The organism is Clostridium minihomine, assembly GCF_900240385.1.
Taxonomy (GTDB): Bacteria; Bacillota; Clostridia; order Oscillospirales; family Acutalibacteraceae; genus Faecalispora; species Faecalispora minihomine.
The window spans coordinates 173015-288357 of record NZ_OEQH01000002.1; the positions used below are offsets into that span (position 1 = coordinate 173015).

The 115343-nt window shown below is 46.6% G+C and carries 113 protein-coding genes, 3 tRNA genes and 1 other annotated feature (2 of these 117 running past the window's edge); of the genes, 37 read left to right on the plus strand and 79 right to left on the minus strand.

Going from position 1 to position 115343, the window contains the following annotated elements; translation table 11 throughout:
* Positions 1–300, plus strand: partial view of a YitT family protein gene (locus C1A02_RS04575; protein ID WP_101697040.1) — the 3' end only. 420 nt of this gene lie to the left of the window's left edge; 300 of the gene's 720 nt are visible here — the last part of the coding sequence; its start codon lies off the left edge, out of view; its stop codon occupies positions 298–300.
* A 336-nt stretch (positions 301–636) separates the two neighbouring features.
* Here the strand turns inward: C1A02_RS04575 and C1A02_RS04580 are convergent, their stop codons facing one another.
* Positions 637–999 (minus strand): VOC family protein, encoded by a 363-nt coding sequence (locus tag C1A02_RS04580; RefSeq protein ID WP_101697041.1) that lies wholly within the window; start codon positions 997–999, stop codon positions 637–639.
* A gap of 402 nt (positions 1000–1401) precedes the next feature.
* Positions 1402–1977, minus strand: coding sequence for a TetR/AcrR family transcriptional regulator C-terminal domain-containing protein (locus tag C1A02_RS04585; RefSeq protein WP_101697042.1), 576 nt, complete (start codon positions 1975–1977; stop codon positions 1402–1404).
* A 1051-nt stretch (positions 1978–3028) separates the two neighbouring features.
* Between C1A02_RS04585 and C1A02_RS04595 the strand changes: the two genes are divergently transcribed.
* Positions 3029–4348 carry an esterase/lipase family protein gene (locus tag C1A02_RS04595; protein WP_101697044.1) on the plus strand — a complete coding sequence of 440 codons (1320 nt, stop codon included), beginning with the start codon at positions 3029–3031 and terminating at the stop codon, positions 4346–4348.
* Positions 4349–4584: 236 nt separating this feature from the next.
* Here the strand turns inward: C1A02_RS04595 and C1A02_RS04600 are convergent.
* Positions 4585–4660, minus strand: a tRNA-Pro gene (locus C1A02_RS04600).
* Between the two features lie 169 nt (positions 4661–4829).
* Here C1A02_RS04600 and C1A02_RS04605 point away from each other — a divergent pair.
* Both C1A02_RS04605 and C1A02_RS04610 read left to right on the plus strand, forming a co-directional pair.
* Positions 4830–5558: an NAD-dependent protein deacylase gene (locus tag C1A02_RS04605; protein WP_101697045.1), complete on the plus strand. Its 729-nt coding sequence runs from the start codon at positions 4830–4832 to the stop codon at positions 5556–5558.
* Between the two features lie 98 nt (positions 5559–5656).
* Positions 5657–6613 carry a phosphodiester glycosidase family protein gene (locus C1A02_RS04610; RefSeq protein ID WP_101697046.1) on the plus strand — a complete coding sequence of 319 codons (957 nt, stop codon included), beginning with the start codon at positions 5657–5659 and terminating at the stop codon, positions 6611–6613.
* A 221-nt stretch (positions 6614–6834) separates the two neighbouring features.
* Here C1A02_RS04610 and spo0A read toward each other — a convergent pair whose 3' ends face one another.
* From spo0A to C1A02_RS13445, 8 genes are all read right to left on the minus strand, one after another.
* Positions 6835–7614 carry a sporulation transcription factor Spo0A gene (gene spo0A / locus C1A02_RS04615; RefSeq protein WP_101697047.1) on the minus strand — a complete coding sequence of 260 codons (780 nt, stop codon included), beginning with the start codon at positions 7612–7614 and terminating at the stop codon, positions 6835–6837.
* A gap of 130 nt (positions 7615–7744) precedes the next feature.
* On the minus strand, positions 7745–8992 hold the full coding sequence (spoIVB, locus tag C1A02_RS04620; RefSeq protein WP_101697048.1) for a SpoIVB peptidase: 1248 nt from the start codon (positions 8990–8992) through the stop codon (positions 7745–7747).
* Between the two features lie 343 nt (positions 8993–9335).
* On the minus strand, positions 9336–10529 hold the full coding sequence (locus C1A02_RS04625) for an ABC transporter substrate-binding protein (protein WP_101697049.1): 1194 nt from the start codon (positions 10527–10529) through the stop codon (positions 9336–9338).
* 4 nt (positions 10530–10533) lie between these two features.
* Entirely contained in the window at positions 10534–11346 is an 813-nt protein-coding gene (locus C1A02_RS04630) for an ABC transporter permease (protein WP_101697050.1), read from the minus strand.
* Complete coding sequence (locus C1A02_RS04635) at positions 11343–12167, minus strand: ABC transporter permease (RefSeq protein ID WP_101697051.1); 825 nt, start codon at positions 12165–12167, stop codon at positions 11343–11345. The genes C1A02_RS04630 and C1A02_RS04635 overlap by 4 nt, the downstream gene beginning before the upstream one ends.
* Positions 12168–13301: a spermidine/putrescine ABC transporter ATP-binding protein gene (gene potA, locus C1A02_RS04640; protein WP_101697052.1), complete on the minus strand. Its 1134-nt coding sequence runs from the start codon at positions 13299–13301 to the stop codon at positions 12168–12170.
* A 449-nt stretch (positions 13302–13750) separates the two neighbouring features.
* Positions 13751–14539 carry an NlpC/P60 family protein gene (locus C1A02_RS04645; RefSeq protein WP_243577922.1) on the minus strand — a complete coding sequence of 263 codons (789 nt, stop codon included), beginning with the start codon at positions 14537–14539 and terminating at the stop codon, positions 13751–13753.
* A 115-nt stretch (positions 14540–14654) separates the two neighbouring features.
* The gene (locus C1A02_RS13445) at positions 14655–14822 is read right to left on the minus strand and encodes a hypothetical protein (protein WP_164997148.1); all 168 of its coding nucleotides are present in this window, start codon (positions 14820–14822) and stop codon (positions 14655–14657) included.
* A 170-nt stretch (positions 14823–14992) separates the two neighbouring features.
* Between C1A02_RS13445 and C1A02_RS04650 the strand changes: the two genes are divergently transcribed.
* Entirely contained in the window at positions 14993–15364 is a 372-nt protein-coding gene (locus tag C1A02_RS04650) for a thioesterase family protein (RefSeq protein ID WP_101697054.1), read from the plus strand.
* Between the two features lie 1952 nt (positions 15365–17316).
* Here C1A02_RS04650 and C1A02_RS04665 read toward each other — a convergent pair.
* Entirely contained in the window at positions 17317–17976 is a 660-nt protein-coding gene (locus C1A02_RS04665) for a cyclic nucleotide-binding domain-containing protein (protein WP_164997149.1), read from the minus strand.
* Between the two features lie 88 nt (positions 17977–18064).
* Here C1A02_RS04665 and C1A02_RS04670 point away from each other — a divergent pair, with 88 nt between their 5' ends.
* Together C1A02_RS04670 and C1A02_RS04675 are read left to right on the plus strand one after the other, a co-directional pair.
* A complete protein-coding gene (locus C1A02_RS04670) occupies positions 18065–18952 on the plus strand; it encodes a DMT family transporter (RefSeq protein ID WP_101697058.1) in 888 nt (295 codons plus the stop codon).
* Positions 18953–19095: 143 nt separating this feature from the next.
* Complete coding sequence (locus C1A02_RS04675; RefSeq protein ID WP_101697059.1) at positions 19096–19689, plus strand: rubrerythrin family protein; 594 nt, start codon at positions 19096–19098, stop codon at positions 19687–19689.
* A gap of 126 nt (positions 19690–19815) precedes the next feature.
* Here C1A02_RS04675 and C1A02_RS04680 read toward each other — a convergent pair whose 3' ends face one another.
* Genes C1A02_RS04680 through C1A02_RS04705 form a run of 6 tightly spaced genes read right to left on the minus strand, consistent with a single transcriptional unit; the run spans position 19816 to position 24939 of the window.
* Positions 19816–21306, minus strand: a complete 1491-nt coding sequence (locus tag C1A02_RS04680) for an aminopeptidase (RefSeq protein WP_101697060.1) — start codon at positions 21304–21306, stop codon at positions 19816–19818.
* Positions 21307–21364: 58 nt separating this feature from the next.
* A complete protein-coding gene (locus C1A02_RS04685; protein ID WP_101697061.1) occupies positions 21365–21964 on the minus strand; it encodes a lytic transglycosylase domain-containing protein in 600 nt (199 codons plus the stop codon).
* Positions 21961–22563: a dephospho-CoA kinase gene (coaE, locus tag C1A02_RS04690; protein ID WP_101697062.1), complete on the minus strand. Its 603-nt coding sequence runs from the start codon at positions 22561–22563 to the stop codon at positions 21961–21963. The genes C1A02_RS04685 and coaE overlap by 4 nt, the downstream gene beginning before the upstream one ends.
* The gene (locus C1A02_RS04695; RefSeq protein ID WP_101697063.1) at positions 22556–23590 is read right to left on the minus strand and encodes an L-threonylcarbamoyladenylate synthase; all 1035 of its coding nucleotides are present in this window, start codon (positions 23588–23590) and stop codon (positions 22556–22558) included. Before C1A02_RS04695 ends, coaE begins: the two co-directional genes overlap by 8 nt.
* Before the next feature lie 12 nt (positions 23591–23602).
* Entirely contained in the window at positions 23603–24685 is a 1083-nt protein-coding gene (prfA, locus tag C1A02_RS04700) for a peptide chain release factor 1 (protein WP_101697064.1), read from the minus strand.
* A gap of 56 nt (positions 24686–24741) precedes the next feature.
* Positions 24742–24939: a DUF951 domain-containing protein gene (locus C1A02_RS04705; protein ID WP_101697065.1), complete on the minus strand. Its 198-nt coding sequence runs from the start codon at positions 24937–24939 to the stop codon at positions 24742–24744.
* Positions 24940–25809: 870 nt separating this feature from the next.
* On the opposite strand from C1A02_RS04705, the gene C1A02_RS04710 reads away from it, so the two are divergent.
* From C1A02_RS04710 to C1A02_RS04725, 4 genes are read left to right on the plus strand one after another with little or no spacing between them, the layout of a single operon-like run.
* Positions 25810–26796, plus strand: a complete 987-nt coding sequence (locus tag C1A02_RS04710) for a biotin--[acetyl-CoA-carboxylase] ligase (protein WP_243577923.1) — start codon at positions 25810–25812, stop codon at positions 26794–26796.
* Positions 26797–26813: 17 nt separating this feature from the next.
* The gene (locus tag C1A02_RS04715; RefSeq protein WP_101697066.1) at positions 26814–27338 is read left to right on the plus strand and encodes a ClbS/DfsB family four-helix bundle protein; all 525 of its coding nucleotides are present in this window, start codon (positions 26814–26816) and stop codon (positions 27336–27338) included.
* A gap of 32 nt (positions 27339–27370) precedes the next feature.
* Positions 27371–28075 carry an alpha/beta hydrolase gene (locus C1A02_RS04720; protein ID WP_101697067.1) on the plus strand — a complete coding sequence of 235 codons (705 nt, stop codon included), beginning with the start codon at positions 27371–27373 and terminating at the stop codon, positions 28073–28075.
* Between the two features lie 59 nt (positions 28076–28134).
* Positions 28135–28437, plus strand: a complete 303-nt coding sequence (locus C1A02_RS04725; RefSeq protein ID WP_101697068.1) for a DUF6506 family protein — start codon at positions 28135–28137, stop codon at positions 28435–28437.
* A 176-nt stretch (positions 28438–28613) separates the two neighbouring features.
* On the opposite strand, the gene C1A02_RS04730 is transcribed toward C1A02_RS04725, so the two are convergent.
* The 5 genes from C1A02_RS04730 to C1A02_RS04750 form a co-directional block, all read right to left on the minus strand.
* Positions 28614–29834 carry an aspartate kinase gene (locus tag C1A02_RS04730; protein ID WP_101697069.1) on the minus strand — a complete coding sequence of 407 codons (1221 nt, stop codon included), beginning with the start codon at positions 29832–29834 and terminating at the stop codon, positions 28614–28616.
* Between the two features lie 30 nt (positions 29835–29864).
* Positions 29865–30773, minus strand: a complete 909-nt coding sequence (thrB, locus tag C1A02_RS04735; protein ID WP_101697070.1) for a homoserine kinase — start codon at positions 30771–30773, stop codon at positions 29865–29867.
* A gap of 24 nt (positions 30774–30797) precedes the next feature.
* The gene (locus C1A02_RS04740) at positions 30798–32042 is read right to left on the minus strand and encodes a homoserine dehydrogenase (RefSeq protein ID WP_101697071.1); all 1245 of its coding nucleotides are present in this window, start codon (positions 32040–32042) and stop codon (positions 30798–30800) included.
* A gap of 21 nt (positions 32043–32063) precedes the next feature.
* The gene (locus C1A02_RS04745; RefSeq protein WP_101697072.1) at positions 32064–32504 is read right to left on the minus strand and encodes an ACT domain-containing protein; all 441 of its coding nucleotides are present in this window, start codon (positions 32502–32504) and stop codon (positions 32064–32066) included.
* 221 nt (positions 32505–32725) lie between these two features.
* A complete protein-coding gene (locus C1A02_RS04750; protein ID WP_101697483.1) occupies positions 32726–35113 on the minus strand; it encodes a transglycosylase domain-containing protein in 2388 nt (795 codons plus the stop codon).
* Positions 35114–35325: 212 nt separating this feature from the next.
* Between C1A02_RS04750 and C1A02_RS04755 the strand changes: the two genes are divergently transcribed.
* Entirely contained in the window at positions 35326–35646 is a 321-nt protein-coding gene (locus tag C1A02_RS04755; protein ID WP_101697073.1) for a hypothetical protein, read from the plus strand.
* A gap of 109 nt (positions 35647–35755) precedes the next feature.
* On the opposite strand, the gene C1A02_RS04760 is transcribed toward C1A02_RS04755, so the two are convergent.
* Positions 35756–35941 (minus strand): alpha/beta-type small acid-soluble spore protein, encoded by a 186-nt coding sequence (locus tag C1A02_RS04760; RefSeq protein ID WP_101697074.1) that lies wholly within the window; start codon positions 35939–35941, stop codon positions 35756–35758.
* Between the two features lie 111 nt (positions 35942–36052).
* Complete coding sequence (locus C1A02_RS04765; protein WP_101697075.1) at positions 36053–36601, minus strand: hypothetical protein; 549 nt, start codon at positions 36599–36601, stop codon at positions 36053–36055.
* A 195-nt stretch (positions 36602–36796) separates the two neighbouring features.
* Here C1A02_RS04765 and C1A02_RS04770 point away from each other — a divergent pair, with 195 nt between their 5' ends.
* From C1A02_RS04770 to C1A02_RS04785, 4 genes are all read left to right on the plus strand, one after another.
* A complete protein-coding gene (locus C1A02_RS04770) occupies positions 36797–37243 on the plus strand; it encodes a cell wall hydrolase (protein ID WP_101697076.1) in 447 nt (148 codons plus the stop codon).
* Between the two features lie 13 nt (positions 37244–37256).
* Positions 37257–37826: a hypothetical protein gene (locus tag C1A02_RS04775; protein ID WP_101697077.1), complete on the plus strand. Its 570-nt coding sequence runs from the start codon at positions 37257–37259 to the stop codon at positions 37824–37826.
* A gap of 279 nt (positions 37827–38105) precedes the next feature.
* The gene (locus C1A02_RS04780; RefSeq protein WP_101697078.1) at positions 38106–38591 is read left to right on the plus strand and encodes an RNA polymerase sigma factor; all 486 of its coding nucleotides are present in this window, start codon (positions 38106–38108) and stop codon (positions 38589–38591) included.
* The gene (locus C1A02_RS04785) at positions 38588–39610 is read left to right on the plus strand and encodes a hypothetical protein (protein ID WP_101697079.1); all 1023 of its coding nucleotides are present in this window, start codon (positions 38588–38590) and stop codon (positions 39608–39610) included. Before C1A02_RS04780 ends, C1A02_RS04785 begins: the two co-directional genes overlap by 4 nt.
* Before the next feature lie 71 nt (positions 39611–39681).
* On the opposite strand, the gene C1A02_RS04790 is transcribed toward C1A02_RS04785, so the two are convergent.
* The 9 genes from C1A02_RS04790 to efp form a co-directional block, all read right to left on the minus strand.
* Positions 39682–41175, minus strand: coding sequence for a glycoside hydrolase family 10-like protein (locus C1A02_RS04790; protein ID WP_101697080.1), 1494 nt, complete (start codon positions 41173–41175; stop codon positions 39682–39684).
* 236 nt (positions 41176–41411) lie between these two features.
* A complete protein-coding gene (locus C1A02_RS04795; RefSeq protein ID WP_101697081.1) occupies positions 41412–41996 on the minus strand; it encodes a DUF1062 domain-containing protein in 585 nt (194 codons plus the stop codon).
* Positions 41997–42228: 232 nt separating this feature from the next.
* Complete coding sequence (locus C1A02_RS04800) at positions 42229–42507, minus strand: CD3324 family protein (RefSeq protein WP_101697082.1); 279 nt, start codon at positions 42505–42507, stop codon at positions 42229–42231.
* Between the two features lie 255 nt (positions 42508–42762).
* Complete coding sequence (locus tag C1A02_RS04805) at positions 42763–44649, minus strand: polysaccharide biosynthesis protein (protein ID WP_101697083.1); 1887 nt, start codon at positions 44647–44649, stop codon at positions 42763–42765.
* A 151-nt stretch (positions 44650–44800) separates the two neighbouring features.
* Positions 44801–45412, minus strand: a complete 612-nt coding sequence (locus tag C1A02_RS04810; RefSeq protein ID WP_101697084.1) for an ABC transporter ATP-binding protein — start codon at positions 45410–45412, stop codon at positions 44801–44803.
* Positions 45409–46146 (minus strand): ABC transporter permease, encoded by a 738-nt coding sequence (locus tag C1A02_RS04815; protein WP_243577924.1) that lies wholly within the window; start codon positions 46144–46146, stop codon positions 45409–45411. The genes C1A02_RS04810 and C1A02_RS04815 overlap by 4 nt, the downstream gene beginning before the upstream one ends.
* Before the next feature lie 20 nt (positions 46147–46166).
* The gene (locus C1A02_RS04820; RefSeq protein WP_101697086.1) at positions 46167–47213 is read right to left on the minus strand and encodes an ABC transporter substrate-binding protein; all 1047 of its coding nucleotides are present in this window, start codon (positions 47211–47213) and stop codon (positions 46167–46169) included.
* A gap of 214 nt (positions 47214–47427) precedes the next feature.
* The gene (locus C1A02_RS04825; RefSeq protein ID WP_101697087.1) at positions 47428–47886 is read right to left on the minus strand and encodes a CD1247 N-terminal domain-containing protein; all 459 of its coding nucleotides are present in this window, start codon (positions 47884–47886) and stop codon (positions 47428–47430) included.
* Between the two features lie 52 nt (positions 47887–47938).
* Entirely contained in the window at positions 47939–48496 is a 558-nt protein-coding gene (gene efp / locus C1A02_RS04830) for an elongation factor P (protein WP_101697088.1), read from the minus strand.
* A 601-nt stretch (positions 48497–49097) separates the two neighbouring features.
* Here efp and C1A02_RS04835 point away from each other — a divergent pair.
* Complete coding sequence (locus tag C1A02_RS04835; RefSeq protein WP_101697089.1) at positions 49098–49799, plus strand: flagellar brake protein; 702 nt, start codon at positions 49098–49100, stop codon at positions 49797–49799.
* Between the two features lie 162 nt (positions 49800–49961).
* Here C1A02_RS04835 and pta read toward each other — a convergent pair whose 3' ends face one another.
* From pta to rpsU, 5 genes are all read right to left on the minus strand, one after another.
* The gene (gene pta, locus C1A02_RS04840) at positions 49962–50933 is read right to left on the minus strand and encodes a phosphate acetyltransferase (protein ID WP_101697090.1); all 972 of its coding nucleotides are present in this window, start codon (positions 50931–50933) and stop codon (positions 49962–49964) included.
* Positions 50934–51094: 161 nt separating this feature from the next.
* Complete coding sequence (locus C1A02_RS04845; protein WP_101697091.1) at positions 51095–52183, minus strand: M24 family metallopeptidase; 1089 nt, start codon at positions 52181–52183, stop codon at positions 51095–51097.
* Between the two features lie 22 nt (positions 52184–52205).
* Complete coding sequence (gene aroQ, locus C1A02_RS04850; RefSeq protein ID WP_101697092.1) at positions 52206–52643, minus strand: type II 3-dehydroquinate dehydratase; 438 nt, start codon at positions 52641–52643, stop codon at positions 52206–52208.
* Positions 52640–53173, minus strand: coding sequence for a YqeG family HAD IIIA-type phosphatase (locus tag C1A02_RS04855; protein ID WP_101697093.1), 534 nt, complete (start codon positions 53171–53173; stop codon positions 52640–52642). Before C1A02_RS04855 ends, aroQ begins: the two co-directional genes overlap by 4 nt.
* Before the next feature lie 94 nt (positions 53174–53267).
* Complete coding sequence (gene rpsU, locus C1A02_RS04860) at positions 53268–53444, minus strand: 30S ribosomal protein S21 (protein ID WP_009060718.1); 177 nt, start codon at positions 53442–53444, stop codon at positions 53268–53270.
* A gap of 211 nt (positions 53445–53655) precedes the next feature.
* On the opposite strand from rpsU, the gene C1A02_RS04865 reads away from it, so the two are divergent.
* Together C1A02_RS04865 and C1A02_RS04870 are read left to right on the plus strand one after the other, a co-directional pair.
* Positions 53656–53731, plus strand: a tRNA-Trp gene (locus C1A02_RS04865).
* 614 nt (positions 53732–54345) lie between these two features.
* A complete protein-coding gene (locus C1A02_RS04870) occupies positions 54346–55011 on the plus strand; it encodes a hypothetical protein (protein ID WP_129588144.1) in 666 nt (221 codons plus the stop codon).
* Here the strand turns inward: C1A02_RS04870 and C1A02_RS04875 are convergent.
* From C1A02_RS04875 to C1A02_RS04920, 10 genes are all read right to left on the minus strand, one after another.
* A complete protein-coding gene (locus C1A02_RS04875) occupies positions 54998–55231 on the minus strand; it encodes a hypothetical protein (RefSeq protein ID WP_101697095.1) in 234 nt (77 codons plus the stop codon). The genes C1A02_RS04870 and C1A02_RS04875 overlap by 14 nt on opposite strands.
* Before the next feature lie 203 nt (positions 55232–55434).
* Positions 55435–56148: an ABC transporter ATP-binding protein gene (locus tag C1A02_RS04880; RefSeq protein ID WP_101697096.1), complete on the minus strand. Its 714-nt coding sequence runs from the start codon at positions 56146–56148 to the stop codon at positions 55435–55437.
* A 2-nt stretch (positions 56149–56150) separates the two neighbouring features.
* Entirely contained in the window at positions 56151–56912 is a 762-nt protein-coding gene (locus C1A02_RS04885) for an ABC transporter ATP-binding protein (RefSeq protein ID WP_101697097.1), read from the minus strand.
* Between the two features lie 3 nt (positions 56913–56915).
* The gene (locus C1A02_RS04890) at positions 56916–57917 is read right to left on the minus strand and encodes a branched-chain amino acid ABC transporter permease (protein ID WP_101697098.1); all 1002 of its coding nucleotides are present in this window, start codon (positions 57915–57917) and stop codon (positions 56916–56918) included.
* 17 nt (positions 57918–57934) lie between these two features.
* Positions 57935–58816, minus strand: coding sequence for a branched-chain amino acid ABC transporter permease (locus C1A02_RS04895; protein WP_101697099.1), 882 nt, complete (start codon positions 58814–58816; stop codon positions 57935–57937).
* 82 nt (positions 58817–58898) lie between these two features.
* Positions 58899–60074, minus strand: coding sequence for an ABC transporter substrate-binding protein (locus C1A02_RS04900; RefSeq protein WP_101697100.1), 1176 nt, complete (start codon positions 60072–60074; stop codon positions 58899–58901).
* Between the two features lie 375 nt (positions 60075–60449).
* Positions 60450–61115, minus strand: a complete 666-nt coding sequence (gene trmB, locus C1A02_RS04905; protein WP_101697484.1) for a tRNA (guanosine(46)-N7)-methyltransferase TrmB — start codon at positions 61113–61115, stop codon at positions 60450–60452.
* A gap of 115 nt (positions 61116–61230) precedes the next feature.
* Complete coding sequence (locus tag C1A02_RS04910) at positions 61231–61461, minus strand: hypothetical protein (RefSeq protein WP_101697101.1); 231 nt, start codon at positions 61459–61461, stop codon at positions 61231–61233.
* Positions 61461–62264 (minus strand): delta-lactam-biosynthetic de-N-acetylase, encoded by an 804-nt coding sequence (pdaA, locus tag C1A02_RS04915; protein ID WP_101697102.1) that lies wholly within the window; start codon positions 62262–62264, stop codon positions 61461–61463. Before pdaA ends, C1A02_RS04910 begins: the two co-directional genes overlap by 1 nt.
* Positions 62265–62268: 4 nt before the next feature.
* Positions 62269–62694, minus strand: coding sequence for a metal-dependent transcriptional regulator (locus C1A02_RS04920; protein ID WP_101697103.1), 426 nt, complete (start codon positions 62692–62694; stop codon positions 62269–62271).
* Between the two features lie 433 nt (positions 62695–63127).
* Here C1A02_RS04920 and sigV point away from each other — a divergent pair, with 433 nt between their 5' ends.
* Together sigV and rsiV are read left to right on the plus strand one after the other, a co-directional pair.
* On the plus strand, positions 63128–63619 hold the full coding sequence (sigV, locus tag C1A02_RS04925) for an RNA polymerase sigma factor SigV (protein ID WP_101697104.1): 492 nt from the start codon (positions 63128–63130) through the stop codon (positions 63617–63619).
* A gap of 13 nt (positions 63620–63632) precedes the next feature.
* Entirely contained in the window at positions 63633–64550 is a 918-nt protein-coding gene (gene rsiV / locus C1A02_RS04930; protein WP_101697105.1) for an anti-sigma-V factor RsiV, read from the plus strand.
* Positions 64551–64902: 352 nt separating this feature from the next.
* Here the strand turns inward: rsiV and C1A02_RS04935 are convergent, their stop codons facing one another.
* The 6 genes from C1A02_RS04935 to C1A02_RS04960 all read right to left on the minus strand — a co-directional run bounded on the left by C1A02_RS04935 (position 64903) and on the right by C1A02_RS04960 (position 71018).
* The gene (locus C1A02_RS04935) at positions 64903–65139 is read right to left on the minus strand and encodes a hypothetical protein (RefSeq protein ID WP_101697106.1); all 237 of its coding nucleotides are present in this window, start codon (positions 65137–65139) and stop codon (positions 64903–64905) included.
* A 128-nt stretch (positions 65140–65267) separates the two neighbouring features.
* On the minus strand, positions 65268–66149 hold the full coding sequence (gene lsrF / locus C1A02_RS04940; RefSeq protein ID WP_101697107.1) for a 3-hydroxy-5-phosphonooxypentane-2,4-dione thiolase: 882 nt from the start codon (positions 66147–66149) through the stop codon (positions 65268–65270).
* A gap of 86 nt (positions 66150–66235) precedes the next feature.
* The gene (locus C1A02_RS04945) at positions 66236–67345 is read right to left on the minus strand and encodes a substrate-binding domain-containing protein (protein WP_101697108.1); all 1110 of its coding nucleotides are present in this window, start codon (positions 67343–67345) and stop codon (positions 66236–66238) included.
* Positions 67346–67423: 78 nt separating this feature from the next.
* Complete coding sequence (locus C1A02_RS04950) at positions 67424–68458, minus strand: ABC transporter permease (RefSeq protein ID WP_101697109.1); 1035 nt, start codon at positions 68456–68458, stop codon at positions 67424–67426.
* Positions 68455–69480, minus strand: a complete 1026-nt coding sequence (locus C1A02_RS04955; RefSeq protein WP_101697110.1) for an ABC transporter permease — start codon at positions 69478–69480, stop codon at positions 68455–68457. Before C1A02_RS04955 ends, C1A02_RS04950 begins: the two co-directional genes overlap by 4 nt.
* The gene (locus C1A02_RS04960) at positions 69477–71018 is read right to left on the minus strand and encodes a sugar ABC transporter ATP-binding protein (protein WP_101697111.1); all 1542 of its coding nucleotides are present in this window, start codon (positions 71016–71018) and stop codon (positions 69477–69479) included. The genes C1A02_RS04955 and C1A02_RS04960 overlap by 4 nt, the downstream gene beginning before the upstream one ends.
* Before the next feature lie 485 nt (positions 71019–71503).
* On the opposite strand from C1A02_RS04960, the gene C1A02_RS04965 reads away from it, so the two are divergent.
* From C1A02_RS04965 to C1A02_RS04975, 3 genes are read left to right on the plus strand one after another with little or no spacing between them, the layout of a single operon-like run.
* Positions 71504–72445, plus strand: coding sequence for a sugar-binding transcriptional regulator (locus C1A02_RS04965; protein WP_101697112.1), 942 nt, complete (start codon positions 71504–71506; stop codon positions 72443–72445).
* A 40-nt stretch (positions 72446–72485) separates the two neighbouring features.
* Positions 72486–74078, plus strand: coding sequence for an autoinducer-2 kinase (gene lsrK, locus C1A02_RS04970; protein ID WP_101697113.1), 1593 nt, complete (start codon positions 72486–72488; stop codon positions 74076–74078).
* Between the two features lie 8 nt (positions 74079–74086).
* Complete coding sequence (locus C1A02_RS04975) at positions 74087–74437, plus strand: cupin domain-containing protein (protein WP_101697114.1); 351 nt, start codon at positions 74087–74089, stop codon at positions 74435–74437.
* A gap of 167 nt (positions 74438–74604) precedes the next feature.
* On the opposite strand, the gene C1A02_RS04980 is transcribed toward C1A02_RS04975, so the two are convergent.
* Positions 74605–75261 carry an alpha/beta fold hydrolase gene (locus C1A02_RS04980; RefSeq protein WP_101697115.1) on the minus strand — a complete coding sequence of 219 codons (657 nt, stop codon included), beginning with the start codon at positions 75259–75261 and terminating at the stop codon, positions 74605–74607.
* 603 nt (positions 75262–75864) lie between these two features.
* Here C1A02_RS04980 and C1A02_RS04985 point away from each other — a divergent pair.
* Positions 75865–76296: a hypothetical protein gene (locus C1A02_RS04985; RefSeq protein ID WP_101697116.1), complete on the plus strand. Its 432-nt coding sequence runs from the start codon at positions 75865–75867 to the stop codon at positions 76294–76296.
* 1281 nt (positions 76297–77577) lie between these two features.
* On the opposite strand, the gene C1A02_RS05000 is transcribed toward C1A02_RS04985, so the two are convergent.
* The 3 genes from C1A02_RS05000 to thrS all read right to left on the minus strand — a co-directional run bounded on the left by C1A02_RS05000 (position 77578) and on the right by thrS (position 80550).
* Positions 77578–78120 carry a hypothetical protein gene (locus C1A02_RS05000; protein ID WP_129588145.1) on the minus strand — a complete coding sequence of 181 codons (543 nt, stop codon included), beginning with the start codon at positions 78118–78120 and terminating at the stop codon, positions 77578–77580.
* Positions 78121–78168: 48 nt separating this feature from the next.
* Positions 78169–78242: transfer RNA gene (locus tag C1A02_RS05005), tRNA-Gly, on the minus strand.
* A gap of 370 nt (positions 78243–78612) precedes the next feature.
* A complete protein-coding gene (gene thrS / locus C1A02_RS05010; protein ID WP_101697120.1) occupies positions 78613–80550 on the minus strand; it encodes a threonine--tRNA ligase in 1938 nt (645 codons plus the stop codon).
* Positions 80551–81097: 547 nt separating this feature from the next.
* Between thrS and rny the strand changes: the two genes are divergently transcribed.
* The 3 genes from rny (at position 81098) to C1A02_RS05025 (ending at position 83943) form a co-directional block, all read left to right on the plus strand.
* Positions 81098–82657 (plus strand): ribonuclease Y, encoded by a 1560-nt coding sequence (gene rny / locus C1A02_RS05015; RefSeq protein ID WP_370737785.1) that lies wholly within the window; start codon positions 81098–81100, stop codon positions 82655–82657.
* Between the two features lie 134 nt (positions 82658–82791).
* Positions 82792–83565 carry a TIGR00282 family metallophosphoesterase gene (locus tag C1A02_RS05020; RefSeq protein ID WP_101697121.1) on the plus strand — a complete coding sequence of 258 codons (774 nt, stop codon included), beginning with the start codon at positions 82792–82794 and terminating at the stop codon, positions 83563–83565.
* A gap of 117 nt (positions 83566–83682) precedes the next feature.
* Positions 83683–83943 (plus strand): stage V sporulation protein S, encoded by a 261-nt coding sequence (locus C1A02_RS05025; protein ID WP_101697122.1) that lies wholly within the window; start codon positions 83683–83685, stop codon positions 83941–83943.
* Between the two features lie 108 nt (positions 83944–84051).
* On the opposite strand, the gene C1A02_RS05030 is transcribed toward C1A02_RS05025, so the two are convergent.
* Complete coding sequence (locus tag C1A02_RS05030; RefSeq protein WP_164997150.1) at positions 84052–84492, minus strand: hypothetical protein; 441 nt, start codon at positions 84490–84492, stop codon at positions 84052–84054.
* Positions 84493–84799: 307 nt separating this feature from the next.
* On the opposite strand from C1A02_RS05030, the gene C1A02_RS05035 reads away from it, so the two are divergent.
* Together C1A02_RS05035 and recG are read left to right on the plus strand one after the other, a co-directional pair.
* Positions 84800–86503 carry a DAK2 domain-containing protein gene (locus C1A02_RS05035; protein WP_101697124.1) on the plus strand — a complete coding sequence of 568 codons (1704 nt, stop codon included), beginning with the start codon at positions 84800–84802 and terminating at the stop codon, positions 86501–86503.
* A gap of 24 nt (positions 86504–86527) precedes the next feature.
* Positions 86528–88555, plus strand: a complete 2028-nt coding sequence (gene recG / locus C1A02_RS05040) for an ATP-dependent DNA helicase RecG (protein WP_101697125.1) — start codon at positions 86528–86530, stop codon at positions 88553–88555.
* A gap of 207 nt (positions 88556–88762) precedes the next feature.
* On the opposite strand, the gene C1A02_RS05045 is transcribed toward recG, so the two are convergent.
* On the minus strand, positions 88763–90109 hold the full coding sequence (locus tag C1A02_RS05045) for a D-alanyl-D-alanine carboxypeptidase family protein (protein WP_101697126.1): 1347 nt from the start codon (positions 90107–90109) through the stop codon (positions 88763–88765).
* Between the two features lie 128 nt (positions 90110–90237).
* On the opposite strand from C1A02_RS05045, the gene C1A02_RS05050 reads away from it, so the two are divergent.
* A complete protein-coding gene (locus C1A02_RS05050; protein WP_101697486.1) occupies positions 90238–90897 on the plus strand; it encodes a metallophosphoesterase in 660 nt (219 codons plus the stop codon).
* Between the two features lie 606 nt (positions 90898–91503).
* On the opposite strand, the gene rplL is transcribed toward C1A02_RS05050, so the two are convergent.
* From rplL to C1A02_RS05095, 8 genes are all read right to left on the minus strand, one after another.
* Entirely contained in the window at positions 91504–91881 is a 378-nt protein-coding gene (gene rplL, locus C1A02_RS05060; protein WP_101697128.1) for a 50S ribosomal protein L7/L12, read from the minus strand.
* A gap of 34 nt (positions 91882–91915) precedes the next feature.
* Positions 91916–92452: a 50S ribosomal protein L10 gene (gene rplJ, locus C1A02_RS05065; RefSeq protein ID WP_101697129.1), complete on the minus strand. Its 537-nt coding sequence runs from the start codon at positions 92450–92452 to the stop codon at positions 91916–91918.
* 33 nt (positions 92453–92485) lie between these two features.
* Positions 92486–92646: a sequence feature (ribosomal protein L10 leader region), on the minus strand.
* 60 nt (positions 92647–92706) lie between these two features.
* Positions 92707–93399 carry a 50S ribosomal protein L1 gene (gene rplA, locus C1A02_RS05070; protein WP_101697130.1) on the minus strand — a complete coding sequence of 231 codons (693 nt, stop codon included), beginning with the start codon at positions 93397–93399 and terminating at the stop codon, positions 92707–92709.
* Positions 93400–93453: 54 nt separating this feature from the next.
* Positions 93454–93879 carry a 50S ribosomal protein L11 gene (rplK, locus tag C1A02_RS05075; RefSeq protein WP_101697131.1) on the minus strand — a complete coding sequence of 142 codons (426 nt, stop codon included), beginning with the start codon at positions 93877–93879 and terminating at the stop codon, positions 93454–93456.
* 116 nt (positions 93880–93995) lie between these two features.
* Complete coding sequence (nusG, locus tag C1A02_RS05080; protein WP_101697132.1) at positions 93996–94517, minus strand: transcription termination/antitermination protein NusG; 522 nt, start codon at positions 94515–94517, stop codon at positions 93996–93998.
* A 15-nt stretch (positions 94518–94532) separates the two neighbouring features.
* Positions 94533–94766 carry a preprotein translocase subunit SecE gene (secE, locus tag C1A02_RS05085; RefSeq protein ID WP_207204874.1) on the minus strand — a complete coding sequence of 78 codons (234 nt, stop codon included), beginning with the start codon at positions 94764–94766 and terminating at the stop codon, positions 94533–94535.
* 18 nt (positions 94767–94784) lie between these two features.
* Positions 94785–94934 (minus strand): 50S ribosomal protein L33, encoded by a 150-nt coding sequence (gene rpmG, locus C1A02_RS05090; protein WP_101697133.1) that lies wholly within the window; start codon positions 94932–94934, stop codon positions 94785–94787.
* A gap of 211 nt (positions 94935–95145) precedes the next feature.
* Positions 95146–95949 (minus strand): DUF7674 family protein, encoded by an 804-nt coding sequence (locus tag C1A02_RS05095; RefSeq protein WP_101697134.1) that lies wholly within the window; start codon positions 95947–95949, stop codon positions 95146–95148.
* A gap of 610 nt (positions 95950–96559) precedes the next feature.
* Between C1A02_RS05095 and C1A02_RS05100 the strand changes: the two genes are divergently transcribed.
* From C1A02_RS05100 to C1A02_RS05115, 4 genes are read left to right on the plus strand one after another with little or no spacing between them, the layout of a single operon-like run.
* Positions 96560–97636, plus strand: a complete 1077-nt coding sequence (locus C1A02_RS05100) for a D-alanine--D-alanine ligase family protein (RefSeq protein WP_101697135.1) — start codon at positions 96560–96562, stop codon at positions 97634–97636.
* Between the two features lie 40 nt (positions 97637–97676).
* The gene (locus C1A02_RS05105; protein ID WP_101697136.1) at positions 97677–98138 is read left to right on the plus strand and encodes a YwiB family protein; all 462 of its coding nucleotides are present in this window, start codon (positions 97677–97679) and stop codon (positions 98136–98138) included.
* Complete coding sequence (gene argS, locus C1A02_RS05110) at positions 98110–99804, plus strand: arginine--tRNA ligase (RefSeq protein WP_101697137.1); 1695 nt, start codon at positions 98110–98112, stop codon at positions 99802–99804. Before C1A02_RS05105 ends, argS begins: the two co-directional genes overlap by 29 nt.
* A 34-nt stretch (positions 99805–99838) precedes the next feature.
* On the plus strand, positions 99839–101038 hold the full coding sequence (locus tag C1A02_RS05115) for a homocysteine S-methyltransferase family protein (protein WP_101697138.1): 1200 nt from the start codon (positions 99839–99841) through the stop codon (positions 101036–101038).
* Positions 101039–102591: 1553 nt separating this feature from the next.
* Here the strand turns inward: C1A02_RS05115 and C1A02_RS05130 are convergent.
* The 4 genes from C1A02_RS05130 to C1A02_RS05145 all read right to left on the minus strand — a co-directional run bounded on the left by C1A02_RS05130 (position 102592) and on the right by C1A02_RS05145 (position 105763).
* On the minus strand, positions 102592–103086 hold the full coding sequence (locus C1A02_RS05130) for a cupin domain-containing protein (protein WP_243577925.1): 495 nt from the start codon (positions 103084–103086) through the stop codon (positions 102592–102594).
* 177 nt (positions 103087–103263) lie between these two features.
* Positions 103264–103632, minus strand: a complete 369-nt coding sequence (locus tag C1A02_RS05135) for a P-II family nitrogen regulator (protein WP_101697142.1) — start codon at positions 103630–103632, stop codon at positions 103264–103266.
* The gene (locus C1A02_RS05140) at positions 103610–103999 is read right to left on the minus strand and encodes a hypothetical protein (RefSeq protein WP_101697143.1); all 390 of its coding nucleotides are present in this window, start codon (positions 103997–103999) and stop codon (positions 103610–103612) included. Before C1A02_RS05140 ends, C1A02_RS05135 begins: the two co-directional genes overlap by 23 nt.
* Before the next feature lie 156 nt (positions 104000–104155).
* Positions 104156–105763, minus strand: a complete 1608-nt coding sequence (locus C1A02_RS05145) for a peptide ABC transporter substrate-binding protein (RefSeq protein ID WP_101697144.1) — start codon at positions 105761–105763, stop codon at positions 104156–104158.
* A 211-nt stretch (positions 105764–105974) separates the two neighbouring features.
* Here C1A02_RS05145 and C1A02_RS13835 point away from each other — a divergent pair, with 211 nt between their 5' ends.
* Positions 105975–106097 carry a hypothetical protein gene (locus tag C1A02_RS13835; protein ID WP_279385500.1) on the plus strand — a complete coding sequence of 41 codons (123 nt, stop codon included), beginning with the start codon at positions 105975–105977 and terminating at the stop codon, positions 106095–106097.
* 25 nt (positions 106098–106122) lie between these two features.
* Here C1A02_RS13835 and C1A02_RS05150 read toward each other — a convergent pair whose 3' ends face one another.
* A complete protein-coding gene (locus C1A02_RS05150; RefSeq protein ID WP_101697145.1) occupies positions 106123–107472 on the minus strand; it encodes a S1C family serine protease in 1350 nt (449 codons plus the stop codon).
* 545 nt (positions 107473–108017) lie between these two features.
* On the opposite strand from C1A02_RS05150, the gene C1A02_RS05155 reads away from it, so the two are divergent.
* Positions 108018–108695 carry an HAD family hydrolase gene (locus C1A02_RS05155; protein WP_101697146.1) on the plus strand — a complete coding sequence of 226 codons (678 nt, stop codon included), beginning with the start codon at positions 108018–108020 and terminating at the stop codon, positions 108693–108695.
* A gap of 122 nt (positions 108696–108817) precedes the next feature.
* Here C1A02_RS05155 and C1A02_RS05160 read toward each other — a convergent pair whose 3' ends face one another.
* From C1A02_RS05160 to C1A02_RS05185, 5 genes are all read right to left on the minus strand, one after another.
* Positions 108818–109630, minus strand: a complete 813-nt coding sequence (locus tag C1A02_RS05160) for a pyrroline-5-carboxylate reductase family protein (RefSeq protein ID WP_101697147.1) — start codon at positions 109628–109630, stop codon at positions 108818–108820.
* A 171-nt stretch (positions 109631–109801) separates the two neighbouring features.
* Positions 109802–111181, minus strand: coding sequence for a penicillin-binding transpeptidase domain-containing protein (locus tag C1A02_RS05165; RefSeq protein WP_101697148.1), 1380 nt, complete (start codon positions 111179–111181; stop codon positions 109802–109804).
* On the minus strand, positions 111178–112866 hold the full coding sequence (locus C1A02_RS05170) for an FtsW/RodA/SpoVE family cell cycle protein (protein WP_101697149.1): 1689 nt from the start codon (positions 112864–112866) through the stop codon (positions 111178–111180). The genes C1A02_RS05165 and C1A02_RS05170 overlap by 4 nt, the downstream gene beginning before the upstream one ends.
* Before the next feature lie 1039 nt (positions 112867–113905).
* Positions 113906–114799 (minus strand): pyridoxamine kinase, encoded by an 894-nt coding sequence (locus C1A02_RS05180; RefSeq protein ID WP_101697151.1) that lies wholly within the window; start codon positions 114797–114799, stop codon positions 113906–113908.
* A 9-nt stretch (positions 114800–114808) separates the two neighbouring features.
* Positions 114809–115343, minus strand: the 3' portion of a protein-coding gene (locus C1A02_RS05185; protein ID WP_101697152.1) for an acyltransferase. The gene runs 131 nt beyond the window's last position; the window shows 535 of its 666 coding nt (coding positions 132–666); its start codon lies beyond the right edge, outside the window — the gene reads right to left on this strand; it ends in the stop codon at positions 114809–114811.

Genomic DNA, 115343 nt, shown 5'->3' on the forward strand with positions numbered 1-115343 from the left:
GGTGGATCCAGCGGCGGAGATGATGCGCTGGCACTTGTGATCTCGAAAGTAACTCGCTGCCGCATTGCACAGGCATACCTTGTTACAGATCTTTCTGTTCTGGCACTGTCACTGACATACATCCCTTTTCGCCGCATCGCCTATTCTCTAATCACCGTTACGGTATCCTCTTTTCTGATCGATTATGTACAGGGCTTGGGCAAAAAGCAGCCGAAAGAACCGTTTCGTACCCAAGAAGAACTCACTCAGCAGGATTTACAGGAACAGTCGGCAGAAGCCGATGTTCCTTCGTCCCTATAAATTTGTTTTTGGCCGATCAAACTAAAATTCAGTTCAAGGGGACGGTACTATTTTCAGAAGAGTACGGTCTGTATTTCAGGAACAACCATTTTTTGAACCAAGCTTTGCAAAAATCCGTTTCGATTTCACTGTCATCTTCCATCTGTAATAAACTTGCTCCTATTTCTTTTTTTATCTTATAAAAAACACCATAGGAACGGTGGCTCTGCCGCATTCCTGTGGTGTTTTTTGGATAAAAAAAGAAAACTACTGTGCTCTTAGCAGCAGATAAGTCAGAAACAAGCAGTACACCTGCACAGTCCCTGATTCTTTTCCTCTATTTCTGATGTTGATTCTTTAAAGAGTTTCTAAGAATTGTACCCGAAAACCATCGGGGTCAGTCACATAAAAGAAACGAATATGGGGGTTCGGCTGAATGATATCGCTGATAATCGGAACATTGCTGCCCTTTAGGCTGTCCAGCTTATCGGGAACAGACGGCACGGTAAATCCAAGTGCAACACCGTTGCCAACCACCGCTTCAGGCTGGTTTTGATAGCAAATCAGTTCCACTTTGGTTTCTCCTTCACCCAAAAAAGCAATATCGGTGTCAACTCCCGATAGATAGCGTCTGTCCACTGGCAACCCTACCACTTCAGTATAAAAGCGCAGCGAGGCATCCATATCTTTCACCGTCAGAGTCGTATGACAAAAACCCATCCCTTTTTCCTCCTGTTTTTTTGTTTATTGTAACTTACATAATTGCAAAATGACATCGTTACAGATACTATACCACAAGAAGGCATTGGGCTGTCAAGGATTCTTTTTTCTTCATTGGATATTTCAGAGCGTCACGAAAGAAGACTGCCTGAAAAACATGCCCCATCAAAACACTTATTCTTTTAAAATAATATAGGCCCCTAATTTCTATAACAAATCAGAAAACCAAAGCGATTCCACTAAACTTTTAATCCGATAAAAAAAGCCGTATGAACACGCAATTTACAGTGTTTATACGGCTTTTTTATTTGGCATATAAAGCAACCCACAAATTCGGGTCTATGTATTTTTGGCGGCCACAACCTGCTTTTGGCGTTCCCAAGTCTGCTCTATTCTAAATTTTTATCTGAAATAATCAACAACACCGTAAATGCCTTTGGTAGCAACGTCATCCATTTGATTCATTACATTGATAGGAATTGTCATACCTTCTGCAGCCCAGGCAATTACCATGTTACACATGGCTTGAGAAGTGTACTTGATTAAAAAATCCAGATATTCGTCGGAATGAAAACATTTATTTGAGATGACACTGATATATTTATTGGTAAAAATTTTCCAGCAATCGTAAGTTCTTTTTTGCATGTATTCTTTCAGATTGTTCTGTCCTTCAATCTTTATCGATTGACAGTAAAACTTTTGGCTTTTTAGCATCTGTTGAAGGCAATAATTTGTCATCCCACGCCAACTGCCAAATTCATTTTTCAGCAGATACGTTTCAAGCGGCTGTATGACTTCGACTTCAAAAATCCAGATGATCAGATCATAAAGATCCAGAAAGTGATAATAAAAGGTTCCTCGGTTTATTTTACAATGTTTGCATAAAGAACTCACAGTAATGCTCTTTAAAGACTGTTTTTCCGTCATTTCCTTTAGAGTTCGGGCAATTTTCAATTTTATAAGATCTGAATTCTTCATGAACCATTCCTCCTTACAATCGTTCTGTTTCATGAGAGCAGCCGGTCAATTAAAAATTTCATGATAGACTGTGCTGGAAGGTGCGCGGATAAGAAACAAACTATTCAAGAAAGCATGATTGAATAAAGATTTTAGGTGTGCCATGTAAAAGAAGCGATAGATTCTGTATCGTTTTTCGATGGGATGATAGGATAGGGAAAACATGTCCGGGACATTTAGAGAGCTCCCATCAATCGTTATGAGAAAACGCCTGCAAATTCACCCAATTTCCCGTATTGTAGATCACCATGTGAATGAAAAGATTGATTGAAGCAATGAAAAAACATCTTTTGATGGAACTATGCGCCTTAGTCGCCGCCTTACACGTAGAACGACTAAAAAACGGTTTTTCTGAATCCATTCCGAAAAGGAATGGATTCTATTTATTTGTATTTCTTTTCGATCAACAATCAACGGCATTGTTCAGCACTTGACAATCTTATTTTACCAATTATTGACAAAAAAGCAAGGAAAACTTGCCAAAATATGTCAATTAATTGCTTGAGCTTCCCTTAACTTAAGGATGTCAGTGTGTGGAAACCACAACGGATCGATCTTCCCTCTGGAAATTTCAACGATTTTATCAAACCCGCCGTTATTCCGCGGCAGTCCTTTGATTCTGGAAGGACTCGTTGCCTCGATATGATTTTCTAACCCAACGCACGATATTAACAAATTATTTTGGGAATTCGCCGGCGCGAATTTATTTTGCAATAGCCCCTTTGTTCTTCGTTCTGTTTTTATAGACAATTATAAGGCTATTATTCTAATTTTATAAGACTATTTGAACAAAACACACCCAGTTGTTGATTTACTTTTTACAGTTTTTATCTATAATTTTATATATAATTTAGTATACATTACCACAAAAGATGCAGCAAATAATTTCATTTCGGAAAATGACAGAAATGCGCAGATGCCGTTGTTTTCAGGTTCATTTTCCCAGATTAAGCAATTGATTTTTCATTGCAATGCCCTGAAAAAAATAAAATAAAGAAAAGAGGATTGTGAAATGGTGAAAAGGTTCAAATTCAACCGGTTGGTTGCATCCACTCTAGCCTTAGTGCTGACGATATCTATATTCCTGCCGTCAACGATATCGGCCACAGCACAAACCAGCGAAACACAAGAGAACGATTATCCAATTGTGCTCTGTCATGGCTGCATGGGCTGGGGCAGAGACGAAGCCTTTGGAAGGCTGGCTTTTAACACCAAATATTACTGGGGCGGAAACATTGATTTTCAGGAAAAATTAAACGATGAAGGATTTACCACTTATACCGCCGCAGTTGGTCCTCTGTCTAGCAACTGGGATAGAGCCTGCGAGCTGTATGCACAAATCATGGGCGGCACGGTTGATTACGGCGAAGCGCACGCAAAACGTCATGGCCACGATAGGTTTGGAAGAACTTATGATGGGTTTGTTCCCAATTGGGGGCAGGAAGAAGAAGACGGAAGCATTCAAAAAGTCCATCTGATTGGCCACAGTCAGGGTGGACAAACAATCCGGCTTCTGTGTACTCTTCTGGGACAAGGCTCTGAAGCAGAAATTGCAGCTTCTGGCGAAGACGTGAGCCCATTGTTCCAAGGGGAACATAACTGGGTCAGCAGTGTAACCACACTGGCCAGCCCGCACGACGGAACTACCCTTGCCGATATCAAGGGAACTAATACCGTTGTTGCTATTGCCCTTGCGGCTGTGGGTTCCGGCCTTGGAAACCTTACCTATGCGGATGAAATCTTTGACATTAAACTGGATCAGTTTGGGCTAAAAAGGCAGTCTGGTGAAAGTCTGAGAAGTTTCCTAAGTAAAGTTTTTAAAAGCAGCATGTGGACAAACAGTATTGATAACTGTGCTTACGATTTAAACACAACCGGAGCGGTAATGCAAAATAAATGGGTAAAAGCTCAGCCTGACATCTATTATTTCTCCTGGGCATGTATGGCAACAAAACAAAATCCGCTTTCATTCTCGGGTTATCATATTGCCGACCCGCTGCTTATAGCAGACAAGGGGCTCTATACCGCACAGTGGGCGGCACAGGCAGCATTTATCGGTTCCTATCACCGAACGAATTACTCCCGTGAAATTCCTATCATTGATGAGAAATGGTGGCCGAATGACGGGGTTGTCAATACCATTTCTCAAAGCGGACCGCATTACGGTTCCACTGATATTATTGAAGAATACAATGGCACGCCAAAGATAGGCCAATGGAACTTTATGGGAACAAAGAATATTGACCATGAAGATATTATCGGCAGAAACGGCGACGAGTCTTTGAATTTCTTCTTCGAAACGGCAACCATGCTCCGTCAACTTCCCAAATAAAAACATCCTCAACCTTGTGAACCTCTCTCTAAACGTTAGACCCCAAAAAAGAATCTGCTGCCTGCTTGATACAGGCGGCAGATTCTTTTGTTTTTTCTTTTTCAGGCAGAAGAAAACGACTTCTTATTCTGTGGTGATACGATGGAACAGCTGACTTTTCATCGTGCCTTTTCTTAATTCAGCCGTATTTTAGACAAAAACAAAAAGACCGTCGATAAAAATCGACGGTCTTTTTTTGGTCCGAGTGGCGAGACTTGAACTCACGGCCTCTTGACCCCCAGTCAAGCGCGCTACCAACTGCGCCACACCCGGAATTGCAACGTTGATTATTTTATCACACTTAATCAGAAAAGGCAATCCTTTTTTTAATAATTTTCAAAATTTTATCAAAACTTGGCTTATTTCGGAAAAACTTGATTTTCACTGGGATACCGACTAAGATAAGGAGATAGCGAAAAGAAAGAAGATCGGAGGAATTTCTATGAGCAAAATGGAACAATTTCAAAGCATAATAGACGAAAGCAGCCGGATTGTGTTTTTTGGGGGAGCCGGCGTATCTACAGAAAGCGGAATCCCCGATTTTCGCAGCGTTGACGGCCTATATCATCAAACGTATCGGTACCCGCCGGAAGAAATTTTGAGCCACAATTTTTATGTGCGTCATACCGATGAGTTTTTTGATTTTTATCGTGAAAAAATGCTTTGTTTAACCGCGCAGCCCAATGCGGCTCATCAAAAACTGGCAGAGTTGGAACAGGCCGGAAAATTAACCGCGGTTATTACGCAAAACATTGATGGATTGCACCAAAAAGCAGGCAGCAAACGGGTATATGAACTGCATGGCTCTGTTCACCGCAACTACTGCCAAAAATGTCATCAGCAATATGATGCCGAATTCATCTTAAATAGCACCGGGATTCCATCTTGTTCCTGTGGAGGAACCATAAAACCCGATGTGGTGCTGTATGGAGAAGGGTTAGAACCGGATGTAATTGACGGCGCAGTTTCGGCGATTCGCAAAGCAGACACGCTGATTATCGGCGGAACCTCTTTGGCTGTTTACCCGGCTGCGGGACTGATACATTATTTTAAAGGCAAAAATCTGGTGCTCATCAACCGTTCCAGCACCCCAATGGATCAAAATGCTAACTTAGTCATTAGCGATCGAATCGGTGATGTGTTCGGTCAGTTAATGATTACCAAAAATTAACAACGAATTTTCTAAAAAAACGGAAGTTTTTGGTTGACATAATCTCCCTATTGGTGCTAAGATTAAAATATCTGATGAAGGGAGAAATGTGCAGAAAAATGAAACAAAATAATGTGAAAAAATCATCTAAAAACGCCAGAAGAAAGCTTTTATCCGCCGCGGCTGTTTTATTAACCGTAACGCAGCTTTCCAGTGCATCCGCTGCTGTATTTACACCGATCTTCGGCCAGTTGAGGCTGACCAGTCTTGTGGCGACCTCTTTAATGTCAAACTACAGCAGAGTGGTTTCGCCCGGACTGGTGGAAACTAAGTTTACTTTTACAAACTTAAATAACAAGAAAAACGAATGCTTTATGCTGGAATACAATCCAGCCGAAAAACAGATTGGGCTGTCTGTCGGAACACCGGGCGATGGTACATATTCCGGCGGTTACCGGGCGACTACCGTGAGGGAACAGGCCAATGCGGCTATTGCCCATGGAAAACCCGTGGTGGCTGCCATAAACGGCGACATGTTTAATATGTCCACAAATCAGCCTTGGGGTGTTGTGATCAAAGATGGTGTTGAGCTTCAGGGAACCACTTCGGCACGAGCGGAACGCTGGAATTTTTTAGGAATTAAAAAAGACGGAACTCCCGTAATTGCTTCTAACCAGGAGTATCAGGCGCTGAAACCCCAGCTTCAAAATGCCATTGGGTTATATGACACCTTGTTGGTAAAGAACGGGGAATTAGTTACACAAAAAGCTGCCGACCAAAAAACCTTTTCGCCCCGCCTTGGCGTGGGAATCCGTGCAGACGGAACCGTATTTTTTGTGATGATTGATGGCCGCCAGGCCGGCTATTCCACCGGTGCCACCTTACAGGAACTGGCTCAGGTAATGAAAGATATGGGCGCAGTACAGGCCGGTAATCTGGATGCCGGCGGCTCGGCCACTCTTATGAGCCAAAACACCGGAAGCAGCGGTTTGATTCTTCGCAACCAGCCTTCTGATAAAAAAGAACGTCCGGTTCCCAATTCACTGCTGTTTGTTGTAAACAGTAATCCGTTATAAATCAAAAAAATTAAAGACTCCTTTCCCCAACCTGATTCTTTCAGGTTTTAGGGAAAGGAATTTTTCTTTTTTCGATAAAAATAATTCTTTAAAAATTTAGTATTGAAATAATGTTTCAGAAAAAATGCCCCTTTCCTTTCTTGGCAGAATTCACATTCAAATCCAAGTAAGAAAAGGAGCTTATTTTTATGATTTTCGGGAATTGTGTCAGATTTGGAATTTTAGCTGGCAGACTTCATTTCTAACCGCAGCTTATCACTAATCATAGCAATAAACTCGCTGTTTGTGGGTTTTCCACGGGTATTGTGAATGGTATAGCCAAAATAAGAGTTCAAGATATCAATATCGCCCCTATCCCAAGCAACTTCGATCGCATGACGGATCGCACGTTCTACACGGGAGGGGGTGGTTTCATACCGTTTTGCAACACTGGGATAAAGCTGTTTGGTCACTGCATTGATAATATCGGGTGTTTGAACTGCCATAATAATCGAATCACGCAAATAATGGTATCCCTTAATATGGGCTGGTACGCCGATCTGATGCAGAATTTCTGTCACCTGGATTTCCAAAGATGGTTTTCCTTTGGAAGCCGGCGCCTGAACCTGTTCTTGCTTGGGGGTCGTGCCTCCGCATATTTTTAAAATTCTTTGAGCCAATTCCTTTCCATCGAAAGGGCAAATGACAAAATATGCAGCTCCGGAAAGCATTACCTCACGCTCCAGCGTAGGGCTGCTGAATGTAGACATGACAATGAAGAATGGCGCTTTGCCCGCATACTTTTTCCGAACGGCATGAATGACCCCAATCGCATCTAACCGGGGCATAAATAAGTCCAACAGAACCGCATCGGGCTGTTCCGAATCAATATGATCCAGAACTCTTAGGCCATCTTTTGGTGCATAGGCCACATCTATTCCCGCGATTTCAAAATCATGAGAATAATTTCGAGTGAATTCGTCAGTGTCATTAGAAATCAGCAGTTTTAAATGTTTTTCCATGAACATATCCCCCTGTTTCAATTAATTTACAGGTTCATAATACCATATATTGGCATTTATGGCAATAGCTTACACAACATTTTTTATGATTTTTTGGTAAATTTATTTTAGAACGATGATAATTTTTGTGTTAAGATGCTTTTTTCTCATTTTCCATGCTAATTTTTTCGGATATTTCTACCATATTTTCTGCCAATATGCCATATCCTCGGGTTGGGTCGTTCACAAACACATGAGTTACGGCTCCAACCAGCTTGCCATCTTGCACAATCGGGCTGCCGCTCATCCCCTGAACGATGCCGCCCGTCTTACTCAAAAGCCGGGGATCCGTCACTTTTACTGTCAGATTTTTTGTTTTGGCATTATCCTGATAATTAATTGACTCAATCTCTATGCTGTAATTTTGGGGAGCCGTTCCGTCCACGGTTGTAAAAATTGTAGCAGCCCCCATTTTTACGTCTTGTTTTGACGCAACGGGGATCGCTTCCATGGATACAGGAGAAGAATTCAACATTCCGTAAACACCGGATTCTGAATTTTTTTGAAGCTGTCCTACGGGAAAATCATTGTTAAAATAACCGCGCAGTTCTCCTGCACGTCCTTTTTGTCCCTTTACAATTCCGCTGATGGTGACAGATACCACGTCACCGCTGCGCAGCGGCATCAGTTCATTGGTATCCACGTCACAGATACCATGTCCTAATCCGCCAAACGAGCCGGTATTGGGATCATAAAAAGTTACCGTACCAATTCCGGCCGTACTGTCACGAACCCATAATCCTCCCTTATAACTTCCATCGGTATCGGAAAGAATAGGGGTAAGAAACGCCGTTAGATTATCTTCGTTTCGTTTAATAGAAAGCTGAACCGCTGTTCCTTTGCTGGCTTCTATCAGCTTTGCCACCTGATTGTTCTGTGTGACCGACTGTCCGTTGACGGCAGTAATGATATCACCGACTTTTACGCCTGCTACAGCAGCCGGGTTGATCATTTTGCCATCGCTTTCAATGTCAGCCACACCCACCACCACAACACCATTTGTGAACATCTTGATGCCGAAAGGAGTACCGCAAGGCACCAAAAGTTTTTCTTCCACTACCTTGACGTTTACCGTTTTAATTGGTATCACGTCAAAGAGCATCAGTTGAGCCTGATAATTCTGGTTTGCGGATTTCAAAGCAGATGCAGTAATCTCTGTTCGATTATTTGCATCCACGATGCTTACCCCGGTTTGATTCAGCCGCAGCTTTCCCCCTGCCGTAACACGGAATTGATCGGGAAGGTTATATTGATAATAGCCCACCGCCGTTCCCGCCAGCAAGGTCACTGCTGCCAAACAACCGGTTAATCGTTGAAAAAATTTTTTTGTTTTTTTCAAACATTCACCTCCTTTCAACCTTTAATCTTTCTCAAACATCATGTTTTTATGTTGCCAAATCCGCTTTAAACAGGAGAATTGTGGAAAAAAGAATCAAAGCGTTCATACGGTGGTTGAATGCTGTCAGAAATTTTATCATTTACCTGAATTATCTTTTTATTTCAGATTTAAAAAAAGAAAAAAGAACCTGATGAAACAGGCTCTTTTTTCAAAATCAAATTTTTAAATTTTAATGGATATCTTTTTGCTTTTGAACGAAATGCGGAGCCCAGCCTTGAGAATTTAAATTTGTATTCAAAAAAGGGACAGCCTGCGAAAGTAGGCCGTCCCTTTTTATCAAATACTATTGTAGTTCCCATTTGCGCTTTCGGCGCTTGTAAATAATGACCACCAGATACACGGCCAAAAACACTGCCAAAATAGCTATCAGCGTGGCTGTTTCTCCCGGCCCGCCCATCTTCACCTCTGCCCAAAGGGTATCGAGCTGAAGGTTGGTATCATCCGGCAGAACAGCAAAGGTTTCGGCCTGATTCATGATTTCTTCCGGCGGATAATAGTTGGGGTTATTCACAATCTCTTCGGGCAAAAGTTCTTTGGCGGCGCTTTCCGGTGTGGAATAACCGATGTATTCCACGTTAGCAGCGGCAATTTCAGGCTCACACAAAAAGTTAATATAAGCTTCTGCCGCTTCTTTGTTTTTAGAAGTTACCGGAACACAGGCCGCATCCACAAAGAAGTTGGTTCCTTGCTTAGTCGGAATGGCAAAACCAATATCCGGGTTCGATTCCACCAAAGTGGCCGCGTCACCCGCATAATAGGGTGCAACCCAAGCCTCGCCGCTGGCCATTTTATCAAAAATTTGATCCATCACATAGGCCTGCACCAAAGGCTTTTGCTGCTTTAAAAGCATGGCCGCCTGTTCCCATTCAGAAGATTCCGTGCTGTTAAAGGAAAAGCCAAGCATCTTCTGGGCAATTCCGAAAGCATCGCGCGGATTATCAAACATCAGGATTTTTCCGGAATACTTTTCGTCCCATAAAATATCCCAGCTATCCACGGTTTCCTTTACATAATTCTTGTTGTAAAAGATGCCCACCACACCCCAAGTGTAAGGCACAGAATACTCGCCGGTGGGATCATACACGGGTTTTAAAAATTCCGGATCAATGTGTTTAAAATTGGGAATATTCTGAAAATCCAGCTTTTGCAAAAGACCTTCTCGAACCAGCTTAGAAATCATATAGTCAGAGGGAATTACCACGTCGTAATTCGCCCCGCCGCTGACCAGCTTGGCGTAAAGGTTTTCGTTGCTTTCAAAGGTGGTGTAGTTCACCTCGATGCCGGTGCGCCGGGTGAATTCCTTATTGACGTCAAGGCTGCCTTCTACGCCATTTGAAATATATTCGCCCCAGTTGTATACATTGATGGTTACACCGGTTTTGGGAGCCGCCTGTGCCTGCGCATGCACCCGCATCGAAAAAAGCAAAGGGCACACAAACAAAATCAACAGGGCAAAAGCCGTTACTCTCTTTTTCAAAAGCTTACGCCTCCTCCCTTTCCAGTTCCTGCTGCTTCTCTTTGGACTGGCGTACATTGATAATCAGCAGCAGAATCAGAATGGTACCGAACAGCAATGTGGACAGCGCGTTGATTTCGGGGCTGATCCGCTTTCTGGTCATGGAATAAATATAAATGGGCAGTGTCTGGGTTGTGCCGCTGGTAAAATAGCTGATGACAAAATCATCAATCGACAGCGTAAATGCCATAATCATACCCGTGATGACACCGGGAATAATCTCGGGCAAAACCACCTTTAAAAAGGATTTGACCGGCGGGCAGCCCAAATCCTGGGCCGCCTCGTACATATGAGGATCCATCTGCCGTAATTTCGGCAAAACGGATAAAATCACATAGGGAAGCGAAAACGTGATATGCGCAAAAATCAGCGACACCATTCCCAGTGAAATGCCGCCCATGGCACGGGCAAAAAACACAAACAGCAGCATCAGCGAAACACCGGTGACGATCTCGGGGTTCACCATGGGAAAGTTGGTCACATTCATCACCAACCGGCGGCTCCACCGCTTCATGCCGTTAATGCCGATTGCGGCTGCTGTGCCGATTGCTGTGGCTCCCAGCGCCGAAAACAATGCAATCACCAATGTATTCTGAAGCGCCTCCAGAATCAGCCTGTCCTGAAAGAGCTGACGATACCAGCGCAGGGAAAAACCCGACCATACCGAGCGGCTCATGGTGGAAGAATCATTAAAAGAAAAAATAATCAAAATAAAAATCGGGGCGTACAGGAAAAGATAAATCAGAACCATGTACAGCCGGGATACCGTTTTTGTCATATCAGCATTCCCTCCCCGTCCGCGCGGTCACCTTCGTCAAACTGATTCATAATGCCCATGCAAATTAAAATCAGCAGCATCAGCACCAAAGAAATGGCCGAACCCAAATTGGGATTATAGGCACTGCCCAAAAACTGCATATCAATCAAGTCACCGATGAGCAGATTTCCGCCGCCGCCCAGCATTTTAGAAATAATAAATGTACTGACCGACGGAACAAATACCATGGTTACGCCGGAAATTACCCCCGGCATGCTCAACGGAAAGGTCACCTTATGAAACACCTTGCTGCGGCCTGCACCCAAATCCTGTGCCGCTTCAATAATGCTTTGGTCAATTTTAGTCAGCACCGAATAAATGGGCAGAATCATATAAGGCATATAGTTATAAACCATGCCCAAAACCACCGCACCCTGAGTGTTTATCAGATGCAGCCTGCCAAGGCCAAGCCCGGCCAGCATGGAATTGATAATTCCGTTGTCCTCTAAAATGGTCATCCATGCATAGGTGCGCAGAAGAAAGTTCATCCACATGGGCAGCATCACCAGCATAATTAAAATGCTTTGCCGGCGCACACTGGTGCGCGAGATAATATAGGCCAGCGGATATCCCACCACCAAAGAAATCACCGTGGCAATCAATCCCAGCCAAATCGAACGCAGAAACACATTGGAATACTGCCCGACCCCTGCCAGATTGTGCAATGTAAACTGTCCCTGCTGATCGGTAAAGGCAAAATACCCCACCAAAAACATGGGCACCACAATGAAAATGACCATCCAAATCAGATAAGGCGCGGAAACCGCCTTCGATTTAATCATTCAGCTTTCCGCCTCCTCTTCCTGCTCCGGAGGCTGGGAATCCTCCTCCATCTCATCGCTGAAGGTGCTGTAATCCCCGAATGTTCCGGAATATTCCGATTTTTTCATAATATGGATGTCGTCGGGCTGAAGAATCAGGCCGATTCTATCCCCTACTTCCTGATAATCCGTAGACTGAATCATCCATTTAAAGTCATGGACATCCACAATAATTTCATAATGGACTCCCTTAAAGTTCACAGAAGTCACCACGCCGGAGATATGCCCTTCCACCGGCGTTACCACCTCAATATCTTCAGGCCGGATGACCACATCCACCGGCTCCATGGGGCGAAAGCCCTTATCCAGACAATCGAATTTGCGGCCGGCAAACTCCACCAGAAAATCCCGGTGCATCACGCCGTCAATAATATTACTTTCCCCAATAAAGTCGGCGATAAAAGCATTTTTCGGTTCATTATAAATGTCCTGGGGTGTGCCGATTTGCTGAATGCGTCCCTTATCCATGACGACAACGGTGTCGGACATGGACAAAGCTTCTTCCTGATCATGGGTGACAAACACAAACGTAATGCCCAGCTGCTGCTGAATCTTTTTCAGCTCAGCCTGCATGTCTTTTCTCAGTTTTAAATCCAGCGCGCCCAAAGGCTCATCCAAAAGCAGCACTTTGGGGTCGTTGGCCAACGCACGGGCAATGGCCACGCGCTGCTGCTGCCCGCCGGACAGCGAATTCACACCACGCCGGGCAAAACCGCTCAGGTTCACCATGTCCAGCATACGCTTCACTGTTTCGCGAATCTGCGCTTCGGGCTTTTTGTGCACCCGCATTCCAAACGCCACGTTCTCAAACACATTCAGGTGTGGGAACAAAGCGTATTTTTGAAAAATTGTGTTGACCTCGCGCTTATGCGGGGGAACATCGTTGATCTTTTTGCCGTTAAAAAAAACATCGCCTGCGTCTGGTGTGACAAATCCGCCGATAATGCGCAGGGTCGTGGTTTTGCCGCAGCCCGAAGGCCCCAACAAGGTCACGAACTCGCCGTCGCGGATATTGAGATTCAGGCTTTTCAGCACAGTCTCTTTGCCAAACGACACATCAATGTTCTGAAGTGAAATAATCGTGTTATTTTCCATTTGTGCATCCCCTTTGCGGTAATAATCAGTCACGTTAAACCAATTCTGGCGCTAACGCAAGCCTGGCCGCGCCGTGTTTATTGCCCTCCGCAAAGGATTTTTCACAATCTTAGAAGATTGCGGCAATAGAGCGAAGCCAAAATTCTTTCAGATGCAAACGCAACAAGTAAAATAATAGAGTTAATATCGTGATTTGTCAAGGATTTATTTCATTTTTTACCGAATTTTGATATTTTATGAATATATTGCATAGAACCTGCCGTTTTTCGCTGGTTTTTCTTCCAAATCCTTTGATTTTCACACTTTGTATTCTCTCCTTTTCCTGTAAAAAAAACCGGCAGGGACAACTTGTCCCCTGCCGAAATCAAATTTATGTTATTCTATGTAAGAATTTACCTGGAACAAACAAAATCAAATTCTGCCGATTTTTTCAAAGCATTTCATCAGGGTTAAGGCTGAGCCACCACCGCTGTGTCGTCTTCATCCAGATCAAAGGGAACCGGTTCGGTTCCGGTGGCAGCAGCGGCTTTATCTTCCGCTGCCGCAATTCCGGCAGCCTCGGCTGCCTGTGCCTGCGGAGTCGGCGCGGTAGAAGTGATCACGCCGGTGGCATCAATGGTATAAATGGTGTCGCCGATGGTGCGGGTGGTTTTAATGGCATATTCGCCGTTTTCATAATAATAGTCGTTTCCGTTATATGTAGCAAAACCGGTGGTCGGGTAAGAAAGCTGGGGAAGTTTAAACCAGGTTGTCCACTTGTTTTTTGCTCTGCCGAATACTTTTTCGTATTTCATATCGTAACCGGTGCCCCGGTTGTCAATTGCCATGTTGTTTCCCACATAAACGCCCACATGACCCGGCTGGTACAGAATCAGGCCGTGTGTTCTGGGAAGAGAGGACCAGTTGCTGTAATTGATGGTTCCTTTGCTTTTCGCACTGCTCAGCATTCCGCTGCCGGTGCCCGAAACAGATACCAAACTGGAATTGGGGTTGGTCTTATCGCCTGTCCACCATAAATAGGACTTAATCAGGCCGGAGCAATCGGTATAGCGTGTGCCGTTTCTCAATTGACCAATGCTGCCATAGCTGTACTTCCATTTTTCCGTATAAGCTTTCATCACATGGTCAGATAATCCGACACCTGTTTTTACTTCCGCTGCCTTTGCCGGGGCGCTCAGTCCGGTCACCGTCAAAAAGCAAAAAGCAAACGCCAACACTGCTGCCAGTCTTTTTCTCATTCCTTTGCATCCTCCCATGTCTCGGCTGGTGGCGGGCTGATAAATCCCGCATTACAAAAAATTACAATTGTAACAAATTGGTTACAGTCTATCATAATTTGTGGAAGAATTCAAGTCAAAATCTCTTTTTCTTTGCTGATTTTCCCCCAAACTTTGTAAAAAGTAACAGGAAATTTATTCCAACCCCTTTTTCTTCTTTTCTATATAAAGCAAATGGGAAGAGAAAGCCTTCTTGTTCTGCCCGGCTTTCAATTGAAATCAAATTTTTGAAATCAAATTTCATTGAGATTGAAACCCCCGGTATGCTATACTGATGACACCATTGATTCACTCCACTTGGCGGCTGTGTTTTTTGGCTGGATTTACAATGCAAGTGGAGCAACAAAAATGGACGGCTCGATTCTTGTGCAAAGCAAGCAATTACATTATCATGTTGAAAGGAAGATATCATTTATGGAGCTTAAAGTAGGTATGAGCAACACCATTCAAGTCATCGTCGATGAATCTAATACAGCGGCTCGCCAAGGGAACAACCTGCCGCCGGTATTTTCCACCCCGCACATGATTTCTGCTATGGAAACCGCCAGTTATCAGTGCATTGAACCCGCGTTGCCACAGGGCAAAGGTTCTGTGGGAACTCATGTGAATGTGTCCCACGATATGGCCGCCCCCATCGGCACCGAGGTGACCGTTACTGCCACCGTCACCGAAATTGACCGTCGGCGCGTGGAATTCAGCGTTCTGGCCACCTGCCCCAAAGGACAAGTCGGCGCCGGAACCCACACCCGGTTTATCATCGATTTAAATAAGTTTCAGAACAAATAAATCCCTTTTACGGATTTTTAACGGTTCGGCTCGCACACCCGGCGATTCCGGGAAAAGGGCACGGCACCCCACTGACTAAGTCGGTGGTTGTGTCGCACAACAAACAAGCCCCGGTCAAAAATTTGACCGGGGCTTGTTTGTCATGTTTTCTATAAAAGCACAGGATGGAGTGAGCATCGTTTTGGAAGCAATCAAACGGTATGTATGTGCAACCAGTTTTTTTACTTTGAGTATGGCTTGCCTTTTATAGGCAAAGTTTTCAACGTAGGATATTCCTCTTTATTTTTTCTAGATATTAATTCTAATCGGCATGTATCAGCTTTTATGTGGTTCAAAAGATGAGTAAACAATGAGTCCTCACAGAATGACACACAAGGGATATGGGCAACCCGGCTTTGTTTCCCCACGGGCTTTCAATCCCTTTGGGGCTGCGGGCTGGTTTTCGATGGTTGCGCCCACTGTAATGTGACAAATTTTCCCATTAAAAACACCCCAAACCGTACTACTGTTCTTGCATTCCATTGCCAAAACTGGTATAATCTGGGTGTAAGGCACAAATAAAGTGCAAATGCAGGAACGAGGTGCTAGAACCACCTCGCCCCCTGTATACGGAGAAGTGGCTCCATATACAACGGATCAACCGCACATTCGCAGGATCATTATACCTTATTTTTCCTCTCTTGTACAGAGGAGATGGGAATTGGCCAAGGGGTATTTTGAGTTCTGCGGAGTGGGTATGATCCGTGCACGACTGATGAGCGTGGTATATGGATTGGAAGTTGAGACCCATCCGTACCGCGCTTTTTTGTTGCCTTACAGACAGCGGTTCGGAACAGGCTGGGATTTTTTCGTGATCCTATTTTCCCCTTAAAATACTCACATAAAATGCGCTTTTACAGGCGCCTTCTTTGCCCAGCCGTTCCAACCTAAGTCTGTAAGCATACAATTGCCATGGGCATTCAAAGGCCACCATGCAGCCAAAGGAACACACTGCAAGAAAGCGGAGGGTTCCCTGCGGAATGGCTGCGGGTAAAACTTTACCCCGGGCAAAAAAAGAACCGTTCTTTTTCACAAAGAACGGTTCTTTGCTTTTGTTACACAGAGAAACCAGAGTAAGCCGAAAAGCATTGCTCTTATGCCGGGTGAGCCCGCTTTGCTTTGTGATGCTTTCTATTATAATAAAAGTCTGACTGCTTTTATAAGAATATTCTTCTTATTTCTACTTCGCCCCTCTTGCCGGGGCTGGCACTTCCTTTCGTGGAAAGACGAAAGGAAGCAAAGGCTTTCCAGGGGGAGAGTTTCGATCCTCTCCCCCTGGACCCCTTCTCAACGACACAAAGGCTCCGCCTTTGGAAACCGGAAACAATAAGACACAAGTCATGTGGGATCGCGCCAAAGGTGGCGCTTGGTTGGCGTGACTGCACATAGCTAACGTAGAAGAAATGGAACCTAGCTTTCGATAGCGCCGCCGTGCGGTAGTGCGCCGCCGGAGGCGAGTGCGCCACCCACGATTTAGCGGCGCGTTACACAAAACTTTCGTCTTTCCCTGATTTTAAACGGATTCCAAAGGCAGAGCCTTGGCAAGTCTTTGCCTACTTTCTTCTTGAAAGAAAGTAGGGGCCCGCCCCGGCCTGAGGGGTAAGGGAAAGATGAGAAGAATGTTTTTATAAGAACAATAAAATGAATTATTTAATAGAGAATAAGCCTTTCTGTCCGGTGGAAAAAATAAGCCCCGCCCCGGCCTGAGGGGCGAAGTAGAAAGAAGAAGAATGTTCTTATAAAAACAATAAAGAAATAATCATTTATATAGCTTCCCCTTTGGCAGGAGAGACAATAGGAAGAATAGAAAAATATTCTTCTAAAAAAGCAATGCAAAGAATGCAAAAAAAATCTATTGATAAAATCTCTATGCTAACCGGTGTAAACTGAGCTTTTGAATCAAAAACATGGTATCATACATATAAGTCACCGGCTCTTTCTTGAAGCATTTTCTGATTCACGATTTGAAAGCCATTGGTTTGCTTTTTCAGCACCCCATCGTTGCACAGTTTTTGAAGACATCGCAGCAGATGCCGATAGCTGGAACCAAGAAGCCCGGCCACATCGGTCAGTGTTTCGCGAAAGATTCCGTTACAGTTGGTTTGAACAATATAGGCACATAGCCTCTCTTCCAGCGTGTAAAGCATAGTGGTTGCGCTATAGGTGTCCCTTTGCTTCAGCTTGCCGGCAAGCTCACGGGCAAGGCCTTGAGCAAAAACACTATGATTTAATAAGTGAGGATTCTTGGAAAAAGGCACCACAATACATTCAAAGTCCGACACCGCTTGCACCGTGGCAAAAGCCTCTGGTTCCTCCATAAGCATTTCTAAATCGCCCAAAATTCCGGAAGAAATAAAATAGCACAGAAGAAGCTGTTTGCCGCTGGAAGAATGAAGGCAAACTTTTGCTTTTCCAGACAGCACAAAATAAAGACTGTCAATCGCATGACCTTCCCGCAGGACGTATTCCCCCTGCCGGAATTTTAACAGCACCGGTTGCTTTACATCTGCATCCTGCAACCCATATTGAGCAAGCAGCGCCAAATCCTCTTTGCCTGCCAAGCGTTTTTCCATACAGACACCCCCTAAAAAGAGTATGACATATGTCATATCCCAATAGCAAGCTTTTCCTATACAATGATTCCGTAAAGGGGATAAAATAATGTATTATACACTCGCTTTTGTATCTGGAATTTTAGTTGCCCTCATGGTGGCATGCAACGGGGGGCTAAGCAGTCAGGTCGGAACCTATTCGGCCACTGTGATCATTCATATCATTGGCTTGTCTTTAATTGGTTTGTGGATCTTGCTTCGCAGAGAAAATCCTTTTGCAAAAAGAATGCCCTGGCTTTATTATTCGGGCGGGGCAATCGGCGTTATCATCACGGCATTTCAAATTGTGGCCTATGACCGAATCAGCGTTTCTGCTATTCTTGCATTGGGTCTGCTGGGTCAAAGCGTTGCCAGCATCATTGCCGATCGGTTTGGGCTGATCAACGGCACCAAACAGCAGATTCGGCCAAACAAGTTTTTGGGGCTCTTTTTAGTCGCCGCCGGAATCGCAGTTATGATCACGGAATTTGATGCGCTATCGGTATTCTTTTCTTTTGCCGCCGGCGCCGGATTAGTGATTGCCCGTACATTAAACGCCCAGCTGGCCGACAACACCAGTATTCATACCAGCACCTTTTTTAATTTTCTGGTCGGGCTCAGCGTATCCGTTCCTCTCATGATCCTCTTGGGTCAAAACGAACCCCTGATGACACAGCTGTATCTTCCGGCACAAGTCCCCATTTATTTAGGCGGCGTATTGGGTGTGGCCACCGTATTGCTTTTTAACACCATTACCACAAAAATATCTGCTTTTAATATGACGCTGTTTATCTTTATCGGCCAGATATTTTCGGGGATACTGCTGGACACCTTCCTGTCAGGTACTTTTATGATTCGCAATTTATTAGGCGGACTATTGGTAACCATCGGATTAATCGTAAATCTTCTGATTGACAGCTATCAAAACAATAAAGCAACTTGTGGTACGGAAGAATAAAAAAAACTGCTGTGCCGAGAAGGACGCTCGATCCTGCCGGAAAAGCCCCCTGAAAAAACACTTACAAGAATTTTCGGGTATTGTTTCATAAATTTTGGAAAACCGGAAATCATAAGAACAAATGAAATCAGGGGGAATCATCTATGATCGAACTCAAAAATAGTATAACGAAAGAAAATCTGTTAAAGGCTTTTGCCGGAGAGTGTCAGGCTTGGCGGCGCTATGAGATGGCCGCAACTCTGGCAAGAAAACAGAATCTTGAGGTTTTGTATTGGCTTTTCCACTATACGGGAACTCAAGAGAAAGAGCACGCTGAAGTATTTTACAACCATTTGAAAGAGTTTAACGGGCAGCAAATTCAGATAAACGCCGATTATCCCGTTGACAATTCCAATAATATTCTGGAGCTTTTACAGCTTGCCGCCAAACACGAAGCCGCCGAGCATGACACCATTTATAAAACTTTTGGCGACACAGCAAAAGAAGAAGGCTTTAGCGCTATTGCAAACTCTTTTTATTGGATTGCTGAGATTGAGAAAACACACAGCGATCGCTTTGCCCGGTATGCACAGCTGATGGGAAGCAACAAGCTATTTGAAAACGACACGCCCACCGAATATATCTGCCTGAGCTGCGGTCACATTCACAAAGCCACCGGTGCACCGCAGACCTGTCCGGTTTGCGGCCATAATCAAGGTTTCTTTGTGCGCTGGGAAGATTCTCCTTTCGGCAAATAAAAATTGTTTTAAAAAATTACAAAAATGGGTTATGTATTTGGATGACCAGTCAGCGGCATAAAAAAGGAGCCGCGAAATCCCTTCACGGCTCCCTAGTAAAGCGTCTGCTTTTTGCAGATGCTTTTTTTATTTGGTTGGCTCTGTCTTAGACTCAAAAAATGCCACAAAGGCACGGTATGCCATCAGAATATCCAACTTCGAGGCAACCTCCAGCGGGGCATGCATAGACAGTACCGGAACGCCCACATCCACAACGTCCACATTCAGGTTGGCAATGAACATCGCAACGGTTCCGCCGCCGCCCCCATCTACCTTGCCCAGCTCGCCGGTCTGCCACAGCACATTGTTATCGTGCAGCAAGCGGCGCACCTGGCCCATAAATTCCGCCGAAGCATCAGATGTTCCGGATTTACCGCGGGAGCCGGTGTATTTCATCACGGACACACCGTTGTTCAAATAGCAGGAGTTTGCCGGCTCATATGCACTGGCATAGAGCGGATCATAGCCCGCGCAAACGTCGGCAGACAGGCACTGGGAAAGCCCGAACACATCGCGGGACTCCACACCTTCCTGTTTGGCCAGTGTTTCTACAAAATAGCGCAGGAAAGAAGAATTCAGGCCGGTATTGCCTTCGCTTCCCACTTCTTCCTTATCTGCCAAAACCGTGATGGCGGTGTGATAAGGCGTCTTGCAATTTAAAATAGCAGTCAAGGCCGGGTATGCGCAAACACGGTCATCATGACCATAAGCGCCAACCATACTGCGGTCAAAACCGATGTCAGAAGCATGCCATGCAGGCACGAACTCGATTTCAGCAGAAACCAAATCTTCCTCCGTAATATCATACTTTTCGTTGATCAGGCGCATAATGTTCAGTTTGAACAAGTTTTCGCCCTTACCGCTTTCTGTGCGTACCGGGCGGCTGCCGATCAAAATATTCAGGTTTTCCCCTTCAATGGCTTTGGCCAAAGGCTTTGTCATCTGCTCAGTGCCCAAATGGGGCAAAAGATCGGTGACGCAGAACTGGGGATCGCCCGGTTCTTCGCCGATGCGAATATCCACAAAGGTGCCGTCTTTGCGAACCACACGGCCGTGCATCGCCAGCGGAATCGCTGTCCACTGATATTTTTTGATGCCGCCGTAATAATGGGACTTAAACAGCACCAGATCATTGGATTCATACAAGGGATAGGGCTTTAAATCCAACCGGGGGGAATCGATATGGGCGGCGGTAATGCGCACCCCTTCGCGGCATCCCTTTTCTCCGATTACAGCAAGAATGATGGACTTGCCTCGATTATTGTAATACACTTTATCGCCGGGCTTATATTTTGCTGTTGGCGCAAATTCCCGGAACCCGTGTTTTTCTGCTTCGCGAATGGCGAATTCCACGCACTCACGCTCGGTTTTTCCCTGATCCAGAAATTTTTTATAGCCTTCGCAGTAATCGTCTGCTTCTTTCAGTTGCTTGTCGGTAACAGAAAAGAACCCGTTCTTCCGATTAATCAGCAGTTGTTCCCGCAGGCGGTCGATTTCAGACTTTTCTTCTTTTACGGATTTTTTCTCCAGCTTGGCTTCTTCGGTTTTGCCCAGCTTTTTCTCCTCTTTTTTAGCCATTTAAAAACCTCCTTTTATCGTATTGCATTGCAAATTGTTTCTATATTTCTACAGGATTTTAAAAATTGTAAAGCTCCTGATAGATTTCTTGATTTTTTAAAACGGATGCACTGTAATGTTCGGTTTCCCCATACGGAATTTGAGCCAGCGTCACACCGTCGGGCGAAATTTCTTTGTCGCCAAGCCACTTGTCAACCGTTCCCATCCCCGCGTTATAAGCACAAAGCGCCGTTTTCGGCTCGGAATAAATCGATATCAGCATCGACAAAAAATAGCAGCCGTATTTTACGTTCACTTCCGGTTGCAGCAAAGCCTGTTCGGTCATTTCGGTTTCACCGGGCAGCTTGGTCTGAAGCCACTGAAAGGTTGCGGGCGTAATCTGCATCAGCCCCATGGCACCGGCCCGGGATTTTGCATCCGGATCAAAATTACTTTCCGCTTTGACCACCGCATACACCAAAGAAGGATCCAATCCATAAGTTTCGGCCTCCTTCTCTATGATGTCCTGATATGACCGCGGATACTGCTGTTTCATAAAAAATTCATAACTATTTGACAGCATGAGAAAACCAATGACCGTCAACGTCAGCAGAATCACTGCGCTGACCAAACAGGTTTTCCCTCTGGATTTTGGCTTTTTTGCGTAACCAGTTCTCATTTTCGCCACCTTTCTAAAATCGAGGCGGCCTGCTGCCGCAGTTCGTTGGGATCCGTATCCCCGCTGAGCCAAGCATCCGATTGCCCGGTATAATACACATCTTGCTGCTGGGCGTGAATTCTCGAAAGCGCCAGTTCTTTGTCAATCTTATCCCGGCGGATAATCCGTTCCAGCCGAATGGGCTGGGGTGCGGTCACCGCCAAAATCCGATCGCAAAAAGCATCTGCTCCGCTTTCAAACAGCAGCGGCGCATCCACAATGATAAAGGCAAACCCCTGTGCCCGAAACGCATCGATTTCCATACGCAGTTCCTTTAAAATCCACGGATGGGTAATCTGGTTCAGTCGCAGAGCCTTTGCTGGTGTGGCAAAAGCGCGCCGGGCCAAAAGACCTCTGTCCACCTGCCCATCGCCGCCCACAATATCCGCACCGAATTCCTCTTTGAGTTCTTCCACGCAGGGCCGGCACTCCACCAAAACCCGCTTGGCCGTGCGGTCACAGTCAATCACCGCGCAGCCCAATTCTTTCATCAGGCCCGCCACGGTGGATTTTCCTGCGCCGGTGGGCCCGGTCAGTCCAATAATTACCGAATCAGTCAAGCTGAATCACCTCAAATCCGGCGGCGCGGATCAGCCGGTTGTAAACAGCCAGCCCCACGCCCTGCGGTTCAGGACAGCGGGCATAAATCACCTTGGCTCCCGCTTTGTCCAATTGTCTTAACGCATCAAACAGATGCCTTGCCTGCTCACCGGCATTCTGCCGGCCGCCATAGCTGACCGTAGGAACCTGTAAAAAATCCGATTCCCCGTCATAGCACAGCGCAAAAACCCCCGGCCCGGCTTTTTGGTTCACAAAGTCCCGGTACTGCTGCCAACTGCCCTGTAACAGAATTACGTTGGCTTTCGGCGAATAATGCTTGTACTTCATCCCCGGAGAAAGAACTTTTTCGCCCTCCCCCAAAGGATTTAGCACTGCCGGGTCAATTTCCACCTGCCCCAACACCTGCCGCAACTGTTCCGGAGTCACCCCGCCGGGGCGCAGCAGCCGGGGAACCTCCCGTGCCAAAGTCAAAACCGTGGATTCGACCCCCACAATGCAGGGGCCGCCGTCCAGCACCGCATCAATACGCCCGTTTAAGTCCGCCATCACATGGGCGGCTTCTGTTGGGCTGGGGCTGCCGGATAAATTGGCCGAAGGGGCCGCCAGCGGAACCCCGGCAGCATCAATTACCGCCCGGGCCACCGGATGGGACGGAAAGCGCACCGCCACCGTGTCTTGGCCCGCGCTGACCTCATCCGGAATCAAATCCGATTTGGGCAAAATAATCGTCAGCGGCCCCGGCCAAAACTGCCGGGCCAGCTCCATGGCTCGGGGCGGAATTTCCGTTACCAGCGGGCCCCATTGTTCTAAGTTGGAAATATGAACAATCAAAGGATTATCCATGGGACGCCCTTTGGCGGCAAAAATAGCGGCTGCCGCCCGGCCGTTTAATGCATTGGCCGCAAGACCATACACTGTTTCTGTGGGGATCGCCACCAATCCCCCATTTTTTAAAAGTCTTCCTGCTGCAACGATATCATCTTCCCTGTCTGCCGAAAGGCACAGGGTTTTTTTCTGTTCATCCATTTAATTGCCTTATTACTCCTGACGCTCCATGGTTTCTTCCAGCTGCCTTGCCCTGTCTGCCGTAATCAATGCGTCGATTACCTCATCCAAAGTTCCATCCAGTACATCTTCCAGCCGATACAAGGTCAGCCCGATCCGGTGATCGGTCAGCCGACCCTGAGGGAAATTATAAGTGCGGATTCGCTCGGAACGATCGCCGGTGCCCACCTGAGATTTTCTTTGCTGAGCCACTTGAGCATTCTGTTCCTGCTGTTTGGCTTCGTACAAACGGGAACGCAGCACTTTCATGGCTTTGTCTTTATTTTTAAATTGGCTTCGTTCATCCTGACACTCCACCACCGTGCCTGTGGGCAAGTGGGTGATGCGAATGGCCGATTCTGTTTTGTTAACGTGCTGGCCTCCTGCGCCGCTGGCCCGGTAGGTGTCGATCTGCAAGTCTGCGGGATTAATTTCAATTTCCACATCATCCACTTCCGGCAAAACGGCTACTGTGGCAGTGGAAGTATGAACCCGTCCCTGGGTTTCCGTTTCAGGAACCCGTTGAACCCGGTGAACGCCGCTTTCGTATTTTAAACGAGAATAAGCGCCGTCCCCGGCAATCAGGAAACTGATTTCTTTATAGCCGCCCAGTTCCGTTTCGTTTACGTTCAAAATTTCAGTGCGCCAGCCCCGCTGCGTTGCGTACATACTGTACATGCGGAACAGCCGCGCCGAAAACAGCGCTGCTTCCTCGCCCCCCGCGCCGCCGCGGATTTCCATAATTACGTTGCGGTCATCATTGGGGTCCCGGGGCAAAAGCAGAACTTTGAGTTCGTCTGCAGTACGCTCTATCTGCTGTTTGGCATCTTCCAGCTCCTGCTGAATCAGTTCCTTCATCTCGCGATCCAAACCGCTTTCCGAAAGCATTTCGGTGGATTCTTCCACCGTTTGCACCGCGCGCGTATACTCGCGATATTTTTCGACAATCGGTTCCAGTGATTTGTATTCTTTCATCAGCTCCGCATACCCTTTGGCGTCTGCCGCCACGGCAGGGTCAAACATTCGCTGATTTAATTCTTCCAGCCGGTTTACAAACACGGTTAGATTTTCAAACATGTAGTTACCACCTTAAAATTATTCTTTTCTTTTTCTATAAAAACAATTGAGGGTAGCTACAATTCATCCTGTGTATTTTCCCGCAGGATCTTTTTGATGTTTTTTTCGCATTTCAGCCGGGGCACCATTACTTCGTGCCCACACCCTTTGCAGCGGATTTTAAAATCCATGCCGGCGCGCAGAACCAAAAATTCTTTGCTGCCGCAGGGGTGCGGCTTTTTCATCTGTAAAACATCACCCGGGCGGACATCCATACAGCATGCCTCCTGTCTGCCAGTGATAGATTTAAATAACATCGCCCTTTAGGGGGCCAAAATTTATTTTTTTAAAATGAATCATCTCTATACTTTATAGTATCGTAAAAACTATTATTTTCTAAGAACATTCTGTTAATATTGTTTTGCGCTCAAACCGAGTGATCTTGTTTGTTTTTGCCGCAAAAAGCAGCTTTCTATTTCTCCATTCTTTGAATGGATGTGTTAGAAGAAGACTCTTCTACTCTTTCCCTTGCCCCTCAGGCCGGTGCGGGCCCCTACTTTCTTTCAAGAAGAAAGGTGGCAAAGACTTGCCAAGGCTCTGCCTTTGGAATCCGTTTAAAATCAAGGAAAGACGACAGTTTTGCTTTCGCTTATGCCGTGAGGTTATTGAAACCATAACCTTCTCACAAGCCTATAATTTAACCTGAAAAACTGTAAATTACGGCTGACTATGGTGCAATGTTCTCTCAGGCATCGAAAGCTCTGCTTTCGCTTATGCCGTGAGGTTATTTAAACCATAACCTTCTCACNAACTGCAAATTACGGCTGACTATGGTGCAATGTTCTCTCAGGCATCGAAAGCTCTGCTTTCGCTTATGCCGTGAGGTTATTTAAACCATAACCTTCTCACAAGCCTATAATTTAACCTGAAAAACTGTAAATTACGGCTGACTATGGTGCAATGTTCTCTCAGGCATCGAAAGCTCTGCTTTCGCTTATGCCGTGAGGTTATTATAGCACTAAATCGAAAAAAGTCCCATGTTTTTTCTAAAATTCATCAGTTTTACCTTCTTTGCTTGCTTCCTGGATGGAAAACGGTCTATAATGGAAAAAGCACAGAATGAAAAAGGACGGAGAGTACTGGTTATGAAAAAAGAAGATATCATTCTGCAATACCTGAAAGAAAGCGACGATTATATTTCCGGCGAAGATTTGAGCAAAAAGCTGGGGATTTCCCGCTCCGCTATATGGAAAAACATTAACAGTCTGCGGGAAAGCGGATATGTGATAGAATCGGTGACAAACCGGGGATACCGGATTGCCAATTCCTCTGACGCATTGACCCCTAACGAAATAGCGGATGGCCTGCTTACGGAATCCTTTGGCAAAATCGTAGCCGTCTATCCGGAAATTGACTCTACCAACGAAGAAGCCAAACGGCAGGCGCAAAAGGGTGCACTGCACGGCAGCATTTATGTGGCCGAACAGCAAAACGGCGGCAAAGGCCGCTTGGGACGCGTATGGAAAAGCCCGCCCAAATCGGGACTTTGGTTTTCCATTTTACTGCGGCCGGATGCGCCGCCGGTTCAGGTTGCAAACCTGACTTTGCTGGCAGGTTTGGCCGTCAGCCGAGCCATTTGCGCTGTTACCGGATGCGATGCCAAAATTAAATGGCCCAACGATATTGTAATCGGCAGCAAAAAAGTCTGCGGAATTTTAACGGAAATGACGGCCGAAATTGACCGGGTTCATTTTGCGGTGGTGGGCATCGGCGTGAACGTGAACGACGAAAGCTTCCCCGAAGAACTGACAGAAAGAGCCACTTCTTTGCGAATGGAAAGCGGCAGCCCGGTATCTCGGGTAACCTTACTTCAGCACATTTTAAAAGAATTTGAAACCTTATACACAGAATATTTCCTGCACGGAAAAGAATCCTGGCTGGTTCCTTACAAAGAATCCTGCGTTTCCCTAAACCGCACGGTTAGTGCCACGCGGGGTCAGGAAAAGGTGATCGGCACCGCTGTTGACATTACCGACGGCGGTGAACTGGTGGTGCAGACAAAAGACGGGCGCCGGGTTGAAATCAATTCCGGCGAGGTAGTGGTGCAAGGAATTTATGGACAAACCCCCTAAAAACGGAGGAAAACACAATGGCTAGCTATGAATATGCCAGCAAACAAGAGCTTCTTACAGCCATTCATCAGAACTACCTGAAATTTGACAGCGAGTTTGGCTGCGTTGCGGAAGAAGACAAAGACCTGATGTTGCCCGATCTGGACAAAACCCCGGCACAAATGCTGGCCTATCAGCTGGGCTGGCTGAATCTGGTGATGAGTTGGGACAGCGAAGAAAAATCGGGCCGCACACCCCAAATGCCCGCGCCCGGTTATAAGTGGAACCAGCTGGGGGAACTGTACCGGAATTTTTACCGCACTTATGAATCTGAGTCTTTGCAAGATCTTCGCCGACAGCTGCGCCAAAAAGAGGAAGAGTGGCTGGACTGGGTAGATAGCCTTACCGAACAGGAACTGTTTGTTCAAGGCGCGCGCCAATGGACGGGCGACAAATCGAACTGGCCCATGGCCCGCTGGATCCACATCAATTCTGCTGCTCCGTTCCAAACCTTCCGGGCCAAAATCCGCAAATGGAAAAAGCTGCGGGAGCAGGAAACATAAACAGAAATGGATGAAAAATAAAGGAAACGGTTATGGTAACGGATAGAATAAATATTTGCGGTATTCCGGCAACGATATGGGGAGAAAAATCAGAAAAGGTTTTTCTTGCTGTGCACGGAAACATGTCAAATAAAGAAGACACCGTAATACGATTGTTGGCTGAGGCAGCTGCACAGCACGGTTATCAAACCATAAGCTTTGATTTGCCGGAACATGGAGAACGAACTGCCGAGGGTACCCCGTGTAAAGTGCAATACTGCGTGCAGGATTTGAGAAAAATCATGGACTTTACACGAAACCGCTGGACGCAAGTCAGTTTGTTTGCATGCAGCATGGGAGCCTTTTTTAGTTTATTGGAATATCACAATGAACCACTGAATCAATCCTTGTTTCTTTCTCCCGTTGTGGACATGCAGCGGATCATTTCCAACCTGATGACGTGGTTTGATGTGTCAGAAGAGCAATTAAAAAGCAGGCAAGAAATTCAAACGCCCATTGGGCAAACATTATACTGGGATTATTATTGTTATGTAAGGGAACATCCAATTCAAAAATGGGACAGCCAAACCTTCATTTTATATGGTGAAAATGATAATTTATGTGAGCGGGAAACAATTAATTCCTTTGTGCATCGGTTTGGTTGCCAGTTGGCAGTTGTAGAATCCGGAGAACATTATTTTCATACCCATCAGCAATTAGCAGATTTTTCTGCATGGGCCAAACAAAATATATGCTGATAATGAAGATGTCTTAGCTTTTTTAAAGAAAACAATTAAAAAAAGTGGGAGGTAATAACATGAAGAAAAAGTTTGCTTTTTTATTGATGGGCGGTCACTATGATCCGGAGAAGCATCAGGCTTGTTTTGAAACAGAAAATCAAATCAGCTATATCTTTACCGTCCGGAATTTTGAAGAAGCCTGCCAGCGGGTTTCCCTGCTGCAAAAAGACGGAGTCGGCGCCATAGAACTGTGCGGGGCATTCGGCCCGGAAAAAGCACAGCAGCTCATCGAACAGACCAGCAATCAAATTGCAATTGGTTATATGACTCACTATGCAGAACAGGATCCTTTATTCGCCAGCTTCTTTTCTCAATTCTAATCCCTTGCGTATCCAGCACGCACGAAAACAAATCAGCATCTCTTTGGATAAAATAAAAAGCGGTTCCGAAAAAGCACAGCATCTGCTGTCTTTCCCGGAACCGCTTTTTTTAGAACTTTCGCGGCAATGCACTTCGGCAAGCCGACAAAAAATCAGATTGAGAAGGGGCTCACTTATTACTGGGCTACCGTCTCTGAAAAGAATTTATTGTGAATCGCGGTGACTGCCTTGTCGGCGTCTTTACGCTCCAGCAAAACAGAAATTTTAATCTCACTGGTAGAGATCATCTGAATATTGATATTGGACTCAAACAGAGACTCAAACATCATTGCGGCAACACCGGGGTGTGTTTCCATACCGGCGCCAACAATCGAAACCTTGGCCACATCTTCATCATATACCACGCTGGATGCGCCAATCTGCTCCACATAAGGGGTCAGCACTTCCATAGCGGCTTGCAGGTGATCCTCAGAAATAGTAAAGCTGATGTCCTTGGTGCCGTTTCTGCCGATGGACTGCAAAATAATATCCACGTTCACATTTTTGGCGGATAACTTAGAAAACACCTTAAAGGCCAAGCCCGGGCGATCCGGAACACCAATAATCGCCACACGGGCGACCCCATCATCCTTTGCGATGCCGCTAATCAACATTTTTTCCATTTTGGTTGCCTCCTTCACAATCGTACCCGGAACCCGGTTATAACTGGACAGAACCTCCAGCTCAACATTATATTTTTTTGCCATCTCTACAGATCGGTTGTTCAGCACCTGTGCGCCCAAAGTTGCCAGCTCAAGCATTTCGTCATAAGAAATCACGTCGATTTTCTGGGCATTCTTCACTTTGCGGGGATCGGCGGTATAGACGCCTTCCACATCGGTATAAATCTGGCACAGGTCTGCATGCATCACCGAAGCAATGGCAACCGCGCTGGTATCGGAACCGCCGCGGCCCAAGGTGGTCATGTCGTTATAGCGGTTAATCCCTTGGAATCCCGTTACGATAACGATATTTCGCTTATCCAGCTCTTTTTTAATGCGATCCGGCTTCACCGTCTTGATGCGGGCGGAACCGTAAGATGTATTGGTTAAAAAGCCTGCCTGCCACCCCAGCAAAGACACCACGGGAAAACCCATATGCTCAATGGTCATGGCAAGAAGAGAGGCCGACATCTGCTCACCTGCGGTCAGCAGCATATCCATCTCTCTTTTAGAAGGTTTGGGGTTCACTTCTTTGGCCTTGGCGATCAAATCATCTGTGGTATCGCCCTGAGCCGACACAACAACAACGATGTCATTGCCTTTGGAATAGGTTTTCGTGATGATATCAGCAACATTTTGCAGGCGCTCCGCGTTTGCCACAGAACTGCCGCCGAACTTCTGAACAATCAAACTCATATTGTTCTGTCCTCCATATCTAAAATAAACTCAAAAAGAATCGGCTTCTTTCCAGATTCGGGCGCCTTGAGCCTCTGCGCTGCGAATACTGACATCCCAGTCCGCTATGCCCCATTCTTCCATGTGGGCACGCGCCTGTTGGGCAAATTCGTCGGCACTTTCTGCAGACACCATGGCGATAATAGTAGGCCCTGCTCCACTGATATAGGTTCCCAACGAACCCAACTGGCCACAAAGCTGAAACACCTGATCACAGTGAGGAATGAGCCCCCGCCGATAGGGCTGGTGAATTTTATCCTGAACCGCAACCCGAAGATTTTCGGTATTCCCCGAAAATAGAGAGGCGGTCATAAGGGCGGAACGAGATAAATTATAAACTGCGTCCTCCCGTGAATAGTCTTTGGGAAGAACGGAACGGGCCATCTCTGTCTTCAGTTCAAAAGGCGGAATAAAAACCGCAAACCGAATTTTTTCAGAAACAGGAACACTCACGCTGTATACTCTTCCCTGTTCCATGGCCGAAGCAACCAATCCGCCTTGAATGGCGGGGGTGGTGTTGTCGGGATGACCTTCAATCTCGGCTGCAAAATCAATCAGCTGATGCTGATTGAGGGGATCCCCCAGCAAATGGTTAGCCCCCAGCAAGCCCGCCACAATGCAGGCCGAACTGCTGCCAAGACCCCTCGCCATGGGGATGTTGTTTTCCTGTACAATTCGCAGCCCCCGCAAACTGTGTCCGCAGCGCTCATACAGCAATTTTGCCGCCCAATAAACCAGATTATGTTCATCTTGGGGCACCGGAACATTGTCCCGGCTGCTGATCTGGATGGAATCGCTTTCTTCCATCCAGACTTGATTGTACAAGGTCAGGGCGATCCCGAGCGCGTCAAAACCGGAACCTAAATTCGCGCTGGTCGCCGGCACCTGTATTCTTATCATCTTGGGTATCCTCATTTCCACGTTTTAAAACTCACCGATGCGAAGAGTGGAAAGCACTTCGATTCCTTCACTTTTCATGATTTCCAACCGCGCAAGGAATTCTTCCTCTTTCAGCGGCTCTGTCACAAAAGCGATTTCATCTTTTCCAGCCTCTTTGCGAACCAGCTGACGGATATCTCCGAACAAGCCTTCCGCCTGACCCAAAGCAAACGTGGAATCCTTTGTTTTCGCACGCACATAAAAGGCCACCGTATCTTCTCGGTAATCCCGCACATAACCGGGAACCGCTTCGTCCCAGAATAGATATTTGCGCGCCTTAAAGTGCCGCACACAATCAATCACATCTGCCACCACCGCACTGGCTGTGGGCAGCTTTCCGGCTCCTTTGCCATAAAACACTACGTCGCCGATGGAGTCGCCCCGCACCAGAATGCCGTTAAACACATCGTCCACGGTAGCCAATTGGCTGTCACGAGAAATCATCATGGGGCAAACAATAATGTGAACCTGCTCATTTTCCAGAATTTTAACCCGGCCAATCAGCTTAATCACACCGCCCCACACGTTTGCGTATTCCACATCCGCCAGGCTAACCTTGGTAATTCCTTCGGTATGCACCTGTTCCGGATACACATGCTTTCCAAACGCCAATGAAGCTAAAATGCAAATTTTACGGCAGGCATCATGGCCTTCCACATCTGCTTCCGGGCTGCGCTCGGCGTAACCCAGCTGCTGAGCCAAAGAAAGCGCATCGGAAAAATCCATTTGATCCCGAATCATTTTGGTTAAGATAAAGTTGGTGGTTCCGTTGAGAATGCCCGCAATCTCAATCACATCGTTGGCCGCCAGGCACTGGCTCATGGGGCGAATAATCGGAATTCCGCCGCCCACACTGGCCTCAAACAAGAAGTTCAGGTTCTGTTTTTGCGCCAAAGCCAACAGTTCTGCGCCCTTGGCCGCAACCAGCTCTTTGTTGGAAGTAACCACGCTTTTTCCGGCCAACAGGCAGCGGCGTACATAATCATACGACGGATTCAGTCCGCCCATAACCTCTACCACAATTTTGACATCCGGATCATTCACAATATCATCAAAGGACTTTGTAAACCGCTCCTCCAGCGGATCCCCGGGGAACTCTCTCAAGTCCAAAATATATTTAATTCTGATTTCTTCTTTTGCCCGTTTGGCAATATTTTCTGTATGGTTCAGCAAAACCTCCGCAACGCCGGAGCCTACCACCCCATATCCCATTATTGCAATTTCTACCATGACTTCCACCCCTTATTCTTTCTACTGATCGGTAATATTATCAATCGTACAAACCCCATCCACATTGCTCAAAAGGGCCAGCAGCTCATCCACTGTGCCCGCCATATTATTAATGCGCGCGGAAATCGACACCATTGCCTTTCCACCCACAGGAATATTTTGATTGATGGTCAAAATATTGGCTCCTGCACCATAAAACTCAGAAACCAGTGACATGAGCACCCCGGGCCGGTCGTACAGCACCACCTGTATGGTTAAAATTCGGTTTGTGGTTTCCGGTTGATAAGGATAAACAGAATCCTTGTATTTATAAAACACACTTCGGGAAATTCCAGCCATCCGCGCCGCCTCTGATGTGCTGGCAGCCTCTGAATTCATAATGTACTGCTTGGCTTCAATCACTTTGGAATACACTTTTGGCAGAACTTTTTTGTCTACCAGAAAAAAAGTTGAATCCTTCATTGTCCACCACCTGCGCACTATTGTATTGTATTAAGGTACAGTTTAACACCTTTTGTTGTTAAATTCAATAGCTAATTTATTGAAATTCTAATCATGCCCCCACCGGGAACCGTATGTTTTGACGAAGAAAAAAGATTACAAAAAATCCCCAAAAGCAAATGCTTTTGGGGATTTTAAAATGCGGTCAATGATTTTTCGGCCAAATCAATTCCAGCTTTGCATCAATCAAGAATTTCCACATCGGGAGGAAGCGGAAGTTCGTTGTCGTCACGATTGGAAGAAGAGGCTGGTCGACTGCCCCCAGACGGCCGGGAAGAAGACGGCCTGGAATTGGAAGGTTTAGAGCCGGACGGCTTTGAGCTCTCTGTATTTCCATCGGAATTATCATTCGGACGAGAAGATTCGGAATCATCGTCCCAAGAGGATTCCTCTGGATCCTCCTGTTCAGAAGAAAAATCTGAATTCACTGAAGAATGCACAGGGGGACTGGTATCCACTGCTGGCATATTGCCGCGCTCGTACCACCCGGTCTTAGTGGCTACCCCCACATCTGCCCCGGCCAAAAGGCCCGTATCGGTGCGGAAGGTTGCCGAAACCACACTGGAATCATATTGGAAGCGCATTTTCTCGTGGCCTTCCAGATATTGTTTCATAATGTCCCGCCAGATAATGGCTGCCCATCTGGTCTCACTGCGCGCCTTGCCTGCAGAAAGAGATTTGGGCGTTTCATAACCGGTCCAGATGCCCGCTACTGCATAAGGCGTGCCGCCCACAAACCAGCTGTCTTTATCGCTGTCGGTGGTTCCGGTTTTACCGAATACCTCCCACCCGCTAATCGCTGCGGCTCCACCGGTTCTTTGCCGTTCCGAACCAGTGATTACGTTTCGCAGCAACCGGTTCATAATAGTGGCCGAGGTGGATTTAATCACCTGCGAACCGGTTCTTCCTCGGTTATCCAAAATCACGTTTCCATCATGATCCTCTACATAATAATAGGTATAGGGATCATAAAACTTTCCGCCATTGCCAAAAATCTGATACGCGGCTGTCATTTCCTCTACCGTAACACCGCCGTTCATGCCGCCCAGTGCCATCGCCGCAACTTGAACGCTGTCGGTTTTCGGGTTTAAGTGAGTAAAATGCAGTTGTTCCGTTAAAAAGCGATAGCAAGTGGTAGGCGAAAGCATTTTAACAAGCTGTGCCGCGGCGGCGTTAGAAGAAATTTCTAACGCTTTTTGTACGGTCATTGTTCCATAAAAAGCAGGGGTATTATACCAGTTATTGGGGCCGGGCTTGCCGTTTCCAAAATAATTGGGAATGGGTTCATCGGGCAGAATCGAGGAATAATTGATTTTTCCCATGTCGATTCCCGGAGCATAAGACGCAATGGGTTTAATGGTAGAACCGGGCTGCCGCTGACTGTCTGTGGCATAGCTCAGCAATCGGTTACCTGTTTTCTCACCACGCCGACCAACCGTAGCCAAAACCCGGCCGTTATAATCCATCATTAAATAGCCCAGCTGAATCTTCTGATCCGCCGGCATATTGTTTCCGGAAATAACGTCTTCCGCTATCTTTTGCGCCTTCATATCCATGGCGGAATAAATTTTCAATCCCCCATGGTACATCATATAGGTGGCCTTTTCTTTTGAGATTCCCTGCGTTTCCTGCAAGTCGTCGATAACATCCTCGAACATGGCGTCAATATACCAGTTCCAGATGGGGGTATCGTTTAACACATTATCATTTTTATTGCCCACAAACACCATATGGTTGGTTTCTTCCAGGGCGCTATCGTATTCTTCCCGACTAATCATCTTCTGGTGAAACATTTCAGACAGAACAACGCGCTGCCGCTCCTGATTGTTTTCCGGAAAATTTAGGGGATTGTATTTATAAGGGTTCTGGGTAATTGCCGCAATTGAAGCACATTCTGCCAAAGAAGCCTGACTGATATCTTTGTCAAAATATAGGTTGGCTGCCGCCTGAACACCCTGACAGCCGCTGCCATAGTTAACAACATTCAGATATGCTTCTAAAATCTGCTCTTTCGAGTAACGGGAATCTAAGTTGATGGCCCGAAAAATCTCTTTGAGCTTTCTGGTCAGGCTGACCTCGTTATCGCCGGTAATATTCTTTACAAGCTGCTGGGTAATGGTAGAACCGCCATAGCTGCCGCCTTTGGTAAACAAGGTGGTTACCGCGCCGACGGTTCGCTTCCAGTCCACACCGTTATGATCCGGAAACCGTTTATCCTCAATGGCAATCATCGCATTTTTCATGTACACGGGGATGTTTTCGTAATCTGCCCAAATGCGGTTTTCCGTACTGTAAAGCCGCTGGTATTCCACCGGCTGGCCGGATTCGTCATTGACATAGATAAAGCTGGTATAGTTCAGCTTAAGCTTGTTCAGATCCATTTTAATCGATTCATTGCGCAGCCCCATAATGAAGGAAATCAAAAATATCAACACTATGGTGCCGGCTACTGCCAAAACCGCAATCACGCTGTACAATCCTTTTAAAGCGATTCGGCCGGCCATGGATGTGGTGGCGGTGCGGCTTGTGCCCGGAGCCCCAACATATTTGTTTAAATCTGTTTTTCTCAAACGGCGGGCACCTCCTTCGGTCTTGTATTTTCCTTGCATTTTCTATGTTCTAGTATGCCTCCAGGAATCACCTTAATGAACCATTTTCCAGCAATTCCTGTCTTTTATGAATAATTTTCCAATGTTTTCTAATACTATAGCTGAGGTGATTCTCTTTGAAGAAATTTTTGAGCATAATTGTCTGCACACTTTGCGTATTGGTGGGCCTTAGTTTGATTTTTCAGGCACATCCGCAGACAAAAAACAACCCCAATTCCCTTCCGTCCGAGAATCAGGTTCATTTTACCTCAAATGCTCCTTCAAGTCAAGAAAACGGTAACCTTCCCGCTATGACAAGCAAACCGGAAACTTACATCATCCGGTCATACGACGGGAAAATTGGAATATTCAAAAACGAGGAAAAGTCCCCGTTCCAAATCGTTGACGTGGAGGTTTCTTCGCTGCCGCAAACAGACCAGCTGCTGCTGGCGACCGGGATTCACGCGGACAACCCTTCGGACCTGCAGCAGATTATTGAGGATTATGAAAGCTGAGGTTCGGACTCTATCGTTTCGCCAATTGAATGTCCAATGTATTTTTCTCTTAAAAAAGTATGGAGCCCCATACCCTAGTTTGGGTATGGGGCTCCTTTTCAGCGGGAACTTATTTCATGTCCTGCTCGTACTTCTCGATCATTTTCTTAACCATCTGGCCACCAACAGATCCAGCCTCTCTCGAGGTCAAATCGCCGTTATAACCCTGCTTCAGGTTTACGCCAACTTCAGAAGCAGCTTCCATCTTAAACTTATTCAGAGCCTCACGAGCCTGAGGAACAACATTCTTAGCCATAAATTAATACACTCCTAATCTTTTTTTGTAATTGAATATTGGATTCTTTTGTGCGTCTGCAATCTTATTTTGTGCAGACCTTATTTTTTTATGAATGACAATTTTTACAAATTAAAATCGGAATCCTTTTTCCGAATCCATTCCACAAAGAAGAAACACTGCACAGGTTGCCAAAAGGGGATATGGCCCCAGTTGCTGCACCAATTCAATCGAAATATCTTTCGGTTCCAAAATCTCGCCGCACAGGGTGCGCACGCTTCTTTGAAGGCTGACCGACGCGCTGGTTTCTGCCAAACTGGCAACGCTCAGCGTATCTTTAGAAGAAGTGCCGCAAACCACCGGTGTTACATGGCTGCCTTTAAGCTGCTCAGCCGCCTTTCCGTTATGAGAGCCAAATACCGCCGGAATTCCTTCGGGAAGCCTGATTGGTTCTGAAGAAACAGAAAAACTGTTTTTAAAAACCAAAATCGTATCCGGAAGTTCTAACAGCGGAATCTGTTCGCAATCATAAACACAAAATTCAAATGTTTTTGACTCGGAACAACGTTTTAGCTCTTTCCCATTGTAATACTGCACCTGCCCGTATTGCTGCAGGGCTCGGACTAAAACTTCTGATAAAGTGGTGTCGCTTTGTTTTCCACACAACACAACGGTTTTCATAATCCCCCTCTTTCCCTGAATGAGCCATCTAAAACAAGGATTTGTTTCCCCGGAATGTACTGCTTAGTATGAATCGGTACCATTTGTTTATGTAGTTGTTTCGGAAAAAGTATTTTGTGTCAGAACGAAAGTACAACCATATACTGTGTTAAGGCGTATTTTCGCCAATTGCTTGCAGCAAAGGAATGAAGTCAAATGCCTTATGATGAAAGAGAGCTGTTTGCCCGGCTGATTAAATGCGAAGCAGGCGGCGAAGGGGATAACGGAATGAACGCGGTGGCTACTGTAGTTGTCAACCGAGCCAATGTCCCCTACGGCGAATTTTTTCGAATCAGCCAAGGCGGAAACATCCGAAATATTATTGAACAGCGCGGACAATTCACCTGCATGATGACCAGCGTAGGAGGAAACTACAATTCCCAAAACGTTTACAATATGGATCCGGAAGAAATCCATTACCAAATCGCCGACAGTGTGATGGCAGGCAACATCTTTTCCGGTGTGGGAAACAGCCTGTTCTTTTTTAATCCGTATCGTCCCGACTGTCCGCCCGCTTTCCCCCCCGGAGGCGTAGGCACATTTTTCAATCACATTAATCAGCACTGTTTTTACGCGCCCACCGAAAAATACCAATCCACATAACGAGGTGAAAACCATGAATCAGCAAAACACGGGTTACAGCGCTGTATATTCCCAGAACGGCGCTTGCCCTTCCTGCGGGATCACTCCCTGGCAGCCGGCAGCTCAACAAATGCCTTCCGCACCCGCTCAAAGCGGTTCTGGCTCCCAACCATTTGTTTTGCCGGCCCAACCCGCACCGTCTGCCACGCAAAGCACAGCCGCTCCCGGCACATCTTATCAGCAGCTTACGTTCCCGCAGTCGTCTGCTGCCACGCAAAGCGGAGGAATTACTTCGGGCACCTTCCCGGGCACAGGAACCTTTGTCCCAAATGTCCCACCCGAAAGCTTTTCCGGTGCCATTACCGATTTAAATCAGCCTATGCCGATGACTGTGGAAAGCCTGCAATATCTGAATGGTTTTTTGCGCACCCAAATCGGCCGCCGGGTTCGGGTTGAGTTCCTTTTGGGAACCAACACATTGACAGACCGCACCGGCACACTGCTGGGTGTAGGAGCCAACTATATTCTGATCAACGAATCAGACAGTGACGATCTTCTCGCCTGCGATTTTTACAACATCAAATTTATCCGTTTTTATTATTAATCGCTTTTTTAAAAAATCGATTCCTTTCTAAAAAACAGAAATTCCCTGCACCTCTGTATCTTTTGGCAATCCGCGCCAAAGGTTCGGGGGTGTTTTGTTTTTTTATTGCCCTCCTTTCTTAAAAGTTATTTTGCATTTGATTTAATTGCCTTATACTTTAATGTGGGACAAGCCCGACGATTCATTCCAGTCAAAAACTTCTAATAAAATTTTATTTTTTCAAAAGAAAAGTAACCATTCGCTGTTTGCAGTCGTTTTATTGGTGAAAGGGGTGATACAATGCAGGAGCTGGAGGAAAATAGCCTTTCCCAAAAGTTTGATCTTTATGGCTCCAGCCTATTCCGCCTGTGTATGGTCATTTTGTGCAATCAACAGGATGCGGAAGATTCGGTGCAGGATACCTTTGTTCAGTATTGGAAAAAGCACCCGCAATTTCAAAATGAAGAACATGAAAAAGCATGGTTCATTCGGGTGGCTACCAACAAAAGCAAAGATCGTTTGCGGGGCTGGTTTCGCCGCTCCACAGTCAGCATGGATGCTTTGGAGGGGATTGCGGAGCGGCCGCAAGATCATTTTGTGTTAGAGCAGCTGATGTCTTTGCCCTATAAGGATAAAACCATACTGTATCTGCATTATGTGGAGGGCTATAAACTAAAGGAAATCGGCATCATTCTGAAGATGAATGAAAATGCAGTGAAGGCAGCTGCCCGGCGCGGCAGGGAAAAGCTAAAAATCCAACTATTAAAGGAGGCAGCAGCAGAATGAATGAAAATGATTTTAAAAAAGCAATCGAGCAGATTCCGGTTGCTCCGGACTTAAAGCAAAAAGTGCTGACTGCGGTGCAAACACCTTGTCACAGCCGAATTCCACGTCCACTTCCCAAAGCGGCCATGTGTTTTGCTGCGATTTTGGTATTGATGCTGGGTGTTTTCTGGCGGCCGAATCCCACGGCACCCGATTCGAACAATCAGTTTACTCTGGTAGCCATGGCGGCGGATCAAAAACAAAATACCATGAAAAAAGGTTCCACCATCAGACTGCAAACTTATAGCGCAGACGGTTTTTCTTTTAATACTCTTAACTTAAAAGACGGCTCTGAAGAATGGTATACTTATAATGTTTTTGGACTGAAATGCCAAGGGGAAAACATCAAAAACATTACCTATGAATCGGACCGGCTCACTTTTGCAAAAATAGTGATACTGACGAAAAAACAAGTACATGACTATTATGAAATGTTTCAAGCCATTGAAGACACGAAAGGTGATTACTATCCCTCTGACTATCCAATCGATCCCTGGTCCTTTGACATGACAGGAGTCGGCGTGGATCTTACAAATTTTTTCGATGTATCAAAATATACACAAGAGGATCCTACCGAGGTTCATTGGGCCTATAAAACGGTAGGAAAAAGCTATACCATCGCCTATGAGGATCAGGATGATTTGGGCAAACAGTATGGCTACCGGCTGTCTTATTTGGTTTCTGCCGAACAGCTGGCAAAGGAAGACGAAATCATAGAAAAGCTGCGTCCCGAAAAAGAGCCGGAATATGAAATTCTGGGCCCTAAGGTAAGAAGAAGAAAACCATCGGCTGAATGGGATAAATTTGACCAAGCAGTGTCGGAGTTTGAAAACAAAAAAATAAGTGGAATGATTTCCCCACTGAACGGTACCAAGCTTCGCATTACGGTAACCTTTCAAGACGGCTCCACCCAAACGCGTAATGTTGTGCTTCATACCGACCCAGATGGATTTGATCTTACTGCTACCTTGCTGGATTAAATATTATCAAAAAACACCCAAACACAAAAGTACGGATACCAAATGGTATCCGTACTTTTTATGTCGTGCTTTTATACTCCCAACAACTGCCTAATGGAGTTCATTTCTGCCCGAGTCTGATCATGCTCCAGATAAGCGGAAGAATACAGCATAAAGCCGTCTGTGCCAAGGCTTCTGCCTTTTTGAATTTGATCCGCCAAAATTGAATTGGAATTTTGCCAGGTGCCGCCGTCTACGGCAGAACCCGCCTTGTAAAGCGCCAAGCCGAAATACAGCTTTACATTTGGGTTTTTCACCAGCTGCCGCCAAGTAACCGCCGTTGAATCAAAAGGCATTCCTGTGTGCTGGGAATTCACATACATCTGGGGGCAAATGTAATCCACATAGCCCGGCTGGCTTCCCCAAGTGTAAACATCGGCACCCATGTTTAAATCATTCTGAATGCTGGCCTGGGGCGAAATGCCAAACACAACCCCCGGTTTTATTTTTTTAATGCTGCTGTAAACCTGAGACACCAAAGAGTTTATATTCTGCTTGCGCCAATCCGCCACAGAAAGAGTTGTTCCGCTGGCCTGATAAGAAACGCTGTCGATGGATGCGGCCTGCGTGGGATAGAAATAATCGTCAAACTGCACGCCGTCCACGGAATAGTTTTTTACAATTTCTTCAATTCCGCTGACAATATGGCTTCGCACCTGTGCAACGCCGGGGTTATAATATTTTGCGCCCTCCCACTCCATGGTCCAGTTGTTCTTTTGGGAATCACCGCTCCATTTGGTATAAGGGTTATCGGCAGAAAGCGCGGTAGGAACTCCCTTTAAGGAAATCCGCATCGGATTGACCCAAGCGTGAAATTTCATTCCTGCGTTATGGGTTGCCTGCACCATATAGGCTAACGGATCGTATCCCGGTGCTTTTCCCTGTGTACCCGTCAGAAGATGAGACCACGGAAAATACCCGGAAGGATACAGAGAATCCCCAAAGGGACGCACATGAACAATCAGCGTATTCATTCCGTTTCGTTTGGCCTGAGCCACCAAACCGTCAAACTTTTTCTGGAAAGCGGCCGCGCTTTGATCGGCACTGGAGCTCATATCCAAACTCATATAAGGAATCCAAACCGCACGCATTTCCGCTTCTGTCACCTGAGCATTGGCTCCCACAATAGAAACGGATCGGCAGGCCTCCCCTTTCGGGCTCACTCCCTTTTGCACCGTAACCTTTACAGAGGCATGAACGCCATTAATTTCTGCAATCACGTAAGAAACGCCCTCCTGCAAACCGGTGATTCGATACTTGTCCGTTCCGGCCACTCGGCTGACCTTTGCGATGCCGTCCCGGGAAGAATATACCTTGATTTTCGATTGATCCAATCCGGAGCCGGATACGGTTGCCCGAAAATCATAAATATTGCCCGGCGCCATCTGATAGCTTCGCGTATCCATTGCCAGCGTGCCCACCGGCTGAGAGGTGTTTTGCGCATAAACCGCCCCTCCAGCGCCAACAGATAGGACTGCCGCCATAAAAACCGCAAGTCCTTTTTTCAGTACATCCATTCTATTCATAAGTTTTTCCTTTCTTTGTTATCGTTTCCAAATCATACAAAAGTACTTCCCAAATCGTCGGCAGAAATCTTTCCGCCATTTTCCAAGTCTTCCATTGTTTTCATTATAAAAGACATCCCACTTTCAAACAATAGAATCCTGTCAATTACTAAATATTCCCTCCCAAACAAAAAGAGAGCTATGGAAAATCCCATAGCTCTCGAAACCTATTTTGAATATCACAAAATGGAACGGAATTATTCTTTTAAACTTTCATGATGCAATGCATCAGTTCCTATCATTAGTATTATTTCATTGTGTAATTTGCATTTTTGCAAATCCAAAACAGAAACGCTCTTTATTTGTTCGGAATTTAGCAGTTGTTCAAAGGCCTTTTGTGATAAATTTAATTTTTCGCGCAGAATTGCCGCTATTTTAATTTGGCTTTGGTAGCGGCTCATAATATGCAATTCTGTTGGAACACCGGCACAAATATCTTCCCCGACGATTGTGTAATCCGGCAAGCCTGCTTTTGCTCCGTTTCTGCGCAATCGTTCGGTATCCATAGCATACTGCTCCGCCAAAAACCTGTCATTGGTATGAAACTGTTCCAACTGCTCTGAGCTTAAGCTTTGCGGATTGATACGCGAATAAAGCGTGGAATTCCATGTGGTATCACAATGGGAACATTTATAAATCAACCAAATATCCAAGAACTTTCTCTGGGCATTCACCCGAAACGAATTAGAACATATAAACTCACTTTTTCTTCCACATTTTTTACAGTATCGAATGGCCGGCGGCGGCGAAACATACCGCACCTCCCATATTACTTGTTTCACTCACAAATTTCCTTCCTATTTTATCGCTTAAAAACAGAAAGGTATAAAATGGTGGAGTATGGTCGTATCTTTTTTTCAAAACGGTTCCCCCTAAATTTTTAAAATAAAAATTGGATTCTCTTTTGAATTCCTGTTTTTATTGTAAGGCTTTCAAAAAGGAAGACCAACCTTAAACTTAATTGAGAAAAGAAAATGAGCCAATGCAGTTTCTTTTCCTGCACCGGCTCGCTTCTTAATTATTTTTTGTTTTTTCCTGTCTTATGATTCTTTGGATGCTTTTTAAGGATAAATAATACTGATCCGAAAGATATCTTAAATCATATCCAGACTGATAATCTTGATAGATTTGCATATTCCGATCTGCTAATTCTTTACGAATAAAAGTTTGGCTTCCCCAATCCTTCTTATTGCCTGACTTTCTAGGAATGTAAATACATTCCCCGTCCACATATTCCTGCACCAATTCCAGTACTTTTGCAGGCAGAATATATTTTGCTTTTTGATAGCTCATTTTGCTCTCCTAAATAAAAATTCTTTTACCAGGAATAGCAAAGGCTATAATAGCACATAAAACTTGCGTTTTGTTGCAACAGCCCTTGCTATGCAACAATAACAACTGGATTAATCATAAGCTTTCAGCCCTCCTTCCATATTCTGTTAACAAGTATAGTAATGGCAGTCCGTAATGTCAATCTATGCTCTATGAAAAGCATGCAAAAAAGCACAAAGGCCAGAGAATCCCCTCTGTTCTTTGTGCTTTGCTTTTTTATTCCTCACGGGCCAATGCGTCACTTTTTTCCGCATGACCGCTGTATGTGGGAACCAGGCGATGGATAATTCCCATCATCTGCACATTGTCCACCCCGGCACAGGAACGCAGTTCCTCCAGTTCACAAAGAAAAGTTTCTTCACTGAAGGGAATGGGAGTTCCGATGTAAATCAGCTCATGAGAGGTTTTGGTGCAGTCGCCTTCGCTGTCCAAAAGCAGTTCCTCATACAGCTTTTCGCCGGGACGCAAACCGGTGTACACGATCTTAATATCCACATCCGGCTCATATCCGGAAAGACGAATCAGGTTGCGCGCCAAATCCACAATCTTGACAGGCTGCCCCATATCCAGAACAAAAATCTCGCCACCCCGGGCCATTCCCCCAGCCTGAAGTACCAATCGAGCCGCTTCCGGAATCGTCATAAAGTAACGGATAATTTCCGGATGGGTTACGGTAACCGGGCCGCCAGAGGCAATCTGCTTTTTAAACAAAGGAATCACGCTGCCGTTACTGCCCAGAACATTGCCGAACCGAACCGCCATAAAATCTGTTTTGCTGTGACGGCTGAAATACTGAATAATTAATTCGCAAATCCGCTTGGTGGCGCCCATCACATTGGTGGGATTCACTGCCTTATCGGTGGAAATCAGCACCATGCGGTCCACCCCATAGCGATCCGCCGCATGAGCCACGTTCAAAGTGCCAAACACATTGTTCTTCACGGCCTCGCCGGGACTCATTTCCATCAAAGGAACATGCTTATGAGCCGCCGCATGAAAGACTACGTCGGGTCGGCATACCTCAAACACATGATTAATTCGGGCGGCATCCCGCACAGAACCTATCAAAACCTCCAGCTTCAAACGCTTAAAGCGCATGAGCAGTTCATTCTGCAAATCATAGGCATTGTTTTCGTAAATATCGAATATAATCAGTTTTTTCGGATTAAAATAAGCAATCTGCCGGCAAAGTTCTGATCCGATAGAACCGCCGCCACCCGTAACCAACACGGTTTTATCTGTTAAATACCCGCAAATCTCGTTTACATTTAAAGTGATTTCGTCCCGCCCTAACAGGTCGGTAATTTCTACATCGCGAATGGATTGGGTGTCGATTCCATTTTCCAGAATCTCGCTGAAATCCGGCACGGTTTTCAGCTGACAGCCCGTTTTGGAACAGATTTGCAAAATATCTTGCAAATCCTTTTTCTTGGTGGTGGGAATCGCCAGCAAAATCTGATCCACATTATGGCGCACCGCCATTTTCAGAATGCTTTCGCGGCCGCCGACCACCTTAACGCCATGAATGCGGCTGCCCCGCTTGGCCTTGTTGTCATCAATAGCCACCACGGGAATCCCGCTGGTTTCAGGGGCATTTTTCATTTCTTTGATAATCATAGAGCCGGTTTCGCCCGCACCGATGATCATCACCCGATGAAATTCTGCCTTATCTTTCTGCTGTGCCTGATTTTTCTTTCTGGCCCGCCGCATTAAACGGAAGCTGAAACGGGAAAAGCCCACAAAAAACAGCATCAGCAGGCCGCCCATCACATAGACCGTAAATGGGAAACGTTCCGGCCGAAACACGGTGTACCCCATTACCAAAAGCACCACACTGGCAAAGGCTGTCCCGAAAAAGATCTGAATCAGCTCGTCCAAACTGGCAAACTGCCACATGGTATTATAAAACTTTGCGACAGCAAAAATGCCCAGACAAATTAAGGTCGCCCAGGGCATAAAATTGTGAAACGCTTCTCTATAATTAGGCGTTATATTGTTTTCCAGACGCAGAATAAATGCAATCCAGTAGCTGGCGTAAATACAGATAATATCGAGCAGAATCTGCGGCAGCGTATATAACAAGGTAAGCCTTTTATTCTTCATTATAAATTACTCCCAAAAAGCCAATTAAAATATTAACTTATAGAGTATAGCACAATTACCTCATAAAAGAAATACAAAAATAGTAAATATAGATGGATACCAAATGGAAATCAGCCGCCGCTTTCTCCTATTATGCCGAAATTCGGTGATTTTATTGCGATTTCGGCCTTTGAGCCGACAGAACACACAGCGGCGGGCCTTCTAAAAAATAAATGAAATCAGATAATTGCTCGGCCTCCTGCCGGTTGTGCGTCACTAAAATATTAAGAGAATCGGCGGACGTACTCTTTAAAAGCGACATCATTTCATTGGCAGCTGTTTGGTCCAGCGCGTGAAAGGGTTCATCCAGCAGCAAAACATCGCCCCCATAGGCCAGCGCCCGCGCAATGGCAATGCGCTGCCGCTGCCCACCGGACAGCTGACCCGGCTTTTGGGCGGCATACGCCCCCATCCCCACCATCCGAATCCAATCCCTGGCCTGTTCCTTTTGTTCCGGCGGCAGCACCAGCTGGATGTTTTCCAGTGCGGTTGCCCACGGAAGCAAACGGTGATCTTGAAATACATAGGATATCTTTTTCCCCAAAAGGCCAGAAATGGTTCCGCTGTCCGGTTTTAAAACGCCGGCCATGCAGTGAAGAAGCGTGGTTTTTCCACAGCCGGAAGGGCCAAACAGGCAAACCGTTCCCCGTTCCGGGAGCTCCAGCGAAAAATCCTGAAGGACAAAACGCCCCTGATAGCTTTTGGTCAAATGCTCCAGATTCATGCTTTGCCCTCCCCCCACGGCAGTTTACGAATAAAAAACACCAGCATCCGCTCTAAGATAACGCTTAAAAGAATGACCACAGCTGTCCAGGCAAACAAATCTGCAGTTTCCAAATAGATTTTGGCTCCATATATCTTGCCGCCGATGGAATTCCGAGTATTGGCCAGCACTTCTGCGGCAACACCGGCCTTCCAAGCCAGCCCGATTCCGGTGGTAAAGGCCGCGGTCAGATACGGCATCAGGGACGGCAGATAAACATGCTGTAAAGTTTTTCGCCTTCCCAGCCGAAATACCGCCGCCATTTGCAGCAGTTCCCGGTCTGTGGCGGCAATCCCCTGGCACACATTGCCGAACACAATGGGCAAAACAATCAGTGCTGCAATAAACGCCGGCACCCGGGCAGCTTGCAGCCACACCAGAGCCAAAATAATGAAAGAGGCCACCGGTGTCGCTTTAATCACACTGAAGAGCGGATACACCAGCTGATGCAGAAAACGGAAACGGGAACAAAGCACCCCCAGTACAATCCCCAAAGCGGAAGCAAACAGAAACCCTGCCGCCACATTTCGCAAGGATATTCCGGCAGATATCCAAAAATTCGGCTGTCCTGCTAACAGAAAAATCCGCTGTAACGTTTGAACAGGAGATACCATCAGTATCTCCTGCCCTACGTTCCAATAAAGCACTTGCCAGACTGCCAGCCAAAACACAGCCACACCAATTCCGCGCAGCAATTTCTTGATTCTTAGAACACTCATCCGGTGTAAATATAGTAAAAGTCGTCCTTCGGCAAGGTTCCGCCGACGGATTTGGGATTATAGCCGTGCAGGATTTTCAAAAAGTCTGCGGCCTTGGCTTTCATTTCGGTTCCATCAATAAACACAATGTTGCAATTGGGAATGGCTTTTTCAGCCACGGCGGCCGCCATAATGTCATATTTTTCAGACAAAGCTGCCGCTTTCTCCGGATTTTTATTGACATAATCCACCGAAGCCCTGTATTCCGCCAAGAAATGATCGAAGGCTTCTTCGTTTTCCTGCGCAAAATCACGCCGCACCACCAAAGAACCCATGGTCAGAACACTGCTGCCGTCTTTGTTAAGCGCTACAGCCTTGTCCCATTCTTTCGTTAAGTCTAAGGCTGCCTTAGCCTGTTCATTCTTTGTGGTCACCTGAGTCACAAAGGGTTCGGGCAGAACCGCAATCGAGATTTTGCCTGCGATTACCTGTGACGCCAGCTCCGCATGCTCTGACAGGTATTCTACCTTTACATCATCTGTTAAGCCATTGGCGGCTAAAATGTAATTCAGCGCATATTCCGGTGCCGCACCCTGACCGGAAGAATAGATGGTTTTGCCCTTCAGATCGGCGATATCGGCAATTTCTTCCCCATTTGTAACCAGATAGAGAACACCCAACGTATTAATAGCCGTCAACTGAATTTTCCCTTCGGTTTTATTGTATAAAGTAGCCGCCAGATTAGTGGGGACTGCCGCAGCATCTAACTCACCCGTGGTAAGCTTGCTGACAATTTCATCCGGGCTGCCAACAACAGTAAATTCATAATGGTTGTCCGCTTCGTCTGCATCATTTTTCTCCATCACCTGCAAAAGTCCCAAGCCGGTGGGGCCTTTAATGGCGCCAATGCGCAGCTTTGGCTTTTCAATGGGTGTTTCGCTGCTTTGGGATTCGCTGATAACCGGCTGCTGGGATGACTCAGCGGGTTTTCCGGCGCACCCGGCCGATGCCGCAAGCAACACAGTGGATAGGAATACGGCTGTTATTTTTTTAAAAAATTTCATACCAATCCTCTTTCTATTTCAAAGTATTCGGGCTATTCTGCTGGCTTTGACGCTTTGCGTCTTAGCCTGTTCTTCTGCAACACAATTATACGAAAGCTACCAATAATTGTCAACTAACAGACAATCGTTTATCAGACCCTTTGTACAGCAAAAAAACCGGTGCACGAGGCACCGGTTTTGCAGCAACCAGCTTGTTATAAAATAGATACTGCGATTAGTGAACGTGATGGTGATGGCCGCAACCGCATCCTGCGTGGTCTGCGTCCTCATCTTCTTCCACCAAATCATCTAAATCGAATTCCAGATTTTCACCGCAATTCGGGCAATCGATATGGCCGTCATTAATAATATCTTCCGACAAGCACAAGGTTTCTGCACAAGCAGGGCAGGTTACCTCGTAATAGCACTCGTCGTCATCTTCATCAGCATCATAATCCTCGTCGTCATCTTCGTCGCCGTAGAAATCATCCTCCAGCGTACCCAGATCTTCGTCAACAGCGTCCAGCTGATCCGCCAACTCCTCCTGATTTGCTTCCATATCCGCCAATGTCAGCGCCATATCATCCAGCAAATCAATTATCGCGTTGATTACCTTTACTTCTTTTTTGTCTGCATCCAGCTCAAGACCTTCGGTCAATCCGCGGATATAAGCTACTCTTTCTGTATTGGTCATAATGATGCCCCCTTTTCATTTCATTTTATCATAAACTTCCCATAAAGAAAGGTTATGCGCGTTCCATATATTCGCCGGTTCTGGTATCGATTCGGATCATCTCACCCTCATCAATAAACAGCGGCACGCGAATTTGTGCGCCGGTTTCCAGCGTAGCAGGCTTTGTGGCGTTGGTTGCAGTGTCACCCTTAAAGCCGGGATCGGTTTCGGTAATCTGCAGCTCAACAAAGTTGGGCGGCTCCACTCCAAATACATTGCCCTTATAAGACAGAACCTTACATTCCATATTTTCTTTTACAAAGCGGAAGTTGTCACCCAAAACAGATTTGTTAATCGGAATCTGCTCATAGGTTTCGTTGTCCATGAAATAGTACAGATCGCCATCGCTGTACAGATACTGCATGTCCTTGCGCTCCACAAAGGCAGTGGGATATTTATCATTGGGGTTAAAGGTTCTTTCTGTAACAGAGCCGGTCATCACGTTACGGATTTTTGTACGAACGAAGGCCGCGCCTTTTCCGGGTTTTACATGCTGGAATTCTATAATGGACACCACATTGCCGTCCATTTCAAATGTCACGCCATTGCGAAAATCGCCTGCAGATATCATGGGTTTGATTCCTCCAAATTATTATTTACATTCCTTAGTCTATAATATTTTCTCCCATTTTTCAAGCATTATCTGAGAATCTTTCGAATTCCCATTCCCAAAAGAAACAGCCGGCATCCGCCTTATGGGCCTCTTTTTCAATATTCTGTTTTGGCAGCGGATAAAGAAAGAGCTTTGTCCTGTTTAAAAACAGACTTTTCCGGCGCAAATTCAAAAGCGAATTCATTCAATCAAAGGCTTCCTCAAAGGAACGGCATCCTGGCAAGAATACATTTTTCCAAAACACGTTTGATTCCTTAAACCCGAACCAAGACTTTCCCTTTTCATACAATATCACATTCCTGCGCCGTTTAGTGCTTTTTATGAATTTAAAACATATTTTAATAACGTATAATATTTTCTTTGCTTTCTGCCGGGCAAATGCAAAAAAAATATAATATTTGAAATTATATATCTGTTTGTATTATACTATAAATAAAAGTCTTTCCTAAGTTTTTTATAAAATGTCTTTAAAAAGAAATAAAATTGTTTTCCCACCAGCAAATTAACATATTTTCAGGTTGCAACCCTTGTCAGTTCTAAAAAAGAAGGGAGATATTCCATGAAATCGGCTTATATTGGACCCGGCGACAGGCTGACAATCAGCGCCGCGACAGACGATGGTCCAAAACGCATCTATACAAGCTATGTGGACGCCGTATTGGACGATAATCTGCTGCTTGTTTACGCACCTATTTTTAAAGGGCAAATCATTCGCCTGTTCCCCAGCGACGGATACGAATTCCTGTTTTATGCTCAAACAGGTCTTTATCGATCCATCGGCTCTATTGTGGATTGCTTTGTTCAGAACAATGTATTTTTGATGAAAATACAGGTCAGCCAATTGGAACATATTCAAAGAAGGGATTCCTATCGGGTAGATGCAGCGTTCCAGTTCAATTATACAAAAGACAGCGAAGAAGAAAACTTAGAAGAAACACCGCCGATATACACAGGGAAGGTTCAGAATATCAGTGCCGGGGGAATGCGCTTTGAAACCGACCTGCTGCTGCAGGAAGGCGAACGGATCAACTGCCGTTTGACACTTCACGATTTATTTATCACGGTACAGGCAAAAATTTTAAACCGGGATCAGCCTGCGGAAGATATAGAAACCCCAGAAGCCTATACATACCGGGGGCAATTCATTCATTTAGATAACCGGCTGCGTGAAAAAATTATACAGTTTGTATTCCGCCAACAGCGGGAGATTATCCTTCGGAAAAAAAGGCAGATCAGCGGCCCGGAAATCGCGTCCAAATAAAAACAACCCCTGGAAGGCTTTTCTTGTCTTTTTCGGGTACTGCAAACCATCGATTGGAAACGATTCCATCATACCATAAAAAGGCCAACGCAAAAGGGCTGCCTGAAGAGATTCGCAAAGAATCTTTTCAGGCAGCCCTGATTGATTGCTGAAAAACAAAAATTATTTCTGTGCAGCTGTGATAATCGCCATCTTATAGACTTCCTCAGCGTTGCAGCCTCTGGACAAGTCGTTGATGGGTGCATTCAAGCCCTGCAACAGCGGGCCGTATGCCTCAAATCCGCCAAAACGCTGTGCAATCTTATAGCCGATGTTGCCTGCGTCAACGTCCGGGAAAATAAAGGTGTTTGCATGGCCTGCCACTGTGCTGGAAGGTGCTTTGGTCTTGGCAACCTCAGGGGAAAACGCAGCGTCAAACTGCAATTCGCCGTCCACCGGGAAATCCGGATTTGCTGCCTTCACCTTGGCAGTTGCATTCTGCATCAAGGATACAGAATCGCCCTTGCCGGAACCCATCGAGCTGTAAGAAAGCAGCGCGACCTGGGGATCAATGCCGAACAAGCGGGCAGTGCGAACCGTTTCAAAAGTAATCTCTACCAGTTCGTCGTCATTGGGCGAAATGTTAATGGCGCAGTCACCCATTGCATACTTCTCTTCTTTGCCGTCCCTCTCACGGCGCAGAATAAAGCAGCCAGATACCATTTTGTTGCCGGGCTTTGTTTTAATCAGCTGCAAAGCCGGGCGAACGGTATCTGCAGTGGAATAAGTCGCGCCGCCCAAAAGGCAGTCGGCATATCCCATTTGTACCAGCATGGTGCCAAAATAATTGGACTGTTTCAGGGCTTTACGGCATGCCTCGGCATCCATTTTGCCCTTTCTCAGTTCCATCATTTTTTCTACCATAGCATCAAAGTCTGCAAAATTGTCGAGATCGATAATTTCAATTCCCTCAATATTGTATCCGCCCTTTTCCGCAGCGGCTTTTATCTCATCCGGATTGCCCAAAAGCACCGGTGCGAGAATTCCCTGCTGGTGCAGACGAGCCACGGCAGCCAGAATTCTGGGTTCCGAACCCTCTGTAAACACAAGCCTTCTATTCTGGCCCTTCAGCTTCGCAATCAGCTCTTCAAACATCTCTCTTTTCCTCCGTTACTATTTTTTACAGCTCTTATCCAAATTCCTGCAAATCTCTGCAAATCTGCCTATTTATTATACACCCGGGCATTTCACAATATCAACACTCTTTTCTGCTTTTCGAACGCAAAAAGGCATTATCGGGCGATTTTTCAGTATTTTTATAGAAGAAGCAATTCTTTTGTAGATTCGGTCAAATTTTCACAGCCGGTTTCGGTAATAAAAATCATATCCTCAATCCGCACGCCAAATTTCCCCGGCAAATAGATTCCCGGTTCTACGGTAATTACCATACCGGGGCGCAGTACCTCTTCACAAGAAGGCGCAAAATTCGGCCATTCGTGAATTTCAACCCCCACGCCATGGCCGGTGCTGTGCCCAAACGTTCCCGGATAGTCCTTATCGATTAAATCGCGGGCCGCTTTATCCACTTGGCTGCACACTGCCCCGGGCTTTGCGGCCTCTATGGCTGCCAGCTGTGCAGAAAGCACCGTATGATACACTCGGCTTTGTTCTTCAGACAAGGAGCCCATGCCCACTGTTCGGGTCATATCCGAGTGATAGCCATCCAGCAAAGCGCCGATATCCATCGTAACCAAATCGCCGGGGGCGATTTTTTTCTCTGACGGAACCCCGTGGCACAAAGAACCATTGGCGCCTGACACCACAATCAAATCAAAGGCCACGCCCTGAGCGCCGCTTTTGCGCATAAAGAACTCAATTTCCAGTGCGATTTCCCGTTCGGTCATTCCCGGGCGCAGGATGGTCAGAATATGAGAGAACGCAGCATCCGTAATACTTTGAGCCGCTTTGATTTTTTTCAGCTCCTGAGGCGTTTTCACAGCCCGCAGACCACGCAGCAGGCGATCCAGCGTATTCGTCTCTACCGTTTGAGCACCCAACAGGGCAAACATCTCTCGGTAGTTTCTGGCATCCGCCAAGTTCAGCCCCGCATTTTCCACCAAAACATGTTTTAACTTGTGGCGCTGAACCAGTTCCCAAAAGTTGTCGGACAAACGGGTCATCAAAACAACCTGGCAGGACGTAACCTGCCGCTGAGCCGCCTCAAAATACCGAAAGTCCGTCAAAAAATAAGACGCATCCCGGGTAACCAGCACCCCCCCCGCAGACGAGGGGAACCCCGTCAGATACAAACGGTTTTGCGGGGATGTGACCAGAAAAGCATCTGCCTCCTGCTCCAGAACCCGATCCCGCAGAACCTGCTGAAGCTGTTCTACTGCCGTTTTCATCTTAAATCATCTCCCTTAACGGTTACATCAAGCTTTTCAGCGCCTCCAAAGCCAAGAAATAGCTGTGTTTGCCAAATCCACTGATTTGCCCGGCGCATACGTCAGACAACACAGACTGGCTCCGGAAGGGCTCTCTGGCATAGATATTGGACATATGGGTTTCAATAAAGGGAATCCGCAGGCAGGCCACTGCGTCCCGCAGCGCATAGCTGTAATGAGTCAGTGCCCCTGCGTTCAAAACGACGCCGTCAAACACACCCTTGGCCCCATGAATTTTATCAATCAAAGCGCCCTCCCAGTTGGACTGAAAAATTTCAATTTCAAAGCCCATCTCTTCGGCACGCTCCCGAATCTGCATTTCGATACTTTGAGCCGTTTCGTCACCGTACACGCCTTTTTCTCGAATCCCTACCATATTCAGGTTGGGCCCCAACAAAACAAGCACTCGTTTTTTGCTCATTCTTCCCCACTCCTGTCTGTTTTTTTCCGTTTTTTCTCCTGTCGGCGGGCAATTTTTTGACGCAAGGGCACTTCTAGTTTGCGCCTTACCCGAAAGGACAGGCTAGTCTCTGGGTCGCTGGGTTCCAGCAAAATGGACTTCATAAAGGCCAAATTTGCCCCCATCACGTCCGTAAAAATTTGATCGCCCACTGCCACAGCCTCACGGCGAGGCACCTTTAAAAAATGTGCCGCCTTCCAATATGCAAAAGGAAGCGGCTTGAGTGCCACACACAAAAAAGGCAAATCATATTTTTCGGCGAAGGGTGCCACCCGATTCTCAAAATTATTTGACATGATCACCACTTCGATTCCCGCCTTCCGCATGGCGTGAACCCATTCCACCGTTCCCTCTAGGGGTACTGGCGAACCATGGGTGGCCAAAGTGTTATCCACATCCAAAATAATAGCCCTCGCCCCAATGGTCTTTAATAGTTCCGGCGTGATGTCGGTGACCTTTTCCACCGCCGCCGTAGGCAAAAACAACGGCATAATGTCCCCCTTCTTTGTTACAGGCCCCTCGTATTTAAACCGTTAAATGGTTAAAAAAGCGGGCTGAATCAGCCCGCTTTCCATCCATAAAATCTTACTTAAACTTGCGCTTGCGTGCGGCTTCAGACTTCTTCTTCCGCTTTACCGAAGGCTTTTCGTAAGCTTCTCTCTTACGAACTTCGGCAATCACTCCGGCTCTGGCGCACTGCTTCTTAAAACGTCTCAGCGCACTGTCCAAAGATTCATTGTCTTTGATTCTGATTTCAGCCATTTATTTTCCCTCCCCTCCGCCACCAGGCAGGGGTATTAGTTATCTATATAACATAAAAATTATTATACCGATTGAACAGAAAGATGTCAAGTGCTTACAGAGAATCTTTGCAAATGAAAAAATCGGAAAGGATATTGACAGAACAGTGATAAAATGATACTATTATAGCCGCACTTGTAGTTTTTACAAGCTTTTTTACAAGATAATACATAGGGGTATAGCTCAGTTGGTAGAGCAGTGGTCTCCAAAACCACGTGCCGAGGGTTCAAGTCCTTCTGCCCCTGCCACAAAAGAACCGTATGGATACTGATTTTTCAGTAATCATGCGGTTTTTTTCAGCTTTGCTTTAAAATAATAATTTTTATTCCTAACCGCCAGCTGTTTAAATGACATTTAAATTAGAAGATAAACGCATCATAAATCAGCATTTCTATGCTTCATTTTGAAGATAGCAGTGTTGATTATTTGTTTTTTTAATGCTTTTTATTTAGTTGCTAGTTGCTGTGAAAAACAAAATCCCGTATACAATTTGGCTATGCATCCACTAACTCCATCTTTTAAATTCACCACTTTTGAAAAACGGCCTTGTTAAAACGGGTGGGAATATTTTACAGAATTCCAGTGAATCCAAATATGTTATAATCATTTTATGGCAGCCTGCCACACAACAGCAAAATGCCATTTTTTTTAAATTGTAAAAGACAAAAATACATCTCACATTCTGTTTAGGACGGTTATTATGTCAAAACGAAAAAAGCCCCGAATGCCTTCTTTATCTTTTCTAGACAAAGCTATCTATTGCTTTCTTTTGCTTACGGTAGTGCTAAGCGGTCTTGCTCTTCCTATTATCACACACTTCAGCCGTTCCTCTATCGCATTCGCAAACGATCAGGTGTTGGCTATGGCAGAGGGCGCTTCTTCTCTTTTCATACTGATCCCGGGCTTTATTCTTTTTTGTATTTGCCTCATTTTATGGGACATGGGTTTCGTAGAGAAGAAACCTATTTTCGGAAAAGAGGGAATTGAATACGGAAAAAAGACCAGAAATATTTATCCGTTGTTCGGCAAACAGCGTAAGACGAAAAAATTAAGCACTAAGGAAACACCAAAAAACATCCGCTATACGATGATTTGTATTGGCGTACCAGCCTTCATTTTCGCTCTGTGTATTGCAATGTATTCGCTGGCAATCTATTCCCGTTATGAACTGACAAACACCTCTATTCTAAAATACAACTGCTTTAATCGCATCTCTTACGAGTATCCACTTAGCACAGCAGACTCGGTTGAAACTAAAGTGTACTTTCATAGCAGGCGCCGTTCTGGGGGGTATTATACGTTTTCCTATACCATTCTTTTCAAGAACGGAAAAGACTTTCAATTTACATATTCAGAGTTTCGAGATCTGGAATCTGTAAAAAAGATCGATTCTATTTTGCAAGGTGTGCCCAAACAGATTAGCGGAACACAAAACCTGCAAAAAGTGCGAAAAAAATATGATTTTAACGAGCACGACTGGGAAATCGTACAAGATTTATTTGAACAAAAGCAGGCTAAGAAGGATTAGCCGGATCGCAATCGGGGCAACCAGCCTCATTCTTTCCATATTGTTTTCCGCATTTGGGGCAAACCACTTGCTCTATTCTGTCTGCATTTCTCAAAATATTTTCTCTTTCCTTTGCGGCCAAAATACCGTCCCGCACAGCGGCACGAACGATAAAATACAGCACATAACCGAACGGAATTAGCACCAAAAGCCATAAAATAAATATTCCCAAAGCTTTCATAAAGAAAATCATCCTCCGCAATTATAATTGTTTCTCACCTTTGAATTGCCCAAGGCGGCTACAAAATACTTCGATACAATTCGATATGAATAGTATAACACTCACCCTTAAAAATCACAACCAGTGCTCACTTTCAACACAAAAAAGGTTCGTTCCCCCAAAAAGGGAACGAACCTTTTTACATCAAAATAAAGTCACAGGGATTATCCGCCCAGATAGGCCTTGCGCACCTCTTCATTATCAGACAGTTCTTTGGTGTCACCGGACATTACAACGGTACCGGTTTCCAAAACATAAGCCCGGTCTGCAATTTCCAGCGCTTTTTTCGCGTTCTGCTCCACCAGCAGAACCGTCATACCACCTTGATTCACATCGGTAATAATCTTAAAAATTTCGCCAACCAAAAGCGGAGAAAGACCCATAGAAGGCTCATCCAGCAGCAGCATTTTCGGCCGCCCCATCAGCGCGCGGCCAATGGCCAGCATCTGCTGCTCACCACCGGACAAAGTTCCTGCCGCCTGCCGGCGACGCTCTTTCAGGCGGGGAAGCCGCTCAAACACCATATCATAATCCTCACTGATTCCAGCGGTGTCCTTGCGGATATAAGCGCCCATCTGCAAATTTTCCATCACAGTCATGCGTGCAAATACACGGCGTCCTTCGGGCACATGAGCCATTCCCAGCCCCAGAATTTTATGCGGCTCGATTCCAAGCAGATTATTGCCGCAGAACTGCACACTGCCGCCTTTCGGCTTTAAAAGCCCTGAAACAGCGTGCAATGTCGTGGTTTTGCCTGCTCCGTTCGCGCCAATCAAAGTCACAATTTCCCCTTGTTTGACTTTGAATGAAATCCCTTTAATGGCCCGAATCGAACCATAATTCACAACTAAATCCTGAACTGACAGCATTGCTTCCATTCTCATTCCCCTCCCAGATAAGCCGCGATTACTTTGGGGTTGGAACGGATGTCCTCCGCGCTGCCCTCTGCGATGATCCGGCCGTAATCCAGCACTATCAGGCGCTGGCAGATCCCCATGACAAAACTCATATCATGTTCAATGAGAAGAATCGAAATGGAAAAGCGATCCCGAATCAATTGAATGGATTCCATCAGTTCCTGAGTTTCGGTGGGATTCATTCCCGCCGCCGGTTCGTCCAGCAGCAAAACTTTGGGCGAAGCCGCCAAAGCTCTTGCAATCTCAAGCTTTCTTTGCTGACCGTAAGGCAGGTTTTTTGACTTGGAGTCCGCTAAATCCTGAAGGCCGAAAACCTCCAATAGATCCATGGCCCGTTCGGTGGTCTCTTTTTCTTCCCGCCAATAAGAGGGCAAGCGAAGAATTCCCGCCAAAGCGGAATATTTCATTTGATGGTTCATGGCAATGCGCACATTGTCCAACACAGAAATATCTTTAAACAAGCGAATATTCTGAAAGGTTCGGGCAATTCCGCCGCGGGTTACATCATAGGTTTTTTTGCCCACAATGCTTTTCTCTTCCAGCTCAATGGTTCCTTCGGTTGGTTGGTATACTTGAGTCAGCAGGTTAAACATGGTGGTTTTGCCTGCTCCGTTTGGGCCAATTAAGCCCATGACCTGATTTTCTTCCAGTGAAAAATTGACATCCTCTAAAGCGCGCAGCCCGCCGAATGCAATTCCCAAGTGTTTTGTTTGAAGCAACGGCATCTGTCACGCCCCCTTTTCTCCGCTTACCGCGGAATCATTTTTTCCTTTTTTCCCACTGCGCCCCAGCAGTTTCGTCAGTGAAAACTCATACTGCCCCAAAAGCCCGGAAGGACGGAACAGCATCACGCAAATTAGCACCATGGAATAGATCAGCATGCGATAGCTGGCGAACTCACGCAACGCTTCCGGCAAAACAGTGAGAACCGTAGCCGCAATGATAGAACCGGTAATAGAGCCCATGCCGCCCAGAACCACCATCACCAAAATTTCCACCGAATAGTTGAAATCAAACTTAGTGGGAACCAAAATGCCGATATGATGCGCATACAACGCACCGGCGATTCCGGCAAAAAAAGCCGACATCACAAAGGCCAGAAGTTTATAGTAAGTGGTATTGATACCAGAAGCTTCTGCCGCAATTTCATCCTCACGGATAGAAATAACCGCCCGTCCATGACGGGAACGAATAAAGGCAAATAGAATCACCACGGTAAGTACTGCCAGCAGATAAACCCAATTAAAATTAGTCAGCGCGGGAATTCCCCTTAGCCCGCGGGCACCGCCGGTAAATTTCAGGTTAATAATAATAACCCGAATAATCTCACCGAATCCCAGCGTAATAATAGCCAGATAGTCACCCTTGAGCCGCAGCGCAGGAATGCCGATAATCATGCCAAACAGCGCAGCAGTGAGGCCACCCACCAGCAAAGCCATCGGGAATACAGCGGTTTCGGGCAAGCCCGAACGCAAAGTAAGCAAAGCAGCAGCATAAGCGCCCACAGACATAAACCCGGCATGGCCCAAAATCAATTGGCCAAGAAAGCCGGTGGACAAGTTCAGGCTCACCGCCAAAATGATGTTGATGCAGACCATAATCAAAATGCCGGAATAATAGTCATTGATAATCCCCGCACCGGTCAATCCTTTAACCGCTCCAAAAATAGCAAGAATTAAGGCCAGGATCACAAAATAAACAACGATCTTTTTGTTTTTTGTTTGCTTCATGTTTTTGCCTAGCCCCCTTAAACCTTTTCACGAATATTCTTGCCGAGCAGACCCGCGGGACGGATCAGCAGAACCAGAATCAGAATTCCAAACACAACTGCATCGGTCAGGCTGCTGGAAATATAGCCTTTGGTCAGGCTTTCTGCAACCCCCAGCACATAGCCGCCCAGCATTGCGCCGGGAATACTGCCGATGCCGCCTAAAACAGCCGCAACAAACGCCTTTAGTCCCAGCAAACCGCCCATATAGGGGGTAATCATAGGATAGGTGTTGCAGTATAGAATAGCACCCACAGCCGCCAAGCCAGAGCCCACCCCAAAGGTGAACGCAATGGAATGATTGGTATTAATGCCCATGAGTTTTGCGGCGCCGGCATCCTCAGATGTGGCACGCATCGCCTTGCCGATTTTTGTCTTATTTACCAAAAAGCGCAAACCGATCATCATAATAACAGAAATGCCAATATTCAGGATACTTCCGGAAGGAACCTGAAGGCTACCTGCCTGTAACGTTCCAAAATCGAACATGGTGGGAATGGTCTTTCCGCTGGAAGTAAACAGCAGCTGAGCCAGATTTTGCAGAAAAATACTGACGCCAATCGCTGTAATTAGCAGAGAAATGCGGGGAGCTTTCATATTGATCAGACGGCGGTACGCGACGCGCTCAATGAACACACCGGCAAACACGCAGAATAGAATCGAGCCCAGCACCGCAGCCCATAGCGGAACGCCCACGACGATCAGTAGTAGAAACGCCGCATAGGCGCCCACCATAATAATGTCGCCGTGCGCAAAGTTAATGAGCTGAACAATGCCATACACCATGCTGTAGCCCAACGCTACCAATGCATAGATGCTTCCCAGCCCCAAGCCGTTAATCACCTGTGAAATAAACCCCATGACCGCACCTTCCTTGATTCAATATGGCAAAAAGAGGGTGATGCAATCGCCCTCTTTTTGCCAGAATATCAGAGTTTTTTACTTATTTTGAATAAAATTCCTGGAACTTATAATTGCCACTTTCAATGGCAGTAATGGCAGCCGCCTTAATTGGGTTACGGTTTTCATCAAACGTAACCTCACCGGTCAAGCCAGAATACTTGATATTTTTCAGCTTTTCCACAACGGCAGCAGAATCCGTGGAACCAGCTTCTTCAATCGCCTGTACCATCAGGTGCAGGGCGTCATATCCCAAGACAGAAAACATATTTGCTTCCATATTATATTTCTCTTTGTAATCTTTCAGGAACTGTTGCAACGCAGAATCATCGCTTTCTGCAGAATACTGGCTGCAGAACAACGCATTTTCTACCGCAGAAGCATTATCTGCGCCAATCTGCTCCAGTACGCCGTCCCATCCGTCACCGCCCAGCAAAGTGGATTTAATACCCAGCTGTCTGGCCTGTACGGCAATCAGAGCCACGTCCTGATAATAAACGGGAACAAAGAACACGTCGGGGCTTTTTGCAGCAATCTTGGTCAACTGCGATTTAAAGTCCACATCATTGGTGGTGTAGCTTTCCATTGCCACAACCTCCATGCCAAGTTCTTTGGCGGTGCTTTCAAAGGTTTCTGCCAAGCCGACAGAATAATCATCAGCAATATTATAAATAATAGCAGCTTTTTTAGCGCCCAGCTTCTGGTGCGCATAGTTCGCCATCAAATCGCCTTGGAACGGATCGGTAAAGCAGGCGCGGAACACATTGTCACCGGACAGTGTGATATCTTCCGCCGTACCGGTAGCTGTAATCATGGGAATTCCATTTTTTACCGCGGCCGATGCAACTGCCAAAGTTGGGGTGGAGGTAACATCGCCAATCAAGGCCACCGCTTTATCGTTTTGTACAAGTTTATTATACGAGTTTTTCGCTTCTGTGGAGTCATTTTTGGTATCATAGTCGATGTATCTGATTTTTTTGCCTAGCACGCCTTCGTTGGCATTAATCTGCTCAACTGCTAGTTCAATGGCATTATTTACCGCTATTCCATAAATAGAGGCGCTGCCGGTTAGTGGCGCTAAACCGCCAATAACAATCTCGTTCGCCTGTGCTCCCGTAGCATTGGGGGTACTGCTATCTGCCGGTTTTTCGCCGCAGCCGGTCAGTGCAGTTGTCATCATGGCAGCAGCCATGGCAACGGCTAAGATACGCTGTTTCATCGTGTTTCCTCCTAAATAATAGTAAAAATATATCTGATCGGGCAAAGCCGATGATATAGCACTACGGCCCCCTCATGTCCGATTTTCTTGCTGTTTCAGTGGCAATCGCTGGGCAAAACTGAAGTAAATCAGATTCTCTTATCTCAAAATAAAAAAGGAAATCCCATCAATTTATGGCCGTTAAACAGCCATTACACCGCTGTTGCCGTATGAAAAATTCTTTCTCCAAATTATACTCCTAACAGGTATGGTTTGCAACTGATAGAACGCAAAATTCGTTCTGTTCTAAATAGACGTTCATTTTCTTGAACTTTCCCCAACTTTTTTGTAATTCCTGTTCAGAAAACGAAAGTCATTTCAAAAAAACCTGCAAAATCACATCTGTTTTTCCCATTTAGCAACGATGGCTTTAATGGGAATTCCTTGGGCGGTAAACATCAGTTCATGCTCGGTGGTCACATTTTCGGGCCACCTGTCCGCATACAGGTCACGGGTTGTCCGCAAAATCCGGAAGCCGCTTTCCCTAAAATAGTTCAGTGTAGACAGATACAGATCACTGTCATCGGTTTTAAAATGAACTTCTCCCCCATCCGCCAAAAAGGTCTTGTAAAGCTCCAGCTGGCGGATATGCGTCAAGCGCCGCTTATGGTGCTTCCCCTTTGACCAGGGATTACAGAAATTAATATAAATTCGGTCAACCCGATCCTGTTCATCCATTATTTTCAGGATGTTTTCGATCTGATAGGCAATCAAAGCGATATTATTAACGGTAAGTCCATGCTCCTGATAGCGTGCTTCAATATTTCTGCGCGCAACCCCCAGCACGTCCGGGCTAAGATCAATCCCGATATAGTTAACCTTTGGATGTTGGGGTGCCAGCTGGGACAAAAACACGCCTTTGCCGCAGCCCAATTCCAAATGAATGGGACGTTTTTCTGCAAACCAATCATGCCACCTGCCTTTTTGCTCCTGAGGCTGGCTGATAAAATACGGACACTGTTCCAATTCCGGCCGTGCCCACGCCTTTTTCCTCATTCTCATGGTTATCACCTGGCGGCACCGCCGCTCTCCCTTCACAGGAAACCGCACCTCCCGCTATGGAGATGCGGCCTTTCTTCTGCATGCCTTCGCCGCATCCGGGCCAAGACGATTAACTTTAATATTGTAATGCACCGGGAGGGAAAAAGCAAGCATTTCCTATGGATTTGGACATATCCCCTTGTTTTTTATGGGTGCTTTCTGCTTCTGGCCATCTTTTCTCTTTTCTATAGAAAAAAGCGCCGCCAAGCCAAACGCTTGCACGGCGCCTGAGCTGCCGAAAACTTCCAGCAGACACAGTCATTTTCTTCTGTATAATAGGTTTTATATTCCTTTGCAACTCTTCCATCAGGAGCACAGCTCCTCCAGAGTGCCAAAGGTATAACCTTGGTTCTTCCATTCGGTAATCAGCTGATCCAGAATTTCGGCATTGGTTTTAGAAGTGCTGTGCAGCAAAATGACTGCCCCGGGATGCACCCGCTTGGTCAGCTTTTTCATTGCTTCGTCATGGCTGGGCTGTTTATCCACATACCAATCCACATAAGCAAGGCTCCAGAATATGGTCTTATATCCCATCTCGTTGGCCATTTTCAGGTTTTCGGTACTATACTTTCCTTGGGGCGGGCGATAAAATTTCTTTATGGGCTGGCCGGTAACTGTCTGGTAAGCATCTTCCAGTGACTGGATTTCCTTTTCAAAAGAGGCCTTATCCTGTATCTTGGCCATGTCCGGATGGTTAAAGGTGTGGTTGCCCACAATATGCCCTTCGTCATTCATACGTTTGACCAGATCCGGACTGCTGTTGATATAATGCCCCACCACGAAGAAAGCAGCCTTGACCTCTTGCTTTTTTAATGTGTCCAAAATGGACGAAGTATAGCCGTTTTCATATCCGCAGTCAAAGGTCAAATAGATTTTCTGCTGCTGGGTATCCCCTATGTAATACGCATTATATGGTTTTAGCTCATCATCGCTGGCATCCACCACCGGGGTATTCCCTTTTTCCCCCTGAAAGCTAAGGCCCCAGTTCACCGCGCCGCCGGTTTCCACCGCCCGGCCGGCAGCGGTGCGGTAAGCTATCGGCCCCCCTATCAGCAGCAGACAGCACATTAAAACTCCGACTATATGCCTTTTTCGCAAAATCACAAACATCGACTTACCCTCCCTGATTCCATTGGCGCAGCAAACGCTCTAAATTTTCAACAGTTCGTTTCTGAACATAGTGCTCTAGCTGCTCTGTCTGCTCCAGCTCATTTTCTGTCTGGTTTACAAAACATAAGAATTCATGCAATACTTTATGACGGTATAATAGGTATTTGCCCAACCGTTCGCCTTCCGGCGTCAACTGGACAATCCCATATTTTTCATATTCCACCAATCCCATTCCCTTAAGATTGCCCACCATTTCGGAACAACTGGATGGTTTTACGTTCAGCCGCTCTGCCAAATTACCAATCCGTACGTCCCCTTGGGTCATAAGCATACGGTAAATCATCTCCAGGTAATCCTCCATCGCTTCCGTAACCGCTTTATTGTTTTTGAGCTGATACCCCTTTAGCGTTCGGAATTCCTGGCCGCTCATTCTATCATCTCCCCTAACAGGTTCTTGGGGGAACCTTCTATTAATTTATGAGCGCCTTCTTCGGTTTATGATTGAAGCCGCTCTTTCCCGAAAGTTATTTCTTCTTTTTAGGGGATTTCTGAAAACAGAAAAGCGCTGGGGAATTCGCTGAAATGAAATAATGCAAAGCAAAAGGGATGAGAATACCAGATGTGTTGGCAGAGCAGCAAATCTGGTATTCCTTAGAATTCACCTAAAGTGTTTGGGGTTCAGATAGCCCCGACTGAAAGGCAAATCCCCCAATTCATTTCTTTAAACAGCCAAAAACCCAGTTGTTTGAAAAATATTTTTAAAAAATTGGAAAAGATAAAACTTTTCATAGGCGAAGCCACGTCTATATTAATGTGACACGAAATTGATACGTATCAAAAAAAGAAAGGAGCGGTTCATGCCAATGAGTGAATGCGACGTAGAACATAAAATCGCGGAATATGCCATCGGGAATCAAAACAGCATTTATCGGCTTGCGTTCAGCTATGTGAAAAACGCAGACGATGCGCTGGATATTGTTCAGGAATCCATTTATAAGGCGATTTCTTCCAAAGATTCCCTGAAAAACCCCAAGTCCATCAAACCGTGGTTTTATAAGATTGTTGTGAACACTTCGCTGGATTGGATCCGCCGGAAAAAAAGGCTAGCCGTAGCGGATGAAGATCTTCTATTTCTTGAGGACACCGGAGAAAATGACCACTATCCGGATATTGACCTGTACAGGGCCCTGGACAGTTTGCCAGACGACTACCGCATTGTAGTGGTACTTCGGTATTTTGAAGACTTAAAGCTGGAGGAAATCGCTGAAGTACTGAACCAAAATATCAGCACTGTAAAAACCCATTTATATAAATCTTTAGATCGATTACGCGTAAAGATGAGCGATGAAGGGTAAGGAGGGAACATCCATGAAAAATCATCGTTTGGACGAACTAAAACAAGAATATATGAACACACCCGTTCCGGAGGAACTGGATTTTATCGTTAGAAAAGCATTACAAGAAAGCGGGGTAACACATATGAACCAGACAGAAAACCAGAAGAAACACTCTTACAAAAAAACAAAAATCGCAGCAGCATCCGTAGCAGCAGCCTTTGCTGTGATGGTGGTTGGGGCCAACGCCAGCCCGGTATTTGCAGCCACCCTTTCTAAAGTTCCGGTGGTTGGCAGCGTGATTAAAGTGCTTACTTTCCAGGAATATTCCGTAGATGACGATACTTTCCAGGCAAACATCAAAACCCCCGCTATCGAGGGGCTGGATAATAAGTCTTTGGAAAACAGCCTGAACCAAAAATATCTGGAAGAAAACAAAAAACTGTATGAGCAGTTCCAGTCTGAAATGGAAGCCCAGAAGAAAAACGGCGGCGGCCACCTGGGTGTGGACAGCGGATATGAAATCAAGACAGACACCGACCAAATCCTGTCCATTGGCCGCTATACAGTAAACACAGTCGCTTCGTCTTCCACTACCATGAAATATGATACCATTGATAAACAGAATCAGATTTTGATTTCTCTTCCCAGCTTATTCAAAGATGATAAATACATCGAAGCTATCAGCCAAAACATTAAACAGCAGATGGTAAGCCAGCACAAAGCCGATCCCGAGCAGATGTACTGGGTGGAAGGAATTCAGCAGGAAGACGGCACCGAACTGTTTGAAAACATTTCTCGCGACCAGAACTTCTATATCAATGCCGATCACAAGCTGGTTATTTCCTTTGACAAATATGAAGTTGCACCCGGATATATGGGAATCTCGGAATTTGTAATCCCCACAGAAGCCATTCAGAATCTTTTGGTGGGCAGCGATTACATTCAGTAAAGCGCAAAGGGTGTATGGGCAAGCTGAAAGAGACGCCGTTTTTTACAAATCAGGATCCCCCCTGAAATTACTATCATAGAAAATCCGGATTGACTTTGGGCGCTCTATGGACTCTCTATTTTTTAAAAAACAGGCCGGATTTTACAGCTTGCATGTGCGCATCACAGGAGCGGAACACGGGATTCCCGTGTTCCGCTCCCTCTTTTTACGAAAGAGGTTTTCCACAAAAGCCGAGAATTCGGTTTAAAATTTAAAAGAGCATCTGTGGACAAACATTGCCCTCAGATGCTCTTTTCTTTTATGAATGGAAAACAGCCTTTTTTCTATTACTCTCTGCCCAATTATTTTATAATTATGGAAATGTTTCCGTGGTTCCAATGTCCCGAATCATCTCAAAAAACTCTTTGGACTCGCTGACCACCAAAATCGGTTCTGCGAAATTCAGAGCATACATACCAATGTAACTTTTTGCATCCACCATAATCGTACCATCCAAAGAATGAAGCCCCACATCATCCTCACATCTGGTGGCAAAATACTGAAGTTTTTGCAGCTCTTCTATGGTGCTGAACGTTTTCTTTTGAACCATATTGTCACCCCGTTTTCTCTTGGCTTTTTATCCGGAAAACTGATACCCCCTATCCGGCAGGATAAGGGGTATCCATTCGATCCTCTGCTTTGCGCATTAAAGTGCAAACGCCAGAAGATATCGTCTGTTTACCGATGGCAGGCATCCTGATAGAATTCATAGGCTTCCCTGTCGTTGAATCCTTCGTGCACAATCTTGCGGATGGCTTCTGCCATTGCGGCGGGATGTTCGCTTTGGAAAATATTGCGGCCCATATCAAGGCCACGGGCACCCTCACTGATAGAGCGGTACGCCAGCGTCAGCGCCTCGTCTTCCGGCAGTTTTTTGCCGCCTGCCACAACAATAGGCACCGGGCAAGCCGACACGACTTCTTCAAAATTTTCACAATAATAGGTTTTGATAATATTTGCGCCCAACTCGGCCACCAGACGAGTGGCCAGCTTAAAGAAGCGGTCGGTCCGCTCCATTTGTTTGCCCACGGCAATAACCCCCATGGTGGGTATGCTGTACCGCAAACCGGCATTGATGCTGCGAGACAGATTATCCAGACTGGAAAGCTGTCCGTCTGCCCCAACAAAAGTCTGAACTGCCATGCAGTCTGCATTCATCCGAATAGCATCCTCGATGTCCACTGCGATGACCTCATGGGAAAGATCGTCGTTCAGCATGGAAGAACCGGAACTGGTGCGCAGTGCAATTGCCTTGCGGCAATCCGGGGAAACACAAGTGCGCAACGCCCCCCGTGTGCCCATCAGCACATCCACATGGGGTAACAGCTGGGGAATGAGCAAATCCAAACGTTCCAAACCGGCGGTGGAACCCATGAAATAGCCGTGGTCAAAGGCGAACATCACGGTGTTTCCGCTCTTGGGGTCAAATATGTTGGATAGATGTTTTTTCATTCCCCAATCCAAATGATTCGAGCCTTTCACATGAAAATCGCCTTGATTGGCAAAAGGCACCTCTACCCGATAATCCTTCGCTACTTTTAATCCGTCTTTGTCAGCCATAATCATTGTTCTCCTTTATCCATAAAAGTCCTGGGTTTCTTTGCTGCTTTCGTATTCCGCCGGGTCAAGAATCATTCCCGGGGATGTTAGAAATTGTAATCGTCTACGTTATTGATGGTAAAGACCACGCGCTCCGGCAGCAGAACCACGCCGTTATTGGCTTCGCCTGTAACAGCACCTTCCACCAGACTGTCGTTGGACATGACCTCTACCGTGCCGATGTTGGGGATATCAATCTTGTCGCCCACCTTTACGGTGTTGCCCGCAGACACATAAGCGGCCAAATAGCAGCCCATTGCGCCCTGAATTCCACAATCCCACAGGCCCCACTGCTCAATCACATTGGCTTTGCAGTATTCGCGGATGGAGTTGGGCGAAGCAAACCCAGTAATGCTGACATCATCTTTGGTCAGACCTTTGTTCTGGGCGGCCTTCAGCTGGCCGGGCAGAGCAGTGGAATCATTGCAGATAATCAAGTCAATGTCTTTGTGGGCTTCCAGAATGGAAGAGCCGACTGAGACCGCTTTTTCTGCATCCTGTTCGGAATAATAGTTACTGGAAGCGACGTTTTCCCAATTGGGGAAGTTCTCTTTAATATAAGCTTCGCCTGCTACCTGCCAGGAGTTCTGGTCGGCAACGGTGGCCTGAGAATAGTGCCATGCATATTTGATAGTGTCTTTCTGAATATCTTTGCCTCTCTTGGTCAGGGAATCCGCGCCCATATCCACCAGCATCTTGCCCAGAATATCAGGGGTTCCCTGAGAAACCATCAAGGTGCGGGCATCAGAGGATACGTCGGAGTCCCATGTGGCAACGGTAATTCCGGCGTCTGTGGCCTTTTTCAGCGCAGAATCCAGACCGGTTGCATCAACGGAAGAAATGCAGATGGCGTCCACACCGTTGGCAATTGCGTTGTTGATCACCTGAACCTGATCCGCCACAGCGGCGTTGGGACTGCCCTGGTAACTGACGGTAAAGCCCCAGTCTGCGGCATGTTTTTGTGCGCCGGCGTTAGCGGACTCAAAGAAGGCGTTTCCGGTCAGCTTTGGAATAAATACAACTGTTTTTCCTGCTACGCTGCCGGGAGCCGCCGTTTCAGATCCGCCGGAAGATGCCGGTGTGTCGGTGCTGCCCCCACAGCCTGCCACAGAAAGAGACATTGCCGCTGCAAGGACAAGTGCAAATACCTTTTTCATAAAAAGAGCCTCCTAAATTTTTTATTTGCATGGCTTATTACGCCAGAGCGTACTGAAAATCAGGAAGATTCCGTTCATTTAGTTTTTCATGCCCATCAGACGCGGGAATTTCCCCGCAAACAGTTTGATCACGCGCGGATTAGAAGAAAGGGAGCGCCCAATCACCACCAAAAGAAGCATCAGCCCCACCGGGATATCCAGATACTGAGTGTTGATTTTAAAGCTGAGCGGCAGGCCGAAGCGCAGAATCCCAATAACCAGTGCGGCCAGCGCCGTGCCGATTACACTTCCCTTTCCGCCGCTGCTCAGAGTCCCCCCCAACACCACCGCAGTGATGATGGGCAAGGTAAAGGTCATGCCGATATCGCTTTTCGCCGTACCCAAATATGAAGTCAGCACAATTCCCGCAATGGCGGCACTGGCGGCAGAAAGCACATAAGTACTTAAAATAACCAACCGGCTGTTAATGCCGGAAAACTCTGCGGCCCGGGGATTGACACCAATTAAAAACACCTTGCGCCCGTATTTGGAGCGGTGCAGCAAAAAGTAGGCAATCACCGTAAGTCCAGCAAAAATCAGCACCTGACTGGGAATCACGCCAAACAGCTTAAAGGAAGCAATCTGCAAAAAGCTTTCTGGGAACCCGCTGATTCCCTTATAGCTTTGGGTGGCAGAAAGCTTTGACACCAAAAGCGCGATGCCGCTGTATAAAAAGCTTCCGCCCAAAGTCACCACCATGGGCTGCACGCCGCAATAGGCCACAAAGAATCCGGACAGTGCTCCGCACAGAGAAGCAACCAACACAGCCACCAGACAGGCCGCCCAGATATTCAGGCCAGCATCCTGCCAGGTGACGCCGATGACAATCGAAGTCAGCCCCACGATGGAAGCCACCTGAATGTCAATGCCGCCCGTAATCATTACAAAGGTGACAAACAGCGAAATGATGCAGATGGAAATAATATCATTGATACTGCCCAAAAGCACATTTGGCATCAGAAATTTGGGATTTTTGGCGCCGAAAATCACGAACTCTAACAATAGAATCGCCAGAAGGACAAATTCCCACCGTTTCAGTTTTTCTAAACCATTTGAGGAACGAAGATGTTTCATGACGCAGCGCTCCTTTCCACAGATTCCTCCGGCGGCGGACCGAAACGGGAGTCCAGACGAGCACGCCGGGTTTTGACTGCGGCACGGTTCTGCGCCACCGCGTCAATCACTACGATTACAATCAAAAGGATGCCGGTAATGGTGTTATCGTAATCGGAAGAAAATCCAAGAAAAACCAAAATACGGCTGATAGAGGACATAATCACCGCACCGATGGAAGCGCCAATCAAGCTGCCCAACCCACCGGAAAGGCTGATTCCGCCCAAAACACAAGCGGCGATGGCCTTCATCTCATAGCCGTTTCCTGCAGTGGGGGTGATAAAACCGATTCGGGCAGAATATAAAATTCCTGCCACAGCAGCAAACAGGCCACATAATACATAAGCAATTATCTTTGTTCTGGCAGTGGGGATCCCCACCAAAGTGGCACCCGCCGGATTATCGCCAACTGTAATAAAATACTTACCCCGCCGGGTACGGGTCAGCACAACATGGGCGGCAATTACCAAAAGCAGAACGACGGCATAAAAGATAGTCAAATCCCCGGCCAGCCTGACATTGGCCATTCGGGTAAAACCCGGCGGCAGATTTTCAATCCATGCTCCTCCGGTATATACATAAACCAATCCGCGAACCAGTCCATTGGTTCCCAGTGTAAAAATCAAAGAAGGAATTCCCAGCCAGGCTATGCCGAACCCATTGAAAAGCCCCACGGCCGCACCCACCAGCATCCCCGCCAGAACAGCAGCAATCCAGCTGCCGCCGTCACGCAGTATGGTAGAAGACACCGCGGCACAAAGGCCCAAAGTGGCACCAATGGAAACATCGATTTCACCTGTCAGAATCACAAAAGCGATTCCCACCGCCAGCATGGTGAACACCACGCTGTCATTAAAGCAATTGAGCAGACTGGTGGGGGCAAGAAAATCTCGATTCACCATTCCCACAAAACCAAACAATAATATCAAAAAGCAAAGGCTGCTCAGTTCCCGCGCCTTGCCGATTTTTTTCAGCAACGTCATGAAACCACCTGCTCTTTCGCAATTACGTCAAAGGCGGCGGCCATCAGGTTATCCTGATTGATTTCCTCTTTGGAAAATTCCCGGTTAATACGCCCCTGATATACGGTTACCGCCCGGTCAGACAGCTCCACGATTTCTTCCATATCCGAAGAAATCAGCATCACCGCAACCCCTTCTTCTTTTAGCTGGTGAATGATGGAGTAAACCTCTCCACGTGCGACGGCATCGATTCCCCGAGTCGGCTCGTCAAGAATCACCAGCCGGGGCTTTGTGGAAAGAGATCGGGCGATGACAATTTTCTGCTGGTTGCCGCCGGAAAGACTTCCCGTCAGCTGCCCCTGCCCCGTCACCTTAATGCGAAAGTTCTCAATATACTCTTGCGTCAGCTCCTGCTCCATTTTTTTATTTAAAAAAACTTTGCCCATCATCATGCGGGACAAAATGGCCGAGGTGGTGTTGGTGGCCACATCGCTGATTTTAAACAAACCGTTTAGATGTCGGTCTTCCGGAACATAGTTGACACCAGCCTCCAATACTTTTTTGGTGGAAAGACCCGTAATGTCCTTTCCATCCAAAAGCGCTTTTCCGCCCAGCACCTTATCCCTGCCAAAAATGGTGGTGGCAAGCTCAGTGCGCCCGGCGCCCACCACTCCTGCTACCCCCAGAATTTCACCGGGATAGATTTTGAAACGAATATCCCGGAATCCATATCCGGAATAATCAATAAGTTCAAAAACAGGCTTGGCGTTTTCATAATCCACATTGCCCCCGCGGGAAACCTCTTTGATTTCCTCATGCTCCATATTGGGCGGCAAAAGGCCCCGAACCAACATCTCACGGGTAAAATCCCCGATGGGGCCCCGCAAAGTAATAATCCCGTCCCGCATAATAGAAACATGGGTGGCAATTTCAAACACCTCGGTCAAGCGGTGTGTTATGTATATCATTCCGATTCCTTTGGATTTCAGATCCGCAATGCACTGGAACAGACTTTTCACTTCATCAAAGGTCAAAGCGCTGGTGGGTTCATCAAAAATCAAAAGCTTGGCGTTGCGAAGCAGCCCACGCAGAATTTCGACCAGCTGCTGTTCGGCAATGGAAAGGCTGTTGGCCTTCCGCGTTAAATCCAATCGCCAGCCGATTTCATCCATCAGCTGAATCAGGCGGCGGCGAAGTTCCGCAGCAGGCGCGTCAAACCCCACACCGACCAGAATGTTTTCTTCCACCGTCATATTGGGGAACAGCATCGGCTCCTGCGGAACCATATAAATACCGTGTGACAGCGCCACCGAAGGCTTTGTCAACGCCACCTTTTGGCCGTGTATCAGAATCTCACCCTCATCCGGCTGGTGAATTCCCATGATTATTTTCATTAAGGTGCTTTTTCCCGCTCCGTTTCCGCCAATCAGTGCCAGCACTTCCCCGCCGCTGACATCCAGATCAATGCCCTTTAGCACATGATTCAGGCTGAACATTTTGTGGATTCCCCGCACGCTTAAAAGCGCCTGGCCGGAACGTTCTGTTTGGGACTGAGTCATTTTTCCCCCTCCATACACCAGAATTTTGCTTTGTGGTCTACGGCTGTTTTGCAGAATTGCAAAACCGAAACAATTGTTTCGACTCGAAATTATTATTTGTGTTTTTATCATACGATAATTCCCAAACATTGTCAACGCTTTCTTGCCCTGCTCAGCGAAAATTATTAGAGCAATTTTCTTTTAATTTTTGAAATTTATTTAAAAATTATATTGATAAGGTCTAAAAATAATCAAACTCCACTCTAAGTGCTAAAGATAAAAGAAGGTTTCAATTGGGGTGAAAAATAGCAATTGACAGTAAAAGGGAATGCTGATATACTTTAAATCGAAAACAAAATAAACTATATATAACTTTTGTATCAAAACAAAAAATGCTTTCCCCAATTTATTTTCATTCCGGATTTCCTCCCAGGGGGAGCAGCACTTGACTCTCCCCCTGCCGGGAATGGTATGATATTACCGAAACATATCTTTGGAGGTGCCCTGTGAATTACGAACAAACTCTGGTCGTAAAAACGGCCTGGTATTATTATGTGGAAAACATGACCCAACAAAAAATTTCGGAACGGCTCGGTATTTCGCGCATGCGGGTGATTAAGCTTTTGGAAAAAGCCAGACAGGATGGCGTTATTCAGTTTAAAATCCACCCCGACAAAGTGCACCGAATGGAGCTGGAGCGCCAGCTTTCTGAAACCTGGGGGCTGAAGGACACCTTTGTGGTTCCCACCCCGCCCGACACCGAAGACGTAAACAAAACCATCGCACAGGCAGCTTCGATGTATCTGAGCGACCGAATTTCACCGAATTCCTTTATTAATATGGGGTACGGCGACACCCTGAGCCGAGTGCTCAATCATCTGGCCACCCTCAGCGAATTCCCGGTTTCAGTGGTATCTCTTACCGGTGGGGTCAACTATTATCTTCCCAATGCGCAATCCCATATTTTTAACGCCAAGCTGCATCTGCTGCCCGCGCCCCTGCTGGTGTCTTCCCCCGAAATGGTGAAGGCCATGATGCAGGAGCCTTCCGTCACCGAAATCATGCGCATGGTAAAACTGGCTTCTTTGACTTTGGTGGGAATCGGCGGCATGAGCGATAACGCAACCATCTTAAAAAACGGCATCGTCAGCAAAAATGATTTTTTCTATTTGTCCATGCGCGGTGCCGTCGGCGATGTCCTGAGTCATTTTTTTGACAAAGAAGGCAATCTGGTTCACACCGGAATTGAGGATCGTCTGATCAGCACTCCCCTTGACACGCTTCGACAGCTGGATAACGTGGTGGGCGTGGCGGCAGGCCCCACAAAAGTGGAAGCAATCCGCGCAGCTTTGCGAGGGAAATACCTTGACACCTTAATCACTGACGAAGAAACCGCACGCGCACTCATCGACAGCAACCATTCAGACGAATTCTATTCCGGCAATTAAGAACCTTCAGAATGAAATTTCAGACGGGAGGCAATCAAAAATGTCGCGGAACTATTTGATGGCGGTAGATGCCGGAACCGGCAGCGTAAGAGCTGTTCTGTTTGATTTGGAAGGAAACCAAATTGGCTATGTGCAACAGGAGTGGGATCACAAAGAAGATCCCCGCTACCCCGGCAGCATGGATTTCGACTGGGTTCACAACTGGAATCTGGCCGCGGGCTGTATTCGGGGCGTACTGGAGAAAACCGGAATTTGCCCGCGTGATTTGGCGGCGATTTCTACCACCTGTATGCGGGAAGGAATTGTGCTATACGATGACACAGGGCAGGAAATTTGGGCCTGCGCCAACGTGGATGCCCGCAGCGACGACGAAGTGGTGGAACTCATTGAACGCAACCCGGAACTGGAAAAAGAGCTTTATTTGGAATCGGGGCAAACCTATGCCCTGAGTGCCCTCCCCCGCCTGATGTGGCTGAAAAACAAAATGCCGGAACTGTACGAAAAAACCGCCGCAGTGGGGATGTTCAACGACTGGCTGATTGATAAGCTGACCGGCATTTTAGCGGTAGAGCCCAGCAACGGTTCCACCACCGGCATATTTAATTTGCAGAACCGGAACTGGAACCCGGAAATTGCAAAGAAGTGCGGACTGCGCACCGATATCTTCCCCGCCATCACAGAATGCGGCAGCATTGTGGGGTCTGTCAGTGAGTCCGCGGCAGCACAAACCGGGCTAATTTCGGGGATTCCGGTGGTGTCCGGCGGCGGCGATGCCCAGCTGGGCTGCATCGGCGTGGGGGTTGTCAGCCCCGGCCAGGCCGCAGTATTCGGCGGAAGCTTTTGGCAATATGAATTTAACACCGCCAGCGGTCAAACCGATCCCCAGTGCCGTGTCAGGGTAAATTGCCACGCCATTCCCGGTGTTTGGCAGTATGAGGCCTTGGCTTTTAAGCCCGGACTGGTGATGCGCTGGTTCCGCGACGGATTCTGTGAACTGGAAAAAAGAGAGGGCGAAGAATCCGGCCAGGATCCCTATTATTTAATGGATCAAAAGGCGGCGCAGGTTCCCGCAGGCTGCTATGGCATGATGTGTGCCTTTTCAGACGTTATGAACTACATCCATTGGAAACACGCAGCCCCCACCTTCACTAATTTTGATTTGGATCCCTTAAAATTTAACCGGTATACCTTTTACCGCTCCATTTTAGAAAACACCGCTCTGGTGACAAAAGGGCATCTGGATTTGGTACGGGAATCCACCCACAACATGCCGAAAGAAATTATTTTTGCGGGCGGTGCCTCCAAAAGCCCTTTGTGGTGTCAAATTCTTTCTGATGTTTTGGGCCTGCCGGTGCGGGTTCCGGTGGTAAAAGAAGCGACGGCACTGGGTGCGGCAATCTTGGCAGGGGTTGGCGTGGGAATTTACAGCGACGCCGCACAGGCCGCACAAAAACTGGTCAAATGGGATTGCCAATACCGGCCCAACCCAGAAAACCATACCCTTTACTCGCAAATGTATGAAATCTGGCGCAAGGTCTATGGAGCACAGCTGGAATTGTGCAGCCAAAAACTGACGAAGCCGATGTGGAGCGCCCCCGGCGTATCGGCTACCAATCAATTGAGGAAAGGATAGGATGGCATATGTTTATTACAGATGAAAAGGATCATGAGTACCGTTTTGGAGACAATGGCCCCAAGTACCTGATGAAAGGCCCGCGTATGAATTTCGCCTTGGTTCAGTTTCAGCCCGGACAGGATTTTAAAGCGCATTTTCACAATGTGATGGAAGAAAACTTCTATATTATAGAAGGGGAAATCGACATCGTGGTGGACGGCGTCGTGCATCATTTAACCCCCGGCCAATTTATCCATATTGAACCCCATGAAGTCCATTACTGTATCAACAATTACGATAAACCGGTGAAAATGGTTTCTACTTTGGCTCCTTATCAAGACGTCGACAAGGTAGAAATAGACAATTACAGCTATTAATGTATCAATAAAGCCCTTAACATATCTTCATGAGCATAAAAAGAAAGACCGGGAACAGCTGCTGGCTGGTCCCGGTCTTTCTTTTTATCGGACTGCATCGTTTGATTTTATCTCAATCAAAACGCACTGCCTATTTACACCGGAATATTTGAAGCACCCTGTAAAAATCACAGGAAAAAACGCAGCAAATCCGGATACAGAATATCCTTATCTACAATATAGCTATCGTGTTTATGGTCTTTCAGAACCATTAACTCCGCATTGGGCAGCGCCTGTGCCAAACGCTCAAAGGATTCCGGCTGAAAGATATCATTTTCCGCAGCAACCACTAAAGTGGGAATCGTGACATCCTTCACATCATCTAATTCAATATTAGGCTGTTCCAACATCAGCCGGAACAACGGATCCTTGGTTTCTTCATAGGTTTGCTTTAAAAACTGATAGCTTTTCTCCGTAAAATCTTCCGGTTTTAAATTCACTCCCAATAAAACCATTTTATGAATGAGTTCACTTTGATTCATAGCCAAAATCAAAGATAGAATGGCGCCGTCACTAAACCCGACCAGATTCACCTTGCCCAAGTTTAATTCTTCAATAAAACAGCCAATATCTTTTGCCATGGTGTCATAGGAATAATCTTCTGTCTTATCGCTTTCCCCGTGATTCCGGCTATCAACGGCATATACCGTAAAATGTTTTTGAAGCTTTAACGCAATCACATCAAAAATATGATGGTCTTCCCCATTCCCATGCAGCAGAATCAGCGGCTCACCTGTTCCCGATTTTTCATAAGCCAATTCCACACCGTTTGCTTTTATCTTCATCTCTTTTCTCCTTTATTTTTTCAAAAATCCATGAAGGCCCCGGATATCATTCAGATATGTCCGGCTCAACTACATCCCATTTTCATCACATGTTTTTGCTCGAATTTACTATTATTATAGCTGATTAAGAAATAAAAAGAAATAGCAGATGCTGTTTTCAGCCTGTCCGACGGCAAGCCTGTTTGATTCACCGTAATTTTTCCCGCTCTTTTCTTTTGCGGCTTTTTCGGGGTTCGATTCCCCAGACATAGAAAAATCCATTTAACTGCATAAATACTAAATCTCGTTAATTTAGATCCATGCCGGAAGATTCTGATTTTTGTTTTTTAAGTCACAAAACAGCTTTCTAATTTGTTTATATAAAGAGAAGGAAGGGAATCTCTCTGTACATGCGTCTTGCCGTATCAATATAATTATGTTACATTGATAAAAAGGAAAACATAATAAAAATTTTGATCTCCTATTCTAGTAAACGCACTTACAATAAGCAGTTTTATCGCCATATCTTACGATTCCGGGTGTTACTTAGACTATCGGTGACCATTCAGTCATACTAGATTATTTGAAATAATGCATTATTAGAAGATGCAGAGAGGAATTTCTATGCGACAGAAAATGAACTATCTCATTACAAATAAATTTTTTGCAATTTCTATTTTTTTAGTCTATAACTTCTTTTTATATTTTAACGCAGAAGACTTAAATTCCGCTTATAGTATGGAGGCTATTCTTGCTGGGAACAGGATTATCTCAGTTAAGACTGTTTTTTCATTTGTATTTTTCTTTTTAATGTGCTATTTTTCAGTAAGAGCGGATAATTTGTTCTTATCGATAGACAAAAACAAGCTGAAAAAATATAGGCGTTTGAAAACACTCTTATTTTTCTTAATCTCTGCGCTTTTATTTTTCCCATTTATCTATTTTTGTTTTCCATTATTTGCAGCTCTTTTACCTGTTTGTCTGGCGACAGATTATATGCTTATGTATTATATTTTCATTTGTATTTATTACAAGGCACCTGAATTTTCTCAATAACTTCCATTGCTTTCATTTTACTTATTTCGTGCCTTTTGAGTAGATTTCCCATTGAAATGGAGTACTCTTTTATGAATCGATTAAAGAACAGATTGTTAAACAAAACCACGGTTCTTATGCTTACGGTCTTATTTACTCTATTTTTATTGATTCAGTATTTCTGGAATTTAAATCTGACACTCTCTTATTTTATTACTGCTCTTTTTGGTATCTTACCTTTTTACTATCAATTTCATTTGGAGCGAAATGAAAAAAGCAAGCTGTATTTGCCAATGACGATACTATTTTTTCTTATTATTTTTACTCTTCTTTTTAATCCGCGAATATTAGAACTCCAAGTCTTTTTTCAGATTGCTTCTCGATCAATTGCACTTCTCCTATGGGAAGATACTTTCGGGCTTTACCTTCATGCACTCAGGTTTAAAAGATTTTAATTATCTCACAAAGGCAGCGTTGGCTTAAAAGAATGCTGCCTTTGTGATTTTCAGAATTTTATTACTAAAAAAACTACCAAACAAGCAATACATGCGATCGATTACGGCATTTGGGGATCTGACCCAACCAGCGGAAAAGGGAATCGGTGTGCACATTCAGTAACCGCATATTTTGAAATGCAAGGCACTTCTGTATTAATGGAGTGGTCAGACTTTCCCTTCATAACTTTACCAAGTAATGCAACTCAGGCAGAGACTGCGTATTAAGGAATTGCGTATTACTTTGTAGCATGAAGCGGCTCCTCGCTTAGATTTCCCATTGAAATGGAGTATTCTTTCATGAATCGATTAAAGAACAGATTGTTAAACAAAACCACAGTTCTTATTCTTACGGTCTTATTTACTCTATTTTTATTGATGCAGTATTTCTGGAATTTAAATCTGACACTCTCTTATTTTATTACTGCTCTTTTTTTCATTCTGTGTATTTATTATGGCTTATATCTGGAGAGAAATGAAAAAAGCAAACTGTATCTACCTATGACGATACTATTTTGCATCTGTTTGGCTTTTCTTCTTAGCCTAGAACCCTATATTTTCTTTCGCGCTGTTTCTCGGGCGGTTGCGCTTCTTCTATGGAATTATACCGTGGCACTTTACCTTCATGCACTTATATTTAAAAAATGATAACGATCTCAAAAAGGCAGCGTTTTCTTAAAAGAATGCTGCCTTTTTAGTTCCAGAATTTTATCAAGTAGAAAAACAGCACCAAACAAGACATCCAGTCTGTTGCAATGTTTTCAGGGTTCAATTCCCCAAACATAAAAAACAGCCCATCAGCTGACCTTCACTGTTTCATCTTTGATATCGATGTGTTTGAAACATGGGTGCAAAACAAAACGTACTTCGTTCCGTGAAGTATGTGACTTGTGTGCAGGCTTAGCCTGCTGGAGCGGATGATGGGAATCGGTCGGCGCTGTTTTCTCTCGCGTTCCGCGGTAAAGCCTTCTAATTCGCCGTAATTTTCCCCACTCTTTTCTTTTGCGGCTTTTTCGGGGTTCGATTCCCCAGCGATATAAAAAAGGCCAGCCAACCGGCCGACCTTCATTTTGGAGCGGATGATGGGAATCGATCGGCACTGTTTTTTCTCGCGTTCCGCGGTAAAGCCTTCTAATTCGCCGTAATTTTTCCCGCTCTTTTCTTTTGCGGCTTTTTCGGGGTTCGATTCCCCAGCGATATAAAAAAGGCCAGCCAACCGGCCGACCTTCATTTTGGAGCGGATGATGGGAATCGGTCGGCACTGTTTTTTCTCGCGTTCCGCGGTAAAGCCTTCTAATTCACCGTAATTTTCCCCGCTCTTTTCTTTTGCGGCTTTTTTCGGGGTTCTCATCCCAAGCAGCCGCACAAAAAGACCGACCCTGACGGGTCGGTCTTTTTGTGGAGCGGATGATGGGAATCGAACCCACACTATCAGCTTGGGAAGCTGAAGTTCTGCCACTAAACTACATCCGCATCTATTAAAATAATCCTTATAACTTTTAAAGTTTATCACATTCGATTTGCTTTTTCAAGAGATTTGGTAAAATTTATAGCCTTTTTCTTGATTCACTTAACATAATTTTTAAAAACCGAACCAAAACTCTAATTCCTTCCACACTTTCCACAGACTTTTCCACAATACAATGGGGACAAACACGCTAAAAACAAATCTTTTCCATAGTTTTCCCCAACACTTCTCCACACCCAAGTGGAAAGCCCCTCAGTTTATAAGTTTACATAATGTGGAGATTTTGATCGAAAAAAGCGGCAAGGCCAGAGGAAAAACCCTTGGCCCGCCGCCTTTCTAATTGGAAACAAATGGCAAATTTTGACAATTTTAATTCTATCTTGCCTTTGATTTGACTTCTTCCACCGCTTTTTGGATAAAATCTGACAGCGGCATGGTTCCAATATCTCCCTCACGGCGGCTGCGCACCGCAACCACACCGTTTTCAACCTCTTTATCCCCGATGACCAACATATAGGGGATTTTTTCCAGCTGAGCTTCGCGAATTTTATAGCCGATTTTTTCGCTGCGGTGATCACAGGACACTTCCAGCCCGGCTTCTTCCAGCTGGGCGGCAATCGCATCTGCTTCATCATGCAGACGTTCGCTGATAGGCAGCACACGAACCTGCTCGGGCATCAGCCACATGGGCAGGGCACCGGCATATTTTTCAAGCAAGAGAGCCAAGGTGCGCTCATAGCAGCCCAAAGAAGTACGGTGAATAATATAGGGGTTCTTCTTCACTCCGTCCCTGTCCACATACTCCATGCCGAATTTTTCTGCCAGCATCTGGTCAATTTGAATGGTAATCAGCGTATCCTCTTTGCCATGGACATTGCGAATCTGGATATCCAGCTTCGGTCCATAGAAAGCAGCTTCGTCAATCCCAATGGAATATTCCAGCCCCAAATGATTCAGGATTCGCTCCATCACGCTCTGAGCCTCATCCCACTGCTCCGGTGTGCCGATATATTTCTCCTGATTATTCGGATCCCACTGAGAGAACCGATAGCTGACATCCTCTGCCAAGCCCAATGTTTCCAGCATAAAGCGGCAAAGCTCTACACAGCCCCGGAATTCATCCTCCAGCTGTTCTGGCGTTACAATTAAATGTCCTTCAGAAATCGTAAACTGGCGCACACGAATCAGGCCGTGCATTTCGCCGGAATCCTCGTTGCGGAACAATGTGGAGGTTTCTCCCAACCGCATGGGCAAATCGCGATAAGAACGCTGGCGATTGAGAAACACCTGATACTGGAAGGGGCAGGTCATGGGGCGCAGGGCAAACACTTCTTTGTCCTTTTCCTCATCGCCCATCACGAACATGCCTTCGCGGTAATGATCCCAGTGGCCAGAGATTTTATACAGATCACTTTTCGCCATCAACGGTGTTTTGGTCAAAAGATAGCCGCGTTTTTTCTCGGTATCTTCTACAAAGCGCTGCAAAGTCTGAAGCACCCGGGCGCCTTTCGGCAACATGATGGGCAAGCCCTGACCGATATAATCCACTGTGGTGAAATATTCCAACTGACGGCCCAGCACGTTGTGATCGCGCTTTTTCGCTTCTTCCACTTGGGCCAGATACTCTTCCAGCTCTGCCGTTTTGGGGAACGAAATACCATACACTCTTTGCAAAGCCTTGTTTTTAGAATCACCGCGCCAATAAGCGGAGGTAGCCGCTGTAAGCTTAACTGCCTTTACACTTCCGGTTGTCATCAGATGAGGGCCGGCACACAAATCGGTAAACTCCCCTTGGCGATAGAAAGAGATATCTTCCCCTTTCCCGGCGTGTTCCTCAATCAGTTCCACTTTATAGGGCTGATCTTGCTCCTTCATCAGCTCGATTGCCTCCTGCGGGGGCAGAAGGAACCGCTCGATGGGAAGGTTTTCTTTAATAATCTTCTTTATCTCTGCCTCAATCACCGGCAGATCTTCCGGTGTCAGGGTGCGGGGCAGATCAAAGTCATAATAGAATCCTTTTTCAATAGAAGGGCCAATCGCCATTTTTGCTTCAGGGAACAGGCGCTTTACTGCCTGTGCCATAATATGAGAGGTGCTGTGCCAATAGGCCTGCTTGCCCTCCGGATCCTGAAAGGTCAAAATATCCAGTTGACAGTCCTGCTGAAGAGGGGTGCGCAAATCCACCACTTGTCCGTTTACTTTGCCGGCACAGGCCGCTTTATATAAGCCGGCGCCCAAGGATTTTGCCACTTCCCCCACCGTGATTCCGGCCTCAAATTCCTTCACATCATTTTTTAAGGTTATTTGAATCATGATTCTTCCTCCTGTTCAATTTGTCGATATAACTTCATATATGGATATAAAAAAAGCCCCGCCCCAATACTGGGGCGAGACTTGTAATCCCGCGGTTCCACCCGGTTCGGCAAAGCTTAGTGCCCTGCCCTCCTGCGGCTGATAACGGTGCCAACCGTCACGCCTTAAACCAAAGGCCCTTTTACAGAAGCCGGTTATTCGGCGCGCGCTCCAAGATGGTAATCCAAGCCCTTTTTGCCACATCCGCTTTCAGCCGGTGACGGACGCTCTCTGCTGCAAAACTTTGAACCGGATCTTCTTTTCAACGCTTATTTGTATTCTTGAATTCATACTACCACCACACAAGCACCTTGTCAAGCGGATCACTTCGTGATATTTCACGATTTTGCGCCGGATTATCATCAATTTTCTTGACATGCACCCTGTAAAAGTTATACAATTAGGAATAAGATGCGCCCTGCGGCGTATCCGATGGGATTGACGCACCCAGATTAATAAATTTAAAACTAAAATATGAAAATTTTTTTCACAAGGAGGTGTCTATGGTTTGAATGTTCCCCTATGGTTATGTATCATAATAGCGCTTGCAAGCGCCGTTATTTTTGGCATAATTGCATTTTTTGCAGGCATCGGTCACCGAAAAAAGACCGCTGAATCCGTAATCGGTTCTGCCGAACAAGAAGCAAAACGCATTGTAGGCGACGCGATTAAATCTGCCGAAGCAAAGAAAAAAGAAACAATTCTTGAGGGCAAAGACGAAATTCACAGGCTTAGAACGGAATCGGAACGAGAACTGAATGAACGCAGAAAAGAAATCCAGCGGCAAGAACGAAGAGTTCAGCAAAAGGAAGAGACTTTGGACAAAAAACTAGAAGGGTTAGAGTCCAAGGAAAACGCTATTAATAATAAGAATAAAAAAGCGGATGAAAGACTTGCAGAAGCGGAAGCCGTAAAGAAAAGCCAGTTTGATATGCTGGAACGAATTTCTGGTTTCACCGTAGAGCAAGCCAAAGAATATATGCTGAAAAATCTTGAGGACGAGCTGACTCACGAAAAGGCTTTGAAAATACGGGAATTTGAGCAGCAGACCAGAGAAGAAGCTGACAGCAGCGCCCGTGAGATTATTTCTCTTGCGATTCAGCGCTGTGCTGCCGATCATGTGGCAGAGGCCACTATCTCTGTGGTGCCGCTGCCCAATGACGATATGAAGGGACGCATCATCGGCCGTGAAGGGCGCAATATCCGTGCCATTGAAACGATGACCGGTGTTGACCTGATTATTGACGACACACCCGAGGCAATTACTTTGTCCTGCTTTGAGCCGGTACGGCGCGAAGTAGCTCGTATCGCTTTGGAACGTCTGATTTCTGACGGAAGAATTCACCCGGCACGCATTGAAGAAACCATTGAAAAAGCACGCCGTGAGGTGGACGCTACCATTAAACAAGAAGGTGAACGCGCGGTTATTGAGGCCGGCGTAAACGGAGTTCATCCAGAACTGATCAAGCTGCTGGGACGGCTGCGTTACCGCACCAGCTATGGACAGAATGTGCTGAACCACTCTTTAGAGGTTGCCTATCTGACCGGCATTATGGCATCTGAACTGGGGCTGGACCCCACATTGGCACGCCGCGCCGGTTTATTGCATGACATCGGCAAAGCTCTTGACCATGAAATCGAAGGCTCTCACGTTGATATCGGCGTAGATGTAGCCAGGAAATACAAAGAAAGCGAAGCGGTAATTCATGCCATTCAGGCGCACCACGGCGACGTGGAAGCGAAAACTGTAATCGCCTGTCTGGTACAGGCGGCTGACGCCATTTCTGCGGCAAGGCCCGGTGCCCGCCGTGAAAACCTGGAAAACTACATTAAACGGCTGGAAAAACTGGAAGGCGTTGCTTCCTCCTTTAACGGGGTAGAACGCTGCTATGCAATTCAGGCCGGACGCGAAATACGCATTATGGTAAAGCCCGAAGTGGTAAACGATGACCGAATGATTCTTCTGGCCCGCGAAATCTGTGATAAGATTGAGCAGGATTTGGAATATCCGGGACAAATTAAAGTCAACATCATCCGCGAAAGCCGGGCAATTGAATACGCGAAATAAACGGTCAAACCGTTTAAAGAGGGAACACTTTGTTCCCTCTTTTTTTATTTCGCCCGATTTCCCTTGTGTTATTTTCCCCCAAAGGTGTACAATAAGAACATAGTATATCGTTTTTAGAAAGAGTGAGGCCCTTTATGAATATTCTTGCAATCGGCGATGTGGTGGGCAGCATTGGCTGCCGATTCCTGCGGGAACAGCTGCCCCGGCTAAAAAAAGAAAAACAAGTGGATTTGGTGATCGTCAACGGCGAAAACTCTGCCGACGGCAACGGGATCACCCCGACTTCGGCAGAATTTCTGCTTTCCAGCGGAGCGGACGTTATCACCACCGGAAACCACTCCTTTCGCCGCCGGGAAAGCTATGAGCTGTATGATAACTGTGAAACCCTTCTTCGTCCGGCGAACTTTCCGGTCAGCGTGCCCGGGCGCGGCGTTTGCGTGGTAGATTTGGGCCGGATACAGGTGGCGGTGATTAACCTGATGGGAACCTCTTACATGGAAAGTCTGGACTGCCCCTTTACCCGAGCCGATCAAATTTTAAGCGATCCCTCTCTTCCCCCAATCAAGCTGGTGGATTTTCATGCGGAAGCAACCGGTGAAAAAGGTGCGCTGGGCTATTATCTGGATGGCCGGGTATCTGCCCTGTTCGGAACCCACACCCATGTGCAAACCGCCGACGAACAGCTTTTGCCCCAAGGAACTGCTTTTCTTTCGGATTTGGGAATGACCGGGCCGATTCATTCCGTGCTGGGAGTAAAACCGGAATTGGTCATTCAAAAGCTTCGCACTCATATGCCGGTGCGTTTTGATTTGGCCGACGGCCCATGCAAAATGGAGGGGGCTATTTTCTGCATTGACGAAAAAAATGGAAACGCAATTTCTGTAGAAAGAGTTCAGATCAAGTCATAATTTACAAATATTTGGAATAATATGAAAATAATATGATTTATTTTAACAAATAACCCTTGCAAAATACAGATTTTTGTTTTATGATAGGAGTGTAACTCAGGCGGGAGGTTATTTAATATGGAAGTTTTAAAAGTATCATCAAAATCCTCACCCAATTCCGTAGCAGGGGCTATCGCTGGTGTTATCCGTGAAAACGGAGCTGTAGAAGTACAGGCAGTTGGAGCCGGAGCTTCCAACCAGGCGATCAAGGCAATTGCAATCGCGCGCGGATACCTTGCACCATCAGGGATCGATATTGTATGTATCCCCGCCTTTGCCAGTATTAACATTGACGGCGACGAACGAACCGCTATCAAACTGATTGTGGAACCGAGATAGCTTCCTCGGGCATCGCCTCTGGTACTGTTTTGCAATTCCTTGAGTGATAAAGCGTAATAAAACAAACCGGCGTCTTCACAACGCCGGTTTGTTTTTGGATACTGCCGGTTAGGAATAAATGGATTGAATAACCATCAACAATATGTTATAATAACCCCACGGCATTAACGAAGGCAAGGCCTTCGATGCCTGAGGGAACATTGAATCATGTGAGGCAATAAAGGTGTTTTTCCCTCTATCCTTTTGAAGGAATTCGGATGAAATGCCACCGATTGAATCACCCCACGGCATTAACGAAGGCAAAGCCTTCGATGCCTGAGGGAACATTGAATCATGTGAGGCAATAAAGGTGTTTTTACCTCTATCTTTTTGAAGGAATTCGGGTGAAATGCCACCGATTGAATAACCCCACGGCATTAACGAAGACAAAGCCTTCGATGCCTGAGGGAACATTGGATCATGTGAGGCAATAAAGGTGTTTTTTCCTCTATCCTTTTGAAGGAATTCGGGTGAAATGCCACCGATTGAATCACTCACATCGTTAGCCAAAAGCAAAGCTTTTGACAACTGAGAAAACACGGAATCATAACCAATATTCCTTTTTTACGCTGCGATGTTGCGCATCGTTCTGCAAGGGTGTGGTTTTTATTCCTTTTTCATTTAGAATATCATCACAATGTATTATGCATAAAACACAGTGAAACAGATCAGGCGCTTCGCGCTTTGCGGCTGTGCCGCGCAAAAGAGCCACCGCCTTTTCAAATATAATATAAAAAATAAATTTAAATGCCTTATAAAAAGCTTTTTGGGGCAGTTACCCTTTCAAATTTTCAGTTGAAGAGGAGATGCGACACAATTGATAAATGGATATGAATTAAAGTGCGCCATACTTTCCGGTGCCAACCATATTGTCAGGAATAAAACCCTTGTGGACAGCCTAAATATTTTTCCGGTACCAGACGGTGATACGGGAACAAATATGTCTATGACCATTTCTGCAGCAGCAAAAGAATTGGAAAAATCCGAAGACAGCAGCGGCATTGGTGCAATTTCGCATACCGTTGCCTCGGCCATGCTGCGCGGTGCCCGGGGAAATTCCGGCGTTATCCTCTCGCTGTTATTTCGGGGCTTTTCAAAAGGTCTGGAAGGTTTAGAGCAGGCAACCGGCGCCGATCTTTGCCGGGCCCTGGGCCTTGGTGTAGAGGCCGCTTACAAAGCGGTAATGAAGCCCACCGAAGGAACAATTCTGACGGTGGCTCGGGTAGCTTTTGAAAAGGGACAGGCGGCAGCAGAACTGGATGACGATGCCCTACAGGTCTGGTCTGCTATCTGCCAGGGTGCCGACGAGGCCTTGGAGACCACACCGGAGCTTTTGCCCGTGCTGAAAAAAGCCGGCGTTGTGGATGCCGGCGGAAAAGGCTTATGCCTGATTTTTGAAGGAATGCTGTCTGTTTTCCGGGACGGCATTATTTTAGAAAGCGAACAGCCCGAATCAGAGAATGTGGGCGGTTCTTCTTCCTCCGTTCACAGTGCGGCGGAAGAATTCCACCGGAACGTGGCGGCCGAATTTGATCAAGAGATCACCTTCACCTATTGCACCGAGTTTATTGTAGGCAGGGATCCCGAAATTCCAACCGATCCGCAGACCGATCTTCGCCCGTTTCTAGAAAACATGGGCGACTGCGTTGTAGTAGTAGACGACGAAGAGATCATTAAGGTTCACGTTCATACAGAGGATCCCGGAAATGCTCTTCAAAAAGCACTGACCTATGGTCAGCTTTTGACCGTAAAAATAGAAAATATGAAAGAACAGCACCGCAAGGCGGCAGAAAGCAATCAGGCCGCTAAAGAGGCCGACGCAAAAGCGGCACCACAGCCTGTGATTGCCGAACCTGTGGAAGACATCGGCTTTGTGGCGGTGACTGCGGGAGAAGGCCTGCAATCTTTGTTTATGGACTTGGGTTGCTCTCAGGTTGTCAGCGGCGGCCAAACCATGAACCCCAGCACCGAAGATATTTTGGCTGCGGTATTGGCGACTCCTGCTAAAACGGTTATTGTTCTTCCCAATAACAAAAACATTATCATGGCGGCCGAACAGACGGTTCCGCTGGCAAAGGATCGCAAAGTGGTGGTTCTTCCCACCCGCACCCTTCCCCAAGGGCTTTCTGCCATGCTGGCCTATGATCCGGAAGTATCAATTGAGCGCAACACCGTCATCATGGTGGAAGCCGCCAATTCCGTTGCAACCGGTCAGGTAACCTTTGCGGCAAGGGATTCCGAGTTTGGCGGACACCGGATTAAAGAAGGCGACATTCTCGGCCTGAAAAACGGCAAACTGGATATCATTGAAAAGGATCCGGTTCACACCGTTGTCAAGCTGACTCGTTCCATGGTAAACCGCACAACCTCTTTTGTAACGCTGATCTACGGCAAGGACATTACAGAAAGCCAGGCACAGGATGCTTACAACCGTATCAAGTCCAAAGTCAGCGGCGATATTGAAATCACTTTGGTGGACGGCGGACAGCCGGTGTATTACTTCATCGTTTCTGTGGAATAACTTCTGGCTAAAGAAGGGTTCACCATGGCATCACTGTTTCAAAAAGAAATCAAAGAATTAAAAGGCGTCGGCGTCAAGCGCTCCCAGTTATTTGCAAAGCTGGGGGCGCCCACTGTCGGCGCTTTGCTGCGTTTTTATCCACGAGATTACGAAGACTGGAGCCAACCGGTTTTATTGGCTCAGGCGCCGCTGAATCAGGTGTGCACCGTAAAGGCAACCGTAATATCCCCTTTGTCGGAACAGCGCATCCGCAAGGGCATGACCCTGTATAAATTGCGTGCCACCGATGGCCAGCACGATGTCCTCATTACTTTTTTTAATAACCCGTATTTGAAAAATTTACTTTTGGAGGAAAAAGAGTATCTGTTCAGAGGCAAGGTCAGCGGCACTTTGCTGCGGCGGGAAATGTCTTCACCGGATTTTCTTCCTGCTGACCGGGTACTTCCTTTGCGTCCCATTTATCGGCAGACCGCGGGGCTTAGCTCCCGCATCATTGCAAATGCAGTAAATTCTGCTTTGGCTTTACTGCCGAATCCGCTTCGCGATCCCCTGCCGGAGCCTATGCGGCAATCTTACCGTCTATGCGGACTGGGCTTTGCGCTTCACAATATTCATTTTCCCAAAGACAGAAAAGCTCTGGAACACGCAAAACGGCGCCTTATTTTTGAAGAACTCCTGATTTTGCAATTGGGTCTTTTGCGCATGAAAAGCCGCAACCGGCAAAAGAACACTCTGCGCCTGACACAGGATGCTTCCCGGGATTTTTTTACTTCTCTTCCCTTTTCTCCCACTGGGGCTCAAAAGAGGGCTGTGGAGGAATGTATTTCGGATATGCAGGGGGATTCCCCCATGAACCGGCTGCTTCAGGGCGACGTGGGCAGTGGAAAAACCGCTGTGGCCGCCGCTTTGTGCCACAGCGCCATCGCTTCGGGCATGCAGGCGGCTTTCATGGCCCCCACCGAGATTCTGGCCCAGCAACATTTTCGCACCATGCAGCAGCTTCTGGAGCCTTTTGGCATTCGTGTTGCTTTGCTGACCGGCTCTGTTACTGCCGCCAACCGGCGCAAAATTCTGGAAGCTTTAAAGGATGGGCAAATCCACCTGCTGGTGGGAACCCATGCTTTGCTCAGCGACACCGTTTCTTTCCGTCGTCTGGGCTTGGTGGTCACTGATGAACAGCATCGCTTTGGCGTGGCTCAGCGAACCGCCTTAACCCAAAAGGGGGATCACCCCCATATTCTTGTGATGTCTGCCACCCCCATTCCCCGCACTTTGGCGCTCATGATCTATGGTGATTTAGAACTGTCTGTTTTAAACGAATTGCCCCCGGGGCGCCAGAAAACCGAAACCTATGTGATTGATACGGCAAAGCGCAGCCGGGCCTTTGGCTTTATCCGCAAAAAACTGGATGCAGGCCGACAGTGCTACATTATCTGCCCGTTGATTGAGGACAGCGAAAGCGACATGGCTTCTGTAACGCAATACGCAAAGGACTTGCAGGAAAAATGGTTTTTGAGCCATACGGTAGGCGTTCTGCATGGCAGGATGCGTCCGGCTGAAAAAGAACGAACCATGGCCGCCTTTTCTGCCGGACAGATTGATATTCTGGTTTCTACCACTGTGGTGGAAGTGGGAGTGGACGTGCCCAACGCCGTTGTGATGCTCATTGAAAACGCAGAACGCTATGGGCTGTCACAGCTGCACCAGCTGCGGGGACGCATTGGCCGCGGCACAGAAAAATCCACCTGTATTCTGGTGTCGGACGCACAGAACGAAGAAGCCTTGCAGCGACTTCGGGTGATGTGTGAAACCAGCGATGGATTTCAAATTGCCGATGAAGATTTGCGCCTGCGTGGGCCGGGCGATTTCTTCGGTGCACGCCAGCATGGGTTGCCTGAACTAAAAATAGCGGATATGAGCGCAGATTTTGAGCTGTTAAAGCTGGCTCAGGACGCAGCACGAGAGCTTTTGTCACAGGATCCCTCTTTAGAGCTTCCGGAACACCGGGGGCTCCGCGCAGAAGTACACCAATTGTTTTCTGCTCTGGAATAAGCCGTTTTTAGGGCAAACATTCAGACAGAAAGAAACTTGGATCGCCTTTTGTGTGCCACAAAAATCAATTCAGTCTTAACAGTTAAAAATTCACTGGAATCGCCAATGGTTATTCCAATAAAAAAACCCGGAAAGAGAATTTCTTTCCGGGTTTTGATTTTAAATTATTGTATCAGGCACACAGTCTGCCCTTCTTATCGCTTTACATTACATATCGCGGTATTTTTTCACCTTGCGCAGACGTTTCCGTTTGCGGTTATAAAGCAGTGCCAACACCAGATAGACAATCACCAGCACCACGATAATACCCACAATCACCAAGAACCAAATCGAAGTCACAATGTTGCGGATCACATCGGCAGAATGTAACAGTTCGCTGCGTTCTACTGATTCTGAAGCCACCAAATTAATGGTCGTCAGTTCCTGATTGGCATAGCTTAATACTGCCGTGCCCACCACCTGACCCTTTTTCACCGGTGCTTCTACACTTTCGGGCAGTTTTGGGGTAATAATAACGCTGGTTGGAGAAACCTCTTTGGGCAAGATCGTGGCATAGCTTTTTTCTGCCACCAACAGCAATTTATCTTTGTTCCAGGCATAGTCCAGCTTTACTTCGCCCACGCTGGATCCGCTTTCCACCACGGTCTTAATCCGTAGATTGCTGAATGCCCACTCATACAGCGCCTTGGTGTCTTTCATCTCGCCGCGCGTGGTGATGCTGTTTCCTTGGGCATCTATTTTAGGGGCATGCAGGATGACCGCCATATAGCTGTAGCCGTCTTTAATGGCAGTAGAAACCAAACAATAACCCGCCTGATCGTGAGATCCTGTTTTAATGCCTTTGGCATACCGATAAAAATAAGAACCGCCGGTATATTGGTCAATCAAATAGTTGGTGGTTACCAGCGTGCGTGACTGGGGCGATTTATTGGTCGCCGGCAGCTGATACCGGGTCTGTGAAGAAATATCCATAAAGTATGGCAAGGTCATGGCATACTTGGTAATCGTATAAAGATCTTTCGCGGTGGTATAGTGCTTCTCGTCATGCAATCCATGGGGATTGGCAAAATGGGTATTTTCACAGCCCAATTCCTTTGCCTTTGCGTTCATCAAATCCACGAACTTACCGATGTCCCCATTCCCCACATAATCCGCCAACACCATAGCGGCATCATTTCCCGAAGGAACCATCAGGCAGTTCAGCAATTGAAGGGCGGTTAACTCTTCTCCCTCCAACACGCCGGACAGAGAACTTCCCGTGCCTAACAGCAGATCTACGACACTTTTTTTCACAGTAATTTTGGTGCCGGACAAATCTTTAATTTGTTCCGATGCAATAATAAATGTCATAATCTTGGTGGTGGATGCGGGTTCTAGTTTTGTATCCGAATTCTGTTCAAACACCACAGTATCTGTGTCCAGATTCACCAGCAGGGCGGCCTCTGAATTCAGACTAAAGTCTATGTTATACGCCGCTGCCGAAGCTGGAGCCGACGAAAAAAACACGCAGAATGTCAGCAAAAAAGCCAAAACAGGCGTAAACATTTTTTTCATGGAAAAACTGCCTCCAATGTGATATGATTAATGCAATACAACGATTTTAAGTATAACAGCTATTTGTGAAAAGATAAAGAATGATTCTGAAAAAACAGAAAAAATTAAGAGATAGGGCGGGAATGTTCTTGATTTATCTAACTGGAGATATGCACGGGGAACTGGATCGGTTTCAAAGTGCGGAAATCCGCCGCTTAAAGCGCGGGGACAGCCTGATTGTATGCGGCGATTTTGGATTTATATGGAATGGGGATCGGGCCGAAGCAAAAATTTTGCAAAAGCTCGGTTCCAAAAAATATAATATTCTGTTTGTAGACGGGGCCCATGAAAACCACGACGCTTTAGAGCAGTACCCGGTGGAAGAATGGAACGGGGGCAAAGTACATCACATTAGTGGAAATTTATACCATTTAATGCGGGGTCAGGTTTTCACATTGGAAGGAAACACCTTTTTTACCTTTGGGGGCGGCGAAAGTCAGGAAAAAAAGATGCGGCAGGAAGCCGGAAAATGGTGGCCGCAAGAGATGCCGAATCGACAGGAAATGGAAGAAGGCGTTGCGAACTTAACCGCACGAAATATGCAGGTTGACTATATCGTGACTCACGAACCTTCTCCTCGCATGCGAACCCTTATCAATGAAAAACATCAAGTCAGTCCGCTGGAAATGTATTTTGAAGGATTGCTTCGCACTGTGAAATTCCAAAAATGGTTTTTCGGATCGCTGCACACGAACCGAAACATTACCGGCAGCCACATTTGTTTGTTTGATGATGTGGTAAAACTGTAAGGATACTCCTTTGAATCAGTTCAAAAAAGCGCCCGGATGGTTTTTTCAGCCATCCGGGCGCTTTTTGTCCATTTGAAACAATCCACTCTTTTCATTATGATTCGTGCTGTCTGCATTCTTAACAAACGCGCCATGACCCGAAAAGCACCAAAGAAAGATAATTTGTTATTTGATAAAAAATCCCAAAAGCATTTTTTGATTTATTCATATGTATGAAACGCTGTAAGATAGCAAAAAAGTGAAACCACTTTGCAATTATAGCCTTGCCGTTTGAATCGAATGATTACAAGAAGAAAAAGCAAGCTCAGCTGTATCAAAAATGCCTTTTATATTTGATGAACATTCTGAAATAGAAGATGACAAAGAGCCTTTCAAAGGAACCAATGGATCCCCTGTCAATAAAAGTTCATCGAACGATCTTTTCGCACACCTGATGTCTCAGTCGTTATGATAAAATCATAACGCCGAAAGCCTGTTTGATTAAAGAGAGGATGGACAAGACTCCCCCATCATGTGAAAGTAACCTTTAAAAATAAATCATAAAATAACATAACAAAAAAGGATGCCGGAAAATAATTCCCAGCATCCTTTTATTTGAGAAAAAACTTATTTCACTTCGACTTCTGCGCCAGCCTCGGTCAGCTTTGCTTTGATAGCCTCAGCATCGTCCTTGGAAACGCCCTCTTTCAGAGCCTTAGGAGCATTGTCTACAACTTCCTTTGCTTCTTTCAAGCCCAGGCCGGTCAGCTCGCGAACAACCTTGATAACCTGAATCTTGTTAGCGCCAGCAGCCTTCAGAACTACGTCGAACTCAGTCTTCTCTTCTGCAGCAGGAGCAGCAGAAGCAGCGGGAGCAGCGGCAACAGCAACAGGAGCAGCAGCGGAAACGCCGAACTCTTCTTCCAGAGCCTTAACCAGCTCAGACAGCTCCAGAACAGTCAGAGCCTTTACATCTTCAATCAACTTAACAACTTTATCAGACATTGATGAAACCTCCATATTTTTAAAATTTAAGAAATCAGGCGTTTGCAGCCTGCTTTTCGGCAATCGCATTCAGTGCGACCACCAGTCCCTTCATTGTGCCATTCAGCACGGTAACAAAACCAGTAATCGGAGCATTCAAGCCGCCCAGGGCTTTTGCCACCAGAACTTCCTTCGAGGGAAGCTCAGCCAGCTCTTTCACAGAAGCTGCATCGACAGCGCCGCCATCGACGAAGCCCGCTTTGATCTCAAAGGTTTTGCTTTTTTCTGCGAATGTAGACAGAATCTTTGCACTGGAAACATAATCGTCATTGCTGTAAGCAATTGCGGTTGTTCCTTCCAATACCGGATCCAATCCTTCGATCCCGGCGTCTTTCAGAGCACGAGACAACAGGGTATTCTTTACCACACGGTAAGTGTCCCCGGTTTCACGCAGTTCCTTTCTCAGCTTGGTATCCTCTGCAACGGTAATGCCCTTGTAGCTTACAATGACACCAGCGCAGGCAGATTTCAAGCATTCAGACAACTCAGCAACATACTGCTGCTTTTCTGCTAAAATCTTCTCACTTGGCAAATGTATTCACCTCCATCTTCCAAAGGAATCGTGCGTACAATCAAAAAAGCCTTTCCTGCAGGCGCAGGAAAGGCGTCACTTGACTATAAAATAGACATCACAGTGAACGGCTCTTTCCTCGGCAGGCCGAAACCGAAAGAACGGTTCCATTAAGCATACGCACCTGCTGTCTTTGGATAAAGAACAGCTTTACATACTATAACACTTTTCAAAATGCATGTCAAGAAAAAACCTTCACCGGATTTCTTCTAAAATCAGCCAACTTTGTTGGGGTTAACTCTTACGCCAGGGCCCATGGTGGACGCCACAACACAAGACTTCACATACTGTCCCTTGGATGCTGCGGGCTTTGCTTTTACAATCGCGCCCAGCAGAGCATTAAAGTTTTCCTGCAGTTTTTCCTGGCCAAAAGAAACTTTGCCAATGGGGCAGTGAATGATGTTCGTCTTATCCAGACGATACTCAATCTTACCGGCCTTTGCTTCCTTAACCGCTTTCGCGATGTCCGGAGTAACGGTGCCGGCCTTGGGGTTAGGCATCAAGCCGCGCGGGCCCAGAACCTTACCCAAACGACCAACCAGACCCATCATGTCGGGGGTGGTGATCAGAACGTCAAAATCCATCCAGTTTTCAGACTGAATCTTCTGAACCATATCTTCAGCGCCGACAAACTCAGCACCGGCCTCTTCAGCCAGCTTCTGGTTGTCGCCCTTGCAGATTGCCAGAACGCGAATCTGTTTGCCGGTTCCGTTGGGCAGAACAATGGCGCCGCGAACCTGCTGATCCGCATGGCGGCCGTCAACGCCCAGCTTTACATGGACTTCAACTGTTTCATCAAACTTTGCAGTACCAGTCTTCACACACAGCTCAAGAGCATCCTGAGGATCATAAAGCTTTGCGCGGTCAACCAGCTTTGCACTGTCTACATATTTCTTACCGTGTTTCATTGGTTTTCCTCCCTATTGAGTGGTAAAATCGGATTATTCCTCCCACCCGGGTGATCAATCTACGACTTCAATGCCCATGCTACGTGCAGTACCGGCTACCATGCTCATGGCAGACTCGATATCAGACGCGTTAAGGTCAGGCATTTTCTGCTCCGCAATCTTCTTGACCTGCTCACGGGTAACTTTTGCAACTTTAGTTTTGTTCGGAACGCCCGAACCACTCTCGATTCCGCATGCCTTCTTCAGAAGAACCGCTGCGGGCGGAGTTTTTGTAATGAAAGAGAAAGAACGGTCTGCATAAACCGTGATGACGACAGGGATAATCAAACCTACGTCATTCTTTGTGCGCTCGTTGAATTCCTTCGTGAACGCCATAATGTTGACACCATGCTGACCAAGCGCCGGACCAACAGGGGGCGCCGGGGTTGCTTTGCCGGCGGGTATCTGGAGCTTAATAAAGCCCGTAACCTTTTGAGCCATTTTGTTGCACCTCCAAAATTCGTGGTAGATGGCGGAACGACCTTATTATCGTCCCTCCCACAGGGGCACAGCCCCTCATAATGAGCGGCAAAAACCGCTTATTACACCAAATGATTTTATTCCACCGGTTCTGCCTGATCAAGTTCAAGCTCGACCGGGGTTTCGCGTCCAAACATGGATACCGTGACGCGAACACGGTTTTTGTCCAAATCCACTTCTTCGACTGTTCCGACAAACCCTTCCAGCGGGCCATCCACAATATGAACGGAATCACCCACCTGATACGAAACCTCCACGGTTTTCTTCTCCACGCCCATGCGTGCCACTTCCTCATCGGTCAATGGAATCGGCTTGGACGAGGGTCCCACAAAACCGGTACAGCCGCGGATATTGCGAACCACATACCAGGATTCATCGGTCAGTGCCATCTTCACCAAAACATAGCTGGGGAAAATCTTGCGCTCCACATCGCGTTTTTTTCCGTCTTTAATTTCTGTTACGATTTCAGTCGGAACGCGAATTTCCTGAATCAAATCCTGAAGCTGACGGTTTTCCACCGTTTTTTCTAGGTTAGACGCTACTTTGTTTTCATACCCAGAATAGGTATGAATCACATACCACCTGACGTCTTCCGGCATAGTCATTTCCTCCGCTTATTTCGCAATATTCATGAACAGCCCCAGCAGATTCATCATTATTGTATCCAGACCAAAGATGAAAAGACCAATAACAAAGATTACTGCCAGTACGACGCCGGTATTCTGAAACACCGACTTAGGGGTAGGCCAGACGATTTTCTTGAGTTCATTTTTGCAGTCGCGGAAAAATTTCATACCGGCTCTGCCGGCATTGGCCAGAGCGTTGACTTTTTTTTCCTTCTCAGCCATTTGTTTTCTCCCTTCGACTTACTTCGATTCCTTATGAACAGTATGTTTCTTGCAGAATCTGCAGTACTTGTTCATCTCAAGCCTGTCCGGGTCATTCTTCTTGTTCTTCATTGTGTTGTAGTTACGCTGTTTGCACTCTGTGCAGGCTAATGTGATTTTCACTCTCATGACGGCACCTCCCGTTTCACGGAAAAATATTGGATCCGTAAAGGACCACGGCCTCCCTCTAAAAGGGCGCAAAAAAATAACCCCTTACTGAGGTATTTTGTATTATACCACAGTATCGCCCCACCGGTCAATAGTTTTTTTCATGTCCGGCGGGGCTACGGCTGACTTTTTTCCTTTTTTTACAATTGCAAAACAGAAAAAAAATCTGCGTTTATTTCATATCGTTCAACGTTTTGAGCATGTCCTCGCTGTACTTGGGCTTCTTCTTTTTCTTTTCGGGCTTTACTTTCTTCCCTTTAAAATCTTTTGCCTTGTTATACACTCTGGCAAGATCCGGGCTGAAATGTTCTGAAAGATTCTGCAATGCTTTGGGATTTTCAATTCCGTTGAGCAACACCATGGTGATAATGGAGCGAACATCCATATCGCCATTTTCATACACATCATTCAGAATACCGCAAAGCTTTTTAAATGGTTCGGTATTGGAATAATTTACCGCCAGCTGCTCTACTTTTTCTATAACATGCTCTTTGGCAAAAGTGGCGTTTCGCACATCGCCATAGGTAGCTCTTTCCTGTACTATCTCTGCCTTTAGCTCTGGAAAAATCACCGCCAAACGGTTATAGAAAAACTGCGGATCGCTGGTGCTGTCGTCGTCTTTTTTCTTCTTTTTCTTCTGCTGACGAACAAGCTCCTTGCGGGTAGAACCCCCCAGTGTTTCAGAGAAATCCTCCCCAATACCGGAAGCATAAGCCGCGCTGTCTGTTTCCGGATCAAAAGCCCAGGTAGAAATGGTTTTCCACTCCTTGTCCGGCTCATCCTCCTTCATCTCACAGGCCCGCAGATGAAACTGCTTTGTCTGTGTTTCATACAGCACGCTGTATGCCGCATTTTCACTGGTATATATGGCAACCCGGCCCTGTTCCTCCTGCACGTCCTCCCTTTTTTCAAAGCCTTGCTCTAAAAGAGTGGACCGTACCTTTTCGGCAATCAGGTCAAATGCTTTTTGTTCCAACTGTCATCACTCCTGCTATTTTTCGCCCGGGCGCCGCCCGTGGATGCTCGAATGGGTACACGAATGCGTACATATGGGATTTAGTATACACTATTTTTTATTTTTTGTCACTAACGCATTTCTGAAAAAGATTTATTTATAAGTTTGGTTTCCCGTTGTGTAATTTCCATCAAAAAGTCAATATTTTTTAAATTCGAACCACTTTACTATCGAACGCTATAAATCAGTGAATCATATTAAGGCAGAACTGTTAATCTATAGGTTTGAAAACAGGCCGGCAGGCAAAATAAAGCATCATTTAAAAAAGTCGTGTGTATAAAAATGTGTTTATAGAAATAGAGATACAAATTAAGGAAAAGATACTATTTGATATTCTGTGCTGTTTTGTATTTTTTCCAGGAATAAAACTGCCATACCTGTTCGAAGCAATGTTTCTTTATGAAAGCGAGAATTCCAGATTGCGCGTGACCCCGTGTTGTGTTATCATATATATTTGAAATATTGTATTTTGGATCCACAAGGCATGAAGCACCTCTCTTCCCGCGTATTCTTTAGGGAAGCGCCGGTTTGGAGCGCCATGTGATTTTGCGTGGATACGGAGGGAATGATAATGTCAAAAACAACTGTTGCCGTCCTGTTTGGCGGCTGTTCTTCCGAACATGAGGTTTCCCGGGTTTCGGCAGCCTCTGTGATTCAGAATATTCCCAAGGATAAATACGACGTGGTAATGGTAGGCATCACCAAAGAAGGCCGCTGGCTTCTGTTTTCCGGTGACGCTGCAGAACTGCCCGACGGCAGCTGGGAAAAGCACCCCAAAAACCGCATCGCGCTGATTTCGCCTGACCGCACCCATCGGGGCATTTTAGCCCAGACAGAAAGCGGCTTTGAGGTAATCCCTGTGGACGTGGTATTCCCCGTTTTGCATGGAAAGAACGGAGAAGACGGAACCATTCAGGGACTGCTTCAGCTGGCGGGAATTCCTTTTGTGGGCTGCTCTGCACTGGCTTGTGCCGTTTGTATGGATAAAGCAATCACCAACAGCCTGCTTGAAACCGCAGGAATTGCACAGGCTCATTACCTGTGGTTTTTTATGGATAATTACCGCACCGGCGCAGAAAAGATTAAAATAAAAATTGAGGCTCGGCTGGGGTACCCTGTGTTTGTAAAGCCCGCCAACTCGGGCTCGTCTGTGGGGGTCAGCAAAGTCACCCGTGCAGAAGATCTGGATGCCGCCATTCAAAAAGCAGCCCGGGAAGACACCAAAATTGTGGTGGAAGAAGCCATTGACGGGCAGGAAGTGGAATGTGCCGTTTTGGGACTGTCCCGCCCTGATGCTTCCATCGTGGGTGAAATTGCTTCCGGCGCAGATTTTTATGACTATGAAGACAAATATAATAAATCCAGCGAGGCAAAACTTTATATTCCCGCGCGAATTCCGGAGCAAACCGCCGAAGAAATTCGAAAAACCGCAATGCGCGCTTACCGTATGCTCGGGTGCAGCGGCCTGGCTCGGGTTGATTTCTTTGTCCGTAACAGCGACGGGGCCGTTCTGCTCAACGAGCTGAATACTTTGCCCGGCTTTACCAGCATCAGCATGTACCCCAAGCTTTGGGAGGCTTCGGGCCTGTCGTATCCCGAACTGCTGGATCGGCTGATTCAGCTGGCCTTTGACAAAATTTATTTTTAATATTCCGGATTGCCGGAGGACACCGTAAGGAGAGGAACCCATGCGGGAAAACTATTTGATCAATATCGTCGGGCGGCAGCGCATCGACGAGGAAGTGGGAGAAGTCACCCTAACGACCCTTGGGTCTTATGTGACAAAAGGAAACACCCGCTATATTGTGTATAAGGAATATGATCCGGATCGGAACAACGCCGCCACAACCTCGGTGCTGAAAGTAGACGGCACCCATACCGTCACTTTGATGCGGGGCGGCGGTGACAATACCCGCCTGATTCTGGAAAAAGGAAAGCGGCATCAGTGCCAGTACAACACCGGCATGGGTGCTTTGATGGTGGGGGTATTCACCAATGACGTTCATTCCCGCCTGCATGACAAAGGCGGCGAACTGGAAGTGAATTACACGCTGGATATCAACGCCGACTTATCCAGCATCAACGAAATTTTTATCACCGTCAAGGAGGCAGAAAACAAAGATGTCAAAAATAGTACAGCAGGCTACTGAACAGTTAAGAGAAGCCATTCTGAATGCAGCCGGGCGTGCGGTTGCGGCGGGCGAACTGCCGGCCGAACCGATTCCGGCCTTTACGCTGGAGATTCCCGCAGATCGCTCCCACGGGGACTGGTCTGCGAACATCGCGTTGGTTTCTGCCCGCCCTTTGCGCCTGGCGCCCCGCAAAATAGCGGAACTGATTACCAAGCACCTGATTTTGGACGGAACCTTTTTTGACCGGTTTGAAATTGCCGGCCCCGGCTTTTTAAATTTCTTCTTTTCCCCTCGCTTTTATGTGGAGGTGTTAAAGGACATTACCGCTTTGGGAGATCAGTATGGACGAAGCGATTATGGAAAAAATAAAAAAGTTATGGTGGAATTTGTTTCCGCCAACCCCACCGGCCCCATGCACATGGGCAACGCCCGCGGCGGTGCTTTGGGCGACTGCCTTTCTGCTGTTTTGGATGCAGCCGGCTATCAGGTGTGGCGGGAATTTTATGTGAACGACGCCGGAAACCAGATTGAAAAATTCGGCGCTTCTCTTTCTGCCCGCTATTTGCAGCTGTTTTTGGGCGAAGAAGCTGTGGAATTCCCCGAGGACGGTTATCAGGGCGAGGATATTCGGGACAATGCCAAGGTGTATGCTGAAGCATTCGGCGACAAGCTGGTAAAAGCCGATGAAGAAACCCGCCGCCAAAAGCTGGTGGAATACGTTCTGCCCCGAAACATTGAACGGATGCAATCCGATTTGAAAAAGTACCGGATTGAATATGATCAGTGGTTTTTAGAAAGCACACTGCATCAGAACGGTGAGTTGGAAGAAACCCTGAAACTACTGACCGAGCGGGGCATGACCTATGAAAAGGACGGCGCGCTGTGGTATCGGGCCACCGAATTCGGTGCAGAAAAAGACGAAGTGCTTGTTCGTCAGAACGGAAACCCCACCTATTTTGCAGCGGATATCGCTTATCACCGCAACAAAATTGAAAAGCGCGGTTATGATCTTTGCATCGATGTTTGGGGAGCCGACCATCACGGCCATGTAGCCCGCTTGAAGGGTGCACTGGATGCGGTTGGCCTGAGCGGAAAACAGCTGGATGTGGTTTTGATGCAGCTGGTAAAACTGACCCGCGACGGAGAAGTGGTGCGCATGAGCAAACGGACCGGAAAGGCCATTCAGCTGGCCGATCTGCTGGACGAAGTGCCCGTGGATGCCGCCCGGTTCCTGTTCAACATGCGTGAACCCAATTCCCAAATGGAATTCGATTTGGATTTGGCCGTGCAGCAAGATGCCCAGAACCCGGTGTATTATGTTCAGTATGCCAATGCCCGTATTTTCAGCATTCTGCGCACTTTAGAAGCAGACGGCATCAAGCCCCGCGCCTGCACCGATGCAGAGCTGGCTTTGCTGAACGCACCCGAAGAAATCGAGCTGATTCGTCATCTGTCTTCCTTTACCGGTGAGATTGTTCAGGCTGCCAAGGATTACGATCCGGCCCGCATCAACCGCTATGTGGTCACTTTGGCCACCTTATTCCATAAATTTTACAATGCCTGCCGTGTGCGCGGTGAAGAAGAAAGCCTGGCAGCAGCCCGGCTGTGCTTGTGCGCGGCGGTTTCCACCGTAATTCGCAACGTGCTTTCCATGTTTAAGATTTCTGCACCGGAATCCATGTAAGTTTACGGTGTCTTAATTACAGGAGGATATCATCATGAGTGTTCCATGGACGCTGCCCTTCCTAATGGGCGGTCCTTCCGCTGCTGATTTTCATATTCCTGCCGCCCGTGACGATTTGAGCGCGGAACGGTGGATGCTGGAAAACAGCTCCCTTTTGCGGGAAAAACAAGAGCAGTGGCTTCGTGCCGGAATCGGCGGCCTTTGCGCCCCCACCGCCTTTGCCCACAGCTTTGCCCCACAAAGGGAATCCATGCAAGAAACGGTCAAACAGCTGAACACCGGCTTGTTGGAAATTACCCGTCAAGCGGCAGAGGGATTCGGCGTGCCGGTGGGCGCCCGAGTAGGCCCCAGTGGTTTGTTTGTGCCACCCTGTGGGAACGCGGAATTTGATGATATTTATGACGGTTACCGGGATCAGATTCGTGTGCTGGAAAAAAGCGGCGCACAGTTTCTGCTTTTGGAGAATCATTCTTCCCTCGCTGATATGCGGGCGGCTGTACTGGCTTCCCGTACTTCAGGAATCCCGGTGTTTGTCACACTAACCGTGGATGAAAGCGGAAAAACGTTGGCCGGCGGCGGGCTTTTGCCCGCAGTTATTACATTGCAGGCCATGGGTATAGAAGCCATCGGATTGGGCGGATTTTTGGCTCCGGAAGCCATGCTTCCCCTTTTAAAAGAAGTGCTGCCCCATGCTTCGGTTCCATTGTGCGCGGTTCCCTGCGCTGACACTCTTTCTGCCGAAGAATTTGCCCGGCAGATGGAGGAGCTTCTCCGGATAGGCGTTCCGGTTCTGGGAATCAGCGGGGAACAAACGCCCCAGCATTGGCAGGCTTTGCAAACCATAATGCAACAGCCCTTCACCTTTGGTCTGGATTATGCGGACGCAGACTGCTATGCAGCGGCAACGGAAACAGAAGCTTTCTTTCTGGGCAGTGATATCACGCTAAGTGAGCCTATCGAATGTTCCAGTGCGCTGGATGATGACCTGATTGACTTAGACGACGAACAAGTGAACGCCGCACTGGTGGAACTCAACACCTGGGACGACGTGATGCTTCTTTCTCAGGCCAGTTCCATGACCCGTTTGCCTTTGGCCGTTCGCACCGACAGCCGAACCATACTGGACGCTGCACTGCGCTATGTTCATGGGCGGCTGATTGTAGACAGCAACTGCCAGATTGACAACGAACTGATTGAGCGCGCCGCCGCCAAATACGGGGCAATTGTGTATTGATATTTTATCCAATTGGATAGAACGAAAAGCCATGAAGATTCATGGCTTTTTTCTTTTGGCTTTATTCCTTTATTTTCTCTGGATTGCTTTAGAAAAACATTCTTCTCATCTTTCCCTTGCCCCTCAGGCTGAAGGTGGGGCTTGTTTTTTCCACCGGACAGAAAGGCTTATTCTCTATTAAATATTTTTATTTTATTGTTCTTATAAAAATATTCTTCTTCTTTCTACTTCGCCCCTCAGGCCGGGGCTGGCCCCTACTTTCTTTCAAGAAGAAAGTAGGCAAAGACTTGCCAAGGCTCTGCCTTTGGAATCCGTTTAAAATCAGGGAAAGACGAAAGTTTTGTGTAACGCGCCGCTAAATCGTGGGTGGCGCACTCGCCTCCGGCGGCGCACTACCGCACGGCGGCGCTGTCGAAAGCTAGGTTCCATTTCTTCTACGTTAGCTATGTGCAGTCACGCCAACCAAGCGCCACCTTTGGCGCGATTCCGCGTGGTTTACGTCTTATTGTTTCCGGTTTCCAAAGGCGGAGCCTTTGTGTCGTTGAGAAGGGGTCCAGGGGGAGAGGATCGAAACTCTCCCCTTGGAAAGCCTTTGCTTCCTTTCGTCTTTTCACGAAAGGAAGTGCCTGCCCCGGCAAGAGGGGCGAAGTAGAAATAAGAAGAATCTTCTTAGAAAAACACCCAAGCCTGAGCTGGAACAAAGAATAAGGCAGAAAGCAAACCTGCCCGCCCCGGCATAAGAGCAATGCTTTTCGGCTTACTCTGGTTTCTCTGTGTAACAAAAGCAAAGAACCGTTCTTTGTGCAAAAGAACGGTTCTTTTTTTGCCCGGGGTAAAGTTTTACCCGCAGCCATTCCGCAGGGAACCCTCCGCTTTCTTGCAGTGTGTTCCTTTGGCTGCATAGTGGCCTTTGAACGCCCATGACAATTGTATGCTTACAGACTTAGGTTGGAACGGCTGGGCAAAGAAGGCGCCTGTAAAAGCGCATTTTATGTGAGTATTTTAAGGGGAAAATAGGATCACGAAAAAATCCCAGCCTGTTCCGAACCGCTGCCTGTAAGGCAACAAAAAAGCGCGGTACGGATGGGTCTCAACTTCCAATCCATATACCACGCTCATCAGTCGTGCACGGATCATACCCACCCCGCAGAACTCAAAATACCCCTTGGCCAATTCCCATCTCCTCTGTACAAGAGAGGAAAAATAAGGTATAATGATCCTGCAAATGTGCGGTTGATCCGTTGTATATGGAGCCCACTTCTCCGTATACAGGGGGCGAGGTGCTCGAATCACCTCGTTCCTGCATTTGCACTTTATTTGTGCCTTACACCCAGATTATACCAGTTTTGGCAATGGAATGCAAGAACAATAGTGCGGTTCCGGGTGTTTTTAATGGGAAAATTTGTCACATAAACAGCACATCCGTCATGATAAAATTTGCGGGAATGTCCCTTTTTTATCGAAGAAAAGAAAATAAAACGCAAAAGGCACTGTGAATCACAGTGCCTTTTTTGCGATGTTCTTTTGTCAAATGTTCCCTCAACAAAAACAGGTTAGCCTTCTGCATTTTCGCTGGCTTCTGCAATTTCTCGGGTTTCGTGAACAGTTCCGCGGGCATGCTGCGGCGGCGCATAAACAGAATATAACTTCAAGGGCTGTTTTCCCGTATTGATTAGGTTATGCCACTTGCCGGCAGGAATTACAATCGCATAGCCTTCTTGAACCGGTTTTTGAAAATTCAGTTTGTCTTTTGAATCGCCCATTTTCACAAGCCCTGTTCCCTGCTCGATTCGTATAAACTGATCCAGGTGCGGATGAACTTCTAAGCCAATGGATTTCCCGGGTTTTATGTTCATCAAAGTAAGCTGCAGGTATTTTCCGGTCCACAGAGTAGTGCGATAGTTTTTATTATCCTTTGTCGCTTTTGCAATGTTTATCACCAGCGGATCTGGGCCACAATCTTTAATCGGCGGCATACCGCCTTGAGCGGGGGGGCGATTTCCCCTTCGATTGGTTTGGTTGCATCCACAAGATTGCCTTGTATCCATTCTCATATTCCTTTCCGATCATTAAGATACTAATATCCTATGCGGAATTACAACAAGAAGGAACCGTTTCAATGCCAGTTCTAACAGAATAAAGAAATGAAAAACGGTTTTCTTTTAAAAGTAGAAAAACAAACAAAAAAGCGCGGCTTTACCAACGGTAAAACCACGCTTTGTTTTTTAAGATCCTGTTTTGCGGGACTGCTCTTGGTTGAGCTGTTCTTCCAGCGCAGTAATCGGAAATCCGAGCGCATCATCCACCGGAAGCGCAAAAGACATTCCCCTTGCCTCGGTACAAAAACCGCATTTCTGACAAATCGACTTCATGATTTGCTGTTTTGTTTCACGCGGTGTTAAAATCAGGATAATCTCTTTTTCAGGCTGAATTGAAATCCCCAGAAAATTTTCCACCTCGTGGTTTCCCACGCCGCGTGCTAAAACAATGGTTCCTCCAGTTGCGCCGCCCAGCTCTGCCGCTTTCATCACCTGCTCAGAGTACCCTCGGTTCACAATTGTGATGATTAAATTATACTGGTTCGCAGCAATCACAGGAATCCCCCTTTCCTTTTTGAAGCTCTCCAGCCATCATGGCTAAAGTTTGTGCCCCACCCACACTGGAAATCGGGATTGTAAAAGCAACGCCGCTGCCTGCTTTATCCAAGTGCATTTCCTGATGCAGTTTTTCCATCAGCGCCGGAACTTTTTCTGCCGGGGCAGAGCTTAAAACCACATCTTTTTCGGTTTCGCCAATTCCCAAATAATTCAGAAGCTCTGAACTAGCCGTTCCACGCCCCAGAAAAATATAATTAAATGAAAAATTTTCGGTGTTCAATATTTTGGACACCTTTTCCCCTTGATGGCGATTTACAATCGCAACGATCAACGAAAGCTTTTTCGACAAGACTGTATCTAACATTTTCTTGTCCTCCTTATCATTCAGGGCCACATGACAAGGCTGCGCCCCAAAAGAACAAGCGAGCAGAAAAATCCCTGCCCAATGCCCCACAGGCCTGACAATACCTTGCATTCTCCGTCGTTACATTATATAGAATTTCCTACCTTTCGTCAATCCCTACTCTATCTTTCCGGCGTGCAGGAAATCGATGCCGGCCGAATTGGGGCGAAACACAATCCCACTCACATTTTTCCCACAGGCATAATAGCTATTCTTGTAATAAACAGGATAAAATACCGCATGGGCGTTCAAATAATTTTCTGCCTGAACATAAGCCGACAAAGCCCCGGAATCACCGGATTGTTCTGCTGTCATCAAAAGCTGATCCAAATCCCGGCTGTTAAGCTGCGAAGGATTTTCCGGATAATCCGAACGGAAAACCGAAAGCAATTTGCCGTCTTGTTCCGGATGAATTCCCGTCAGGGCAATCTGATACTCCCCAGATCGAATGGCAGAGCGCAAATCACTTTCTGACATTGGCTTCATGCTGAAATACTTTCCGGTTTGGCGGTTCCATGCCACCAGCATTTCATTCACCATACGTTTGGCCCGCTCTGTATCCGGGCACAAAATGGTGATATTTGAAAACTCGTCGAGTGTCAATTCCTTTAAACCGGCCTGAATCAAAGCCTTGCTTTGGCTGTTTTCTTTTAAATACCCTGTTGAGCCCTGGGCATGCTGCCGGTAATTATTCCCCATCAACACTGCCTGCGGGCCAATAATGTAATCTGCCGGCTCTGCGTTTTCCGGAAGATGCGCCAACAGATTCTGCCGCGGCAGCGCCATTACCAGACCCTGACGAATTTTTTCATTTTGCATGATGGGTTCCTGCGTATTAAACGCAAGCCCCCAAGTAATATCTTCAAAAGAAGTGATGGCCAGCCCCAATTCTTTGGCCTGTTCCACCTGCTCTTCTGGAATCGGCGCCGCATCCACCGTGGATTCTGACAAAGCCTTTAAGGGATCCGACAGATCCACTTCCGACCCTTGCATAGAAAACATCAACACGGCGGGTTTGGCCGCCTGATTGCCCCGATAAAGTTCAGAACGGCTCAATTTCAGACTTTTGCCGTGATCCCAACTGAGTTTCCCCTTCAGATGAAAGGGGCCATTACTTAAAATAGACTGAAATTCCAACCCGTATTTGCCGTGGGTTTCTTCAAAAAAGGTTTCATTGCAAGGCATAAAGACGCTTTCAGAAGTCAAAGCGGGAAATTCCACATAAGAATATTCCAACTCTACCACCAAAGTCTTATCCCCTTCTGCCCGAACACCAAGCTGATCCGGCGGCAGAGCGCCGCTGTTAACCTTTCTGGCATTTTTCAAAACAAACATGGGGCGGCATGCCGCCGACTGCGTCTGAGGGCTGAGCGCACGGCGAAAAGCAAACACGAAATCCGATGCGGTTACCGGCTTTTCATCGGTCCAAACTGCATTCTGCCGCAGCTGAAAGGTAAATACCGTATGATCTGCGTTTGCGCTCCAGCTTTCAGCCACACCCGGCACTGCGTTGCCGTTTTCATCTAAGCGTGTCAATCCCTCATAAAGAGCCCCAATGGCCAGTTTGGCAGATTGGTCGGCGGCAATTTGGGGATCCAAAGTCTGGGGCTCCTGCCCCAGATAAAAATGTATCGTTTTGTCCGCCGTTTCATCCTTTTTGGATCCGCAGGCAGGGAATGCCAGCAGAATAGACGCAATCAGAATGGCGGAAAGAAGCCTTTTCATTTCATCACCTTTTATTATTACTATCAGTTCAATCTGTCTTTATTTCATATGTAAAAAATTGCCGATATTTTGTTCTTACAACCTATCGGAAAGCACTCATGATAAAAATGGAATAAAAAAAACAAGCAATTGTCAAGACAAAATTCGGCACAGCCATGCCTCTTGATTTTTTCTGTTAGTTTACGATTATTCTAGCATGTTTGGAATCTGAATGCAACGCGGACTGCGCCGTGATTACAACAATAAAAGCAGCAAGGCGCTGGCTTTGCTGCTTTTATTGCGGCGCACCGGAAAACCGGATTGCCATTTGTTAAAGAAGGAAGAGAGTTTATGAAAAAATCGTTGTAAGCATTATAGAATCAGCCCCCGGAGGACTGCGCCAAAGAAACCGACGCCGTAAAGGTTTTGCCGGTTTTGGATCTTGTGACTTGAAGCTTTACTTCTTCACCGGGTTTTTTAGAAGTAATTGCACTGGTGAGCACCGTGCTGGAATCAATGGCTTTTCCATCAATTTCAGTGATAACATCACCGGCTTCAATTCCCGCCGCACTCACAGAGGGATTCATCACTGAGGACACATAATAGCCCACCGGCAGGCCATAGAAACGAGAAATCATCGAATCCACAAACTGACCGGAAACCCCCAGCATAGCGCGATCTTTGACATAGCCATATTCTTTCAGGTCATTAATAATAGGCTGGGCTTCATCAATGGGAATGGCAAACCCAAGACCCTCATAGCCCTGCGCCACAATTTTGGAGGAGTTAATGCCGATGACCTGACCTGCTGTATTTACCAGCGCACCGCCGGAATTTCCGGGGTTGATGGCGGCATCCGTTTGAATGCACTTCATCACATAGCCATTTTGGCTGCTGGTAATTTCACGGTTGAGTGCCGAAATGTAGCCGATGGTCACACTGGAGTTAAGCTCTATGCCGCCCGGATTACCGATTGCCATGACGGTATCTGCCACCTGAAGGTTAGCAGATGTGCCAAATTCGGCGGCTGTCAGGCCCGAGGCCTCTATTTTCACCAATGCCAAATCAGTCACGCTGTCACTGCCCACCAGCTTGGCCTCATAACTTTGGCCGTCTGACAAAACAACTTTTAAAGAAGTTGCCCCTGAAACCACATGGGCATTAGTAATAATATAACCATCTGAAGTCGCAATAATACCGGAACCTTCGCTTGCGGGCGATACACTGGAGTCATTGGTGGCCGTGGTGGTTCCCCGCCGCATTCCCTGGTTCTCACTGATTTGATAATTCTGAATACATACCACTGAGGGGATCACTTTTTTGGCAATTTCCTGCACAGTCAGTTCTCCGCCGGTGGCCGCTGTGGGGTTCACCAGCGCCGAATTGCCGGAAGAAGTGGTTTTTGTTCCGCTGGCCTCGCTGCTTTGGGAGCCATTTAGCGTAACGTAGCCATTGTTCACCAAAGCCACAAATCCGCCAATAGATCCTGCAGAAATCATCAGACAGGCCAAAGCGCCGCACAGGACTTTTAATCCCAATTTGTTGCCTTTGGGGTTTTCGGGATCTCTGGAAGAGCCACCCGATCCCCGTCCGCCGGATCCGCTGGATCGATAGGAATTGCCATCCCACTGAACCGGCTGGTTCAAATTATTCCACTGATAATTGCTTCCGGTGGTGTAATTATCACGTTGTGTGTCGTCTTTATCATTAAAATCGCCATAGGGATACATTTCATCAGATCCTTTCCTTTTACGACCACGTTTTCTCGTTAGTCTTAGTATGCCAAAGGAATGTGAAAAAGCTATGACTTCCAGTTATATTTTTTATGACAGAATCGAAAAAAATATGTGACTGAAAAATAGCAGAAAATAGCGAACAGACAAATTCCGCCTTCATTTGATCAGATAAAGCCAATATAACACTGCCCAAAAGCCGGCACCAGAATATCTTGCCCAAAAGGCATCTTTTCATCGATAGGGATTCATCCGCAAAGGTTCTCACGCCCAAGAGCAAAATATTTAAATTCTATTTTTGGCAAATCGGCTCACAAAAAGAGATTTCAAGATCTTCTTGCCATTTTTTGTATTTTTTAATGCATTACGCAGCCAATTTGTTGCCATTTCTTCTGATTTGTTTTCAATTATATTCCGCAAAAGCACAATTATTGCAAGTTTTAATAATTGTTCCTGCAAATCCTTGCAAAATGTTTCAAAATATGGTTAGATAAGAACATGAGCTAATTTCATATACCACATAGAAAGGAGATTGCTTATATATGTACCAAGCATGTATTTTTGACTTTGACGGAACATTGGCTGATACTTTGGATTCCATTGTGTATTTTGGTAACTCTGCTCTGGCGGAATGTGGATATCCGGCCATCGACCGTGAAAAATACCGTTATCTGGTTGGTAAGGGCTCGGATCTGCTGATGAGAGGTATGCTTCAAGAGGTTGCCCCCAAAGGATACACAGAGGACGACGTGATGCTGCTGCGCAGAATTTATGAAAATCTGTACGAGCACGACCCGATGCACTTTGTGGATCAATATGAGGGGATGGAGGCTTTGCTTAACGAGCTGAAAGCCAAAGGCATTAAGCTGGCGGTGTTATCCAACAAGCCCCATAACATTACCGAAAGACTGGTGACCATGCTGTTTTCGTCGGATCTGTTTGACGTGTGCTATGGCCAGCGCTTTAACGTGGAGCGCAAGCCTTCACCGGAGGGCGCTTTGGGAATTGCCAAAGAACTTGGCTTGCAGGCCAAGGATTGCCTGTACATTGGGGACAGTAACATTGACATGCAAACCGGTGAAGCCGCAGGCATGGACACTGTAGGTGTTCTGTGGGGATTCCGCTGCCGCGCCGAACTGGAGCAAAGCCATGCAAAACATATTGTGCGCAGTCCGCAGGAAATTTTGAAGATTGCGTTGGGAAATACTGAAAAGAATTAAAATAGTCCTTTTTGGGGATGAGTTGAAAACAGACCGGTATCATTGGGATACCGGTCTGTTTTTCTGTTAAACGATAGTTCGTGTAATCACCTGAAGATGATCGCCCGGCTTTTTAAAGCAGATTATTTCAAAGAACTCTGTACGGCAGATGAAATCTCAATGCCGCGCTCAATGCCTTTGTGCAGGGCATCTGCAAAAGGTTCTTGCCGCTTCAAACTGTTCACGATGGCCTCGGTAATTCCACCCTTTGTGGCCATTTTTGCAATGTAGGCGTCAATTTCCTCCTGTGTTCTCAGGGAAGGACGCACCTGCTTTGCCCAATCATACAAATCCAAAAACAGGGGATATTCTTTCCCAATGGCACAGACACCTGCCTGAATTTTTTCCGGATCCGATTCTTGCAGCATAGCCGCCGGCAGACACACGGCAGCGGAAAACGCATTCAGGTCCCCTTCACCGGAAAGCGGAATTTTCTGCACCCGCATCTGATTTAGCAGACCAGCCAGCACCTCTTGTTCCGGATAGATCGCAGCCACGCCCTTTCCTTCTAGAATCGTATCCGGCCCGCTCAGCATCATGCGATAAATCCGCTCTGCAGAAAACACCTTTTGCAGCAGCGAAATCGGCAGACCAGCGGCACAGGAAACAATCAAAGCATCTTTTGCTGCCCGGTTTCCCTCCATGGACATGATATCCTGCGGCTTTATCGTAATGAACAGAATATCCGCTTGTTCCAAAATGGTTTGATTTTCACAAAGGCAAGAAACCAGCCCTTTTTCTTCCAACTGTTGATAAGTGGCGGGGTTTCCCCGGTACGAAAGCATCAGCTTCTCTTTGGGAAAACCATTTTGAATCAGGGACAATGCAATTCCCTGCCCCAAATGACCGCACCCCACAATTCCCACTTTCAGTTGGTTCACACCACAAAAATCCATATACTTAGCCCTCCTTTTGACTCATCACATTTCGCTTAACTGAATAACGAGCAAATAAAAAATTCGCCTGCTGTTCGGGTAAAGCCGGCACCGCAGCCCTGACCCGAACGGGCAGACGAAACTTATTTTTGAAACACGCAAACCAGCGAAAATATTTTAGAGCGAAACATCTTATAATCCCAGCTGAGCTGCCTGCACCATAATCGCTTTCGCAATGGGGCCGGCAGATGTACGCCCGTAATTGCCTTCTTCCACCACCACGGCAAATGCATAAGGTGTTTTGGGATCGGCAGAAAAGCCAATCATCCAGCCGTTGGGCTTTTTACCCCCGCCAACCTCTGCGGTGCCGGTTTTCGCGCACACGCTCATCCCGGGGAACATATTATCCCCATAATCGTTGGTCACGTTATAGCGCATCAAGGTTTTCAGGGTTTCTGCCGTTTGGGGCTTTAACAGCTGCGTGCCTAATTCTGTTTTTCCCTGCTGCACCACCAACCCCAAATCCGTTTTAATCTGCTGAACAAAATAAGGCTGCACCGGTGTTCCCCCATTGGCAACGGCTCCCATCAAAAGCATCATATGATACGGATTGGTCATAACGGTATACTGGCCGATTCCAGACCAGGCCAGCTCCTGTTGCTGTGCACTGCTTACATTGTATTTGCTTTGCGCGGTAGATATCCCATCCACCAAAAAGCTTTGATTAAACCCCAAAGTGCTGGCGGTTTCCGTCATTTTCTGTGGCCCCAGATCCATAGCAAGCTGCGCAAAGGCAATGTTGCAGGATTTGGCCAAAGCATTCTGAATCGAAATTTTTCCATGAACACTTTCACAAGTGATTTTATTGCCGTTCACCGTCATGCTGCCCTTGCATTCAAAGGTCAGCGAATCCCAACCGGGAATATTTTCAATGGCGGCGGCTGTGGTCACCACTTTGAAAATTGAGCCGGGGGTGTAACTGGCAGAAAGCACTTTATTGAGATAGGCACCTTCGTATTTTGAATTGGTGTCAATGTCTTTCGGGATATTAGAGGGATCAAACCCCGGGGTGCTGACCATCACAAGCATTTCGCCTGTCTTGTAGTTGTAAAGAGCAACTGCCCCCCGCCTGCCATTAAGCTTTTCATAAGCAGTTTTGGAAAGTTCCGCAGATAAGGTCATGCGAATGTCATTGCCCTTGGCCTTCCCAGTGGGCGAAGTCAGCCCTGTCCACGGGTTATAGCCGCCGATTTCAGTACGGTAACGGTATTGTACTCCGGTGGAAATATAACCGTTGGTATCCCCCACTGCGTGCAGCATTGCCCGGCGAGTGGTTTCATCGGCCGGATACACCCGTTTGCCGTCCTGTGTCTTGGCCAAAACAACTCCGGTGCGATCCAATACCGCCCCTGCACTGGTCAGCTGGCTGTCGCCTGACGCATACTTATTAAATGGCTGCATGGCCCATGCACCGCCATCGGTAAAATACCCGAACAAAAAAACGCCCAGTCCCACAAAAAAGCCCAGCACCATCAGATAAAGAACGCCGGCACGTCCTCCTGTTGTTTTCATGCGCTCTTCCTCCTTGCGGCATAGGTTCTTTCATCTGACGCTTTCATAAACGCCAAAAGTCCCCACACAGATATCATGCTGGAACCACCGGCGCTGATAAAGGGCAAGGTAACACCAGTCAAAGGCAGAACGTCGGTGGCGCCGAAGATATTCAGTGCGGTCTGGAACAAAAGCATCCCTGCTGCCGAGCAGGCCGCAATGGAATAAAAGGTGGAACGGCTTCTGGTGGCGTCCAACTTGGTATAAATCGAAAACATCAGAATACAAAGCACCACTACAACCGCCAAAACCAATCCCAGTTCCTCACAAATCATGCCAAAGACCAAATCGCTGGTTCCGGCAAATACATTTTTTAGGTGGCCTTCCCCCATGCCGGCGCCAAACAGGCCGCCGCTGGCGGCATAAGACAGCACACGGGTCTGCTGATAACCGGTTCCGTCTGAAAATTCCCACACATGGCGCCAGACGGCAAATCGATCTGCAATATAAGGTTTAAATTTTAAAATCATAAATGCGCCCAGAACAGCTGCCGAACAAGCCAGCACCACGGTACGCAGGCTGCCGGAACGCATAAACGAAATCAGCAAAAAGGTCACAAAGAAGATGGATGCGGTTCCAAAGTCCCGCATTAAAAACAAAGAGCCAATGCAAATTCCGGAAAACACCAGGAATTCAGTCAGGTTCTGTGTGGTTTGCAGCCGATCTAAAGTAGATGCGCCTGCAAACACGAAAGCAATTTTAATAAATTCAGACGGCTGAATCGTAACCGGCCCTATGCTAATCCAGTTTTTTGCACCATGGGCGGCAATACCGAAGGCCAAATTGACCGCAAACAGCGCCACCGCCGCAAGACCAATGGCAAAACGCCATTTGGCTACCCGATCCAAATTCCCCATAAAGGGGATTAAAATAGAAAATAGCATAATTCCGCCCGCCATTGCAACAAGCTGCGTATAGGCAAGCTTTAAATCGGCTCCGGCCAGCAGCATCACTCCGATTCCGCTGAGCAAAAATCCGATGGTTTCCAGTTCAAAACTGACCCGATGTAACACCCGCATGGAATAAAAGTAAAGTCCCCATTCCAACAAAGCCAAAGCGCCAAAAGGAATCAATGGCTCATAAACAAAGGCTGTACCGCCAAAACAAAGCTGAGCCACCAAAAAAATCTGAATCAAAAATACAGTGAACATCAGCCCCATGGGCGAAGGAATTTTACGGTTCCATTGGAACAGCGCTCGCTTCTTTTTAAAGTCCCCTTCGTTTGCCCTTTGAAGCATCACCGCCGTGGAACCCATTGCAATCACATCACCCGGCATCACCGGCAAAGTGGGCTGCGCCCGTGTTCCATTGACAAAAGTGCCTGACTTGGAGTTGGTATCCGTAATCAGCCATCCGGATTCCCGGCGCATCAGCACCGCATGATCCCGGCTGGCGGTATGATCGGGCAGCACAACATCGCAGCTTCGGCTTCTGCCGATGGAATTTTCCCAGTACAACACTGGAATTTTCACATGAGTTACCATTTCTTCCAGCAAAATCACCGGATCTTCTCGCCGCCGACCGCGCCGCAGCGACACAAAACACCGCCAGAGCACCACCGCTGAAAGCAGAGGAATCAACACCCGAAGGACAAACAGAACCACGGTAAGCGTGGTTCCCAAAAATTCCATTATCTGAGCCAGCAAGGGTATCCCCCTTTCTTTTTTCAATTCATTGTGCGTTTTTCTAAAAAACGGCAATGCAGTCTTTCCCTATCTTGTCCCAAAAGCGATGCAAGGTATATTTTGCTGTTTTGGGTTGGTTCATTCTGTCTAAAATCCGGTCATTATAAATTCTATTATTACTCTGTTTCTGGGAATAAAAAAACGAAATCGCCATTGCTAACAAGATTGCAATGGTTTGCATAGAGGAACACTTCTCTATCATTCGTCTTGCCTCTTAAACCGAAGCGGAGTTTTTTTCCTCCCATCGAAGAGGATGGCTTGTTCTTTTTCAATTCATTAAATGAATGCTTTTAGAAAAAGATTCTTCTCATCTTTCCCTTGCCCCCCGGGCCGGGGCGGAGTTCTTTTTCTCTATTTGAAAAAGTGCCAGATCTTTATTTCTCAATTCTTTGAATTGCTGTTTTAGAAGAAGATTCTTCTCATCTTTCCTTCGCCCCTCGGGCCGGGGCGGGCCCCTACTTTCTTGCAAGAAGAAAGTAGGCAAAGACTTGCCAAGGCTCCGCCTTTGGAATCCGTAAAGGATCTGTGCAAGACGGTGGTTTCGTGTAACGCGCCGCTAAATCGTGGGTGGTGCACTCGCTAAAGCGGCGCACTACCGCACGGCGGCGCTATCGTTAGCTCAGTGCAAATTTCCCTTTACAGTAATTTTTCATAAAAGAATATTTTTGCGTGAAAATAGGCTACTACGCCCAATGTTCTCTCAGGCATCGAAAGCCTTGCTTTCGCTTATGCCGTGAGGTTATTTAAACCAAAGTCTCCTCTTAGTTCTGCAATCGCATCGCAAAACTACAGGCCAAAGCTAAACTGTAGTTCAATGTTCTCTCAGGCGTCAAAAGCTTTGCTTTTGTTTGCGCCGTGAGGTTATTATAACCCGAAAAAGATCGAAAGTAAATGAACAAACCATGGAGAAAGAATGACGGTTTTGAAAGGAATGAAGCCTTGAAAAACAGAAAAAGCGTTTGGATAGGCTTGAGCCTTTTCCAAACGCTTTTGTATTTTTTTAATGGATCGAAGGGCAGCAGCTGTCTAACAGCCTTAAATCATCTAAAAGCCCCAGGTTTTTCAGCAATGCAGGAATTTCCGCCTCAAAGTTTACGCCAAAACGGATGTCGGTTCCGGCTTCCTTGGTTCTGCGAATCGCACCGCAGGTAAAGTCCACTGCTAACTGCATGGCACGCTGAATATCAAAGCCATTTAAAAGTCCCGCCAAAAGAGCGCTTCCATATACATCACCGGTTCCATGATAAGCCCCTTCAATGCGCTCAGAAAAGGCATAGCTGATTTCGCCGGTGACACTGTCATATCCCGCGGAACCCAGTTCATGTGAGTCAAACCAGACACCGGTAAGAACTACCTTTTGCGGCCCTAAAGCCGCCAAGTCTTTCAGCAGCTGTTCGATGTATTCCCTTTCATAGGGGCCATCCTGAAATTCCCGGCCCAAAAGAAATGCAGCTTCGGTTAGATTCGGCACAACAATATCTGCGCTTTTGCACAGGCGAGCCATGCCTTTTGCCATTTCGGGAGTGTAAATAGAATACAGTTCGCCGTTATCTGCCATAACGGGATCCACCATAATCAGGTTGTGATCCGTTTTAAACTGGCGAAAAATATTTTCTACCATATCAATCTGCTCAAAAGAGCCCAAAAAGCCGCTGTACATGGCATCAAATTCCAGCCCAAGGCTTTTCCAATGATCTGCAAAAGGAGGCAGATCTTCCGTTAAATCCCGATAGGTAAACCCGGTAAAACCACCGGTATGGGTGGAAAGCACCGCCGTAGGAATGACGCTGGTTTCAATGCCTGCCGCCGAAATAATGGGCAATGCAACTGTGAGAGAACACTTGCCAAAACCCGAAATATCATGAATTGCCGCTACTCTTTTTTGCCGTTCCATAGAACACCTCTATTTCTTTTCCGCAATTTCGCCTGCACACTTATAAATGCTGCCTGCCGGTACAACTCCCCGCACCATGGAAAGCGGGTATACACTGCTGCCACGCCCAACAATGGTTCCGGGGTTCAAAACAGAATTACAGCCAACCTCGACCGAATCCCCCAGCATGGCGCCGAATTTTTTCAGTCCGGTTTCCATAGAGCCGCATTCGCAGTGTACTTTTACCAATGTTTTATCTGATTTCACATTGGAGGTAATGGAGCCTGCTCCCATATGAGAACAATACCCCAAAATAGAATCACCCACATAATTGTAATGGGGGACCTGAACCCGATCAAACAGAATGACATTTTTCAGCTCTGTGGAATTGCCCACCACACAGTCTGCGCCCACCAACGCATTCCCGCGAATAAAAGCGCAATGTCGAACCTCGGTTCCCGGGCCGATGATGGCCGGCCCTTCTATATGGGCAGTGGGATAAATCCGGGCAGTACGCGCCACCCAGACTGTTTCAGACCGCTGTTCATACTCCTCTGCAGAAAGT

Excerpts from the sequence above, each read along its gene's own strand:
- C1A02_RS05115 (WP_101697138.1), top strand. The coding sequence starts at position 99,839 with ATGAGTGTTCCATGGACGCTGCCCTTCCTAATGGGCGGTCCTTCCGCT.
- rplL (WP_101697128.1), bottom strand. The coding sequence starts at position 91,881 with ATGTCTGATAAAGTTGTTAAGTTGATTGAAGATGTAAAGGCTCTGACT.
- C1A02_RS04810 (WP_101697084.1), bottom strand. The coding sequence starts at position 45,412 with ATGAATCTGGAGCATTTGACCAAAAGCTATCAGGGGCGTTTTGTCCTT.
- C1A02_RS04780 (WP_101697078.1), top strand. The coding sequence starts at position 38,106 with ATGCAGGAGCTGGAGGAAAATAGCCTTTCCCAAAAGTTTGATCTTTAT.
- rsiV (WP_101697105.1), top strand. The coding sequence starts at position 63,633 with ATGAAAAATCATCGTTTGGACGAACTAAAACAAGAATATATGAACACA.
- C1A02_RS04710 (WP_243577923.1), top strand. The coding sequence starts at position 25,810 with ATGAAAAAAGAAGATATCATTCTGCAATACCTGAAAGAAAGCGACGAT.
- C1A02_RS04775 (WP_101697077.1), top strand. The coding sequence starts at position 37,257 with ATGAATCAGCAAAACACGGGTTACAGCGCTGTATATTCCCAGAACGGC.
- C1A02_RS04760 (WP_101697074.1), bottom strand. The coding sequence starts at position 35,941 with ATGGCTAAGAATGTTGTTCCTCAGGCTCGTGAGGCTCTGAATAAGTTT.
- C1A02_RS05150 (WP_101697145.1), bottom strand. The coding sequence starts at position 107,472 with ATGTATCCCTATGGCGATTTTAATGATAAAGACGACACACAACGTGAT.
- C1A02_RS04605 (WP_101697045.1), top strand. The coding sequence starts at position 4,830 with ATGAGCAAAATGGAACAATTTCAAAGCATAATAGACGAAAGCAGCCGG.
- C1A02_RS13445 (WP_164997148.1), bottom strand. The coding sequence starts at position 14,822 with ATGAAATTTGATTTCAAAAATTTGATTTCAATTGAAAGCCGGGCAGAA.
- pdaA (WP_101697102.1), bottom strand. The coding sequence starts at position 62,264 with ATGTTTGTGATTTTGCGAAAAAGGCATATAGTCGGAGTTTTAATGTGC.
- C1A02_RS04945 (WP_101697108.1), bottom strand. The coding sequence starts at position 67,345 with ATGAAAAAGGTATTTGCACTTGTCCTTGCAGCGGCAATGTCTCTTTCT.
- C1A02_RS05165 (WP_101697148.1), bottom strand. The coding sequence starts at position 111,181 with ATGAAAACAACAGGAGGACGTGCCGGCGTTCTTTATCTGATGGTGCTG.
- lsrK (WP_101697113.1), top strand. The coding sequence starts at position 72,486 with ATGTCGCGGAACTATTTGATGGCGGTAGATGCCGGAACCGGCAGCGTA.
- sigV (WP_101697104.1), top strand. The coding sequence starts at position 63,128 with ATGAGTGAATGCGACGTAGAACATAAAATCGCGGAATATGCCATCGGG.
- C1A02_RS04665 (WP_164997149.1), bottom strand. The coding sequence starts at position 17,976 with ATGGAAAAACGCTTGGCAGGCAAAGAGGATTTGGCGCTGCTTGCTCAA.
- C1A02_RS04935 (WP_101697106.1), bottom strand. The coding sequence starts at position 65,139 with ATGGTTCAAAAGAAAACGTTCAGCACCATAGAAGAGCTGCAAAAACTT.
- aroQ (WP_101697092.1), bottom strand. The coding sequence starts at position 52,643 with ATGAGCAAAAAACGAGTGCTTGTTTTGTTGGGGCCCAACCTGAATATG.
- C1A02_RS05145 (WP_101697144.1), bottom strand. The coding sequence starts at position 105,763 with ATGAAAAGGCTTCTTTCCGCCATTCTGATTGCGTCTATTCTGCTGGCA.
- C1A02_RS04580 (WP_101697041.1), bottom strand. The coding sequence starts at position 999 with ATGGGTTTTTGTCATACGACTCTGACGGTGAAAGATATGGATGCCTCG.
- C1A02_RS04610 (WP_101697046.1), top strand. The coding sequence starts at position 5,657 with ATGAAACAAAATAATGTGAAAAAATCATCTAAAAACGCCAGAAGAAAG.
- C1A02_RS05160 (WP_101697147.1), bottom strand. The coding sequence starts at position 109,630 with ATGGATTTTTGTGGTGTGAACCAACTGAAAGTGGGAATTGTGGGGTGC.
- spo0A (WP_101697047.1), bottom strand. The coding sequence starts at position 7,614 with ATGGAAAAACATTTAAAACTGCTGATTTCTAATGACACTGACGAATTC.
- C1A02_RS04675 (WP_101697059.1), top strand. The coding sequence starts at position 19,096 with ATGATCGAACTCAAAAATAGTATAACGAAAGAAAATCTGTTAAAGGCT.
- C1A02_RS04875 (WP_101697095.1), bottom strand. The coding sequence starts at position 55,231 with ATGAAAGCTTTGGGAATATTTATTTTATGGCTTTTGGTGCTAATTCCG.
- lsrF (WP_101697107.1), bottom strand. The coding sequence starts at position 66,149 with ATGGCTGACAAAGACGGATTAAAAGTAGCGAAGGATTATCGGGTAGAG.
- C1A02_RS04845 (WP_101697091.1), bottom strand. The coding sequence starts at position 52,183 with ATGAAAACGGCAGTAGAACAGCTTCAGCAGGTTCTGCGGGATCGGGTT.
- thrS (WP_101697120.1), bottom strand. The coding sequence starts at position 80,550 with ATGATTCAAATAACCTTAAAAAATGATGTGAAGGAATTTGAGGCCGGA.
- C1A02_RS04825 (WP_101697087.1), bottom strand. The coding sequence starts at position 47,886 with ATGACCAATACAGAAAGAGTAGCTTATATCCGCGGATTGACCGAAGGT.
- C1A02_RS04800 (WP_101697082.1), bottom strand. The coding sequence starts at position 42,507 with ATGAGCTATCAAAAAGCAAAATATATTCTGCCTGCAAAAGTACTGGAA.
- C1A02_RS04745 (WP_101697072.1), bottom strand. The coding sequence starts at position 32,504 with ATGAAGGATTCAACTTTTTTTCTGGTAGACAAAAAAGTTCTGCCAAAA.
- C1A02_RS04885 (WP_101697097.1), bottom strand. The coding sequence starts at position 56,912 with ATGCCGTTGCTTCAAACAAAACACTTGGGAATTGCATTCGGCGGGCTG.
- rpmG (WP_101697133.1), bottom strand. The coding sequence starts at position 94,934 with ATGAGAGTGAAAATCACATTAGCCTGCACAGAGTGCAAACAGCGTAAC.
- C1A02_RS04785 (WP_101697079.1), top strand. The coding sequence starts at position 38,588 with ATGAATGAAAATGATTTTAAAAAAGCAATCGAGCAGATTCCGGTTGCT.
- potA (WP_101697052.1), bottom strand. The coding sequence starts at position 13,301 with ATGGAAAATAACACGATTATTTCACTTCAGAACATTGATGTGTCGTTT.
- efp (WP_101697088.1), bottom strand. The coding sequence starts at position 48,496 with ATGATATCTGCAGGCGATTTTCGCAATGGCGTGACATTTGAAATGGAC.
- C1A02_RS04900 (WP_101697100.1), bottom strand. The coding sequence starts at position 60,074 with ATGAAACAGCGTATCTTAGCCGTTGCCATGGCTGCTGCCATGATGACA.
- C1A02_RS04645 (WP_243577922.1), bottom strand. The coding sequence starts at position 14,539 with ATGAGAAAAAGACTGGCAGCAGTGTTGGCGTTTGCTTTTTGCTTTTTG.
- C1A02_RS04820 (WP_101697086.1), bottom strand. The coding sequence starts at position 47,213 with ATGAAATTTTTTAAAAAAATAACAGCCGTATTCCTATCCACTGTGTTG.
- rplA (WP_101697130.1), bottom strand. The coding sequence starts at position 93,399 with ATGAAACACGGTAAGAAATATGTAGACAGTGCAAAGCTGGTTGACCGC.
- C1A02_RS04835 (WP_101697089.1), top strand. The coding sequence starts at position 49,098 with ATGAAATCGGCTTATATTGGACCCGGCGACAGGCTGACAATCAGCGCC.
- C1A02_RS05000 (WP_129588145.1), bottom strand. The coding sequence starts at position 78,120 with ATGAGAACCCCGAAAAAAGCCGCAAAAGAAAAGAGCGGGGAAAATTAC.
- C1A02_RS04880 (WP_101697096.1), bottom strand. The coding sequence starts at position 56,148 with ATGGAAGCAATGCTGTCAGTTCAGGATTTAGTTGTGAATTATGGTTCG.
- C1A02_RS04680 (WP_101697060.1), bottom strand. The coding sequence starts at position 21,306 with ATGGCTAAAAAAGAGGAGAAAAAGCTGGGCAAAACCGAAGAAGCCAAG.
- C1A02_RS04595 (WP_101697044.1), top strand. The coding sequence starts at position 3,029 with ATGGTGAAAAGGTTCAAATTCAACCGGTTGGTTGCATCCACTCTAGCC.
- C1A02_RS04585 (WP_101697042.1), bottom strand. The coding sequence starts at position 1,977 with ATGAAGAATTCAGATCTTATAAAATTGAAAATTGCCCGAACTCTAAAG.
- C1A02_RS04855 (WP_101697093.1), bottom strand. The coding sequence starts at position 53,173 with ATGCCGTTGTTTTTGCCTACGGCGGCGGTGGAAAAGGTCACCGACATC.
- C1A02_RS04685 (WP_101697061.1), bottom strand. The coding sequence starts at position 21,964 with ATGAGAACTGGTTACGCAAAAAAGCCAAAATCCAGAGGGAAAACCTGT.
- C1A02_RS04770 (WP_101697076.1), top strand. The coding sequence starts at position 36,797 with ATGCCTTATGATGAAAGAGAGCTGTTTGCCCGGCTGATTAAATGCGAA.
- C1A02_RS05100 (WP_101697135.1), top strand. The coding sequence starts at position 96,560 with ATGTCAAAAACAACTGTTGCCGTCCTGTTTGGCGGCTGTTCTTCCGAA.
- C1A02_RS04670 (WP_101697058.1), top strand. The coding sequence starts at position 18,065 with ATGTATTATACACTCGCTTTTGTATCTGGAATTTTAGTTGCCCTCATG.
- C1A02_RS04985 (WP_101697116.1), top strand. The coding sequence starts at position 75,865 with ATGCGACAGAAAATGAACTATCTCATTACAAATAAATTTTTTGCAATT.
- pta (WP_101697090.1), bottom strand. The coding sequence starts at position 50,933 with ATGTTTGAAGAGCTGATTGCGAAGCTGAAGGGCCAGAATAGAAGGCTT.
- C1A02_RS13835 (WP_279385500.1), top strand. The coding sequence starts at position 105,975 with ATGCAACGCGGACTGCGCCGTGATTACAACAATAAAAGCAGCAAGGCG.
- nusG (WP_101697132.1), bottom strand. The coding sequence starts at position 94,517 with ATGCCGGAAGACGTCAGGTGGTATGTGATTCATACCTATTCTGGGTAT.
- C1A02_RS05140 (WP_101697143.1), bottom strand. The coding sequence starts at position 103,999 with ATGTTAGATACAGTCTTGTCGAAAAAGCTTTCGTTGATCGTTGCGATT.
- C1A02_RS04895 (WP_101697099.1), bottom strand. The coding sequence starts at position 58,816 with ATGGGGTTTATTTCACAGGTGATTAACGGCTTGGGGCTGGGAAGCATC.
- C1A02_RS05025 (WP_101697122.1), top strand. The coding sequence starts at position 83,683 with ATGGAAGTTTTAAAAGTATCATCAAAATCCTCACCCAATTCCGTAGCA.
- C1A02_RS04720 (WP_101697067.1), top strand. The coding sequence starts at position 27,371 with ATGGTAACGGATAGAATAAATATTTGCGGTATTCCGGCAACGATATGG.
- C1A02_RS04695 (WP_101697063.1), bottom strand. The coding sequence starts at position 23,590 with ATGGATGAACAGAAAAAAACCCTGTGCCTTTCGGCAGACAGGGAAGAT.
- secE (WP_207204874.1), bottom strand. The coding sequence starts at position 94,766 with ATGGCTGAGAAGGAAAAAAAAGTCAACGCTCTGGCCAATGCCGGCAGA.
- C1A02_RS04790 (WP_101697080.1), bottom strand. The coding sequence starts at position 41,175 with ATGAATAGAATGGATGTACTGAAAAAAGGACTTGCGGTTTTTATGGCG.
- C1A02_RS04725 (WP_101697068.1), top strand. The coding sequence starts at position 28,135 with ATGAAGAAAAAGTTTGCTTTTTTATTGATGGGCGGTCACTATGATCCG.
- C1A02_RS04955 (WP_101697110.1), bottom strand. The coding sequence starts at position 69,480 with ATGACGTTGCTGAAAAAAATCGGCAAGGCGCGGGAACTGAGCAGCCTT.
- C1A02_RS04635 (WP_101697051.1), bottom strand. The coding sequence starts at position 12,167 with ATGATTAAATCGAAGGCGGTTTCCGCGCCTTATCTGATTTGGATGGTC.
- trmB (WP_101697484.1), bottom strand. The coding sequence starts at position 61,115 with ATGAGAATGAGGAAAAAGGCGTGGGCACGGCCGGAATTGGAACAGTGT.
- C1A02_RS04730 (WP_101697069.1), bottom strand. The coding sequence starts at position 29,834 with ATGAGTTTGATTGTTCAGAAGTTCGGCGGCAGTTCTGTGGCAAACGCG.
- C1A02_RS04980 (WP_101697115.1), bottom strand. The coding sequence starts at position 75,261 with ATGAAGATAAAAGCAAACGGTGTGGAATTGGCTTATGAAAAATCGGGA.
- prfA (WP_101697064.1), bottom strand. The coding sequence starts at position 24,685 with ATGTTTGAAAATCTAACCGTGTTTGTAAACCGGCTGGAAGAATTAAAT.
- C1A02_RS05155 (WP_101697146.1), top strand. The coding sequence starts at position 108,018 with ATGTACCAAGCATGTATTTTTGACTTTGACGGAACATTGGCTGATACT.
- C1A02_RS04805 (WP_101697083.1), bottom strand. The coding sequence starts at position 44,649 with ATGAAGAATAAAAGGCTTACCTTGTTATATACGCTGCCGCAGATTCTG.
- C1A02_RS05105 (WP_101697136.1), top strand. The coding sequence starts at position 97,677 with ATGCGGGAAAACTATTTGATCAATATCGTCGGGCGGCAGCGCATCGAC.
- C1A02_RS05045 (WP_101697126.1), bottom strand. The coding sequence starts at position 90,109 with ATGAAAAAAATGTTTACGCCTGTTTTGGCTTTTTTGCTGACATTCTGC.
- C1A02_RS04715 (WP_101697066.1), top strand. The coding sequence starts at position 26,814 with ATGGCTAGCTATGAATATGCCAGCAAACAAGAGCTTCTTACAGCCATT.
- C1A02_RS04920 (WP_101697103.1), bottom strand. The coding sequence starts at position 62,694 with ATGAGCGGCCAGGAATTCCGAACGCTAAAGGGGTATCAGCTCAAAAAC.
- C1A02_RS04910 (WP_101697101.1), bottom strand. The coding sequence starts at position 61,461 with ATGGAAGAGTTGCAAAGGAATATAAAACCTATTATACAGAAGAAAATG.
- C1A02_RS04705 (WP_101697065.1), bottom strand. The coding sequence starts at position 24,939 with ATGGATGTCCGCCCGGGTGATGTTTTACAGATGAAAAAGCCGCACCCC.
- argS (WP_101697137.1), top strand. The coding sequence starts at position 98,110 with ATGTCAAAAATAGTACAGCAGGCTACTGAACAGTTAAGAGAAGCCATT.
- C1A02_RS04960 (WP_101697111.1), bottom strand. The coding sequence starts at position 71,018 with ATGACTCAGTCCCAAACAGAACGTTCCGGCCAGGCGCTTTTAAGCGTG.
- C1A02_RS04650 (WP_101697054.1), top strand. The coding sequence starts at position 14,993 with ATGGAGCTTAAAGTAGGTATGAGCAACACCATTCAAGTCATCGTCGAT.
- recG (WP_101697125.1), top strand. The coding sequence starts at position 86,528 with ATGGCATCACTGTTTCAAAAAGAAATCAAAGAATTAAAAGGCGTCGGC.
- C1A02_RS04950 (WP_101697109.1), bottom strand. The coding sequence starts at position 68,458 with ATGAAACATCTTCGTTCCTCAAATGGTTTAGAAAAACTGAAACGGTGG.
- C1A02_RS04890 (WP_101697098.1), bottom strand. The coding sequence starts at position 57,917 with ATGAAGCAAACAAAAAACAAAAAGATCGTTGTTTATTTTGTGATCCTG.
- C1A02_RS05020 (WP_101697121.1), top strand. The coding sequence starts at position 82,792 with ATGAATATTCTTGCAATCGGCGATGTGGTGGGCAGCATTGGCTGCCGA.
- thrB (WP_101697070.1), bottom strand. The coding sequence starts at position 30,773 with ATGATAAGAATACAGGTGCCGGCGACCAGCGCGAATTTAGGTTCCGGT.
- C1A02_RS05130 (WP_243577925.1), bottom strand. The coding sequence starts at position 103,086 with ATGGATACAAGGCAATCTTGTGGATGCAACCAAACCAATCGAAGGGGA.
- rpsU (WP_009060718.1), bottom strand. The coding sequence starts at position 53,444 with ATGGCTGAAATCAGAATCAAAGACAATGAATCTTTGGACAGTGCGCTG.
- rplK (WP_101697131.1), bottom strand. The coding sequence starts at position 93,879 with ATGGCTCAAAAGGTTACGGGCTTTATTAAGCTCCAGATACCCGCCGGC.
- C1A02_RS04975 (WP_101697114.1), top strand. The coding sequence starts at position 74,087 with ATGTTTATTACAGATGAAAAGGATCATGAGTACCGTTTTGGAGACAAT.
- C1A02_RS04740 (WP_101697071.1), bottom strand. The coding sequence starts at position 32,042 with ATGGTAGAAATTGCAATAATGGGATATGGGGTGGTAGGCTCCGGCGTT.
- C1A02_RS04765 (WP_101697075.1), bottom strand. The coding sequence starts at position 36,601 with ATGAAAACCGTTGTGTTGTGTGGAAAACAAAGCGACACCACTTTATCA.
- C1A02_RS04870 (WP_129588144.1), top strand. The coding sequence starts at position 54,346 with ATGGCAGAGGGCGCTTCTTCTCTTTTCATACTGATCCCGGGCTTTATT.
- C1A02_RS05180 (WP_101697151.1), bottom strand. The coding sequence starts at position 114,799 with ATGGAACGGCAAAAAAGAGTAGCGGCAATTCATGATATTTCGGGTTTT.
- C1A02_RS04630 (WP_101697050.1), bottom strand. The coding sequence starts at position 11,346 with ATGACAAAAACGGTATCCCGGCTGTACATGGTTCTGATTTATCTTTTC.